The sequence below is a fragment of the Marinobacter sp. JSM 1782161 genome (assembly GCF_011421605.1).
Taxonomy (GTDB): domain Bacteria; phylum Pseudomonadota; class Gammaproteobacteria; order Pseudomonadales; family Oleiphilaceae; genus Marinobacter_A; species Marinobacter_A bohaiensis.
The window spans coordinates 114259-226747 of record NZ_WSSA01000005.1; the positions used below are offsets into that span (position 1 = coordinate 114259).

Consider the following 112489-nt stretch of genomic DNA (forward strand, 5'->3'; position numbering starts at 1 on the left):
TCGCGCCAACCAGACCCGCTTCAACTTCAAGACCGTGACCCAGAAAAACGGCCACACCATCGTCGGCTTCATCGAGGGTGACTTCTACGGCGGCAACCCCACCGGGGACGATCCCGACTGGCGCCTGCGTCACGCTTTCATCCGCATCGACGATACCACCGTCGGTCAGACCTGGACCGGTCAGTGGTGGGCGGTGTCCTACACCGACTACTTTGACTTCTTCGCCGGCCCGCGCGGTACCCTGGGCGGGCTGAACTTCCGCGCGCCGCTGGCCAGCTACGAGACACACGGCTTCCGTTTCTCCGCCCAGGATCCAGTCTTCGACGACGCCGATACCCCCGACCTCGCGGTCAACTACACCCAGCCGTTCAGCAATGGCAGCCAGGTGATTTTCACCGTCAGCGGCCGGGAAGCGGAAAACGAGGATTACGGCGTGGGCGCCGCCATTGGCTCGAAAATCATGATCGGCCGCCACCGCCTCAACCTCAACGCCCACTACGGCGATGGTCTGGGCGTGTTCACCGGCGTCGGTGTGGGTGGCGCCCCGGTGGATGTGGAAAACGACGACCTGGTCACCCAGATGGGTTTCAACGCGGGTTTCCAGTACGTGTTCAACGATCAATGGCGCGCCAACATTGCCTACACCCGTACGGATGTGGACGATGACGCCGACACCCGGTACGAAGGCCAACGGGTCAACGTCGTGCATAATATCCTGCCGGAACTGGAAGTCGGCGCCGAATGGCGCAAGTATAATCTGCCCTTCGGTGGGCTGATTCCCGAAGGCCAGCAGGTCGAAGTCATGGCCAAGTACCGCTTCTGACCAGCCCCAGGGTTCCGGCCCCGTGTCGTGCGAATGCCGCCCGTCTTCCCGGCATTCGCACGCCCGGCACAGCAGCCGTCAGGACGACCCGGACAGACACAGACAGGAAAAGGGCGGAACACATGGCAGACGAGCCCCCCAAGCGCCAGGGCATCGGTTCCCTGGAGATCGGGCTCCATATCCTCAATTACATCGCCGCGGCACCACGACCGCCGACGCTCAAGGAACTGTCCGGCGCGCTGGACCTGTCCCCCAGCCGCGCCCACAAGTACCTCGTCAGCCTGCTGCGCGAGGACTACATCAACCAGATCAACCAGGCCCAGTACACCCTGGGCAACGCCAGTCTGACCCTGGGTATCGCCGCGCTGCGCCGAATCAATCCGATCCAGCTCTCCTACGCGGCGCTGGACCGGCTCAACGAGGAGACCGACAAGACCGTTTCGATTACGGTCTGGAACGGCTCCGGTCCGCTGGTCATCAAGTGGCTCGACTCCAGCCAGCCGATTTCCGTGAACGTGCGCCTGGGGGCCGAGCTGTCACCGCTCAACTCCGCCGCCGGCCGCATCTACCTGGCTCACCTGCCGCTGGAACGCCGCCGCGCGATCATCGATGCCTTCTACAAACAGACCCGCAACCTGCCCCGGCACCACGGCAAACCATTGAGTCGGGAGGAACTGAGCCCGCACCTGGAGCGCATCCGGCAAGACGGCTACTGCGCCTTCTTCGGCGACTACCTGCCGGAAATCAACGTGCTGAGCATGCCGGTGTTCGACCTCAACGGCGGCATCGTCACAGTCATGACCCTGCTGGGCCTGGAGCAGGACACCGACGTCAGCGAAGGCTCGGCGCTGTTCCGGCAATTACGTGAGTGTGCCGACCGGGTCACCCGCCAGGTGTGTGGGCAGCAGAAGGCCCCGGACACGGTTCCCGCCTGATCACTGCACCAGGCGGCGGGTTTCCGAGGGCAGTTCACCGAACGCCTTGCGGTATTCCGAGGAGAAACGCCCCAGGTGCGCAAACCCGTAATCCAGCGCCGCTTCGGTCACATTGCGTACCCGGCCGTACTGGAGGTCGTCGCGCAGCCGCTGCAGGCGCAGTTGCTTGATGTAGCACTTGGGCGTGGTGGAAAAGTGCCTGGCGAACAGGTTGTAGATGGACCGGGCGCTGAGATTGGATACGGCCGACAGTTCCTCGATGCTCACCCCTTCTTTCAGGTGCTGCTGGATATACCCCAGCATGCGGTCCAGCGCCGGTGACGCGCACGGCTGACGCCCCGCCTCCACCGCCGAGTTGGGAAAGACGTGGATCAGCTTGCGCAGGATGATGTCGCGGTAGGGTCCGCACAGGGGAAGCAGTTCGCCGGCGTCCTCCTCCAGGTCGGCAAACACCGCTTCCAGTAGCTTGACGAAGCCCGGGCAGGTGCGCAGGTCCATGGGCCGGCTCAGGAAACTGACGCCGCGCGCCGGCTGCTGGCCGACCATGTTGGCCGCCGCCTGACGGATCTCCACCTCCGGCAGCTTCACGATCAGCTTTTCGCAGTCCTCGGAGTAGGTCAGGTCGATGGGCTCACAGGGGTTGATCATCATCGCCTGGCCTCTCTCCAGCACCAGACGTTCGTCCCCCAGCCGCCAGTAGCAGGTGCCCCGGGTAATCACCTGGAAGTGGTAGATCGCCTCCAGCTCCGGGGAATACACCCGCACCTCGTTGCCATAGCACACCAGGGACAGCCCCAGGCCCGCGAAATCCCGGTAGCTCAGGCTGGATCGGGCGTGGCCCCGGCCCCGGATATCCAAACGGTGCTGACCGATGTGCGCGTTGACGAACGCGGACACGTCTTCGGGATGGGCCTGGTCGAACAGGTTGGAGCCGGTGAGTGCGCGAGCAAGCATGAGAACCACCATTTGTAATTATTGTGTATCCGTTCACTTTATATAAACACGGACGTTCAATCAATAACCGATTCCCGACCTCAGTGACGGACGGCCATCGGCCATGGCTGACGAAAAAACACCAGGAACGGGGATAAAGGCAACGACCGGCCACCGCGGTGATGCCGGATGGCATGGGTTCGGCTGTCAGGTCAGAGCGGTAGAGAAGAGAAAAGAAGAGGAGAGAAGAAAGGCGGCGCCCCGGACAGGGCGCCGTTGCTGGGGCGGGCCATCAAGCCTTTTTACGACGCCCCTGCCCGAACAGCACGGCGGCGCTGTTCTCGTTCACGGTGGCTTCGCGGCTGATCTCATCGGCCCGGGCATACGCCCGCTGCACCGCCGGGCGGGATTCGATGCGCTCCAGCCAGCGCTTGACGTTGGGCAGGCTGTCGATGTCCTGGCGCTGCTTCTCCCAGCCCTTGGCCCAGGGGAAAGTCGCCATGTCGGCGATGGAATAGTCGCCGGCCATGAAGTCCCGGTCCACCAGCAGGTCGTCCAGCACGCCGTAGAGACGCTCGCTCTCCTTCACGTAACGGTCGATGGCGTAGTCGAGCTTCTCCGGCGCATATTGGGCGAAGTGATGGTTCTGACCCAGCATCGGCCCGAAACCACCCATCTGCCAGTACAGCCACTGCAGGGTTTCCCAGCGCTTGCGCAGGTCGTTCGACAGGAACTGGCCGGTCTTGTCCGCCAGGTATTCAAGGATGGCGCCGGACTCGAACAGGGGTAGCGGCCCACCGCCGTCCGCCGGAGTCCGGTCAACGATGGCGGGGATCTTGTTGTTGGGCGAAATTTTCAGGAAGTCTTCGGCAAACTGATCTCCCTGACCGATGTGAATGGGATGGATGGTGTAATCCAGCCCCGCCTCTTCAAGGAAAATGGTGATCTTGTGGCCGTTGGGCGTGGTCCAGTAGTAAAGGTCGATCATGGAGCGGCTCCCGTTATTGGGATGAATGAACGGATCTCGGCCGGCGGTCGCGCGCGGGTATTCACCGACCCGAAATAGACGACCGGTCTATTATTCTCAAGCCTAACGACGCCTGTCAACGTGGCTCAAATGACGCGATACGCCACCTCTTTGTGACGGACGTCACAATGAAACCAAAAGCCAACGCACAGTAATGTTGCCTTCCCGTCTCTCACCGCGACTCTTGACCAAAAACTGAATTTAGTTTCAACTTTTTGATATACAACCACTTAGCGTCGGCTTCCCCATCGGTATACGGTGCCGTGCCGACGCTTCGCGGCCTCATATGACTAGACGGACTGACCGGGCTGTCACTCAGGCCAAACACCTGAGCGCCGTGACGTCCTAAGATCGTTACAAAACAACAAATGTACAAATGTCTCATTAGGCGTACCCCCAAGCCGGATGCATCGCCAGCCAACCTGGCCCCGTATCCCGGGATAAAAACAGACAAGAACACAATAACGGAGTATCCAGATGACTATGTCGCCCCTTCAGGCATCCTCGGCATCACGTTCCCGCGGTCGACTCACCTCGGCCATCGCCCTGACCCTCGCCGGCCTGTCCACCGGTGCTCACGCCAGCATGGGCAACATCGGCACCACCTACGGTCTGTTTCCAGCGGACATTGCCTCGGCCCAGGCCCTGTCGATGTTCAACTCCCAGGTGTCGGCGACCTACTACAACCCGGCCTACCTGGCCAAGGACTCGCGCGGCGAGCTGACCACCGGCCTGCTCCACGCCGAGCCGGAACTGCGGGCCTCGTCACCGGCCCGCGACGGCGACATCCTGTCGGACCAGGAAAGCCAGCACGTGCTCATCGGCATGAAGACCAACCTGTCGTCCCTGACCCGTTTCGATCACCCGATCTACCTGGGCTTCATCGCCGGTGTGGAAAAGTATGGCAAGGAGATGCTGGCGTTCGAATCCACCACCTCCGAGGATGGCCAGTTCCTGGAATACGGCCGCCAGCCGTTGTTCCTGAACATCGGCGGCGCCACCACCGCCTGGCGCGGGATCGATGTGGGCGCCTCGTTCCGTATTACGCTGCACTCCACCGCCGAGCTGTCCACCACCACGGATCTGGCGGGCAACACCGAGTACGAATCCCTGTCGGTCAACGCTGAGCCGTCACTGCGCTCGATCCTGAGCACCAATATCGACTGGGGCGAGACCGTCTGCCCGGACAGCGACTGCTGGCTCGACGGCTGGGATACCTCGTTCGCCTACCGGAGCAGTTCCAACACCAACACCACCGTTGACGCCCGGACCGTTATCCCGGGGCTGATTCCCGAAAGCGCGCCGCTGGTGTTCTCGGTACTGACCTACGACTCCTACCAGCCGTCGATCTACGCCGTCGGCGTGCAGTACAGCACCGACAGCTGGCGCGTGGGCGTGACCCTGGAGCAGCAGAACTGGTCGGACCTGGAGGACGAGTTCGAGAACGACACCATCAAGGACCAGGCCAACGCCAAATTCGACGACATCCTGATCCCGCGCATCGGCGCCGAGTTCAAGTTCGCCGAGCATTTCGGCCTGACCCTGGGCGCGGCCTACCAGGAGTCCGCGCTGAAGAGCAACAGCACCCAGGACGTCAATTACTTCGACAACGACAAGTACATCTTCGGCATCGGCCTGAGCGCCGAGTACACCCGGACACGACTGTTCACCTACCCGATTCGCTTCGACATCGCCTACCAGCACCAGATGCTTGAAGAGCGCGACTTCGAAACCGACAACACGGCCGCCGGGGCACGCACCGGCGAGACGGTGACCACCGACGGCGATGTCGACGTGATCAGCGGCTCTGTCACGTTCAAGTTCTGAACCCCGGAGAAAACGCCATGACCAACAACAAAATCAAGATCCTGGCACTGACACCCGCCCTGCTTCTCGCCGCCTGTGGCGGTGAGGAGCAGAGCACGGACGAGCCCAAGACACCTGGCTCGGTGATCTACTCCTACCCGGCGGACGGCCAGGCCAGCATATCCACCGAAGCCGATATCGTGTTGCGCTTTTCCAACCCCATCACCGACGAGGATGTGGCGGGCAAGGTCCGCATCGCGCCCAGCGGCAGCGACGCCGGCATCGGTTACAGCGTCAGCGAAGTGGACGGCGGCAACAGCCTGGTGCTGACGCCGGACGAGGCGCTGGCGCCAGGCACCGACTACACCGTCAGCTTTACGGAAAACCTCGACGCCGCCGGCAATCGCACCATCGCTACGCCCAATGCGACGGGCGAGGCGGGTATCCAGTTCGTTACCCGCGGCGGTCTGACGGAGGTGGCGGCACTGGCCAACCTCAGCGACGATTTCACCGTCCTCGACAGCCTGCCCGACGGCGACACCTTCCACTTCATGGATTTCTCCACCGTGCGCCTGCGCACCAGCCACCCGATCCACCCGGATTCGGCGGTCTACGGCACCACCGTGTCGTTGCTCGACGGCGAGGGCTCGCTGGTTCCAGCCACGCTGCTGGTCAAGGGCAACAAGCTGACGGTGGACCCCTGCACCACCGACGATCCTCACGACTGCGGCGGCGCCGACGACCAGCTGGATCCCGCGCAGACCTACACCCTCAGCCTTAACGGGGTGATGGATCGAAAAGGCAATACCCTGAACTACGAGGAAACCTTCCAGCCCCAGGAAACAGGGCCGACCGAAGTGCTGTATCAGGAAATCGTCGATTCCGGTTTCAGCCAGCAGTCGATCCTCAACGGCCAGTATGTCAACGCGGTCACCCTCAACTCCGTGCTGCAGGGCACGGCCGGCCCCTCCCAGCAGACCGGCGCGCTTTACGCCGAACTGGGCTACGCCCCGAGTTTCCCGGGGGATACCCCGGTCCCGCTGCGGGTGCCCAAGGGCACCATCCTGGAGAGCACGAGCCTGGACGTTAAGGTCAACGGCAGCGTTCCGGTACTCGACGCGGCCACCGGCCAGTTACAGCAAACCGGCACCATCAAGGTCACCATGCTGTCCGACGCCATGGGCTACCTCTATCCCAATCCCTACAGCGACTCGGTCGAAGCGCCGCGTCACGTGCGCCTGTGGATGGACGTGTCCATGAACACCGAGGAGGCGCAGCCCAACGCCTCGCTGTCCCAGGACCTGCTGCGGGTGGAACTGAGCGGCGTTGCCATCGTCGAGGACGGCATCCTCACCATCGACGCCATCGGCATGGTCGAGCCCAACCTGCTGGGGCAGGAGTTCACCGACTCCACCATCGCCTTCCGCATCGAGGCGGACACCTCCGAGCAGGACATCGCCCCGGAGCGCCCCATCGATCAGACCGGGCCGCAACTGGTGAGCTGGATGCCCGGCCCCGAGGACGCGATTCCGGCCACCCGCCAGTCCATGCAACGCCCGGGCGACCCGGTGGTGCTGAACTTCGACGAACCGCTGGACGCGGATTCAGTGGCCAACGGCGTCACCCTGTTCGAGGGCGGCACGGAAGTGACCAACCTGCGGACCAGGCTCGACGGCACGGTGGTGGTGGTCAACCCCGAAGGCGGCCTCAAGCACGGTGTGGACTACTCGCTGAACATCAACAGTTCGCTGACGGATATTGCCGGCAATGGGGCAACGAGTGAGACGCTGAATTTTGCATTGCCAGCTCTGGATGATGACTCCACGACGGTCACAGAGCGTTCGCCAATTGCGCTCACGACGTACCCCGGCTATCCGTGTGTCACACGGGACCTGGACCTTGCAAACAACTCGCATGGCTACTGCATCGACAAGCCTTCCGAAACAGACGTTCCGCGCCCCGATGGCCAGCCGGTCGATGAGCTTCCAGTGACTTCGATGCCGGCCGACCGACCGATCGTTGTCGTGTTCTCACAATCCATGGAACTGGACTCTATCCGGCTGAACGAAACGTTCGAAGTGCAGAAGGTTGATGCTTCGGGATCCAGTCTGGGGAACGTCAATGGCCGGTTGGAGCTGAATAATCAACGTATCCGTTTCTATCCCGACCAGCCGTGGGAGGAGGACGCGTTGTACCGCTATAGGATGAAATCGGTCCAGGATGGCGTTTGTTCAGGTTCAGCGCCCGGCTTCATATGCGGCGAGAATGGCCTGGCTCTGCAAACGGACATCCTCGTGGACAGCGAAGATACCGGCGGCCCCAACCTTGATATTTACTTCCGTGGCGGACCTGCGCTTGAGTCGGTGTTTACACCACTGAGAAACCTTCCCATTCGAGATACCAATTCGAACTACATCGTGGACTGTGCGTCTCCCGGCGAAACGAACTGCCTGGAACCATTCAATCACGAAGCCGGTAACGACGGTTTCAAACCTTCCGCCAACGCGGCCAAGCTGCTTATGAACGGCAACGCGTCCATTCTGGGGACGACCAGTGACGGGAATGCGCGGGTAGGTTGTGACCAGAATGCGGCTGAAGACTGCCCGGAAAACAAGTTCATCTACCAGACCTATGGCCTGAATACAGAAGTCATCGGTCCGGCGGAGAACCCGATGACGGGCGAGAACACGGCCGTTCGCGTGTTGCTGTATCCCACATTGCTGGTCACAACGCCAGCACGGGTTTACCTCGACACCTTTGGGGAGCAGAACACCGGCCCGCAGATCCTGAGAATGCGGTACGGAGCAGCGGCCGACGGCAATCCAATGGGCTTGGTGGAAGGCGTTATTTATGAAGGGACTGACGGTCGGCCAACGTTCGAAACGAGCGCGCGGCTGACGCTGGATGCGCCAAACCTCACTTTGCCGCTGGGCGAATTGCTGTCGCATAACCTGTTCAGCTATCCATTTACCCTTGAGCTGGACGGCCCCATCACCTTCTTTGATGATGGACGCATGCAAATCGCACAGTACAACAACAATGTTCCGGAAATTAACGTCGCCGTCGCTGGCTCGAACGATACAACATCGGGATTCCTGGGCTTCGTCAGCTGTTTGGGTGGAATCTTCACGGGTAGCTTCGGAGCCTGCGAGGACCTGGGCGAAGGCTCTGGGCAAGCGGTCAAAATTCCTCTGAAGATTCCGGAACAAGGCGTCTACCTCAACTTCATCTCCAACCCCATCAAGGAAATTCCGGAAGAAGGCTGAACGATTGTTTCGCCCTGTTAGGCCAGCCTCCGGGCTGGCCTTTTTTGTTTCGGACGACTCGCAACCGGAAGCCCCCGTAGCATCGAGCGTGCTTGCCGGTCCCCCATCCTTCGTCAGATGCTGCTAATCTGGTTTCCTGACAAAACTCGAATAACCGGCACCACACCACCAATAACAAAACCGGAGAGAGACCATGGAAAACGGTATCCATTACCGGACCTGCCACCTGTGCGAAGCCATGTGCGGCGTGGCCATCGAGATGCGGGACGGGCACATCGCCTCGGTTCGTGGCGACCGGGACGACCCGTTCAGTCACGGCCACATCTGTCCCAAGGCGGTGGCGCTCAAGGATATCCACAACGATCCGGATCGCCTGACCCGGCCCCTGCAACGCACCGCCGAGGGCTGGAAGGAGCTGGACTGGGACTGCGCCCTCGACCTGGTCGCCCGTCGTCTGCACCAGGTCCGCACGGAACACGGCCGCAACGCCGTCGGTGTCTACCTGGGCAACCCCAACGTCCACAACCACGGCGCCCTGGTGGCCAACCTGCCGTTCCTGCGCGCGCTGGGCACCCAGAACCGTTTTTCCGCCACCTCCAACGACCAGTTGCCCCACATGCTGGCCAATCTGGAAATGTTCGGCCACCAGTTGCTGTTCCCGATTCCCGACATCGACCACACCGAGCTGCTCATCTGCATCGGCGCCAACCCCCTGGCCTCCAACGGCAGCCTGATGTCGGTACCGGATCTCAAGGGCCGGCTCAAGGCACTCAAGGCCCGTGGCGGCGAATTGGTGGTGATCGATCCACGCCGGACGGAAACGGCGCGCCAGGCGGACGCCTTTCACTTCATCCGCCCCGGCAGCGACGCCCTGCTGCTGATGGCCATGGTCAACGTGCTGTTCGCGGAGAACCGGGTGGATCTCGGTGCCGCCCAGCACTGGACCCGCGACCTGGAACTGGTGCGCCTGGCGTGCCTGCCCTACACCCCGGAAGCCGTGGCCCAGCAGACCGGTATCGAGCCGGTGATCATCCGCGACCTGGCGCACCGGCTGGCCACAACCCAGCGAGCCGTGCTCTACGGCCGCATCGGCACCAGTACCCAATCCTTCGGCGGCCTGGCCACCTGGCTCATCTACCTGCTCAACATCCTGACCGGCAAGCTCGACGCCACCGGCGGCCTGATGTTCACCCAGCCGGCGGTGGATCTGGTGACCCTGGGCGCCCTGTCCGGCCAGCGCGGCCATGTGGGACGACGCACCAGCCGCGTGCGCGGGTTGCCGGAGTTCGGCGGCGAATACCCTGCCAGCACCATGGCCGAAGAAATGCTGACGCCGGGCAACGGCCGCATCCGCGCTTTCGTGACCATCGCCGGGAATCCGGTCCTGTCCAGCCCCGGCGGTCAGCGGCTGGACGAGGGTCTGGCCCAGCTCGACTTCATGGTCTCCATCGACTACTACCTCAATGAAACCACCCGCCACGCCGACATTATCCTGCCGCCCACCAGCGCCCTGGAGCGCAGTCATTACGATGTGATCTTCAACATGCTCTCGGTGCGCAATGTGGCCAAGTACAGCGAGCCCCTGTTCCAGCCCGACGACAATGCCCGTCACGACTGGCAGATCATGCTGGAACTGGCCCATCGCCTGGAACGGCTGAAACGCGGTGGCTCGCTGGGTCTGCGCCGGGAACTGGGCTGGCGCGCTTTAAAGCGAATTGGGCCGGACGGTTTGCTGGATCTGGCCCTGCGCACCGGCCCCTACGGCCAACCGGTGGGACGCCTGCAACCCTTGTTGCAGCCGGCAGTGGACCTGATCGAGGCCGTCCTGCCTGAACGCCACCCCCTCAAGCACCTGACCGGTTTGAGCCCGTTGGACCGCCGCTGGCAGGATCTGCCCAAGGGATTGTCCCTGGCCGCACTGCGCGACCAGCCCCACGGCCTTGACCTGGGGCCGTTACGGCCGAGCCTGCCCGACCGGCTCTACACCCGGGATCGCCAGGTCCACCTGGCACCGCGACGCTACCTGGAAGACCTGCCCCGCCTCTACCAACGCCTGTCGGAGCCGGTCGGTGGTCACCTGCAGCTGATCGGTCGGCGCCACCTGCGCAGCAACAATTCCTGGATGCACAACAGCCAGCGTCTGGTCAAAGGCCCGGAGCGCTGCACCCTGATGATCCACCCCCGGGACGCGTCGCTGGCAGGACTGGCCAACGGCGACCAGGCGGAGGTGACTTCGGAGGCCGGACGCATTGTGCTGCCGGTCGAGATCACCGAAGATATCATGCCCGGTGTGGTCTCGGTGCCCCATGGCTGGGGCCACACCCGCGCCGGTACCACACAGCGGGTCGCCCAGGCCCACGCCGGCGCGAGCATTAACGACGTGATCCGTGACAACCAGGTGGACCCGGTCAGTGGCACCTCGGTGCTCAACGGGCAGGCGGTGACGGTCACACGCCATGCCAACGAACAACGCCGAAGGGCCTGACGCCATCGCAAACGCAGGAGGAAAACATGCCGCAGTGGATTCAATGGGTGCTGATTATTGCCGGGCTGGTCGTCATCGCCCTGCTGGCCCGGTTTATCTGGCAGCGCACCCGCCTGATGCGGCAGCAGGAACGCCAGGCCGCCCGCGCCGAGGCGTTCCACAACACGCGCCGGGAGCAAATGGTTGAAAGCGTGCGGGTGCTGGCCATGTCGGTGGAGCAGGATCAGGTGGAATACTCCGAAGCCTGCCTGCGCATCAAGGGGTTACTGGATCACCTGGCCCCGGAGCTTCTGGACGAAGCTCCCTACCGGATATTCCAGGAGATGCACGATGCCCTGCAGCACATGCCCACTCACCAGGCGCGCCAGGACACCTCCGCGCACTTTATTCGCAAGATGGACGAACAGCGCTTCGAACTGGAAACCAGGCACGCCGACGCCATCCGCCGGGCCGCCACCGCGATTCGCTATCACCGGTTCGACGACTGACCGGGCGGCCACAAAAAAGCCGGCCATTCCGGCCGGCAAATCACCCGCAGATGCAGATCAACCTGAGTAACCACCGGAGTGCCTCCCTGTCGATCGCGTCCACAAACACGACCCACAGAGCCCTCAGGCACTCCGCAACACCCTCCCCGAATGCAGGCCAGGGAGATTCCTGCCGTAAGCGATCCTGAAACCGCTGACTGAATTTAGGTAACGGAACGGGGATACGGCGTATCGCCGTCCTCCAGAGCCGGTTCGGCGACCACCCCTTCGTCGTGGAGTGCCCGGATCTGCTCCGGCTCCAGGCGCTCCCAGAACTCGTGGAAAAAGCGTTGTACCACCGGGTCCCGTGAGGCCGAGCATTGCCGCAGCAGCTCAAGTCGCTCGTCGGCGTCGGCCAGGTGGAAATGCCGCCCGCCCCGGTGACGGAACTGCGACTCGAGCTGATACAGATGAAAGATACTGCTGGAGTTGAAGATCAACGTGTCCATCAGCAACCTCCCGCACACCGGCCGGCGCGGCTGAACGCCGGCATCCGATCGATTCTCCTTTACTTTCACTGTAGACCAGGGAAATCGAATTGGCAGGCGGATAAAGCAACAGGCAGGACAAACGGCCACAAAAGGGAGAAAAGACGGTGCATCGCGGATCAGCGCGAAAAAGAAAGGCATCCCGGTCCCGCGGACGGGGCCGGGGCGACCGTCACGACTGCATCATGCCGGCCATGGCGAGGATACTGTCGCGGTCTTCCACCAGCGCATCCATCTGCTCGGCAACCGCTTCCGGGTCCAGGCCCAGTTCGTCGTAGATGGATGGGGCCAGCGCGGACGGTGCACCGAGCCCGACACCACGCTCGATGAGCAGGTGGCGCCCCAGGCTCAGGATCGACGCGTACGTGGCATTGGGGCCGTCATACCCCGGATTCTTCTGGTGGCGGATGGCCACCACGACTTCGTCGGGCATTTCCCAGTTTTCCATCAACTGGGCGCCAATCTGCTCCCGGCTCAGCCCCAGGATGTGATGCTCGATCAGCGACGAATCCAGATGACCGTTGGCTTCCACATTACGGCACACGGCGCGGAAATGGGGCGGAAACACCTGGTTGAGCAGCAGGTAGCCGAAGTTGTGCAGCAAACCGGCAAGATAAGCCAGACCAAACGAGGGCCGCTCGCCACGGCGCATCATCGCGGCCAGCACGCCGGCGGCCTGGGCCTGCCAGATGGCCTGCTGCCAGTAGCCGATGTAGCCGTCGGGCTCGTCCTCCGGCGGCTTGAGCGCCTTGCCCAGGGACAAGCCCATCGCCAGGTTCATCACCAGCTCGAAACCCAGTACCCGGGAGATGGCGTCGTGCACCGACCGCACCTCACCCGCGGCGGCGTAGAACGAGGACGACGCCCAGCTCACCACCTGCGCGGCCAGGCTGGGATCGCTCTCGACAACATCCACCAGGTCATTCATCACCGCGTTGGGATTGACCCGCAGATGGATGATGCGCTGAGCCGTTTCCGGCAGAGGCGGCAGTTCCAGTGTGTCGTCCAGGCGCTGGCGCACCCGCAGGTTGGTGAAGCGCTCGATGGCACTGTGCAGCTGCGCGCGGTCATTCTGGGGATCGGACAGGTTCACCTGGATCGCCGAGGCGGGTGTGGTCACCGACAGACGTCCAGCCCCAGCCGTCATCTGCCGGAACGCGGCGATGGGCAGCTGGATTCGCGGGCCGCCCTCGGCGTAGGCCAGGGTCACCACCTCCAGCCCGTCCACCGCCTCGTCCACCAGGGTGGGCCAACCGGTCAGGGACGGCAGCGCCGGCAGCAGCTGGACATTGAGGCGCTCGCGGATGCGATGCAGTTCCTGGCGGCTGATGATCCGCAGATCCCGCCCCAGTTTGGTGTTCAGGCGATTGATGTCGAGCAGGTCCTGGCGTCGGCAGATCACCTGCAACTTACCTTGGTGGTCTTCCAGCGGGACCATGCGCAGGGCCTGGTCCTGAGCCTCCGCCTCGACAATTTCGAACAGTGGCGTACCCTGGCTTTGCGATGCAGCCTGCAGGGCATCCCGAACTGCAATCGGCAGTTCCATGCTTACCCCCGAAATGGATCTAACTGTAAACGGATTGACGCCGGGGAACGGACACCGGATCAGACATCGCCGTAACGAATGCGTTCCCCCAGCCAGCGGCGAATCAGGGCGTCGACCCGGTTCGCGTCGCCCATCAGCGTCGGCGCCGCTTCCCGAATGATCGGTATCCAGCCCTTGTCCCGCTCGAAATCCGCCAGCCGGAACTGCATCATGCCGGTCTGGCGGGTCCCCAGAACCTCGCCGGGGCCGCGAATTTCCAGATCTTTCTCCGCGATGACAAAGCCGTCCTGACTGTCCCGCAGGACCTGCAGGCGGGCCTTGCCGTTCTTCGACAGCGGCGGATGATACATCAGCACGCAGAAACTCGCCTCGTGCCCGCGCCCCACCCGGCCGCGCAACTGGTGCAACTGGGCCAGGCCCAGGCGTTCCGGATTCTCGATGATGATCAGGGACGCGTTGGGGACATCCACCCCCACCTCGATGACCGTGGTGGCCACCAGCAGGTCCAGCTCGCCGTCCTTGAAGCGCTGCATGATGTCGGCTTTTTCCCTGGCCTTGAGACGACCGTGCACCAGGCCGATCGACAGACCGGGCAGTCGCTCGCGCAGTTCCCCGGCGGTGACTTCCGCCGCCTGGCACTGCAGCGCCTCGGATTCTTCAATCAGTGTACACACCCAGTAAGCCTGACGCCCGGCTTTACACGCATTTTGCACTCGCTCGATGACTTCCTCGCGTCGGGCATCGGCGATGGCAATCGTCTCGATGGGCTTGCGGCCCGGCGGCAATTCGTCGATCACCGAAGTGTCCAGGTCGGCGTAGGCGCTCATCGCCAGGGTGCGGGGAATCGGGGTGGCGGTCATGATCAACTGGTGCGGCGCCAACTGGCCGGCGGCGCCCTTCTCGCGCAGGGCCAGTCGCTGGTGCACGCCGAAACGGTGCTGCTCGTCCACGATCACCAGCGCCAGACGCTCGAAGGCAACGTCCCCCTGGAACAGGGCGTGGGTGCCGATCACGATCCGTGCCTCGCCGGTGGCCACACGCTCCAGCGCCGCCTGGCGCGCCTTGCCCTTGACCTTGCCGGATAACCACACCGGCTCCAGCCCCAGCGGCGCGAGCCAGTCGTGGAAATTCAGGTAGTGCTGTTCGGCGAGGATTTCGGTGGGCGCCATCAGGGCCACCTGGGCGCCGGCGGAGATCGCCTGCAGCGCCGCAATGGCGGCCACCACGGTCTTGCCCGAGCCTACATCCCCCTGCACCAGGCGGAGCATCGGCAGCGGCTGGCTCAGGTCCTGGCGCACGTCGGACAGGACGCGCTCCTGGGCCGGTGTGAGCTGGAACGGCAACTGGTCGCGGAAACGCTCTTCCAGATCCCCCTGGCGCAGCAACGCCAGCGCTTCCCGTGCCTGGATCTGCTCTCGTACCCGCAGCAGGCTGAGCTGGTGGGCCAGTAGTTCTTCCATCACCAGGCGCTGCTGGGCCGGGTGGCGCCCCTCGATCAGTTCCGGCACCGGCGCTCCCACCGGTGGTGCATGCACCTGATGCAGAGCGGTATTGATGTCCGGCAACTGGAAATCCGCCAGCAGGGACTCGGGCAGCCAGTCTCTCACCGGATAACGATCCAGATACTTAAGGGCCTGCTGGCAAAGGCTGCGCACACGCGGTTGCTGGATGCCTTCGGTCAGCGGGTAGACCGGCGTCAACGTGGCCTGGTCCGGCGGCGGCATGGGGGGCGGGTTGGTCTGGTATTCGGGGTGGTAGAACTCGAAACCGGCGCGACCGGGGCGCACTTCGCCGAAGCAGCGTACCCGTGTCCCTTCGCTGAGCTGGTTTTTCTGGGCGGCATTGAAGTGGAAAAAGCGCAGCACCAGGAAACCGGAGTCATCACGGAGAGTCACCTGCATGCTGCGGCGACGCCCCATGACGATATCGACCTTGACCACTTCGCCCTCGACCACGCCCACGTCACCGACGTGCAGACCGCCGATGGGCAATACCCGGGAGCGGTCCTCGTAGCGGTGCGGCAGGTGGAACAGCAGGTCCTGCAGCGAGTGGATGCCCAGTTTCGCCAGCGTCCCTGCCAGCGCGGCGCCAACCCCTTTCAGGGTCGTGACGCCGATGTCTTCCAGCGAGGCCATCCGCTCAGGCAGAGGCCGCCGAGACGGGCAGGGCCTTGTCGGACTTCTCGATCACGCGGCACTGGCTCGCGGCCAGCGACAGCACGTCGATGGCCTTGGGCCGCGGGAACGTGACACGCCAGGCCAGGGCCACGGTGCGGAAAGGCACCGGCGCCTTGAACGGGCGTACCGCCAGGATGTCTTCCCGGTACTCCATGGCCGTGGCGGCGGACATGGGCAGCACGGTCACGCCCAGTCCGGAGGCCACCATGTGGCGGATGGTTTCCAGGGAACTGCCTTCGGTCACCAGGGAGGGCTTGGCCGCGGCGCCGGAAACCCGTGCGGCGATGGCGTCTTCCAGCGGCGGGCAGGATTCCAGCACCTGATCCCGGAAACAGTGACCCGGTCCCAGCAGCAGCAGCTGTTCCTTGGCCAGTTGTTCCGGCGACAGGGACTCTTCGCGGGTCAGCGGGTGATCCGCCGGCAGCAGGACCACGAACGGTTCGTCGTAAAGCGGCAGAGTCACCACTTCCGGCTCTTCGAACGGCAGCGCGATGATGATGGCGTCCAACTCCGACTGACGCAGCTTCTTGCGCAGGTCGCCGGTGTAGCCTTCCTCGATGAACAGCGGCATCTCCGGCGCGGCGCGGCGCAGTTCCGGCAGCAGGTGCGGGAAGAGATAGGGGCCGATAGTGTAAATGGCTCCCACTTTCAACGGCGAATTGAGCTGGTTCTTGCCGTTTTGAGCCATGTCGCGGATCACGCCCACCTGATCCAGAACCCGCTGGGCCTGCTCGATGATCTGGGATCCGGTCTCGGTCACGCGGATGCTGCTCTTGCTGCGCTCGAACAGCGGCACGCCGAGTTCATCCTCCAGTTTCTTAACGGCGACACTCAGGGTAGGCTGGCTGACGTGGCAGCGCTCAGCCGCTCGGCCGAAATGCTTTTCCCGCGCCAGGGTGACGATGTAGCGTAATTCGGTCAGGGTCATGGAATACTCCGGACAATCTGGGCTCTCGATCAGGACAGCGTTTTAATGAGTAACAGAATAGGGATTGAAATTGACTATGGCAATCAGTGAACCACGTATTCTTGTGGCCGGTTGCGGTGCCCTGGGCAGCCGCATCGCTGTGAACCTGGCCGCAGACGCCGTGGTCTATGGTCTCAAACGCAATGTAGACACCCTGACGCGGGATATTATCCCGGTGCCCGGCGATCTGCTCGAAGAGGATATTCTGGAGGAACAGTTGCCCGACGACCTCGATGCCGTCGTCTACTGCCTGACGCCCAACCAGTACGACGATGCCGGCTACCGGGACGCGTTCGTGACCGGGCTGGGCAACCTGATCCGGGCACTGCGGACGCGCGGCCAGACGCTGAACCGGCTGCTGTTTGTCTCCAGTACCGGCGTCTACCATCAGAACGACGACGGCTGGGTCGACGAAGACAGCCCCACGGAACCGGAGAAGTTCAGTGGACAACGGCTATTGGAAGGCGAACGCCTGGCGCTCGACAGTCCGTGGCCGTCGACGGTGATCCGTTTCAGCGGGATCTACGGACCCACCCGGCGCCGCTTCCTGCAGTCGGTGCTGTCGGGCAAGATTCACCCGCCCTCACCGGGCCCCTTCACCAACCGGATTCATGAAGACGACGCCGCCGCCGCGGCGGCCCACCTGATCCGTCAGTCGCTGCAGGGCAACCCGCTGGAACCGCGCTACCTGGGCAGCGACTGCGAGCCGGTGCGTATCGATGAGATCGTTGACTGGGTTCGCCAGCAAGTACCATGCGATGCGCCGCAGGGCGAGGCGAGCCGGGGCGCCCGCGCCGGCAGCAAGCGCATCAGCAACCGACGCTTGCGGGACAGCGGTTTCGAGTTCCGCTATCCCGGCTATCGGGAAGGCTACGGGGAGATGCTGCGCGAACTCAGCTCAGCACCATGACCGCGTCCATTTCCACCGGCACGCCCTTGGGCAGCGCGGCCACGCCGATGGCGGCCCGGGCCGGATAGGGCTCCTGGAAATAGGTGGCCATGATTTCGTTGACGGTGCCAAAGTTACCCAGATCGGTCAGGTAGATGTTCAGCTTGACGATGTCCTGCAACTGGCCGCCGGACGCCTCGCACACCGCGGCCAGGTTGTCGAACACCCGGCGGATGCTGACGCTGATGTCACCGCTGACCACGTCCATGGTCTCCGGATCGAGCGGGATCTGGCCGGACAGGTAAACGGTATCGCCCGCCTTGACCGCCTGGGAATAGGTGCCGATCGCCGCCGGCGCGTTTTCGGTCTGGATTACGGATTTATTGGTCATCGTCTTCAAAGCCCTCACAACCCCGCCTGAGGCGGGACTTTTCTAATGAAAAACGGAGATCCTCACCGGGATCAGGCGCTCCTGTCAACCGCTGTCCACGGCGGCAAGCGAAGGGGTCAGTGGCGGACCCTGGCAATGTGCGTTACCGCGCGGATGTTGCGCACCCGGCGCATGACCCGGGCCAGATGACGACGCCCGTTGACGTGGACCACCAGGCTGACGATGCTCAGGCGCGCATTCTGCTCTTCCACGTTGATCCGCTCGATATTGCCGTCGGCCATGGACACCGCGCTGGCCACCTCGGCGATGACACCTCGCTGGCGCTCCAGCTCCACCCGAAGCTCCACCGAGAACTCGTCGGTGATGTCCTTGGCCCACTTCAGGTGCATCAGCGGCGAACCGTCGGCACCCTTCTCCGGCAGTTTGCGGCAGGTGTCGCTGTGGATAACCATGCCGGTGCCGGACTCCATGACGCCCACCACCGGATCGCCCGGGATCGGCTTGCAGCAGCCGGCGAAACGGATCACCAGGCCTTCGGTGCCCTGGATGGTCATGGTGCCGCGACCGGCGCCGGAGGGATGCAGGTTGACCACATCGAAGCCGTCGTGATCGGGCTGCTGGCCATCCCCGCCCGGGTCGGACACCAGTTGCCGCGCCACGATATAGGCCATGCGGTTGCCCAGACCGATATCGCTGAGCAGGTCGTCAAAACTGCCCACCTGATTATGCTTGCACACCCGCTGACGCTGGGAGTCGTCGATGTCCCCCAGCTTGTGGCCAAAACCGGCCAGGGATTTCTTGAGCAGCGTCTTGCCCAGTTCCAGGGATTCCGCCTTCTTCTGGTACTTGAGGAAATGACGGATGCTGCTGCGCGCCTTGCCGGTCACCACGAAACCCAGCCAGGCCGGATTGGGGCGGGCGCCCGGCGCGGTGATGATTTCCACCGTCTGGCCACTCTGCAGCGGCTGGCTCAGCGAGCCCAGGTTGCGGTTGATGCGGCAGGCGACGCAGGCGTTGCCGATATCAGTATGGATGGCGTAGGCGAAATCGATGGGCGTGGCGCCACCGGGCAGCTCCAGGATCTTGCCCTTGGGCGTGAACACGTAGATCTCGTCCGGGAACAGGTCGACCTTCACGTGCTCGATGAATTCCAGCGAATCATCGGCCCGCTCGCGCATCTCCATCAGGCCCTTGACCCAGCGATCCACCCGCCGCTGGCTGACCTCCAGCACCGACGAGTTGTCGTTCTTGTAGAGCCAGTGGGCGGCGATCCCGTTGTTGGCGATGTGCTCCATCTCCTCGGTACGGATCTGGATCTCGATGTTCACGTGCATACCGAACAGCGTCGTGTGCAGGGACTGGTAGCCATTGGCCTTGGGCATGGCAATGTAGTCCTTGAAGCGTCCGGGAAGGGGTTTGTAGAGGCTGTGAACGGCGCCGAGGATGCGGTAACAGTCGTCGGTGGAGTCGGTGATGATGCGGAAGGCGTAGACATCCATGATTTCATGGAAGGATTTGTGCTTGAACTTCATCTTGTTGTAGATGCTGTTCAAGTGCTTCTCGCGCCCCATGATTCGCCCTGGCAGGCCGCGCTCATGCAGTTTTTCCTCCAGCCTGCCGCGGATCTCCTCGATGATCTCACGATGACTGCCGCGCAGGGTCTCCACCGCCTTGGAGATGTAGCGCGAACGCATTGGATACAGGAACGAGAAGCCCAGGTCCTCCAGCTCGGTACACAGGGTGTGCATGCCCAGACGGTTGGCGATCGGCGCGTAGATGTCCAGGGTCTCGGTCGCAATACGCTGGCGCTTTTCGTAGGACATGTGCCCGAGCGTGCGCATGTTGTGCAGGCGGTCCGCCAGCTTCACCAGGATCACGCGGATATCCCGGGCCATGGCCAGGGTCATCTTCTGGAAGTTCTCGGCCTGGGCTTCAGCGCGGGAGCGGAATTCGATCTGGGTCAGCTTGGAGACACCGTCCACCAGGTCCGCCACCGGTTCCCCGAACTGTTCGGACAGGGCGTCCTTGGGAATGCCGGTATCCTCGATGACGTCATGCAGCATGGCCGCCATCAGGCTCTGGTGATCGAGCTTCATGTCCGCCAGGATGCCGGCCACCGCCAGCGGATGAGTAATGTAGGCTTCGCCGGAACGGCGCATCTGGCCTTCGTGGGCCTGCTCGGCGTAATAGTAGGCCCGCCGCACCTGATTGATGCGGGGCCGGTCAAGGTAGGTACTCAGCTGATCCGCCAGTGTTTCGACGGATGTAAGCGCTGGAGCCTCTGCTGACACTGCGCCTCCGGAGACGACATGGACCGCCAGGTCCGAATGAATCACCGACAAAAAAACCCGAATGCAGTCACACCCGGGTCTTCCTTTGCCCTGCCGGAGCTGCCTGAAGCAGCCCCTCAACTCCTACTATAAGAGCCGTGGCGCAGATTTCAATGCGGCATTAGCCGCAAGCCCCGTACTGACGGGGCTGAAGCGGAGACGCTTACTCGTCGTCGTCCTGCTCGACCAACGCGTTGTCGACCTTGCCCTCGGCGATTTCGCGCAGGGCCAGAACGGTTGGCTTATCGTTTTCCTCAGGAACCATCGGCTCGTGGCCCTTGGTTGAAATCTGACGAGCCCGTTTGGTCGCCAGCATAACCAGCTCAAAACGGTTATCGACGTGATCCAGACAGTCTTCAACAGTGACTCGTGCCATAACTTCCCCGAAAAAGTAATTGGATAACTGGTTGCCCGGCCGGGCGGAGCCGCCCCGAAGCAGACCGCGCAGTATAAATGGAAATGCTCAATTTGTATACGCCGAACCACCGGAAACCAGCGCCGCCAGCAGATCGGCGTGGCGCCGCTCCTGGTTCTCGACCCGCAGGCGCTGGGTACGGACGATCGAAAGCAGCTCTTCCAGGGCCACCTCGAAGGCATCGTTGACCACCAGGTAGTCGAATTCCAGGGCGTGGCTGCATTCTTCCGCCGCTTCCCGCAGACGCCGCTCGATGACCTCCGGCTCGTCCTGGCCACGGCCAGTCAGACGGTCCCGCAGGGCTTCCGGCGACGGCGGCACAATGAAGATGCTGACGCAATCCGGCAACTGTCGGCGGACCTGTACGGCGCCCTGCCAGTCGATTTCGAGGATCACGTCCTGCCCCTTGTCCAGGGTCTCTTCCACCCACACCTGGGAGGTGCCGTAGTAGTTGCCGAAAACATCGGCGTGCTCCAGGAAATCGTCGCGGCCGATCATCGCCTCGAACTCGTCGCGGCTGGTGAAGTGGTAGTTCACGCCATCCTGCTCACCCTGGCGCATGGGCCGCGTGGTATGGGACACGGACACGCCCAGTTTGCTGTCCCGGGCCAGCATCTCAGCCACCAGGCTGGTCTTGCCGGCACCGGACGGCGCAGAAATCACATACAGGGTGCCCTTCTCTGCGACCTGACTCATGACGTACAACTCCGGAAATTTCGCTTCGAAGCCGCCGGCGCATGCGTCCGCGGCTTCGTTGTCATAGGGGTTTCATGGATAACAGGCGCCGCATTATACGGAGATTGCCGCGATCCGGCACCCATCGGCAGCGAAATGGCTTACTCGAGGTTCTGCACCTGCTCGCGCATCTGCTCAATCAGGACCTTGAGGTCGACCGCCACGCGGGTGACTTCCGCGTCGATCGACTTACTGCTCAGGGTATTGGCCTCGCGGTTCAGCTCCTGCATCAGAAAATCCAGGCGGCGACCAATGGGCTTGTCGCCGGACAGGGTCTGGCGCACTTCGCTGACGTGGGTATCGAGCCGGTCCAGCTCTTCGGCCACGTCGGACTTCTGCGCCAGCACGACCATTTCCTGGGCCAGGCGGTCCGGGTCCAGCTCCACTTTCGCCGCCTCGAAACGCTCGCGCAGACTGTCGGACTGCTGCTCAAGCAGTTCGGGCATGCGCTTGCGAACCTGACTGACCGAATCCGTGATCTCCTGCAGCCGCTCCTCGAACAGCGGACGCAGGCGCTCACCTTCGCGCTCGCGGACGCCGACCAGCTCGTCCACGGTCTCGGCAAACAGGGCCTGCGCCGCTTCCTTGACCGGCTCCAGGTCGCGCTCGCCGGACTGCAGCACACCGGGCCAGCGCAGGATATCCAGCGCATTGATGTGGGCCGGGTTATCGAGGATGCGGTTGATGTGATTGGCGGCGTCGTTGAGCTCTTCGGCCAGGGCCTGGTTCACCGTGAGGCCACCGGTGGCGTCGTCCGCCAGCTGCAGACGCAGCCCGATCTCCACCTTGCCACGGCCCAGCCGCTTGCGCAGGGTTTCCCGGAAGCCGTTCTCCAGTTCCCGCAGCGGCTCCGGCAGGCGAAACGCCGGCTCCAGGTAACGATGGTTGACCGCACGGATTTCACAGGTGAGGCTGCCCCACTCTCCTTCGGTGTCCTTGCGCGCGAACGCGGTCATACTCCTGATCATGTGAACTCCGGCCTGTCGTTGGAATGGCTGTATTCTAGTGCCCTGTTCGTGAAATGGACAGGAAACGGGCATCCGGCACCACACTTGCCCGAACGTCGAGCCACCGACGCCATCCTGGTTCCTCCATGTTACACTGAACGGCTATTTCACGGGACCGGTCCGCCTCCCGGCGATGGCCGGCCAACACCCTCCACCCAATCAGTACAGGAATCGCTATGCGACCCAGTGGACGCGCTCCAGAACAGACTCGTGACATCCGCATCACACGCAACTACACCAAGCACGCGGAAGGCTCGGTCCTGATCGAATTCGGCGATACCAAAGTCATTTGCACGGCTTCCGTCGACAACAACGTACCCCGCTTCCTCAAAGGCAGTGGCAAAGGCTGGATCACCGCCGAATACGGCATGCTGCCGCGTTCGACGGGCAGCCGGATGGGCCGTGAAGCCGCCCGTGGCAAGCAGGGCGGACGCACCGTGGAAATCCAGCGCCTGATCGGTCGCTCACTGCGCGCGGCCGTGGACCTGACCAAACTGGGCGAGCACACCATCACCATCGATTGTGACGTCATCCAGGCCGACGGCGGCACCCGCACCGCGGCGATCACCGGCGGCTGCGTGGCTCTGGTGGACGCGCTCAATCACCTGGTCAAGGAAGGCCGCCTGAAGGCCACGCCGCTAGTACAGATGGTCGGCGCCATCTCCGTGGGCGTGTACGAAGGCGCCATCGTGGTGGACCTGGACTACCCGGAAGACTCGGCGGCGGAAACCGACATGAACGTCATCATGACCGACCAGGGCGGTTTCATCGAGATTCAGGGCACGGCGGAAGGCGCCCCCTTCGCCCAGGACGAACTCGACAGCATGCTGTCGCTCGCCAAGCAGGGCATCAACCACCTGTTTGAGCTGCAGAACGCCGCCCTGGCCGAATAAACCCCGGCTCCGGAACGCAAAAAGGCCAGCAAACGCTGGCCTTTTCTTTTGGAGGATCCGCCGACTCGACGCCGGATCAGAAACCGATGTCGATGTCGTAATCGATGATCAGCGGCGCGTGGTCGGAGAAACGGGTCTCGTCATCGATCCAGGCATTCTGGATCGTCTTGCGGATGCCCGGCGTGGCCAGCTGGTAATCGGTGCGCCAGCCGGCGTGCTGACGCCAGCCTTCGGCCCACTCAGGCCACCAGGTGAACTGGTCGCCGTCCTTGTTGACCTCGCGGAACGCATCAACCGCGCCCAGCTCGTCGAACAGGCGGTCCAGCCATGCCCTCTCATGGGGCAGGAAACCGGACACGTCCAGTTTGTGGTAACGGGGACTGGTGTCGGTCACATGATGCGCGGTCTGCAGGTTGGCACCAAAGATGAACTGCCGGCGCTTGCGCAGGGTCTTCTGCATGTGCTGGCCGTAGCCTTCCATGAAGGCGTCCTTGTGATCCAGCATGGTCAGGTCGTTGCCGTCGCCCAGCAACTCTTCCTCGCGGCCCAGGGCGTTGGGCGCCAGCACCGAGGCCACACTGACCTTGTCGAAGTCCGCCTGGATGAAGCGGCCCTCGCGGTCGGAGATCTCGTTGCCGAAACCGTAGATGATGGCTTTCGGGAAGTGGCGGGTATAGATACCGACGCCGCCGTACTCGGTTTCCTCGCCGTCGATGAAATACGCTTCGTAGCCTTCGGGGACATAGCGGGGATCGTCGAATTCGTAGACCCGCATGCGATGATCCTGGACACAGACCACGTCTGCATCCTGGCCCGCCAGCCAGTCAAAAAAACCACGGTCAATCGCCTGTGCCAGGCCGTTGACGCTGATCGATACTACCCGCATAGATGTTCCCTGAAACGTTTGTGTGTATGATACCGTTTTTACGCCTTTTTGAAAGAATCCAACCCTTCCAGATACCTTGCCATGCACGACTATCAACGCGATTTCATCGAATTTGCCATCCGTCGGGACGTCCTCCGTTTTGGGGAGTTCACCCTCAAGTCCGGACGCAAGAGTCCCTACTTCTTCAATGCAGGCCTGTTCAATACGGGGTCGGATTTGCTTCAGCTCGGGCGTGCCTATGCGTCTGCCCTGCAAAATAGCGGCCTGAATTATGACATTCTTTTCGGACCTGCCTATAAGGGCATACCGTTGGCCGCAGCGACGGCGATGTCCCTGGCGGAAACCGGCGACGACCGGCCCTACGCGTTCAACCGGAAAGAGAAAAAAGATCACGGAGAGGGCGGCAACATTGTCGGCGCACCATTAAAGGGCAAAGTGCTGATCATTGACGACGTCATCACCGCCGGGACCGCGATCCGCGAGTCCATCGACATCATTCACGAAGCCGGCGCCGAGCCTGCGGGCGTACTGATCGCCCTGGATCGGCAGGAGCGGGGCCAGAGTGAGCTGTCGGCCATCCAGGAAGTGGAACGGGATTACAAGCTGCCGGTCACAAGCATCATCCAGCTGGACCAGGTAATCAGTTATCTGGCGGATCGTCCGGATTTCCAGGAGAACGCGCGCAAAGTAGCGACCTACCGCGAGGAATTCGGCATCTGATCGCAATTCAGGGCTTCGCCGGGCACGGCCTGTTGCCAGGCCGGCGATTCGCCCGCTATGCTCAGCCGAGGCCAACCAAACGGTGACCAAGCAGTCTATGAGACACCCCTCCTCCCTTACCTTTGCACTCCTCTTTTGCGGCGTTTTCGGCGCTTCGTCGGCGCTGGCATCGACCATGTATCGCTACAAGGACGACAACGGCCGCATGGTGATGAGCAACACTGTGCCGTCCGACGCCACCAAACACGGCTACGAAGTCCTCAACTCGCAGGGTCGCGTGGTCAAAGTGGTGCCTCCGGCACCAACGGAAGAGGAACTGAAAGCCCGCGCCCAGGCCGAGCAGCGCAAACAGGCGGCTGAACGCCAGCGGGAGGCGGACGAAGAGCTGCTGCGCATCTACAGCCATCCGGACGACGCCGTGCGCGCCCTGAACCGCAAGCTGCAGGAACGCCACAGCCTGGTGCAGCTCAAACGCGGCAACATCGCTGTGATCGACAGTCAGCTGGAGGAACAGCAGGGCAAGGCAGCGGACCTGGAACGGGCCGGACGCAAGATTCCGGATAACCTGAAAACCCGCATTGAACGACTGCAGTCCCAGAAACGCGAGCTGGAGCAGGAGATCAACAAGCAGGATCAGGAAACCGCCAAAATCCGCGAATCCTACGAGGCCAAGATCCAGCGCCTGGAACAGATCACCGGGGAATCCCGAACCGTCGAACTGCACACCGCGGAGACCCGCGCGACGGAATAAGCCGGAGTCGGAGTCGCACTCGCGGCACGCGGGTATAAAGGCAAGCAGGTATTAAAAAGGGTCGCCGAAGCGACCCTTTCTGTTCTGGCCAACCCACTCGGCGATCAGGCGGAGGTGGTGGTCGAGGTCGACTTGCGTGCGGTGCTCTTACGGGCCGTGCTGGTCGACTTCTTCGCCGTTGAAGTGGCGGATTTCTTCACCGACTTGGCCTGATCGGACACTTCGTCCGCGGCCTCGGACACCGCTTCAGCGCCCTCTGCGGTTTCCTTCTCGACCCTGGCCACCATTTCCGACGCAAAGTTACCGAAACGGCTGTTCAGGCTGCGAAGCTGCTCGAACAGGTTCTCGCTGTAGCCGTCGTAACGCTTGCGCAGCGACTTGACGCTGTACTCGCGGGCTTCGGATTCCAGCTTTTCGGCATATTCGAACGGCTTGGACGACAGCTTCTTCTGACGCTCTTCCGCCGCATTAATGCCCTTCTCGACCATCTCCTGAATCTGTTCCTGATAGCTTTTCAGTTTACCCATTGTGGTGCCTCTCCATTGCTTTGACTGCAGATTGATTGAGAGATTGACGGAGGCGTGCCTGACGCCTTTTCCGGATAACACCACGGACGTTAATCGCAAAAATTAGAATATTCATACTAGGGTTCCATTCGACCGCCGAGACAACCGGGACGCCCTAGTTATTTGTCACCAAAGCTTTTTCCGAAAAAACCCCAGAGACCCTGCAAGAAACGTGACTCCATATCATAAAAAAACTGACGAAATGTTCACTTGTGAGTCTCAATCTCATTCGCATAATGAGGCGGCAAAGGACTTGTGAGGATGGAGCCTACTCCGCTGTGCCTCTCTAAAAAGAACTCGCTAAAGCGAGCCATCATCTATTAGAGAAACGTCAGGTATATCAATGTCCTATTCAAATCCTTGCCGGGCCCGGCACGTCATCGCCCTGTGTTTTATTTCTGTCACGCTCCTGCTTGCCGGCTGCAACGGCGGCGGGTCATCTTCCGATAGCTCCAGCAAAACCTCGGACAGCACGTCGAATTCGGGATCAAGCGGAAGTTCTGCAGCCAGCGAGGCCACAGTCTCTTCCAAACTGCGCTGGACGGCGCCCGCCACCCGGGCTGACGGCAGTAAACTGTATGTGGGGGAAATCAGCGGCTATCGGATTTACTACAAGCTCAAGCACCAGAGTGGCTACCGCTCCATCAAGGTAAGCGGCTCGGACAGAACCCAATACCCCTTAAAGGCTTTCGAACCGGGGCAGTACGAGTTCTCCGTGACCACCCTGGACACCGACGGCTTGGAAAGCCAGCGTTCCGAAGTGATCTCGGTCAGCGTGATCTGATCGCTACCAGCGGAACAGGACCCATTTGGGCACCACGAGCTGGGAGCCGTCCTGCCGGATGAAGCCACCGCCGTCGGCCGGAACCAGGTAGTAGACGGGGCCCACCTTGGGCTCCACCCGGATTTCCCTGAGCTGGCCGTTCACGCGGTACTCGTAGTAGGTGGCTTCCTTGCCTGGACGAATCACCACCTGGGGTTCGTCCGGAGACGCGGCCTGGTATTCAGACGCCCGCACCGGGGCGGACGACGACGCGCCGTCTTCCTGGGCGGCCGCTATCAGGCTGAACGATGCGATCACCAATGCAATCACGAGGGGGATCGTTTTTTTCATGTTAACCTTGGCATCCTGAAATCCTTGATTGTTCTCTGAGATTTACACATCCCAGGGCACTAGACAACCTGATTCCGGATACCAGCCCCTATGAGCCAGAAGCAGACGCCACCGGTCGTCCTCGTCGACGGATCCTCCTACCTTTTCCGCGCCTTCCACGCCCTGCCGCCGCTGACCACCAGCAAGGGTCAGCCCACCGGCGCCATCAAGGGCGTCATCAGCATGCTGCGCCGGCTCGACCAGGACTACCCCGGCTCCAAGGTCGTGGTGGTCTTCGACGCCAAGGGCAAGACATTCCGCCATGACCTTTACGAAGAGTACAAGGCCAACCGTCCGCCCATGCCGGAAGACCTGGCCACCCAGATCGCGCCCATCCACGAGATCGTGCGCGCCATGGGCCTGCCGCTGCTGATCGTCCCCGATGTGGAGGCGGACGACGTGATCGGCACCCTCGCCTACGAGGCCACCGAAAAGGGCGTTGATGTGGTGATCTCCACCGGCGACAAGGACATGGCGCAGCTGGTCAGCGAGCACGTCACCCTGATCAACACCATGACCGAAACCGCCATGGACCGGGACGGCGTAAAGGACAAGTTCGGCATCACCCCAGAGCAGATCATCGACTACCTGGCTCTGGTGGGCGACAAGGTGGACAACATCCCCGGTGTGGAAAAGTGTGGCCCCAAGACCGCGGTCAAATGGCTGGAGCAGTACGAGACGCTGGAAAATCTCGTCGAGCACGCGGACGAGGTCAAGGGCAAGATCGGCGAGAACCTGCGCAACGCTGTGGAGCAACTGCCGCTGAGCAAGGAGCTGGCCACCATCAAAACGGATGTGGAGCTGGCATTCGGCATCCAGGACGTTAAACCCGATGACGCGGATAACGACAAACTGCTGGCCCTGTTCCGCGAGTACGAATTCAAGACCTGGATCGCCGAGCTGAGCGACGACGCCCCGGCGGACACCGAGGACGACAGTACCCCCGATATTCCCGAGAAACGCTATAGCGTGGTCACCGACCAGGCGGAGCTGGACGACTGGGTCAAGCGCCTGAACAAGGCGGACCTGTTCGCCTTCGACACCGAAACCACCAGCCTCAACTACAGTCAGGCGGAAGTCGTAGGGGTGTCCTTCGCCATCGAAGCGGGTGAAGCGATCTACGTGCCCTTCGGCCACGACTACATGGGCGCGCCGGACCAACTTGACCGGGAGGCCGTGCTGGAGCAGCTCAAACCGCTGCTGGAAGACCCCAGGCTCAGGAAAGTCGGCCAGAACCTCAAGTACGACAAGAACGTGCTGGCCAACCACGGCATTTCCCTGGAAGGCATCGCCGAGGACACCATGCTGGAGTCCTACGTGCTCAACTCCACCGCCTCGCGCCACGACATGGACAGCCTGGCCCTGAAGTACCTGGGTGAAGCCACCATCTCGTTCGAATCCATTGCCGGCAAGGGCGCCAAACAGCTCACCTTCAACCAGATCGATCTGGAACAGGCCGGCCCCTACGCCGCCGAGGACGCGGACATCACCCTGCGCCTGCATCAGGCCCTGCGCCCACGCCTGGCCAGGGAAGGCAAGCTGGAAAGCGTCTACACCGACATCGACCTGCCGCTGGTGCCGGTGCTGTCACGCATGGAGCAGCGCGGTGTGATGATCGACGCCGGCACGCTCAAGCGCCACAGCCAGGAGCTGGCCGAGCGCATGGCGGAGCTGGAGAAGGCCGCCCACGATGAGGCCGGTGAAACCTTCAACCTGGGGTCCCCCAAGCAGTTGCAGGCCATCTTCTACGAGAAGCTGGGGCTGCCGGTGATCAAGAAGACGCCCAAGGGCGCACCGTCCACCGCCGAGCCGGTGCTGCAGGAACTGGCCCACGACTACAAGCTGCCGCACCTGATCCTGGAGCACCGCAGCCTGAGCAAGCTCAAGTCCACCTACACCGATCGCCTGCCGGAGATGATCAGCGCCCGGGACAACCGCGTGCACACCTCCTATCACCAGGCGGTGGCGGCCACCGGGCGCCTGTCGTCCTCCGAACCCAACCTGCAGAACATTCCCATCCGCACCCACGAGGGCCGGCGCATTCGCCAGGCGTTCATCGCGCCGGAGGGCTACAAGCTGGTAGCGGCGGACTATTCCCAGATCGAGCTGCGCATCATGGCGCACCTGTCCGGCGACGAGGGGCTGCTCAAGGCTTTCGCCGAGGGCAAGGACATCCACAAGGCCACCGCCGCCGAGGTCTTCGACACCACGGTGGACAAGGTCACGTCCGACCAGCGCCGCAGCGCCAAGGCCATCAACTTTGGCCTGATCTACGGCATGTCCGCCTTCGGCCTGTCGCGCCAGCTGGGCGTGGAACGCAAGCTCGCCCAGGAGTACATCGACCTCTATTTCCACCGCTACCCCGGTGTTCGCCAGTACATGGACGACATCCGCAAGCAGGCCCACGACGACGGTTACGTGGAAACCCTGTTCGGCCGTCGCCTGTACCTGCCAGAGATCAACGCCAAGAACAAACAGATGCAGCAGGCCGCCGAGCGCACCGCAATCAACGCGCCCATGCAGGGCACCGCGGCGGACATCATCAAGAAGGCGATGGTGACGGTGGAGAACTGGCTGCTGGACCAGCACGCCAGGGACGCCCGCATGGTCATGCAGGTCCACGACGAATTGATCCTGGAAGTGAAGGAGTCGGCCCTGGACGACGTCATCAAGGGCCTCACCGATCGCATGTCAGCCGCCGCCGACCTCAAGGTGCCGCTGCTGGTGGAAGCCGGTGTCGGCGACAACTGGGACGAGGCGCACTAGCGACCTCGCCCCGGCTGCGTTCAGTAGCGGTAGCGCAGGGAGGCCAGCAACGCCCGTTGCTGGCCAGAGTATCCGGCCACGGTGACCGCCTCCTGATCGAGCAAGTTGCGCCCCTTGAGCGTCAGGTCGAGGCGGTCGGTCGCGGCATAGGCCAGCGTCAGGTTGGTCATCCCATAACCGGGAATGTCGCTGTCCGCCGCCGTATCCACCGAATCCGTCCGCCCCAGCCATTCCAGGCTCGCTTCCAGCGGCCCGAACGTTTTTGTTCCCGCCAGGCGCCCGTTCCACTTGGGTCGCCGGGCCAGGGCATCGCCGGTGTCGTCATCGGTGGCGCGGGTATAGCCGGCGCCCATTTCCAGCCGCCAGTCACCGCCCCGGTAGATGACGCTCAGTTCCGTACCTTCCGCCGTCGCCGACTCCGTGTTGTAGGGAATGAACAAGGCGTCCAGCTGGATCAGGTCATCGAAGTTGGTGCGATAGGCCGCCCACTCATAGGACAGACGTCCGACACTGCCCTTGAGCCCTACTTCGTAGGTTTCCGAGGTTTCCGCGTCCAGGTCCGGGTTGGCGCCAAACGGCGAATACAGATCGTTGAAGTTGGGCGCCTTGAAGCCGGTGCCGTAGCTGACGTAGGGCTTGAGCGCGGGCGTCAGCTGGTAGCCTACCGATACCGCCCCGGTGGTCTCGTCGCCGTAGGCCTGGTTGTTGTCGTAGCGCAGCGACGTCTCCACATGCAGCGGCTGATCGACGGTCTGCCACTGACCAAACACCGCATTGTTGTAGCGAGCGTCTTCCGTGTAGGCCGTCGAGGCCTCCACACGCTCTTCAACCCGCTCGACGCCCACGGTCAGCAGCTGGTGGCCAGTGAGGTAGGCATCGGACTGGACCAGGTACTGGCGGCGCCGGGTTTCATAGTCAAAGTAATCCGACTGGTCGATAAAGTTGTCGTTGTCCTCGCGCCCGTAGCCGATCTGGGCGTGCAAGGTGACATCGTCGCTGGCGGCGAAATCGGCGAAAACCCGCCCGGACTGCTGCACGAACTCGTTCCAGTAGCGCTGATCGGCTGTACCGAAAACGCTGTCGTAATCGTTCTCGCCCTGGGCGTGCATCGCGTTGAGGCCGAGCGACAGGCGATCATTCACCCGCTGATCCACGCTGGCGCTGAACGACTGGCTCTCGAAACCGTCGTCATCGCGCTGATTGCTGACCGGCTGGGAATCCACACCATCGGTCTCATACATCGACGCCGACAGGCTGTAGGCCGTATCGCCGGTGCGGCCCGAGAAGTGCTGGGTCAGGCGCGAGGAGCCCTCGGTACCGGCGCTCACCTCCGAAATGGCTTCCGGCTCCGGCGTGCCCCGGCGCGTGAATATCTGGATCACCCCACCGATGGCCTCCGAGCCGTAGAGGCTGGAGCGCGGACCACGCACCACTTCGATGCGATCCACCAGCGCCAGGGGAATGTTTTCCAACTGGGCCGTGCCCGCCGTTGCACCGCCGACTTTCAGGCCGTCCACCAGCACCAGCACGTGATCGGAATTCGAACCCCGCATGAACACGCTGGACTGCTTGCCGGCACCACCACTCTGGGACACGGTCACGCCGGGAACACCGCGCAACAGGTCCTCGATGCTGCTGGCCGTGCTGCGCTGGATGTCCTGCCGGCTGATGACCGTCACCGAGGCGTTCACCTCGTCGGCCGTTTGCGCGGTCCGGGTCGCGGTCACCACAAGGGGATTGAGAATGTCCGCGTTGAGCGGGGCGGCAAGACAGCCGGTCATCAGGCCGGCGGCCAGGGAAAAGGGCTTGTTCACAGAGGGCGTCCTGGGTTCGCATCCGGTTCAGTCGAAGCCGGTGGACGGAGGACGCGCGGTTACGGGATGGGCAACCACCGGTGAAGCCCTCCGCAGCACCGCATGCACCGGCCAGGATCAGAGAGATCCCTGCCGGGAAGCAGGTGGCCGGTCTCCGGGCTCATTCCTTCCCCGGGATCGGGGCCGGCAGCGCCTTCCCGGACCGGAGGTCCAGTGGCCTTGCTGCTGCAGAGGAATTTACCGTTGCGGGGGCAGCACTGGGTTTGCACCAGTTTCCCGTTTCACTCGCCGTGCGAGCACCGCCTGCCAATTGACGCCGGTGACGCACGCGTCACCGAACTTGCCGGGACTTTAGGAGGACTGGCCCACCGGGTCAACGCATTTTCCCGGATTTTCTCATTCCCCTGCACGCCCGCCGAACTCACCACAACGGTGCAGGCCGAACCCGTGATGCGTCATGGCGGTGCGTAATTCCATGCAAAGCTGACGTTTTCGCCTTTTATTTCAGGATTTTAACGATAGGCACATTTTTAGCTTAATATTCAGGGTCGATAACGCGCACGCTCTGATCCCCCACAGGCTCGGGACCGTCCAGACGCAAGAGCGCTTTGAAATGAGGTACGACAATGACGACGCTAGCAGCAGAACGCAGTTGGCTACTGGATCGCGGACTCCTCAAACTCGTCCACCAGTGCCGCCGACTGATCCTGGCGGAATTCGGCGTTAAGCTTCACCTGACCGACAACGACCTGGAGGACCAGTTGGCGTCCTACGCCAGGCAATCCCGCTCCAGCCACCTGAACAACGCCTGGGAAGAGCTCAAGAAACAGGTTCCGGATCTTGCCAAGCAGGACGACGACAAGCCGCGCAATTACCGCGGCCAGGAGTTGGCGGAGCCGGCCGCGGCGGCCAAGAAAGAGGAACCGGCCAGCAGCAGCAAGACCCGCACCATCACCTACCGGGGCCGCAAAATGGAAGTGCCCGCCTGATCGCGGCACGCCGACGGCGCGTTCAATCCACCGGGTCGGGAGTCCATCGCGGCGCGGGCCGCCAGAAGCTGTCCCCGCCCTCGCCGACCCGCTCGACCGGATAGCTGTAGACCCGCTGCAGGCGCTCCGACGACAGCATTTCAGACGCCGAACCGGCATCGTGGTGACCGTCGGGATACAGTAACAGGACCCGGTCGGCGTAGCGTGCCGCCAGGTTGATGTCGTGAACGGTCATGACCACTAACCGCCGCTGCTCCCGCGCCAGCGCACACAGGGTTGCCATCAGTTCCGCCTGGTGGCGCAGATCCAGATGATTCACCGGCTCGTCCAGCAACAGGACGCCGGGGGCCTGGGTCAGCAGGGTTGCCATGGCCACCCGGCGCTGTTCGCCGCCGGACAGGCGGTCGACCCGAGCCTCCGCCAGACCTTCCAGCCCACAGCTCGCCAACGCCCGGCGGATGATGACCTGATCATTCGCTCCCAGCGCCTGCCAGCCCGGTCGGTGCGCGTAACGGCCGGCCCCGACGGCTTCGGTTACGGTAAACGGAAAATCCATCGGCGACTGCTGCAGCAACAGGCCAACGCGACGCGCCAGCACTTTGCGCGGGCAGCGCCGGATGTCCACGCCATCGACAAACACCCGTCCCGCCAACACCGGCAGCAGACCAGCCAGAGTCAGCAGCAGCGAGGATTTGCCGACACCGTTCTCCCCCAGGATGGCCCAGACTTCGCCGCCTTCGGCCTGCAGATCAAGCGGCTCCGCCAGGGCACGGTCGCCACGACCAAAAGTCAGGCCGTCCAACTGCAAGGAGGGCATCAGCGGGTCCCCCGGCGTTGCAGCAGGTAGAGGAAAAGCGGCACGCCAACCGCCGCCGTCAACACACCGACCGGCAGCTGCCGTGGCGCTATCAGCGAGCGGGCAGCCGTATCGGCCAGCATCAGCAAGGCACCCCCGGCCAACAGGCTGGCCGGGGCCAACGCGCGGTGACCGGCCCCCAGCCACTGCCGCATCAGGTGTGGCACCACCAGCCCGACGAACCCGACGGGGCCGGCCAGCGTTACCGCACAGGCGGTCAGAAACGACGCCGTCAGGTAGCAGACACCCCGCAGGCGGCGGGTTTCCACACCCAGGACCGCAGCCTGTTCATCGCCACGAGCCAGAAGATCCAGCGCCGGCGCCATGAACCAGGCCGCCGCCAGCGCCAACGCCAGCACCAGCAGCGCCCACCAGGGCGTTTCCGGCCGGGACAGCTCCCCCATCAGCCAGAACAGCATGCCGCGCAGGGACTGATCCGGCCCCAGCACCAACAGAAGACTGATACAGGCACCCCAGCCGGCAGCAATCACGACACCGGTAAGCAACAACCGATCGCCCCGGCCATAGCCCATGCGACCACCCAGCAGGAACACCAGCAGCATGCTGGCCAGGCTGCCCACAAACGCACTGCCGGAAACCCACCAGCCACCCAATCCCAGGGTAATGGCGCCCAGGGCCGCTACGGCTGCCCCTCCGGAAATGCCCAGCACATAGGGTTCAGCCAGCGGGTTGCGCAACAGCACCTGCATCAGCACGCCAGCCAGGGCCAGCATACCGCCGACGGCAAACGCCGTGACGGCGCGGGGCAGGCGCAGCTCCATGACAATAGTGGACTGCCAGTCCGGCAGGTCGCCGGCAAAGACCTGCAGCGGATCGATTGCAATGGATCCCCAGCCCAGCGCCAGACCGAAGACCAGCAGGTTGAGCAACAGCAGCGTTGGAAGCCAGATCGTTGAATGCCGCACGAATCACCCGGTTCATGAAAGGAACACGAGTATAGCGGCGGGATGGCAAGGGGTTAAGGCGTGGGTAGTCAGTCGAGAGGCGGGTAGAGCATGAAGGTCCGGCCTGAACGGCCGGACCGAAAAGCGTCCCGCGCGGACCGCAGTCCACGCAGGAATTCGAGCGGGATCAGAACGCTTTGCTGACCTGAATGGCCGCGTTCCAGGCGTCCAGCTCGTAGGTGCCATTGTAGCTGGCAGCGCCCGGAGCCGGCTCGTCGTCGACGGTGTATTCCTGCTCGTCCACGTCAACGTCGTCAAACAGCAGCATGCCGGCAGCCACATCCACGGTCCAGCCGCTCTGATCGTCTTTCCACTGAGTGCCCAGGGACAGCCAGTGACGGTCGTCAGACGGCACCCGCGCGGTACGGAAGTCCTCGTCCACCGGGGACTGATCGTAGGCGTAGCCGGTCTTGAAAGCCCAGTGCGGCGTGGCCTGCCAGATGGCACCCACGTTGAACTGCCAGGTGTCGTTCCAGTTCTCGGAAACGTGGCCGATGATGTCGCTGTCACCGTACTTGGCGGCACCCGATACGGAGGAGATCGCGCCATTTTCCTCACGGCTGACAACGTCGAGCGCCTCGAAGTCGCTCCACTCGGCCCAGGTGGCACCGGCCAGCAGGGTCACGCTGTCGGTCAGCTTGTGACGGGCACCCAGGGTGACGCTGGCAGGAATGTCGACAGGTACGACGGCGTCTTCCTCGGCCGTGCCGGTGGTCAGCGTGGCGGCATCCGGGAAGTTGGTCAGCGTCGCATCACCCTTCAGTTTCAGGGTGGTGGCGGTACGACCGGTGATACCAAACTGGGTCCGGTCGTTCAGCTCATACAGCAGGCCGACGGTGAAGTTGGTCGCAATGTCGTCGCCTTCCGCCTTGAAGTAGCCGTCAGAAAGAGTCACCGGCATACCCGCGGCCGCCAGCTGCGCCTCGGTTGCACTGTATTCCTGATACTTGGTCAGCTTGCCGTCGGCATACAGGACGTTGAAGCTCACGCCCATGGACAGACCTTCGCCGTTGTTAACGGACAGGGTCGGGCTGAAGGAGATCACGGTGATCTCGGTCTTGTCCGCAAAATAACGACCGGTGAAGTCGTTGTCGTAATCGGCAGCCAGGCCATACGGCGCGTGGATACCGAAGCCTACGTCAACGCGATCGTTGACCTCGTGGGTTACAAAGAAATTGGGCAGTACGGACAGGTCGGCGATGTCGCCGCCTTCGCTACCACTGACCGGCTGGCCTACGGAATCCGTCGCGCTGGTGGAACCGTCCTTGGCTTCTGCATCGATGTCCAGGACCGCCGCACCGAAGGAAATATTGGTGCCGGACAGCTGGCTCATGCCGGCCGGGTTGTAGTAGACGGTGGTTGCGTTCTCGGGGTTGGCCGCGGTACCCGCGTTAGCCACACCCATGGCGCTGGCGCTCAGCTCGTTAAGGGAAAAACCGCCCGCAAAGGAAGCCGCCGGGGCGCACAGGATGGTCGCCAGCATGGCGCGTGATAGTGTCTTGTTATAGCTCATGATTGTTATATCTCCGCCGTAAGTCTTGTGACCGGCGGAGTATACAGGGGTGTATGGACTGGCCTCAAATGCTAATTTCATTGATTAGCTTTGCAATTCAATAATATGCCGCCCAGGTTTCATGCCAATTTTAAAAAGAGCGTATTAAAGGGGCGTATGAATAGACCGTATGACTACTGGCCGGAGCGACGCACAGCATGCCTTCGGCACAACCACGGGCTCCGATCCGCGCGGAAGGTGAGACAGAAACAAGAAACGGGCACCGCCAGAAAAGCAGGAAGGAAAACCGGACGTGGCGGCACCCCGCCACGCCCGGGCAAAGACACTTAATCGTTCTGGATCGAGAGCTTGTCGACAGTGGACGACAGTGCGTCGGAATCGGTGGCATCGGCCCCCAGCTTGATCATCAGACGCAGATCGTTGGCGGAGTCGGCATGCGCCAGGGCGTCTTCGTAGGTGATCGAGCCCTCGGCATAGAGCCGGTACAGCGCCTGGTCGAAGGTCTGCATGCCGCCTTCCGTGGACTTGGACATCAGCTCCTTGAGCTTGTGCACCTCGCCCTTGCGGATCATGTCCTGGGCCAGCGGGCTGTTGATCAGCACTTCGATGACCGCGCGCCGCCCCTTGCCGTCCGGCGTGGGAATCAGCTGCTGGGCCACGATGGCCTTGAGGTTGAGGGACAGGTCCATCCAGATCTGGTTGTGCTGCTCGGGATTGAAGAACTGGATGATCCGGTCCAGCGCCTGGTTGGCGTTGTTGGCGTGCAGGGTGGCCAGGCACAGGTGACCGGTTTCCGCGAACTGCACCGCGTACTCCATGGTCTGCTTGGTCCGCACCTCACCGATCAGGATCACATCCGGCGCCTGCCGCAGGGTGTTCTTCAGGGCAACCTCGAAGCTCTCCGTGTCGATCCCCACCTCGCGCTGGGTCACGATGCAGCCCTGGTGCTGGTGGACGAATTCGATCGGGTCCTCGATGGAAATGATGTGGCCCCGGGAGTTGCGGTTGCGGTGGCCGATCATCGCCGCCAGGGATGTGGACTTACCGGTACCGGTGGCCCCCACGAAAATGATCAGGCCGCGCTTGGTCATGGCCAGATCCTTGATGACGTCCGGCAGCGACAGGTCGTCGATCTGCGGGATCTTCACCTCGATGCGACGCAGCACCATGCCGCACAGGTTGCGCTGGAAGAAGGCGCTGACCCGGAAACGGCCGATGCCGCGGGCGCTGATGGCGAAGTTGCACTCGTGGGTTTCCTCGAACTCCGCGCGCTGCTTGTCGTTCATCGCGCCGTAGACCAGCTCACGGGTCTGTTCCGGCGTCAGCGCGTTCTTGGTCACCGGCAGCACCTTGCCGTTGACCTTCATGCTGGGCGGCACCCCCGCCGTGATAAAGAGGTCCGATCCCCCCTTCTCCACCATCAGCCGCAGCAGTTTTTCGAATTCCATCAGTTCACCTGTCTTGTTCTGGTTCCCGGCACCGACTCAGCGGTGCGTCAGAAGTTATCCGGCATCTTGGCTTTCGACCGCGCCGCTTCCCGCGTGATCAAACCTTTCTGGAGCATCTTCAGCAGGCACTGGTCCAGGGTCTGCATCCCCAGGGAGCCGCCGGTCTGGATGGCGGAGTACATCTGCGCCACCTTGTCCTCACGGATCAGGTTCCGGATCGCCGAGGTGCCGATCATGATTTCATGGGCCGCAACCCGGCCACCGCCCACTTTCTTCATCAGGGCCTGGGACACCACCGCCTGCAGGGATTCGGACAGCATCGAGCGGACCATGGACTTCTCTTCCGCCGGGAACACGTCGACCACCCGGTCGATGGTCTTGGCGGCGGAGGTGGTGTGCAGGGTGCCGAACACCAGGTGACCGGTTTCGGCGGCGGTCAGCGCCAGGCGAATGGTTTCCAGGTCCCGCAGCTCACCGACCAGGATGATGTCCGGGTCTTCCCGCAGGGCCGAACGCAGCGCTTCGTTGAAGCCCAGGGTGTCGCGGTGGACTTCCCGCTGGTTGAGCAGGCACTTTTTGGATTCGTGCACGAATTCGATCGGATCCTCGATGGTGAGGATGTGCTCGTAGCGGGAATCGTTGATGTAGTCGAGCATCGCCGCCAGGGTCGTCGACTTACCGGAACCGGTAGGCCCGGTCACCAGCACCAGACCGCGCGGCACGGAGGCGATGTCCTTGAACACCTGCCCCATGCCCAGGTCTTCCATGGTCAGGACCTTGGAGGGAATGGTCCGGAACACGGCGCCGGCGCCGCGGTTCTGGTTAAAGGCGTTAACCCGGAAACGGGCGACGCCGGGAACCTCAAAGGAAAAGTCTGTCTCAAGGAATTCTTCGTAGTCCTTACGCTGCTTATCGTTCATGATGTCGTAGATCAGCGAATGGACTTCTTTATGCTCCATGGGGGGCAGGTTGATCCGGCGCACGTCCCCGTCGACACGGATCATGGGAGGCAGCCCGGCAGACAGGTGCAAATCCGACGCGCCCTGTTTCGCCGAGAAGGCCAGGAGTTCAGTAATATCCATCAGAATTCCTCGGAAGGCTTTTTCTTGATTCGTTCGGGTTCTGTATTCTATTTGCCGTTTATCCGCCCGGCGCCTGACGAGGGCGTGGCCGGGGCAAGGGGCGTAACCGGCCAGGCCAACCGCTCAGGGAAAGCGGTCTTCGCGACCTCACGACAGCTCGCCCTGTCGTCATCCAGTGCCTTGCGCAAGCCCGGAATGCCAAGCCAGAATTGCGAACAAACGTGCCCAGAAGTTCCAGAGATTCCTTGAATGGCCAGCATAGCAGACAACCTCGGGAGCGTAACCCGACGCATACAAAAAGCAACAATGGCCGCAGGCCGGCCTGAGAGCGGCGTCACGCTGCTCGCCGTCAGCAAGACGCGACCACCGGAAGACCTGCGTTCCGCCTATGCGGCGGGGCAGCGTTGCTTCGGCGAAAACTACCTCCAGGAAGCCCTGGAAAAGGTCGTGGCACTGGCCGACCTGGACGACATCGAGTGGCACTTCATCGGCCCGATCCAGTCCAACAAGACCCGCGACATCGCCGGCCATTTCCACTGGGTGCACAGCGTCGACCGGCTCAAGATCGCCCGGCGCCTGAGCGAGCAGCGCCCCGCGGACAAGCCGCCGCTCGACATCTGCCTGCAGGTCAACATCGACGACGAAGCCAGCAAGTCCGGCGTCGCCCTGGCGGACATCGACGCCCTGGCAGCCGACGTACTGGCCCTGCCCAACCTGCGCCTGCGCGGGCTGATGGCCATTCCCGATCCCGACCAGCCGGACGCCGACCTGCGCGCCAGCTTCCGGGCCCTGGCCGACAAACTGGCCGGGCTGCGCGAAGCCCATCCCGATGCCGCCGGCCTGGACACCCTGTCCATGGGCATGAGCGGTGACCTGGAAGCGGCCATTGCCGAGGGGGCCACCCTGGTGCGTGTGGGGACGGCCCTGTTCGGGGCCCGCCCCGCCTGACGGATGAACCTGTTATGATCTCAACCCAATGATCCACCTGACTGACGGAGTTCCAGCGTGAGCAAGACCCAGACGATCGCATTCATCGGGGCCGGCAACATGGCCAGCGCCATCATCGGCGGCATGATCGAGAACGGCTACAGTGCTGACAACATCTGGGTCAGCGCGCCGGACGACAGTCACCTTCAGGGCCTGCGCACCCGCTTCGGGGTGAGCGTCACCACCGACAACCGGCACTGCGCCCAGCAGGCGGACATCATCGTGCTCGCCGTCAAACCGCAGGTCATGCGCAGCGTCTGCCAGGACATCGCGCCGGTGGTGCAGAACACCCGCCCGCTGATGGTCTCCATCGCCGCGGGGCTGGAATGCGCCACCCTCGACGGCTGGCTCGGCGGTGGCCTGCCGCTGGTGCGGGTCATGCCCAACACCCCGTCACTGGTAGGCAAGGGCGCCGCCGGCCTGTTCGCCACAGACGACGTCAAGGACAAACAGCGTGATGCGGTAACCGCCATCTTCGGCGGCATCGGCGAAGCGGTCTGGGTCGAGGAAGAATCCCTCCTGCATGCCGTCACCGCCCTGTCCGGCAGCGGCCCGGCCTACTGCTTCCTGTTCCTGGAAGCCTTGGAGGAAGCGGCCATCGCCAACGGCCTGGAAGCGGCCACCGCCCGCAAACTGGCCATCCAGACCATGGCCGGCGCCGCCGAGATGGCCGCGCAAGGCAGCGACGAGCCGGCCCAGCTCAAGCGCAACGTCATGTCCCCCGGCGGCACCACCGAACGCGCCATCCAGACCTTCGAGGACGGCGACCTGCGGGCCCTGGTGCGGAAAGCCAGCCAGGCCGCGTTCAAACGCTCTGAGGAGCTGGCAGTCGAACTCAGCAAAGATGACGGCTGATCGCTGGAAAATCCCGACATTCATGCGCATTATTGACGCCGAAACCCCAGTACGGAGCCCCAAATGCTGGCGCAGATCGTAATTACGACGTTACAGATCCTTTCGACTTTCTATCTCACCATCGTGTTGCTGCGCTTCCTGCTGCAACTGGCCCGGGCCGACTTCTACAACCCGATCAGCCAGTTCGTGGTCAAGGCCACCAACCCGCCACTGCGACCGCTGCGCCGGATCATTCCGGGCTGGGGTGGCGTGGACGGCGCCGCCCTGGTGCTGGCTGTCCTGATCCAGATGCTCACGTTCTTCCTGATCCTGATCGCCCTGAGCGGCGGCGTCCCCTCCTTCAACCCGGTGACGCTGCTGGCGTGGTCGGCGGTGACCGTGCTGGGACTGATCGTCAAGATCTACTTCTGGTCGGTGCTGGCCATCGTCATCATCAGCTGGATTGCCCCCGGCAGCCCGCATCCGGCCATCCAGTTGATCGGTCAGCTCACTGAGCCGGTGATGCGCCCGGTGCGCAACGTCATGCCGGCTGTCGGCGGCCTGGACCTGTCACCGATCGTGGTATTCCTGCTGCTCAACGTGGTCTCGATCGTGATCGAATACATGGCCCGCGGCGTTGGCCTGGGGAACATCGGCGTCGCCCTCTGATGCGCGCCATGGCCGGGGGGCGATCCGCCCCTCGGCCCGTTACAAAATGACGCAATTTTCTACACACCGAAACCCGCCTCCAGCCTCCTGATTTTCCGAAGTTTCTCCAGCCACCGCCAATATCCTGACGCAAATCAGTTGCTTGACAGCCCACAGGACCTCGGTCCGATCTTTCCCAATCGCCTACCATCGCTACAATAGACCGGAAATGTCGTAACCCGACAAATACGGAAAAATCAAGACAAAAGAAAAGGTCCGACCGGTTACCGGCGGGCTAAAGGAACTGACCGAGCGCAAAAGGCTGGCCCGATGCACGCAACAGGAAGCTTGTCCCACCAGGTGGAGGCCTACCACGCCTGGAAGAAGGAACTGATCCGACAGATCTCCCGCTACCGTCTCTGGCTGCAGGACAACGACCTGTTTTCGGACGACGTCAGCCAACGCATCCGGCGCGGTCTGGAACTGCTGATCGAGGACGAACTGACCATCGCCTTCGTCGGCGAGTATTCCCGGGGCAAGACCGAGCTGATCAACGCCCTGTTTTTCTCGGAGTACGGCCAGCGCATCCTGCCCTCCCAGGCCGGCCGCACCACCATGTGCCCGACCGAACTGTTCTACGACCGCAGCGAGGGCAAGGACTACCTGTTACTGCTGCCCATCGAGACCCGCCGGGAAGACATCTCCCTGCAGCAGCTGCGCAAGCGCCAGGACCGCTGGCAGCGCATCGAGCTGGATTCCAGCTCCCCCGACGCCATGCGCGAAGCGCTGGCCCAGGTGGCGCAGGTCAAGAGCGTGACTCCGGGCGAAGCCCGCGATCTGGGCTTCGAAGAGAACATGCTGGAGCACGACCGCAAGCGCCCCGGCTACGTGCTGGTTCCGGCCTGGCGTAACGCCCAGATCAGCATTCGCCATCCGCTGTTTGAACGCGGGCTGCGCATCCTCGACACCCCGGGCCTGAACGCCCTGGGCTCCGAGCCCGAGCTGACCATCAGCATGCTGCCCAATGCCCACGCGGTGATTTTCCTGCTCAGCGCCGACACCGGCGTCACCGCCAGCGACATGACCATCTGGAAGGAGCACATCGCCACCGAAGATGCCGACCACCGCGCCGGCCGCTTCGCTGTGCTCAACAAGATCGACGTACTCTGGGACGACCTGCAGGGCCCCGAGCACACCGAGGCGTCCATCACCCGGGTGCGCGAGTACACCGCCGATCACCTCAACATCCGGCCCGAGGATGTGATCCCGGTCTCCGCCAAGCAGGGCCTGCTAGCCCGCGTGCAGAAGAACGAGGCCCTGTTCGAGCGCAGCTGCCTGCCGGATCTGGAAAAACTGATCATCCACCGCATCCTGATGCACAAGGAAGCGCTGATCACCCAGAGCCTGATCAACGACCTGCTGGGCATGCTGCAGAATAGCCAGGCCGCCATGCAGATCCGCCTCGACGCCCTGCGCGAGGAGCTGGAGGCCTGCAGCGAAACCCACACCGACAAGGAAGCGCTCAAGCGCCTGGCCGACCGAGCCCAGACCGACTACGACTTCTATTACAAGAAGCTGATCACCCTGCGCTCCAGCCGCCGGCTGATGCAGTCCCAGGGCGACATGCTCAAGGACCTGGTGCGCGAGGAGCGCTTCGAGGGCTACGTCGAGAAAGTCCGCCAGCTGCTCAACAAGAGCTGGACCACCGCCGGCATGAACCGGGCGATGAACCATTTCTTCGAGCTGCTGGAGAACGACTTCAACAACCTGCTGGCCGAAGGTCACCTGGCCGAGAAGATGGTGGACTCCATCTACCGGCGCTACAACGAAGATACCCGCGCGCGGCACCTGGAGCCGATTCCCCTGCGCGCCGGGCGCCACGTGATCGCCATCCGCGAGCTGCGCAAGAAAGCGGACCGCTTCCGCCTCAACCCGAAGAACATGCTGACCGAGCAGACCCTGCTGATCCGGCGCTTCTTCAACGTCATGGTCAGCGAGGCCCGCACCCTGCACAACCGGGTCCGCGCCGACGTGGAACGCTGGCCGCAGGAGGCCCTGCTGCCGATCATGCAGTACTCCATGGAACAGAAGCAGCTGCTGGAACACCAGATCCGCCGGGTACGCGACTCGGTCCGCAACGAGCGCACCCTGAAAGAGGAGCGTCAGCGGCTGAACGACAGCATCGCCGACCTGCAGCGCCAACTGGAACTGGCCGACAGCATGCATCGCCAGATTCGCAAGCCGGCACCGACGCTGATCCAGCAAAAAGTGGTCAACCTGTCCGGCATCGCCTGACACACCACGGCCCGGGGCGCCATGCCCCGGGCGAAGACAGCGCCCGCCTCCAGTTGCAGCGCCTGCCCCCCACCTTTAAACTGCTTCGCTGGCCGGCATTTGCGCGCCGATCGGCCACCGGTGTCGCCCAGACTACCGCCTTCAGGAAACCGCCGGCCGGGAAAACGGCCATTCAGGATCGTTCAGGATAAGATAAAGAGTCTCGATGCCCGATTCGCTGCCACCCGATTCCGTGGGCCTGGTTGAACCCCAGACCCTGCATTTCCCGGAGCCACTGACGCTCGCCTGTGGCCAGACCCTGCCAGAGTACGACCTGGTGGTGGAAACCTATGGTGAGCTGAACGCCGACGCCAGCAACGCGGTGCTCATCTGCCACGCCCTGAGCGGCCATCACCACGCCGCCGGCTACCACAGCAGCGACGAACGCAAACCCGGCTGGTGGGACAGCTGCATCGGCCCGGGCAAGCCCATCGACACCGACCGGTTCTTCGTGGTCAGCCTGAATAACCTGGGCGGCTGTCACGGCAGCACCGGCCCCAACTCGACCAACCCCGAAACCGGCCGCTGCTACGGCCCGGATTTCCCGGTGGTCACGGTGCGCGACTGGGTCGACAGCCAGGCGCGTCTGGCCGACCGCCTGGGCATCCAGCAGTGGGCCGCCGTCGTCGGCGGTTCGCTGGGCGGCATGCAGGCGTTGCAATGGAGCCTGAGCTACCCGGATCGCCTGCGCCATGCGGTGGCCATCGCCTCGACACCGCGCCTGACCGCGCAGAACATCGCCTTCAACGAAGTGGCCCGCAAGGCCATCACCTCCGACCCGGACTTCCACGAGGGCCGCTACGCCGACCACGACACAACCCCGCGCCGCGGGCTGATGCTGGCGCGCATGGTGGGGCATATCACCTACCTGTCGGACGCCTCCATGGGCGAGAAATTCGGGCGCGAGCTGCGCGAGGAAGCCCAGAAATTCGGTTACGACGCCGAGTTCCAGGTGGAAAGCTACCTGCGCTACCAGGGTGAGCGCTTCTCCGAGACCTTCGACGCCAACACCTATCTGTTGATGACCCGGGCCCTGGACTACTTCGATCCGGCCCGCGAGTTCGACAACGACCTGGCCAAGGCGCTGCAGCACGCCCGCTGCCAGTTCCTGGTGCTCTCGTTCAGCACCGACTGGCGCTTTACCCCGGAACGCTCCGAGGAGCTGGTCAAAGCCATGATCGCCGCCCGCTGCCGGGTCAGCTACGCCGAGATCGACGCACCCTGGGGCCACGACGCCTTCCTGATCCCGACGCCGCGCTACATGGACACCTTCACAGCCTACATGGACCGGGTCGCCCGGGAGGTCAGCGCATGAGAGCCGATCTGGAAATCATCGAAAAGTGGATCCAGCCGGAAAGCCACGTGCTCGACCTGGGCTGCGGCGACGGCACCCTGCTGGACTACCTGCAGCGCGAGAAGAACGCCAGCGGTTTCGGCCTGGAGATCAACCCCGACCACATCACCACCTGCATGGGCCGGGGTGTGAGCGTGATCGAGCAGGACCTGGACAACCAGGGGCTGGGCAATTTCCAGGACCAGAGTTTCGACGTGGTGCTGATGACCCAGGCCCTGCAGGCCGTGCGGCGGCCGGACGTGGTGCTGGACGAGATGCTGCGCCTGGGCCGTGAGTGCATCGTCACCTTCCCCAACTTCGCCTACTGGCGCCTGCGCTGGTACCTGATGCGCCGTGGTCGCATGCCCGAGTCCGAGACCCTGCCGTACAAGTGGTACAACACGCCCAATATCCACCTGTGCACCTTCAATGACTTCGAGACGCTCTGCTATCGTAAGAACATCCGGATTCTCAACCGTACCGTAGTGGACAGTGAACACCGCTACCGCTGGTTCAACCGGCTCTGGCCCAACATGCTCGGGCAAATCGCGATCTACCGGATTACCCGCTAGGAGCGCTCTCATGAAGACCCGCATCGTGTTCCGCCTCCCCCTGCTCGCCGCCCTGGCGATCCTGCTGAGCCTGGCCGCTCCGGTCCAGGCGGCCCAGTTCGTGCAGTTCGGCGACTACCAGGTGCACTACAGCGTCTTTCCCAGCAGTCTGCTGACGCCGGAGGTTGCCGCCCAGTACAACATCGTGCGCAGCAAGTCGATTGGCGTGGTCAACGTCAGCATCCTCAAGGAAGGCGACCACGGTCGGCTCAAGCCGGTGTCCGGTCAGGTGGAAGGCCAGGTGGTGAACGATATCCAGCAACAGCGCATCCTGGGTTTCCGGCGCATCAACGAAGGCAACGCCATCTATTACATCGCCGAGTTCCAGTTCATCGACGGCGAACTGCTGACCTTCGAGCTGGAAGCGAATGCCCCCGGCGCTCCCGACACCATGCCCGTGCGGGTCGCCCAAACCCTGCTCAACGACTGAGGTTCCATGACGCAACAACGACTGGTCCTGGCCAGCAACAACGCCGGCAAGATCCGTGAACTGGGCGACCTGCTCGCGCCGCTCGACTGGACGGTCGAGGCCCAGGGCGCATTGGGTGTCCCGGAAGCCGAAGAGCCGGCGGTGACCTTCGTCGAGAATGCCCTGCTCAAGGCCCGCAACGCCGCCCACCACACCGGCCTACCCGCCCTGGCGGACGATTCCGGCCTGGCCGTGGACGCCCTCGGCGGCGCCCCGGGCGTGCGCTCGGCCCGTTACGCCGGCGCCGACGCCAGTGACCAGGACAACATCGACCGCCTGCTGGCCGATCTCACGGACGTGCCCGAGGAGCAGCGCGGCGCCCAGTTCCACTGCGTGCTGGTCTACCTGCGCCACGCCGACGATCCGACGCCGCTGATCTGCCACGGCATCTGGCCCGGTCGCATCCTGGCCGAACAACGCGGCGTCGGCGGCTTTGGTTACGACCCGGTGTTCTGGGTACCCGAGACCGGCTGCAGCGCCGCCGAGCTGGACCGCAGCGAGAAAGGACGCATCAGTCACCGCGGCCGCGCCCTCAACCAGCTGATGGAACAGCTCCGCGCGCAAGCCCGACCATGACCGTTCCGGCCGCCACAGGCCCATTGCCGCCACTGAGCCTCTACGTGCACGTCCCCTGGTGCGTGCGCAAATGCCCCTACTGCGACTTCAATTCCCACGCCACGCGGGGCGAGATTCCCGAGGACGCCTACCTGGACGCGCTGCTGGAGGATCTGGAGGCGGACCTGCCCGGCGTCCAGGGCCGGCCTATTGAGACGGTGTTCATCGGCGGCGGCACGCCCTCGCTGCTGTCCGGTGATTTCTACGCGCGGCTGTTCGAACGCCTGTCCCATCACCTGGATTTCGCCGCCGACGCCGAGATCACCCTGGAAGCCAACCCCGGCACCCTGGAGCAAGGGCGTTTCCAGGCCTTCCGCAGGGCTGGCATCAACCGGTTGTCGCTGGGCATCCAGAGTTTCGATCCGGGCCAACTGCAGACCCTGGGGCGTATTCACGACGCTGACGCCGCCCGGGCCGCCATTACCGCCGCTCGCGAGGCCGGCTTCGATAACTTCAACCTGGACCTGATGCACGGCCTGCCGGGCCAGAGCATCGACCAGGCCATGGCCGATCTGGACGCGGCCCTGGCATGGCAGCCGCCGCACCTGTCCTGGTACCAACTGACCCTGGAGCCCAACACCGAGTTCTACAGCCGCCCGCCGGACCTGCCGGACGACGACGTCCTGTGGGATATCTACTGCGCCGGGCGCGACAAGCTGGAAGCTCACGGCTTTCGCAGCTACGAAATTTCCGCCTGGAGCCAGCCGGGGCGCCGGGCCCGCCACAACCTCAACTACTGGGAGTTCGGTGATTACCTGGCCCTCGGCGCCGGCGCCCACGGCAAGGTCACCTTCGCCGACACCGGCGAGATCCGCCGCTACTGGAAGACCCGACAGCCGGACGCCTACCTCAACCGGCTGGGCAGCCGCACCGCCGGCCAACAGGGCATCGCACGGGAAGACCAGCCGCTGGAGTTCATGATGAACGCCCTGCGCCTGCTCGACGGGGTGCCGGAGGACATGTTCGTGCAACGAACGGGTTTACCAGTGCGTGAGATTGCTGCGATACTCGAAACCCTGCGCTCCGAGGGCCTGCTGGAGCCGCACCGGCTTCAGGCCACCCCTCTGGGACAGCGCTATCTCAACAGTATCCTGGAGCGATTTCTGTCATGAGTGAAGCCACCCTGCCGCCGGTCCCGCCCACGCTCAAGCGGCTGATCTTCGCCACCCTCGGCCTGCTGGTCATCCTGCTGTTGATCAATCTCCCCCTGCTCACGCCGCAAGCACCGCAGGGCATCATCAGCCTGCAACTGGCCGCTACCGCCGAACAGTCGGCGCAGATCGTCCAAAGCTGGGGTGAGAACAGCGGCTGGGCGATGGCCTCGCTGCTGCTGGATATCCCGTTTGCGGTGATTTACGTGCTGATGCTTCTGGCACTGACCCGTTACCTGATGAGCGACCGGCCGGGCATTCGCGAACGTCAGTTGGGCCGCTGGGTGCGGGGCCTGTTCGTGACCGCAGGGGCCTGCGATCTGGGCGAGAATGTGTGTCTGCTGGGCAACCTGTCAGAGCCGGCGGATGCGGTCAGCCTGACCGCCACCCTGCTCGCCATGGCCAAGTTCACGGCGCTGATGCTGGGGGTGGCAGGTCTGGTGATCGTGCGCGCCTCACGCCGCCACCCGCTGAGCCACTGATCCGGCCGGCCCAGCGCCGGCCGTCGTATCAGTTGGTGCGCCGGAACAGCAGGTCCCAGACGCCGTGCCCACGGTTCATGCCGCGCTGCTCGAACTTGGTCAGCGGGCGCTCCTTGGGGCGCGGCGCGAAGCCACCCTCGGGCATGGTATTGGCGAAGCCTTCCGACGCGCTCATCACTTCCATCATATGTTCGCTGTAATTCTCCCAGTCGGTGGCCAGATGGAAGATGCCACCCACCCGCAACTTGTGGCGGATACGCTGGACGAACTCGGGCTGCACCAGACGACGCTTGTGGTGGCGTTTCTTGTGCCAGGGATCGGGGAAAAACAGCATGACCCGGTCCAGGGACGCATCCGGCAGGCACAGATCGATGACGTCGTTGGCGTCAATGTTGTAGACCCGTACGTTGTCCAGACCGCGCGTCTCGACTTCCTTCAACAGGGCGCCTACGCCGGCGGTGTGCACTTCCACGCCAATGAAATCCTGCTCCGGCGCGGCTTCCGCCATCGTGGCCAGTGACTGGCCCATGCCGAAACCGATTTCCAGGTTGAGCACCGCTTCCCGGCCGAACACTTCGCGCGGGTCGATCATGCCGTCTTCCCGGGTCAGGCCGTACTTGGGCCAACTGCGGTCGTAGGCCTTTTTCTGGCCTTCGGTCATCCGCCCCTGACGCAGCACGAAGCTGCGGATACCACGGCGCGTGGTGACCGGCTCATCACTGTGATCGGTGGTTTGCCTGTCTTTGTCGTCGGTCATTGGGGTCTCTCGTTCTGAATCGGTCTCTGGGGCGGTACGCGCCGCTGCGGCGCCCGCGCCTTATGCTGCGAAGTGTACCAGAGCTTACGCAGGGTGTGCGGAATGGACCACCGCACAGTCGCCGGCGAAAATAAGGACTATCCTGTTAAAACCACCGACTGTGAGGCTCAGGGAGACACTGACGCCATGGCTGCCCCACACAAGGTTACGGTTTTCTTCGACGAGCGGGTGCTGGCGCATGCACCGGACTCCGACCTGTCGTTCGTGCCGGGGCGGATGGACCGTCGGATCCGGCAGATCCTGTCCGGACTGAGCGTACCCTGGCGCTATCCCGAGCATCCCGGGCGGCTCACCAGCATCCTGCAATTCCTCGACGCCAATCCTGTCGACGGCGTGCATTTCGCGCACGGCGCCAAGGCCACCGCGGAACAACTGGGCCGCGTGCACACCACCGGCTACCTCGACGCCCTGTACCACCTGCGCGGCCAGAATGCCTGGCTCGACGTCGACACCACGGCGGTCTCTCCCGGCAGTATCGACGCCGCGGAGGTGGCCGCAGGCACCGCCATTGCCGCGGTCGAGAGCGTGCTGACCGGTGCCACGGAAAGCGCTTTTGCCCTGGTCCGCCCGCCCGGCCATCACGCCGAGTCGGTGCGCGCCCGGGGCTTCTGCCTGTTCAACAACGTCGCCGTGGCGGCCGCCCATGCCCTCGCCGCGCTGGGCTGCGAAAGGGTGCTGATCGTCGACTGGGACGCCCACCACGGCAACGGCACCCAACAGATTTTCTGGGCCGATCCGGATGTGCTCTTCTTCGACCTGCACCGGGCCTCGCCCTTCTACCCGGGATCCGGCCAGATGAACGAGGTGGGCGCCGGCCTGGGCGAAGGCACCACCGTCAACGTACCTCTGCCCGCCGGTACCGGCGATGCCGCCTACCTGAAAGCCATCGACGAGATCCTGGTGCCCGCGGCGGACTGGTTCCGGCCCCACCTGGTGCTGGTGTCCGCCGGCTTCGATCCACACTGGATGGACCTGGCGCTGAACGTGTCCTACGAGGGCTTCGGCGCCATGGCCGGCGCCATCCAGTCCATCGCCCGCAAGCACTGCGGAGGGCGCCTGGCGCTGGTTCTGGAGGGCGGCTACAACCTGGAGTCCCTGCCCCGGGGCGTGCATGCGGTGCTGGAGGTGCTGGCCGGCGGGCCGGTGCCGCAACCGGGCGTCTGCGGCTTCGCCGAAGTGGAAGCCGCAGCCCGCTTCCATCGCGACGCCTTCATTGCGCCCGACGCGGAGTGATCCGAACCGGGATCGTCAGGGCGTGGCGACGGGCGCACCGGCCTGGCGCCGGTCCAGCTTGCGGTAGCCCAGCGCTTCCACCAGGTGCGTCTGCTGCAGCTCCGGTTCGCCGGCCAGGTCCGCCAGGGTGCGCGCCACCCGCAGGATCCGGTGCAATGCGCGGGCCGACAGCCCCAGCCGCTCCATAGCCTGGGCCAGCAGCTGTTCACCGGCCTCCCCCGGACGGCAGTATCGGTCCAGGGCGTCACCGCTCAGGTCGGCGTTGAGCACACCGCGCTCGGCCTGCAACGCCCGGGCACGCAGCACCCGATCGCGCACGCCGCGGCTGTCGTCGGCCGACTGGTCCTGGCGCAACAGGGTCTGGCCGTCCTGAACCGGCACTTCCACATGCAGATCGAACCGGTCCAGCAGCGGGCCGGACAGACGCGACTGGTAGCGGGTCACCTGTTGCGGGCTGCACTGGCATTCGATGCTGGGATGGCCGCGGTAGCCGCAGGGGCACGGGTTCATCGCGGCGACCACCTGGAAACGGGCCGGATAGGTGACCTGCTGGGCGGCGCGGGAAATGACAATCTCACCGGATTCCATGGGCTCGCGCAGCACTTCCAGCACCTTGCGGTCGAACTCCGGCAGCTCGTCCATGAACAGCACGCCACGGTGGGCCAGGGAAATCTCGCCGGGACGCGGGCTGCTGCCCCCACCCACCAGCGCCACGGCGGAGGCCGTGTGGTGCGGCGAGCGATAAGGCGGCCGGCGCCAACTGCCCGGCTCCACCGACTCCCCCGCCACCGAACGCACGCTGGCGACTTCCAGCGCCGCCTCGTCCGTCAGCGGCGGCAGGATACCCGGCATGCGGCTGGCCAGCATGCTCTTGCCGGTGCCGGGCGGGCCGAACAGCAACAGATTGTGCCCGCCGGCCGCCGCCACTTCCAACGCCCGCTTGGGCACGTGCTGGCCGCGCACATCGCGCAGGTCAGGCCAGCCTTCATCCAGCGGAGGTTCCGGCGTGCGGGTCAGCGGCGGCAGGCGCTCTTCGCCGCACAGGTGCGCCACCACCTGCAGCAGGTGATCGGCGGCGAGCACGTCGTCGGCCGCCGCCAGCGCGGCTTCCTCGGCATTTTCCCGGGGGACGAGCAGTTGGCGTCCGGACGCCCGCGCCGCCATGACCGCCGGCAGCACACCGCGTACCGGGCGCAGGGTCCCATCCAGCGCCAGTTCGCCGACGCATTCCAGGCGCTCCAGCGTTTCCGCCGGAATCTGGCCCGACGCGGCCAGGATGCCCAGGGCAATGGGCAGGTCGAAGCGCCCGCCTTCCTTGGGCAGATCGGCCGGGGCCAGGTTGATGGTGATGCGGCGGGTGGGGAATTCGAAACCGGCGTTCATCAGGGCGCTGCGCACGCGGTCTTTACTTTCGCGGACCGCGGTTTCCGGTAACCCGACGATGGAAAGCGACGGCAGGCCATTGGAGAGGTGGATTTCGACCGTGACGGCCGGCGCGGAAACGCCCAGGCGGGCGCGCGTGTGAACGATCGCAAGCATGACAACCTTCCCTGGTTCGGGCCGGACACGGGGCATCCGGCAACTGCATGGACGGCGACGCGGCGTCCTGCCGCGCGGGTATCAGCCGTCGGTCTTATCGGTGGCCAGACGCTGCTCCATCTCCGCCACCTGTTTCTCGAGTACCTCGACTTTTTCCCGGGTGCGCTGCAGGACGGCCTGCTGGGCGTCGAATTCTTCCCGGGTCACGAGGTCCAGGCGATTGAGGACCGACAGAACCGTGGCCCGGGCGTGCTGTTCGAAGTCGTCCTTCGCGGCACGCGCCATATCCGGAACGAACTGGCCAAACTGGCCCTGGAGCTGTGACAGAAAATCCTGTGGTCTTTTCAACGTAATCCTCGCGGGTCCCAAGGCATGGTCGGAAAAGTGTACCATAATCGGGGTGATACAAGGCTGATCCAGCACGCACCGAAATGGCGCACCAATCCGGTTCGTTACGGAACAGTGCGCACCAGACTGATGCAACACTGTGACCCAATTCGGGGCCAGCCTTGATTAATTCACTGTTTTACCGGGTATTTTTTGCGTTGGCACACGCGATGCTTAATGCCTCGTACGCAATCCGCACACACTGTGTGCGAGGTGGCAGCATCCCGAGCTCAAACCAAACCCATAGAACAAGTTTGAGACGGAATTACCAAGGAGACAGCAATGAAACTTGTGACAGCGATCATCAAGCCTTTCAAGCTGGACGACGTCCGCGAGGCATTGTCCGAGATTGGCGTACAGGGCGTGACCGTCACTGAAGTCAAAGGCTTCGGGCGGCAAAAGGGGCACACCGAGCTGTATCGGGGTGCGGAATACGTGGTCGACTTCCTGCCCAAAGTGAAGGTGGAAGTGGCTATTGGCGACAACCTGCTCGACCAGGTCATCGAGTCCATCACCAAGGCGGCCAACACCGGCAAGATCGGTGACGGCAAGATCTTCGTGACCGAACTGGAGCAGGCGATCCGGATCCGGACCGGCGAGACCGGCGAAGAAGCCGTCTAAGACCACCGAATCCAACAACAACGCCAACGCAAATACCCAATTCACTCCTGAAGAGCCTTGTGCGGAGGGCTTCACATGGAAAACGAAATTTTCCAACTGCAGTACGCTATAGACACCTTTTATTTCCTGATTTGCGGCGCATTAGTCATGTGGATGGCTGCCGGTTTCGCCATGCTCGAGTCCGGCCTGGTCCGCGCCAAGAACACCACTGAGATTCTCACCAAGAACGTCGCGCTCTACGCGATTGCCTGCACCATGTACATGGTCTGCGGTTACGCCATCATGTACGGCGGCAATGTGTTCCTGTCCGGCATGGGCAGCGTCGATGTCGCTGGCGTTCTGGGCGATTTCGCCGGCCGTGAAGGCGGCTTCGAGGGTGGCTCCATCTACTCCGGCGCGTCCGACTTCTTCTTCCAGGTGGTCTTCGTCGCCACAGCCATGTCCATCGTTTCCGGTGCCGTGGCCGAGCGCATGAAGCTCTGGGCATTCCTGATCTTCGCGGTCGTCATGACTGGCTTCATCTACCCGCTGGAAGGCTCCTGGACCTGGGGCGGTGCTGCTGTCTTCGGCATGTACAGCCTGGGCGACCTGGGCTTCAGCGACTTCGCCGGCTCCGGCATCGTGCACATGGCCGGTGCGGCGGCCGCCCTGGCGGGTGTCCTGCTGCTGGGCGCGCGTAAAGGCAAGTACGGCCCGAACGGCGAAATCCGCGCCTTCCCGGGTGCCAACCTGCCGCTGGCCACACTGGGTACCTTCATCCTGTGGATGGGCTGGTTCGGCTTCAACGGCGGTTCCGTCCTGAAGCTGGGCGATATCGCCAGCGCACACTCGGTCGCCATGGTCTTCCTGAACACCAACGCGGCGGCTGCCGGCGGCGGTATCGCGGCGCTGATCACCGCGCGTCTGATGTTCGGCAAAGCCGACCTGACCATGCTGCTGAACGGCGCCCTGGCCGGCCTGGTGGTCATCACCGCTGAGCCGTCCACCCCGAGCGCCCTGACCGCCACCATCTTCGGTGCCCTGGGCGGTATCCTGGTGGTCTTCAGCATCGTGACCCTGGACAAGCTGCGCATCGACGATCCGGTCGGCGCCATCTCCGTCCACGGCGTGTGCGGTCTGCTGGGTCTGCTGCTGGTACCGGCCACCAACGGCGGCGTCAGCCTGAGCGGCCAGATCATCGGCGCCATCACCATCTTCGTCTGGGTCTTCGTAGCCAGCCTGATTGTCTGGGGCATCCTCAAGGCGGTCATGGGTCTGCGGGTTTCCGAGGAAGAAGAGTACGAGGGCGTGGATCTGTCCGAGTGCGGTATGGAAGCCTATCCGGAGTTCCTGAGCGCCAAGTAAGCGTTCTCTCCGGTAGCAACGAGAAAGGCGCCCTGCGGGGCGCCTTTTTTGTGGGCCGGTGCTTTCCAGACATCACGCGCGATCGGCTTAGCCGGTCGCCGACTTGCACGGCTGACTGTCCGCCTGCTGGAGAAAGAAATTGAGCTCCAGCTCCGCTTCCAGCTCATTCTCATACGGCCCCTTGACGATCCCTTCCCGGGTCTCGAAGAACCATTCCCCGTTGACGAAACTGAACCGCTCACAGCGGAACCAGTTCTTTTCCGGCTCTCCCTGTCTTACCACCATTTTGCCCTCCTGACTCGAATCGGTGTCACTGCCAGATGATGGGCATGCCTTGCCAGACGGTGGCGACCTTACGCCACCCGGTCCGGCACAACCAAGGATGCGAAAGTGAGAAAGACCTCACACTCATTAGCGTAGGAGATTGGGAGACAGCGGAGAGACCGATTTCGATGAAACGGGGGAACGCTTAGTGCGAAAAGGCATGTCCGCCGGCCCGGGCAACCGGGCCGGCGGGGCGGGTTCAGTCTTCGAGGATATCCCGCATGAACTGGGGCTGGGCCAGGGCCGCGTGGTGGATCGCTTCGTTGTAGTAACGGGTCACGAAGGGCCGCTCGGCCGCGTCTTCCTCACGGAAGTAGTGCAGCGGGTTTTCCTTGCTGGCCATGGTGCAGCTCCACCAGCCTGTAGGGTACACCGGCTGCGGGAACGGCAGGGTGATGACGTGGTCCAGGCCGGCTTTCTTCATGTCGGCGTGGATGTCCTTGATGATGGTATCGGCATGCAGCAGGGGCGACTCGCTCTGCTGCACGATGAGGCCGCCCTCACGCAGCGCCAGCATGCAGTCCCGGTAGAAATCCAGCGCGAACAGGCCTTCCGCCGGGCCCACCGGGTCGGTGCTGTCGATGATGATCAGGTCGATGCTGTCCGGGTCGGCGTCGCGGATCCACTGGATGCCGTCACCGAAGAAGAAGTTGGCGCGCGGGTCTTCGTTGGACTCGCACAGTTCCGGGAAATACTTCTCCGACATGCGGGTCACCCGCTCGTCGATTTCCACCTGCCAGGCTTCCTCCACGTCCGGGTGTTTGAGCACTTCACGCAGGGTGCCGCAATCGCCGCCACCGACGACCACGACCTTGCGCGGGGCCTTGTGGGTAAACAGCGCCGGATGGGTCATCATCTCGTGGTAGAGGAAGTTGTCGCGGCTGGTGAGCATCACGCAGCCGTCCAGCACCATCAGGTTGCCGAAGGTTTCGGTCTCGTAGATTTCCAGCTTCTGGTACGGGGTCTGCTCCTCGTGGAGCTTGCTTTTGACCTGGAGCGAGAACGCCGTACCCTGGTCCTGGAAGACTTCGGTAAACCATCCTTCATTCAGTGCCGACATCGTTTCACTCCTTCTGACCGGTGGATTCTCTTGCGTGCCGGAAGCGTCGGGCTCTCCCGGCCGGATCTGCGGGCGATTCTAGAGGCTCATTGTCCCGCGCAGAAGCATAAAAATACAGGTATTTGCCGAAGTCGGCCGCGCCTCGCGCTTCCCGCTCCGGCCCGCCATTCTTTACAATGACGGCCCCATTCAAGGATTGACGCCACCATGACAGACAGCACCGGCAGCAAGGCCCACCAGGTCTACAACATCGCCCACTGGGGCGAAGGCTACATGGACATCGACGCCGCCGGCGACGTGCTGATGCGCCCGGACCGGGGTCACAGCGGCGCCGCCATCAACCTGCGCCGGCTCACCCGGGAACTGCAGGATCAGGGCGTGCAGTTGCCGGTGCTGGTGCGTTTCGGCGACATCCTCCATGATCGAGTCAACCGCCTGTGCGAGGCGTTCAACCGGACCGCGCAGGACAAGGGCTACCAGGGCCGTTACACCGCCGTCTATCCGATCAAGGTGAACCAGCAGCGCCACGTTGTCGAGGCCATCACCCAGGCGGAGCCCGCCGCCAGCCAGGGCCAGATCGGCCTGGAAGCCGGCAGCAAGCCGGAGCTGATGGCGGTGCTGGCGCTGTCCCGCCAGCCGGGGTCGGTGATCGTCTGCAACGGCTACAAGGACCGCGAGTACATCCGCCTGGCGCTGATCGGCCAGAAGCTGGGGCACCGGGTCTTTATCGTGGTGGAGAAACAGTCGGAGCTGCCGGAAATCCTGGAAGAGGCCCGCACCCTCGGCGTGCAGCCGCTGATCGGCGTACGCGCGCGGCTGGCCAGCATCGGCAAGGGCAACTGGCAGAACACCGGCGGCGAGAAGTCCAAGTTCGGTCTGTCCGCCAGCCAGGTGCTGGACGTGATCGACCAGCTCAAGGCCGCCGACGCCCTGGACAGCCTGCAACTGCTGCACTTCCACCTGGGCTCTCAGATCGCCAACATCCGCGACATCCAGACCGGCCTGAAAGAGTGCGCCCGCTTCTACAGCGAACTGCGCCAGCTGGGCGCGCCCATCGGCACCGTCGACATCGGCGGCGGCCTGGGCGTGGACTATGAGGGCACCCGCTCGCGCAGCGCCTGCTCGATCAACTACAGCATGGACGAGTACGCCTACAACGTGATCCACACCTTGCAGGCGGAGTGCGACCAGGCCGGCATTCCCCACCCCGACCTGATCAGCGAATCCGGCCGCGCCCTGACCGCCCATCACGCGGTGCTGATCACCAACGTGATCGACCGGGAAGCGCCCGCCGCGCCGACGCCGTCCGAGCCCGCCGCCGACGCGCCGGGCCCGCTGCATGACCTGTGGCGCGACTACACCAGCCTGCAGCAGAGCGCACCGCGCCGCTCGCAGGTGGAGATCTACCACGACGTGGTGCACGCCATCAGCGACGTGCACACGCTGTTCGCCCACGGGCTGCTGTCCCTGAGCCACCGCGCCGAGGCGGAACAGCTCTACACCGCCTGCTGCCGCCGCCTGCAGATCCAACTGGACGCCGGCAACCGCGCCCACCGGGAGATCATCGACGAGCTCAACGAGAAGCTGGCCGAAAAGCTGTTCATCAACTTCTCCCTGTTCCAGTCCCTGCCGGACGTGTGGGGCATCGACCAGATCTTCCCGGTGCTGCCGATCAGCGGCCTGAACCAGCCGCTGAACCGGCGTGCCGTGATCCAGGACATCACCTGCGACTCCGACGGCCGCATCGACCGCTACGTGGATGGCCAGGGCGTGGAAACCACCCTGCCCCTGCCCGCCGACGACGGCCAGCCGATGCTGATGGGCTTTTTCATGACCGGCGCCTACCAGGAAATCCTGGGGGACATGCACAACCTGTTCGGCGACACCAACTCGGTGGACGTCACCCACGCCGACGACGGCCGCTACCAGGTGCGTCACCGGGTCGAAGGGGACACGGTCGCCAAGATCCTGCGCTACGTGAACTTCGATCCGGACACCCTGCGCGACGCCTATCGCCGCAAGTTCGGCGCCAGCGACCTGCCCACCGCCGAGCGGGAGACGCTGATCGGCGAACTGCTGCAGGGCCTGGAAGGCTACACCTACCTGGAAGACTGATCCCGGCCCGCGCTCGCGGGCCGGACTGTTCGCCCCTCGCTCATCCATTTGTCATCGACCGGTGATCCAGCGCCCAACCGGGCGCGTAAATCGGTCAACTGACAAATTCATGGCGAGCACATAGAATGATCACAACTACACGTTCGAACGCAGCCACGACAGGGGACCGCTCAGTGTCCACGCCCAACCCCGGCTCCAGCCGTGCCGAAGGTCGCAAGGATCCCTGGAGCCCATTGCTGGAAAAGGTCGGCAAATCCCAGGACCGGGAAGCCTACCGCGCCCTGTTCGAGCACTTCGGCCCGCAGATCAAGTACTACGCCATGGCCAACGGGCTCGCCGGTCAGGCCGAGGAACTGGTGCAGGAAGTGTTCGTCTCCATCTGGCGCCGCTCCTGCCTGTATGATTGGCGCAAAGCCGCCGCCTCCACCTGGATTTTCACCATTGCCCGGAATCAGCGCATCGACATGCTGCGCAAGATGCAACGCTCGCGGGCGGAAATGACCGTGGAAACCGAGGACCTCTGGCAGATCCCCGGCGATGACGAGAACGAACCGGTCACCTCCCTGCACCGCATCATGTCAGAGCGCCGCATCCGCAACTCGCTCCAACATCTGCCGGAAGAACAGATCACCGTGATCGCCAAAGTTTATATGGAAAACAAGTCGCACCAGGTGGTCGCCGACGAACTCCAGATTCCGCTCGGCACCGTCAAGAGCCGGGTCCGACTTGCCCTGAACAAGCTCAAGGTCATTTTGCAGGACGAGAACGCATGAGCCAGCATCATCCTGACAGTCACACCCTGATGGAATTCAGCGCCGGGAACCTGAGTGACCCGCACGCGCTGTGCATTCGCCTCCATCTGGATCAGTGCCCGCACTGTCGCAGCCGCGTGGATACGCTCGACAGCCTGGGCGCGGTGATGATGGAGGAACAGAGCCGGGTCGACGTCTCCGTCGACGCGTTCGACCGGATCATGTCGCGGATCGACGACGAGCCGGCGTCGATACCCGAGCCCAGGATACCGCGCGGCAACCCGCTCGAACGCCTGCTGGGCGAGGACCTGAACCACCTGCCCTGGAAGCGCCAACTGGCCGACGTCAGCGTGCTGGACATTACCGACCTGTTTCCCGGCCAGCCGGAGAAGGTGGTGCTGCAGAAACTCAACGCCGGCGGCAAGGCACCGGCCCACACCCATCGCGGCGTGGAAACCACCATCGTGCTGCAAGGCGCCTTCACCGATCACAAGGGGGTGTTCAAGCAGTGGGACTTCGTGGTCCTGGACCAGCACGACGAGCACCGCCCGGTAGCCCTGGAAGGGGACGACTGCATCACCCTGTCGGTGCTCAGCGCGCCGCTGAAACTGACCGGAACCTTCACCCGTCTGCTCAACCCGTTTATTCGCTGAGAAGCGATCTGCGTCCTTCCTGAATAACTCGCTTGCCCCGGTCCCTTCCCGGGGCTTTTTTTTGCCTGCCTCTCACCAGGGAAGCGTTGAACCGTCCCAGCTCAGGAACGCCCCGTTATCGGCTTCAGCCAGCCCATCGTAGATACCCAGCAGGTTCGCCGCGGTATCGCTGACGTCGTGCACCTGCAATTGCGCCAGGGACTGTTGGAACGGAGCACTGAGTTCGGTCCGTGTGGTGCCCGGATGCACCGCCACGCAGGTCACCGGTCTGGCCCGGCGCGGCAGCTCCACCGAGAGATTCTTCACCAGCATGTTGAGGGCGGCCTTCGAGGCCCGGTAGGCGTACCAGCCGCCAAAACCGTTGTCGCCGATCGATCCCACCTTGGCGGAAATCGCCATCAACCGCTTGAGCCGCTTATGCCGCAGGTACGGCAGCAGCGACTGGACCAGCATCGGGAAACCGACCGCATTCACCTGGTAGGCGTGAAGCAGGCTGTCGGCCGACAGATCCTCCAGGCGTTTCTCGGGACTCAGCCCCTCGCCGTGCAGGATGCCGGCGGCGTAGATCACCCCGTCCAGCTCCAGATCCCCAGGCAAGGCCGCCCTATCCAGGCCATACGAGCCAGCGTCCCAGGGCAGCAGCGTCAGCCGCTCGCCCGCCGGCGCCGCCCAATCGGACAACCGCGCCGGCTCCCGGCACAGACCGATCACCGCAACGTCGTCCCGATCCAACAGCGCCTCCGCCAGGGCTTTCCCGATGCCGCCACTGACGCCAGCAATCACTATGCGTTCCATCCTGCCTCCGGAATTGCTAAGGGGTTCTGGCAGGGAATACGCCGCAACTGTTGCGACAGACCGCCAGCACGGCATTGACCGGAAATGACCGACACTTGTCAGCTTCTGACCTGTTGCCGGAAGCGACAAACTGGAGAATGGAAGGCGTTGATTAGTGTCTCTGAATGAGTATGGCCTGCTTCGACGGGCGATTGCCCGGAGAGCGGCCCACTTGCTTGTCCAGCCACGCCCCCTTGGGCGTGGCTTTTTTATGCGCGGGAATCGCCCAACGGCGCCCTAGCCGGCATCGGAATCCGGCTGGAAGAGGCCGAAGGTGTTGCCCTCCGGGTCGATGAAATAGCCTTGCCAGCACAGGCCGGGCACGGCAAATTTGGCGAGGGCCACCTGGCCGCCGAGGGACTCGATGCGGGCGGCGGTCGCGTCGAAGTCGTCCACGCCCACCGAGCACACGTAGGCGTTGGTGCCCTGGCCCAGCGGGGGTGCCGGGCAGGGGCGCTGCAGCAGGCCGCCGTGCATGCCGTCCGTCTCGATGCGCCAGTAGGCCACGGGCAACCCGTCCTGTTTGACGAAGCGCCAGCCGAACACGTCCCCGTAAAACGCCAGGGCACGTTCCGGATCGTCCACCTGGATTTCAAAGTAAGCGATGCCAGCCATGGCCTGCCTCCCTATCCGTTGCCGCCAGCGACGTTGCCTTCCGCAACCAGCTCCCGCGCCGGGCGCACCTCCACCGAGCCGTAGCGCGCCGGCGGGATCTTCTGCGCCAGCCCGATGGCCTCGTTCAGGTCACGTGCCTCCAGCATGTAGAACCCCGCCAGCTGCTCGCGGGTTTCGGCGAAGGGGCCGTCCGTGAGGGACAGCTTGCCGTCGCGCACGCGCACGGTGGTCGCACTGCTGGTGGGAAGCAGCGGGCTGCCGGTGATGAAGTGCCCGCTGCTTTCCAGGCCTTCCACGCAGGCCATGCACTCCCGGTTGAGCGCGTCCCACTCGTGCTGGGGCATGCCATTCATGATGGCTTCGTCGTAGTAAACCAGCGCCAGGTATTTCATGCCTCGTTCTCCCGTTTGCCCATGGGACAGTCCGCCCCGGCAGAGCCAGGGAAATTGATCATCCAGGCGATGCCGAAGCGGTCGATCACACTGCCGAAACGCTCGGCCCAGAATGTGGCTTCCATCGGCATGGTGACGGTGCCGCCTTCCGCCAGCCGGGCGAAGGCCTGCTCGGCTTTCGCCGCCGTGTCGACTTCCACCTGCACACTCATCCCCTGGGGCGTCTGGTAGTGGTTGGGCGGCGCGTCGCAGCCCATCAGGTAACCTTTGCCCAGGCTCAGGTGAGCGTGCAGGATCCTGTCCCGCCAGGCGGGCTCGACCTCCTCGGCCATGGGCGACTCGCCAAAGGGAATGGCCGCTTCCACCCGGCCTCCCAGAACATCAGCATAGAAGGCGAACGCCTCCGCGCAATCCCCGCGAAACAGCAGGTGCGTACCGATACTGACGGGCTGCTTCTGCAGGCGCTGTTCCAGGTCCTTGTGGATACCCACGCCATCGCCTTCGACAAAGTCGTCCAGTTCGTAGAGCTGGCGCAGTTCCAGGTGGGTATGGCCATCCGCGTCTTCCGGCGGCCACCGTTTGACCAACTCCAGGGCGTGAGCCATGGAGTCCGCCTCGATCATCGTGAAACCGGCGATCAGCTCGCGGGTTTCGGCGAACGGTCCCTGGGTGACCACGGGCTCGCCGTCCTGGAAATCGATCCGGGCGCCGTCCCGGCTAGGCCGCAGGCCGGTGCCGTCGAGAAAGGCGCCTGCGTCCATCAGCGACTGGTTGTAGCGCCCCATGGCCTGGAGCATGGCGTCCGACGGCATGAGGCCGGCTTCGGTGTCCGCATCGGCGCGGCGAATGATCATGAATCGCATGGTGTTCCTCCTGCCCGCTCAGGGCTTGTCCGTTCGCTCAGGGCTGTTCTTTCGCTCAGGGCTGTCCGTTCGCTCAGGGCTGTCGACCGGCTCAGCGCCTTCAATTCGCTCAAGGCTGTGCATCCTGGATGATGGCCATGGTTTGCGGGTCGAACGGCGCCGAGAAGTGCTCGTGCACCACTTTCCAGTCGCCCGCCTCCTGGCGCAGGCAGGAGGTGCCCCGCATCCAGCCGGTCTGCATCTCGCCCTGCTCGTTGGTGCCGCCGCAATGCACCAGGAAGAAAGCGAAGGCCAGGTCGTCCGCCACACTGACGTCGATTTCGTGCAGCTTGAACTCGAACGGGCCGGAACACAGGGTCATGCAGTATTGCCAGTGCTTGCGGTAGGCCTCGCGACCCTTGAAACGCAGCGCTACGACGGCATCGTAGGCCACCAGGTCTTCGGCGTAGAACGTCATGATGCGCGCCACGTCGCCGCTGACCACGGCTTCCTGCCACTGCGAGAGCTGCGTGCGGATAGCGTCTTCCGCGGCGGCGTCGTTGTGTCGTGTTGTCATGGGGTGCCTCTTTGTCGTGATGGGCCCGCTTGTGGGGTGGTTCATCAGGTAGTCGAACGGCCGGACAAGGAATCGACAGGTGGGAAATTTTTTTACGGGGCGGTGCCCAGTTCATCGAGGCGGCGTTGCAGGAACCGCCGTTCGGCGTCCTGGGTCGCCAGTTCCAGGGCCCTGCGGTAGGCCGCGCGAGCCTCGTCGGCGCGACCAAGGCGACGGCACAGCTCCGCCCGGGTGGCGTGGGCCAGGTGAAACGCCGCCATGGGCTTTTGTTCGAGCAGTTCATCCACCAGCGCCAGGCCGTGGGCGGGCCCCTCGTGCATGGCCACCGCCACCGCCCGGTTCAGCGCCACCACCGGCGAGGGCTGCATGGCCAGCAAGGCATCGTAGAGCCCGACGATCTGGGCCCAGTCCGTCTCCTGCGCCGACGGCGCCTCGGCGTGTACGGCGGCGATGGCCGCCTGCAAGGTGTACGGCCCGAAACGCTGGCTGGCCAGGGCCCGCAGCACGCCATCGCAGCCTTCGCGGATCTGCTCCTGGTGCCAGAGGCTGCGGTCCTGGTCCTCCAGCAGGACCAGATCGCCCCCGGCCGCGACCCGGGCGTCGCGGCGGGAATCCTGCAGCAGCATCAGGGACAGCAGGCCCAGCACTTCCGGCTCGGGCAGCAGTTGCTGGAGCAGTCGCGTCAGGCGTATGGCCTCCCGGGCCAGGTCGTGGCGGATCAGCCGCTCGCCGGAGGACGCCGCGTACCCCTCGTTGAACACCAGGTAGAGCACGTGCAGCACACCGTTGAGGCGCTCGGCGATCTGCTCCCGGCCCGGCACTTCGTAGGGAATGCCCGCGTCACGGATCTTGGTCTTGGCGCGCACGATGCGCTGAGCCAGGGTTGGCGTGCCCACCAGGAAAGCGCGGGCGATCTCCTCAGTGGTCAGGCCGCAGACTTCGCGCAGGGTCAGCGCGATGCGGGCTTCCGGCGCCAGGCTCGGGTGGCAGCAGGTGAAAATCAGACGCAGCCGGTCGTCCTCGATCTCGGACGGCTCTTCCTCCTCGTCCAGTTGATCTTCCAGTTGCCGCACCAGTTCTTCCCGGGAGGCGTCGAACCGGGCTCGCCGGCGCAGCTGGTCGATGGCCTTGAAGCGGCCGGTGGACACCAGCCAAGCACGCGGATTATCCGGCTCGCCCCGCTCTGGCCATTGCTGGAGCGCGGCGGTAAAAGCCTCGTGCAGAGCCTCCTCGGCCAGGTCGAAATCCCCCAGCAGACGGATCAGGGTCGCCAGGACGGGACGGGATTCAGAGCGGTAGAGTTGCTGCAGTCGTTCGTTCATGGAGGAAGCCTAGCTCAGAACCGGGTTGGGATCGGTTCGATTGCACGCTCAAAAAATCTGCATTGCAACTGCAACCGATTCGCCGCCCGGGGCGTAGCTGCCTGTAACCCCATCGAGAACGACAAAGACGCCGATGGGTTATTATCCAATGGCAAGGAGAGAACCATGAAAAAACACCTGATGTGCAGTGCGTTTCTGATGGCCACCCTGGGCGCGACACCGGCCCTGGCGATGGACAACATGAAGATGGGTGTCTGGGCGGATAACCAGGACGTGGCCGCCGGCACGGTGACCGCCAAGAAAGTCACCACCGACACCAACGGCTGGCTGGTCGTGCACCGCACCGACGAAGGCGGCAAGCCGGGCCCGGTGGTGGGTCACGCGCCGCTCAAGAAAGGTAAGAACATGGACGTCGCCGCCATCCTGACCGAAGACGTCAGCGCCGGCGATCACCTGATGCTGATGATCCATGGTGAAGATGGCGGCATGAAAACCGGCCACTTCGAATACACCCTTGGCGCCAAGGAAGACGGTCCCGTGCGCATGGACGGCGACCTGGTCATGACCGTGATTATGGCGGAATGACGTCACCGGCGGGGCCCGATGCGGTCCCGCCGTTTCGTTACTGAGCGGTCTTCAGCCGAACCGCAACGCCACTGCTCTGTGCGCCGTCGCTTCCCGTCTGGTGCGATCCGAACAGCGGCAGCCAGCGGCCCTCCTCCATCACCAGCCCGCCCTCGCCCGACGACTCACCGCCATTCACCGCATAGCGCGCCGCGTACTCAAACCGGAACGCTCCCGGCTGGCCCTGAACCGGCGACAGCGAATACCCCATCGCCAAGGTCCCGGACGCCACAAAGCCGCGATCCGGCGGTGCCACATCGACCCTCAGCAACGACGAGTCCGTCAGAAACGACGGCAGCAGCGCCATCGGCGCGTCCGCCGCCGTGGCCGGGCAGGCGCAGTAGCGGATTTCGAGCAGGAACGTCTTCGACGCCAGATAGTCTTCCGGCTCGCCGGCATGGGCCCCGCCTGCGACGGTCGATAAAACAATAGTACCGATCAGGCGCATCAGCGCCTGGGTCTTCCATGACATCACATCGCCTCCTGCGATTGGGTTTGGTTTCTATATCCTAGTACTCATCGTGCATCCGCCACCACTCGTAGGGTGCCGTCTGCGGCCAGCCCTCGGGCGAGTCCTCCCAGGTTTCCTGGCGGCCGTACGGGGTCAGGTCCAGCAGGCGGAAGTTGGTGTCGAACAGCTCGACGCCGCGGTTATTGGTGAAGTAGGTGCGGTAGAGGCGCTGATCGTCGTCGCGGATGAACACGTTCAAGGCGAAGCACGTGCCGGCGCCGAAGGCATCGGCGAAACGGCGGTCGTGATCGGTGTACCAGGGCGCGTCCCAGCCCATCCGCGTCTGCAGGGCCCGGATCTCAGCCTGCGGCGCCGGCGAGGTAAACACGAACGTCGTGTCCCGGGCGCGAACGTGGACGAGATTGTCGCCAATGTTGTCCATCACCATCGAACAGCCCTGGCAGGGCGTCGCCCCCGGCTCAAGCATGGCGCAGTAGACGATCAGTTGCCGCCGGCCCTGGAACAGGTCAAGCAGCGACACCTCGCCTTCTGGTCCGGTAAACCGGTAATCGCCCTCAACGGGCACCATCGGCAACCGGCGCCGCTCCGCCGCAAGGGCATCCTGCGCCCGGGTCGCGGCTTTCTCTTTCACCAGCAGGGCTTCGCGGGCCCGCTCCCAATCGTCCTGCGTGGCGATTCGGGGAAATGTTGTGGGTTGTGAGCTCATGGATGCGCTCCTTTTGGTGCGTGTGCATCCTCTTGTCGTCTGGGACAACGCGATTTCGACACCCGTCGGCAGGATTCTCTCCGGGAGCGCGCGATCCCACCGAAACAACAGACGGAACGATCAGGACGGGGCGCTCGCGGGATCCTCATCCAGCGCCTTGGGCGCACTCAGGGCCTTGCTGTAATACCCGGACGGATCGAAACAGCACACGCGCTTTTTACCCGAGGCGAGCATGTCGCAGGCATCGTGGATCCGTTTGGTCCGCGTCCTGGCCTGCTTGGCGGACGTCATCCAGTGAATCCAGTCCAGGCGGGCGATGGGGGTGGTTACCTCCCACACCGCACGCGCTTCGGGGGCCGCCGCCAGGGCCGCCTGAAAATCCGGCGGGATGTCGGGCTCAGGTTCCTGCGCGACGGGGGCGATCTCGAAGGACGCCGTCTCCCCCACCGCCACGTCGGCGGATTTGAGCGTCTCCGGCCCCAAACGCAGCCAGTGGCTCAGTTGCCCATCCGGGTCGAGGGTCGCCTGAAAACCATGGCCGTTCAGTGTGACATCGACGGTGGTCCGGCCCCGGCGCGGCAGGGTATCGCTGGCGCTCTTGGGCAGCACCACGAACGCCCAGGCCGCGTCGCCGTCGGGTTTGGCCGGGCGCAGGATGGTGGCCTGGAACCGGGCCGGGGTGTCGCTCGGGCTCATGGTCGCGTCTCCCTGTTTGCGAATCACACCCAGCTAAGCATCGGCCGCCCGGTGCGTCCAGCCTGGCGTATGGTTTCTTTCAGTCTGCCGCCGCGAAATGGGCCATCTGGTCGGCGTAGGCCTTCCTGAAAGCCGGGCGTGCCGAGGCGCGGGCGACGTAATCGGCACAGGCCGGGTAATCCGCCAGCCCGTCGAACCGGTCCACCAGGCGCAGCACGTCGGCCATCAGGATGTCCGCCACCGAGAAAGAATCCACCAGCCAATCCCGCCCGGCGAGCACGCTTTCCATGTGCCGCAGTCGGGCGGCGAGAAAGTCTTCCAGGTGCTTCTGCGCCGGTGTTTCCGAGTTGTCATCGAGAAACCGGGCCAGGGACCAGGGCAGGCTCGCCATCTCGACCGAGTTGAGCGCCGCAAAGACCCACTGGATGGCTTCGCTGCGTTGACGCGCATCTGTCGGTAACAGCGCATCGCTGAGCTCCCCCAGATGCAACAGGATCGCCCCGCTCTCGAAAATGGACTGGTCGCCATCGGTCAGCCAGGGCACCTGCCCGAACGGCTGGTGCCCGAAATGCGCGGCCGCCCGGTCGCGAAACGGCACGCTCTCGACCCGGTAAGGCAGGCCGGCCTCTTCCAGCGCCCAGCGTACGCGCAGGTCGCGCACGTAGCCCCGGGGCAGATCGGGCACCCAGTCGAAGGTGGTCAGGCTCAGGGTATTCATGGTGGCTCCTTGGTTCGGTGCGGGTTGGACGCTCTGCATCCCCTAGTCGACCGGGGCCCGGTGAAATCGACAGGTCTGGCACACAAATCCGGGAAAGTCACGCGACCGGTCCATCAGGCGACACGCTACCTTTGCCAAGTCCCCTGCTCATGCACCAACACCTCGTCGCCGTGACGCACCACTTCCAGCAGACCGTCTTCATGAACCCGGTACGTCACGGCGCCGTTCTCGAATCGATAACCGAGGAACCGGCAGGGCGTGACGCCATCCGCGCAGGTGGTGTGCCAGGTGCGGCCTTCAAGGCTGATGGCGTTTCCGCTGATCTTGCTGGTGCCATGGTAGGTCATCCGGTCACAGGACACCTCGCCCTCGACGCAGTTGGATTCGATCTCGATGCGGTAGTTCGGGGTATCGAGGGTGGACGCCAGGGTGGTGAGCGGGAACAACGCGATCAGTAGCGTTTTCTTCATGGCGGGCTTTCCCTGTGCCAGATGTCGTCGTTGATGGTGAGCCGGCCTGCCAACCCTCTGGAAACCGAAGCCCGTAAAAACGCGATCAACTGCCGCGCCTAATTAGACCGTCCTGTCTCAGGATCTCCAGGTGCTCAGAAACCGACATGGCGCCTTCGAGCTTGATGACGCGACATGAGCGCGCTTCCAGCCACGCCAGGTGTCTGGCGAGACTTCGACCCGGCGCAGTTCCCTGATCATACTGCGCTGCCCATTCCAGAAAACCGGGATCGGCCGCGCCGAAAAGACGAGCCTCGCGTTCCCGCAGCCTCTCCAGGCGGACAGACGCTTCGACATAGAGAAAAATCACCACGTCGAACGCGTTCTCAACCCGCTCGCCCCAGTTCATCACCGACCCTGAAACCACCGCGCTCGGATCACGTTCCATACGAGCTAGCATCAGCCTCTGCCGTTCCTCAACCGGTCTTTTCTCCGTGAACGGCGGATGCGTCTCCAGCCAATAGACATCATCGGCCTCAATGAAAGCGGCATTCAGCTCGTTGGCGAGGGCCTCGCCGAGTGTGCTGGTACCGGAGCCGGCGGCTCCGGTGACAAGGATGTGCATGTTGGAATCTAACGACATGGCCGTCGGCCCGGAATAGACGTCATGGCGACGTCACGTTTTGAGTCTGGCCTGGATCGGTGCGGGACTCTTTACGTGGGGAGTTCACAGTCACTTGTTAGCAGATTCTGCCTGAAGACGCTCCACCAACCATACCTTGATGATCGATTGGCGGGTAACGCCAATGCGCGCCGCCTCACGATCCAACGACTCGACAACCCAAGCCGGGAAATCGACGTTGATTCGTTTTTGTTCCTGGTTGATACGGCGAGCAGAAGACAAGTCCAGGTCATCGAGAATATCTTCCCGATCTTCCTCAAATTTTTTATCGAAGTCTTTAGCTTTCATAAAGCTCAACCTCCTTCTTGCGGGAACGCCTGACCGAAATCAGACGAATACGAGCATCCCTGTAGGTGACAACAGCCGACCAATGCCTTTCATCAATCTTGCCTACCAGCAAGAACCTCTGCTCATCCTCTGATTTTGCACGGATCTCCAGTAGATACGGATCTTTCCACAGCCTCTGGGCAGCCACGAAATCAATACCGTGTTTATCGAGATTGGCCTGGCTTTTGGCTTCGTCGAATTCAAACTCATCCATGAGTACAAATTATTCCTTTTTTACTCACCCCGCAAGATAGGGACGAAGCCGTAGCGGGCAACGCCCGCTAGCAGTAGGCGTCCGCTCAATGGAGGGGTTAGGCATTGCTCAGTTCGCCAGGAGCTGCGCCTCGATAGCCGCTTTATCGATAACGGACCATACCTGCACAATCTTTTCGTCGCGGAATTCATAGAAGACGTTCTCGGCAAAGGACACCGTTCTTCCGTGTACACTCAGGCCAAGAAATCGCGCCTTTGGCGTACAGTTGAAGCGGAGCCGGCTGGCTATGTAGGGAGGATCGGATACCAGCAACTCAACGTTGAAGGATAGATCGGGGATCTCGGAAAAGTCTCTCTCCAGCATGCGCCGGTAGCCTGATACTCCGAGTCGCTCCCCGTTGTGCTTGACGTCATCATCAACAAAACGTCCCAACGACGGCCAATCCTGCCCGTTCAAGCAGGCGATGTAGTCTCGATAGATGTTCGATAGTTCGGACTGGGTCATCCAGGACTCCTCACAGCAAGACTCGACCATCGCTTGGAAGGCCGCATCGACGCTTAACGACGCTGTAGAGCTCTCCCAATTTTGAGCAGATTACAGCCGGATCGTACACCAGGCGGCCGGTGTCTTCGTTGTGGTGCTTTTTCTACAGCCTCAACGCTGCCAGCATGCGCGCGTTTGTAGTTGAGGCGAAGCCGCATCGAAAAAGGCGTCGCGTGCCTGGCGTTGTTATACAGTGTCGAAAAACTTCTCCTCAGCTTCCGACACAAATTTTGTGTAGTACTCAAGCCCCAATTGAGCAACATCCAACGGAGCAGGCCAAACTAGCCTAGCTCCTTTATGTTGCGATGGTGGGTTGTACCATTTGCTGCCATCCTTGACCGGCAGCAGTTCAACTCTATTTGGAAGATTCTCAATCAACAATGGCTTGTTGCCGCGATACTCGACAAGCCGACCACCTTTAATCTCTAGGCGCTCAATGTGAGTAACCCCGGGACCTCCCTCTACATACATAGAACTCGAAGCCACCTTTTTATCCATGTTTTCTTGAATGGAATGATGATCTGAATTTCGTGCATGTTTCAGATACTTCAAGAGAGGGTCTTTTCTTCGCTCGTTTGCGTACTGCCCCTGCCATGGCTGGAACTTGTTTCGGACATGCTGACAAGCTCTCTCGACTTTGATCCAGCACTTCTCGATTGCGCTGAGATAAGCCTTCCATTCATCCTCTAAGTCTTCGAGGGAGGAAGCCTGACCCATGCGTTCAATCGCTCTTTGCGCCGCGACCAACTCTCTTTTCGCATGGTAGAGAGGTGCCTTTTCCTCTGCACTCATGTGGCCTCTTCTTCTGTATAACGCCAGAATAAGCCGCCGTTTGGAGCGCCAGCGAAAAACGGTCGGCTTGATTCACTGGTTAAATCATTTCCGACTCCGATTCTTCCGACGAGCATTCTTTTGTCTTTTCCTTTCAGTCTTTCGCTTTTTCCCTGCTTCGCGCTTCGCTCGATTATCGGTTCTTTCTTCTGCAATTGGATACTGATAGTGCCTTTTGTTTTGTTCTATAACATTACCTTCTTTGAACAGGCCAAGATTTTCCCTTAATTCCTGCGCCTCTGCGTAGTCTTCTTCGGACCATTCGCTTGTATCATGGTATATCATATCTTCACTGCCACCATTCCCGCCTGGGGGATCAGTAGCCACACCAACTACGATGTTTCTTTCAGGTTTTAAAAGTTTTGCCGATTTACAGTAAGCGATTAGAAGACCCGCTCGAAAGTCGCGGTATTTCTGATATGATTCGAAATGATCAGACACGGGCACTACCAACCAAACATACATAGTCAAAGGATTGGTAGGTGATAGAAGGAGACGAACTCCCCTCTGGTCTGGTTTTAGTGACTTTACTTTTTCCTGTATGGAATCTGCTAAAATTCGCCTCCCAACCCTTGATTCGGAAGCAAATTCCCGTATCCCCATAGTAACCGAATCGAAGTCCTCAGCATTGCTGAAATGCCAAGTATTATCTCGTGCGTGGCTACCGAAGTACTCTATAAACCGATCAATAAAGTATGAACCAGAGTCAAGCTGCTTGCCTCGCCTGTATTGTGGTAACGACCTTAAGCTGTCGTATAGTCCGGGCTCTACAACAACTGTTTCGGAATCGTTGACATAAAAACCAGGGTCCCGATCCTTGTTGGATTCCGACAGGTAATAGCCGAGAAGCTCTTCTTCACCTGCCGAAAATAATAATTTCCCAGATGAAATTAACGCCTCTTTTTCAGTAAGATAGGTTGTTAAATCGTGGACTGTATCAAGCTCTCGCAGGAGAACATTAAGCGCGACATCGTCAAGAACATGAACGAAACCTTTGTCAGGATTCACAGTCCCTACCTGAAAAGGCGTTTTTTCCATCTCCTTTCCAGCTATTTCAGGGTTCAGAATCAGCGAGCCGGTTCCAGAAGTATGTTGCCGGAATCTCTCTGTCGCATTTCTGGCCACCAATACTCTATGTATCTTTATTTCATCATTGGAGGGAAATGCCAGCGGAAAAGCTTGTTCACACTTACGATCTAAAAATATTCGATCGGCGTGCTCACGAATAAATTTTTCGGCACCGTAAACCTGTGGAGCTGATTTCAGAACTGCCTTTCTAACCCAGCGCGCCCAATCTACTTCCAAGTTTCCAGTATCTTTAAAGGCAATATCTTTGTCGGAAAAAATGATGACGTGTTCTTTGAAAACAACGAGAAGGTCACACAGTTCTTTACCATCGCCACCCTCGGCTTTCTTCCCTTCGTCTGTGTACAGATTGGGGAAACACCAGGGACTTAGGAATGTATTTTTACCTAACCAAGCAAGATAGCGCTCTGATGCTGTTACTCCCTGTGCTTCTTCCTGCTCTGTACTCATTGTTACCCTTCGATTTAACGTTTGGCTCAGGTGCGCCGCAGGCGTCACCTGGAACCACTGGTTAAACGTTTCTATGTGAAAAATGATCTATAACCTTCATTCCTACTACCGAGTTCTTATGCCCGAAAAAATCCAAATATTTTTTTATATCAGATGTTCCGCTTCGACTAACAATAAGCCTATTCACCATAGATCTAACGCCAAACTGATTGGATAGCGCATTAATTGGCTGACCTTTCATGGCGACTTTTAGAACACCAATTCCCGCAGTAAATGTAGGAGCATCTGAATCGACTTTCCCAATCATTGAATCAACATACTTGGAAATTGACTGTAGAATTTTTGAAAATTTAATGATGTCCTTGTAGCTGCCATCACTCAGTGCCAACTGATAACAGTTTAGCCAGTCTCTCAACTCTTGATACTCTTTTCTTAATTCAAGCGCAACATCGATAAGATCGCGCGCAGAACTTGACTCCTGTATAACTCGAATAGGCAAGGGGAGCATGTTTACGTTCAAAGCGTATAGCTCAGAGCCTCTATTGTGGACTGAGGCGATAGAGGCTCTCTTTTCTGAAACCAGATTGTTTAGCTTTAAAACAGAATCCTCACCAGAAACCATTATGCCTGCTTCAGTGAAAAACCGTTTTCTGACTGGGTGGGGGGTGTAACCCTTCTCGTAAACGAAACCCCTTGCCAACATGCCGGCCCCACCCCAAAGAGTTTGCGATAGGTAACCATGAGGGGCAAACCTATCTTTGAGGAACCCCAATCGATTTTCCTCATGATCCTTCTTCAAATCGGATGTTAGGCTTAAACGACTAATAAACTCCTCTCTTGGAGGGCTAAGCTTTTTGTAATCAACTAAAAATGGATATGGGCGTATTACACCTTGAGAAAGAGCTCTCTGAAAGGGGTTGCCTTCCCAATTCCATGTATTAACAAACTTCTCTTCAACTAAAATTTGATCACGAAGTATAATATCGGTTATTAAGTCGAACAGTGCTTCTGTATTGATTATCGCACTCATGCTAGCTTCGTATGAGTAGCTATCATTCTCTTTATCAATGGTTATATAGTGCGTTTCACTTTCGTCAATACCAGAACTAAGCAACTCAGCAATATTCTGTAAAGACCAGTTATCCGAAATAACACTTTGGCTCATTTACAATATCCCTTTCACAAATTACACCCTTGCCTAGGCCGAAGCGTTTAACAGTAATTAGACCGCGTTCCGCGATATCGAATAATCGTGCGTTCTCGATAATGTCGCCCTACGGGCGGTCCTGGCACAGTCGTTAATTCCATTTAAACAACACCTTAGCGTCTCGTCGCCGTTGGCGCCATGTCTTCGTTTGACTTCTTCATTCTGTCATTTCAATACAACTGTATAAATACACAGCTTCGCAGACAGAAGGTCAGCGAATGGCGCAACGGGAACCTCGACTCAGGGAGCAGGTCCGCCGGGTGATGCGGTTGGGCCGGTACAGTATTCGGACGGAGAAATCCTACTGGTACTGGATTCGCTATTTCATCCGCTTCCATAACCTGACCCATCCTCGCCAGTTGGGCGCGTCCGATGTCAGGGACTTTCTGACCTGGCTGGCGGTGGAGCGGAATGTCGCGGCTGCGACGCAGGATCAGGCGTTGAACGCCCTCGTTTTCCTGTACAGCAAGGTGCTGGAGGCGCCACTGGGGGATATCGGTAACGCCACCCGCTCGAAACGGCCGCCCAGACTCCCCACGGTGCTCACCCACGATGAGGCCATGCGGCTGATTCAGCAGTTGTCATCGCCGTATGACGTGATGGCGTCTTTGATGTACGGCGCCGGCCTGAGGGTGACCGAAGCCGCCCGCCTGCGCGTGAAGGATATCGACCAGGCCCGGCGGGTCATTACGGTTCGCGATGGCAAGGGCGGGAAAGACCGCACGACCCTGTTGCCCGAGGCCTTGGCAAGCCGACTGGCCGCCCACATCGAGCGCATCGCCTTTTCCTGGCGCGGGCGGGATCGGCACATAACCGCACCCGTCACCCTGCCCTTTGCCCTGCGCCGCAAATACCCCGGCGCGGACACGTCGCTCGAGTGGCAGTGGCTGTTTCCGTCCCAAGGGTTGTGCGCGGACGATACCGGGCGCGCCGTGCGTCACCACATCCATGTCTCCAGCGTGCAGAAGGCGGTCCGCAACGCGGCAGCCGAAGTGGGGCTTCACAAGCCAACCGGCTGCCACGCGCTGCGCCACACGTTCGCGACAGAGCTGCTACGGCGCGGCAGCGATATCCGCACGGTCCAGTCGCTGCTGGGCCATGCGAACGTGCGCACGACCCAGATCTATACCCATGTGCTGGGCGAAGGCTTTGCGGGGGTGAATAGCCCGCTGGGCTGAAATCAGCGGCCCGCCTGGCCCACCGCGCCCGCCGTGGCCACCAGCTCGTCGATCACGCCATCCAGCATCGGTTGCCAGTTGTCGCCCTTGAACTCGCCGTTGCCGTCGAATACCTGGTTGGCCTGGGGCACGGCCATTTGCGTGGGGATCACCTGCACGCCGATGTTGCCCAGCATCATGCGCAGGGGCACGAGGCCACGCATGCCGCCAAAACCGCCGGGGGACGCGGACAGCAGCCCCGCCACCTTGCCCTTGAAGGCCGCCAGACCGGGCTCGTCGCTGGATTCCGGGCGACTGATCCAGTGCAGGGTGTTGACCAGCAGCGGCGTGAGGGTGCTGTTGTATTCCGGCGCAGCGATGCAGAAGCCGTGGTGGTCGCGGAACACTTGCTTCAGGTCACGTGCTGCCTGGGGCAGCCCTTTTTCCGCTTCCAGATCGCCGTTATAGATGGGCATCTCGTAGTGGGCGAGGTTGATGCGGGTGACGCTGACGCCGTCGCGCGTCTCCGCCGTGCGGGCGGCGGCTTCGGCCAGTTGTGCGTTGAAGGAGCCGGTGCGGGTGCTGCCAGCCATGAACAACAGCTTGACGGGTTGGGCCATGGTTCGTGTCTCCTGGTCCGGTGATGGATTTCGTTACCAAGCTAAACGGTATAGGGTGAATAGCAAGCAAATCGATATTTGACGATTCTATAGGCCCCATAGGGCCTTACACGTGATCCATTAAGGTGACAGTAAGTGGCGATTTTCTATACTAGGGGGGATAGAAGAACAAATAAATGACAGAGTGCGTTTGAGACAGCATGGCGAATTGATCGGGGGCCCCATCAGGGGATTCGAACTTTCAGGGAGACCACCATGGCGTATCAGAACACCCAGACCGGCCACGAGTCGGCCAGCGAGCCGCGACAGGAGAACGCCCTGTCCATCCCGCTGGAAGCCTACCAGACCCGTCGCGCATCCTACTTCTGGGAGCGCAAACTGTTGCAGAAGCTGCTTGAGTTCGCCGGCAGCCCACCGATCCAGTGCGAACTCTGGGACGGGTCGCAGGTGCGGCTCGACAACACCTCGCCACGCTTTACCCTGGGCCTGACCGACCCCAAGGCACTCTATCATCTCGTTTCCAACCCCAACCTGTCGTTCGGCGATCTCTACAGCGCCGGCCGGCTGACCGTCTCCGGCGACCTGACCGAGCTGCTGGACACGCTCTACCAGGCCACCCGCCAGGCCGAGTCCAGTTGGCCCGCCTGGCTGGAGAAGCTCTGGGCCAACCACGCGCCCCGTTCCACCGATATGGGCGATGCGCGCCAGAACATCCACCACCATTACGACCTGGGCAACGACTTCTACCGCCTGTGGCTGGATACGGCAGAGATGCAGTACACCTGCGCCTATTTCGAGAGCGCCGACAACACGCTCGAACAGGCGCAACTGGCCAAGCTGGAACACGTCTGCCGCAAGCTCCAGCTCAAGCCGGGCATGACCGTGGTGGAAGCCGGTTGCGGCTGGGGCGGGCTGGCCCGCTACATGGCGCGGAACTATGGCGTGAACGTGCACGCCTACAACATCTCGAAGGAACAGCTGGCGTTCGCCCGCGAGGAAGCAAAACGCCAGGGCCTGGACCAGCAGATCGACTACGTGGAGGACGACTACCGCAACATCAGCGGCCAGTACGACGCCTTCGTCTCGGTGGGCATGCTGGAACATGTGGGCACCAGCCACTACGACGACATGGCCACGGTGATCAAACGCTCCCTGAAACCCGATGGCCTGGCCCTGCTGCACAGCATCGGCCGCAACTCGCCACGCAAGATGAACGCCTGGATCGAGAAACGCATCTTTCCCGGCGCCTACCCGCCCAGCATCGGCGAGTTCGTCGGCATCTGCGAGCGGGGCAATTTCTCGGTGCTGGATGTGGAGAACCTGCGTCTGCACTACGCCCAGACCCTGGAACACTGGAAGGACCGCTTCGAGGCCCACGTCGACGAGGTGACCGACATGTACGACGAGAACTTTACCCGCGCCTGGCGGCTGTATCTGGCCGGTTCGATCTCGGCGTTCCGCACCAGCTCATTGCAGCTGTTCCAGGTGGTATTCAGCCACGCGGACAACAACAGCGTGCCGCGTAACCGCAAGCACCTCTACGCATCCTCGGCTGCACCGGAGTCCGTCTGACCATGGAACACTACGACCTGATCATCGTCGGCGGCGGCCCGGCCGGCTCCACCCTGGCCTGGGCCCTGCGCAACAGCGGCAAGCGCATCCTGCTGATGGACAAGGCCGACTTCCCCCGGGACAAGACCTGCGCCGGCTGGGTGACGCCCGCCGTGGTGGAAAGCCTGGGCATCGACCTGGACGACTACCGCCAGGCCAACACCCTGCAACCGATCAACCGTTTCCGCATCGGTATGATGGGCCAGCCTGCGGTGGACAACGACCACGGTGACGAGCCGGTGAGCTATGGCATCCGCCGCTGCGAGTTCGACACCTACCTGCTGGACCGCGTGACCGCCGACAAGGCGCTGAAGACGCCCGTGAAGTCCATCGTGCGCGACGAGGGCAACTGGATCATCAACGACACCTACCGGGCCCCGCTGGTGGTGGGCGCCGGCGGTCACTTCTGCCCGGTGGCACGCCAGCTCGGCGACGGCCCCGGCGGGCACGAAACCGTGGTCGCCGCCAAGGAAGTGGAATTCGAGATGACCGACGCCCAGGCGCAGACCTGCCGCGCCCGGGGCGACCAGCCGGAACTCTGGTTCTGCCGGGACCTCAAGGGCTACGCCTGGGTGTTCCGCAAGGGCAACTACCTGAACATCGGTCTGGGCCGGGAGGACAACCACAAGCTCACCGACCACCTGGAAGCCTTCGTGCAGGACATGAAGGACCAGGGCCGCATCCCCGAGGATCTGCCCGGCCGTTTCAAGGGCCACGCCTACCTGCTCTACGCCCACGCCGAGCGGCCGCTGGTGGACGACGGCATCCTGCTGATCGGCGATGCCGCCGGACTGGCCTACACGCAAAGCGGCGAGGGCATCCGCCCGGCTATCGAATCCGCGCTGCTGGCCGCCGAAACCATCCGCCGCGCGCCGGACATGCACGCCCAGAGCCTGCAGCGCTACGGCGACGCCATCGCCGACCGTTTCGGCCGCCGCGCCCTGTCCGAGAACGAAGGCTGGCAGCTGCCGGGCTGGGTCAAATCCACCGTCGCCAGCGGCCTGATGCGCTCCCACTGGTTCACCCGCAAGGTGGTGACCGAGAAGTGGTTCCTGCATCAGGATATGCCGGCGTTGAAGGTGGCGGTTTGAGGGTTGGTGGGATCGTGCCCTGGGGATGACGGGGCAGGCCTGCGGCCTGCTCGGAAGCTGAAGCTTCCGCTACATTGAGCGGGCCGCCCGAAGCGAGCGGCATAGCACCGTCAATGTAGCCGAAGCTTCAGCTTCGGGGGGGCCGCCAGGCCCCTGGGTCCTGACGGCCCCACGCCTGAACTCTGGACACCCCATCCGCCCAACAAAAAAGAGGCCCAACCGGGCCTCTTTTTCATTCGGACCTGGCGCTGAGCCCAACGTCCTATTCCACGGCTTCTTCGGTCACCTTGACGGTGTACAGGGTCATGGTGCCGCTGATCTCGTTGCCCACCGCCAGCATCGGCTCGCCGCTGGGGCTGTCGCTGGCGCTGATGAAGACGATGCTTTCCGGACCCAGGTCACCGGCCAGGTAGGCCGGTTCGCCGCCGTCGTCGATGCGGGTTTCGATGTCGAAATCGAAATCGCGGTTGGTAACATATTCGACGAACGCCGGCGCCTGCGGGTTGGAGACGTCGTACACCATGATGCCGCCCACGCGCTCCAGGCCGATGAAGGCGTAGGTTTTGTCTTCAATCGCACCGACGGCGATGGCTTCCGGCTCCGGCCCCTTGGCGTCGCTGCGGCTGTCGCCACTGCCGTTCTCGGTGTTGTCGCTGTTGAAGTCCTCGCCCAGCTGCTCGAAGGTGATGGTTTCAAAGTCGCTGCCGCTGTCCGCCACCAGGCTGCCTTCGGCGTTCCAGATGGAGAAGCTGCGGGCGCCGTAGATTTCCGGGGTATCGAGCACGCCGTTGCCGTCGGTATCGGAGGTCAGGCTGGTGGCCAGGCGGCCCAACTGGGCCTCGTCGCCGAACGCGGCGTCGCTCAGGTCGCCCTCGCGCGGCGCGTCCTCGAAGCGCAGTTCCTCCACAAAGCCGTCGTATTCGCGGCTATCGCCCTCGTTGGCGGTGAAGTAATAGGCCTCGCCACCGATCTCGATGGACGCGATGGTGTCCGGCATGTACATCCCCCGCACCGGCCAGTTGGCGATGTTCGCGCCGTCGTCCTTGTCGGACGGGTCCAGGCCGTTGCCGTCCTCGTTGAAGTCCTTGGTGCCCAGGGCCACGATCGTCTCAACGGAGGCGCTGTCGATGTTGATGATCGCCACGGCGTTGTTTTCCTGCAGGGTGACCCAGGCCTGGGTGCCGTCCGGGGAAACGGCGATGTACTCCGGCTCCAGGTCCTGGGCCACGGATGACGCACCGTCGTGGAGGTAGACGGTCAGGCCGGCGGCGCCCGCTTCGGCGAGCGTGTCGGCAATCTCGGAATCGCCGTCGAAATCGGTCGTCAGGGTCAGGATGCCATTGACGCTGTCCACCGCGGCCACCTGATACGGCAGCGGGTCGCCCTCTTCCGAGGCCAGGGTGAGCCAGTCGTTGACGCTGACGCCGGAGATGTCTTGGTTGACCTCCAGCGTGGCGGGATCGGCATCGGGGTCCGGGTCGGCGGCGAGGGTCAGCTCGGTCCGCCCGAAGTTACCGAACACGCGCACACCGTCCGGCAGTTCCGCCGCACGGCTGCCGCCCGCATTGAAGTCGCCGAAGCCAATGGTCTGGGCCACCGGGTTGTCCGGGTCGGTCACGTCGACGATGCTGACCGAGCCTTCCGGGTCGACGCTGTAGTCGTCGTTGGGCTCGCCCTCGTTGGCCAGCAACACCTGGGTGCCGTCGTGGCTGAAGGTGACCATGTCGGGCAGGCTGCCGACATCGGTCTGGCCGCGGAAGTTGAGATCCGAGGCGTTGTAGATCTGCACCCGGCCGGCGTCGGTGGAGGTGTCGTTCTCGACGGCGATGGCGATCAGGCCATTGGCGTAGGCGATGCTGTTGATGCCGCCCGCGTTGGCCCATTGGTCGACGGCGTCGATCTCACCGGTTTTCTCGGGGTTGGTGGGATCCTGGACGTTGAGCACGTCCACACGGTTGGCCTCCGCGTTGATCACGAACAGCGTGGTGGAATCCTTGTCGTAGGCGACGATCTCGGCGGAGCCTTCGTCAAAGCCGTTGCCGTCGTCGGTGTAGCGGCCGGTCTGTTCCAGCGCAATGCTGATCCGGGTCTCGGGGTCGTCGCTGTTGTCGTCATCGTCGTCGTTACAGGCCGTCAGGCCCAGGGTCGCGGCCAGGATGAGGCTGGTCAGCGCCGTCTTTTTGAACAGGGACTCTTTAAACAGCGGGTCTTTTAACAAGGGGTCTTTAAACAGGGAGCCTTTGGAAAGGGAGTCATTAGAAAGGGAGTCATTCGTCATCTCATTCGCCCATTGTCTGGTTTTTTGGTCATGAAGCGCCGGTACGACGCTAAGGGCGACAGGTGACACGTGGATGACGATTAAATGACAGGGCGATGACGTCTCGATGACACAAAAAAGCCCCGCGCTGGGCGGGGCTTTGCGGACAGGGCAATCCGGGCGGGTTATTCGCCCAGGTAGCTGCGGTACATCCAGACCGTTTTCTCCTGCTGGGAGATGTAGTCGCTCATCAGCGAAACGGTGCCTTCGTCCTCGGCATCGCCGGCCGTGGCGAGGATTTCACGCTGCTTGCCGATCAGTTTGGCGAAGCTTTCCACGATCTGGCCAACGGCGGTTTTGCCGTCGCTGACGTTCTGGCTCTCGTTCACCCCGGAGCGATCGATGTAGGCGCTGTAAGCGTGCGCGGGGCGATGGCCCAGGGTCAGAATACGCTCGGCGACTTCGTCCACTTTCTGCAGCAGGTCGTCGTACAGCTCCTCGAACTTGGCGTGCAGCTCGAAGAAGTTGTCGCCCTTGATGTTCCAGTGGTAGCCGCGAACGTTCATGTAGAAGATCTGGTAGTTGGCCAGCAGGTCGTTCAGATCCTTGGCCAGTTGCTCGGTTTTTCCGGTATCCAATCCAATCAGGTTCGTGCTCATTGGGTTCTCCCTCAGTCAGTTTCGAGTCGTTTTAAACTCTGATCGTTTTTTCTCTAACTTACCTACGCGAGCTTTCCTTAGAAAGTTTATTGACCATATTCAATTCATAGGGGCGCGCTATGCCGTTTTCAACGCAGGTGACTGATTTCTCATTTTAACGGCTCATCCGACGGCTCACATCAGTAATAGCCGACATCTATTGAAAACAAAAATACAATTTACTTAATAATCGGTCTCAGTCGCGTTTTAATGGAACGGTACAACGTCAGCCAGCGGAGATGATCATGGGTGTACTTAAGCTGTTTTTCCATAACCACGGCGCGGAGGGTGATCACTCCCTGACCAAGACGATCACCTTTGCCTGTACTCACTTTACCGTCGCTTTCACCGTGGCCTACGTGCTGACAGGCGACATCATCATCGGCAGCCTGATTGCCATGGTTGAGCCAGCCATCAACACGGTGGCCTACTTCTTCCACGAGAAGCTGTGGAACCGTCGCTCCCAGAGGAACCATGGTGCTGACAGCGGCCGCAACGACCAGCCGGGTGATCTCTGCCGGGGTTGTCCGATGACCCAGATGTCGAGCATCACCGCGGCCTAACCCGTCGAGTTTTTCTGAAGGCTTTCCCCCTTCTGCCCCGCCCCGCGGGGCTTTTTTACACGTTTTTTACAAACACCTTCCAGCCAGCCCGCTTCGTCCCGGAAAGCCGCCCTGCCAGAGGCCCGGTGGTGTGTTATCCCGCCACCTGGGGCTAACAACGACATGACTTTGAGCAACTCACTCAGTCCGCCCGCCTGCCCTCTTTATTGACATACCAGTCATTAATGCGAATCATTATTGTTTGTATTTACTAAACCGCATGGCGATACGACCTATGAAGCGAAGTAAGCCGTTTGATTTCTCCCTGTCCAGCCAGACCCTCATTCCCCTGGCGTTCACCACCCTGATGGGCTCCAGCCCGATGATCTACGCCGCCACCAACGGCTCCGACACCGACGATGGCGACACCTCGACCATCGAGCTGCCCCAGATCCAGGTCACCGCCGACGGCGCCCGCAGCGCCACCGAGAAGACCGCACGGGAGGAAGGTTCGGTCTCCGACGTCAGCGCCGAGGACCTGGACGACACCGTGTCCTACTCGGTGGATGACATCTTCCGCTACGACCCGAGCGTGCTGACCACGGACAACGGCCGCTTCGGCCTGTCCGGCTTCAACGTGCGCGGTCTCGATGAAAATCGCATCTCGATCCAGTTCGACGGCCTGGAAGCCGCCGAGGCCTATGGCCCGACGTCCAGCTACCTGAACAGCGGTCGGCTCAGTACCGACATCGAGTCCCTCGCCGGGGTGTCTGTCATCAAGGGCGGCAACGCCCAGAGCGGCGCCGGTTTCAGCACCGTTTCGATGCAGCTGGCCTCGCCCGAGAACTTCCTGGAAGGGGAAGGCGACGACGCCTACGCCAGCGTCAAAGGCGGTTACCGCAGCGACAACAACGGCTTCTTCGAGACCGCCACCGTCGCCGGCCGGCGCGGCGATTACGAAGCCATGCTGATCGTCACCAACCGCAACGCCGACAACACGGAGAACTACTTCGGCGACGGCGAGGGGGACACCACCATCGGCGACGAGCGCACCGAACCCAACCCGGGCGACGTGGATAACTACAACGTCCTGATGAAGCTGCAGAAGCGGACCGACAGTGGTCGCATCGGGGTGGTGGCCGAAAAGTACAAGGCCACCTCCGAGCTGCGCCTCTACTCGGAGGAAAGCGCCAGCGGCTTCGTGACCTACGACGATTACACCACCGACGACTCCCTCACCCGCTACCGCCTGGGCCTGTACCAGGAGGCCGAACTGGACACCGTCCTGTTCGACAACCTGCACTGGCAGCTGGACTGGCAGGACACCGAAACCGTCAACCGCAGCGAGATGGTCTATTCCGGCTATAACCGGCTGGTGGATCGCGACTACACCCAGACCACCTACCAGCTCAAGACGGACTTCAGCAAAGACCTCACCTTCGGTGTGCCGCAGCAGATCGCCTACGGCCTGACGCTCAAGCAGGACGACTACGACAGCCTGCAGAAGGACATCAACCTGGACAGCGACACCGTGTCCGAAAGCCGCTTCTCACCAAAAGGTAAAGCCACCCGCATCGGCCTCTACCTGCAGGATCGCCTGAGCCTGGCGGACAACCGCGGCTCCCTGACACCGGCGGTGCGCTTCGACAGCTACGACTATGACCTGGACAGCGACGGCCTGACCTCGCTGGACTATGACGGCGCCAGCGGCGAGGCAGTCACCGGCCAGATCGGCGGCACCTGGGACTTCACGCCCAACCTGCAGCTGTTCGGCAAGACCGGCCTGGGCTTCCGCACGCCGTCCTACGACGAGCTCTACTACGACTACGACGGTGGCCGCGGCTACCGCTTCGTCGCCAACCCGGACCTGGACGACGAACACAGCAAGTTCGTCGAACTCGGCCTGCGTGCCCAGGGCCGCTACGGCAACGCCGAGCTGACCGGCTTCTACACCGACTACGACGACTTCATCCAGAGTTCCGTCTCCGTCAGCGTCGACCCGGCCAATTACCCGTACGGCGAATACACCACCGAGAACGTGGACCGCGCCATCATTCGCGGCGTCGAGTTCAAGGGCGCGCTGGACCTGAACGACGCCGTCGGCTTGGCGGACGGCTGGTACTCCCGCACGGCGGCGGCCTACATCGAAGGCAAGAACCTGGAGGACGGCACCGCCCTGGAATCCATTCCGCCGATCCAGGCCGTGCTGGCGCTGGGCTTCGAGGATCCCGACAACGCCTGGGGCGCCGAGGTGGCCGGCACCTTCGTCAATCACGTCAGCGACTACGACGCCGGCGACGGCCAGTTCGCACCGTCCGCCTACCAGCTGTACGACCTGACCGCCCACGTCACGCCGCTCGACGGCCTGACCCTGCGCGGTGGCGTGTTCAACCTGACCGACAAGAAGTACTGGGTCTGGGACGACGTGCGCGGCATTGCCTCCAGCACCGCCACGGCCAATCGCCTGTCGGAGCCGGGACTCAACTTCGGCGTCAGCGCGGAGTATGTGTTCTGACGGCTCGACGCCCGCGGATCGGGCCGGGGCATGCCGCCCGGTTGACCTGACCTTAAACGCAAATGATAATCAATTTTAATTGAGTCTTCGAGGAGCCCGCCCACGCGCTTCGCGAATGCCTTTGACGCGATCCCGCCCGGCAAACCTGCGCCAGGCGGGATCGCAGCGTTGGTCCCGGCCGCCACACCAAGCCGGCCGCTGATCAACTGACGAAAACGGAGTTATCCCATGCAGACAGACACACACACGCCGCACCCCTCCGCCAGTGCCGAGCTGGCACAGCGCTGGGCGGCCCTGCGCGCCGACAACCCGGGGCTGCGCATCCGCCAGGCGGCACAGGAACTGCAGGTCAGCGAACTGGCCCTGCTGCTGTGCCGGGAGCCGGAGACGGTGCAGCCGCTCAAGGCGGACTTCCCCGCGCTGATGGAGTCCATGGACGCAGTTGGCGAGGTCATGATCCTGGCCCGCAACGAGTCGGTGGTGCACGAAGTCACCGGCACCTTCAAGGATTTCCACACCGCCGGCTCGGGCGCCATGGGCCTGGCGGTGGGGCAGATCGACGTGCGCGTCTTCTTCCGCCAGTGGGCCTATGGCTTCCGGGTCTGGGAACAGGTGCGCTCCGGCGAGCGGGAAAGCCTGCAGTTCTTCGACAGGCACGGCCAGGCCCTGCAGAAGATCTACCGCACCGACAACACCGACCGCGACGCCTGGCAGACATTGCTGGACCGTTTCCTGGACGATGCCGGCCAGGCTCCGGCCATCGAAGCGCCGCGCGCCCCGCTGCAACGGACCAACCCGGCCACCCTCGACGCCGACGCCCTGCGCCGGGAATGGGCCGAGCTCAAGGACGTGCATCACTTCAACGCCCTGCTCAAGCGTCACGACGTGGATCGCCTGACCGCCCTGGAGCTGGTCGGCACCGATGCCGCCCGGCGCCTGGACGACGGCATCGACCAGGGCCCGGAAGACAGCGCGCTCAACGTACTGCTGCAACAGGTCAGCGCCAGCGGCTGCCCGATCATGGTGTTCGTCGGCAATCCCGGCATCGTGCAGATCCACACCGGCCCGGTGTCACGCATCCTGCCCACCGGCCCGTGGATCAACATCCTCGATCCGGCATTCAACCTGCACGCCAACGTCAGCAGCATCGAGCAGTGGTGGCGGGTGCGCCGTCCCACCAGCGACGGCATCGTCACCTCGCTGGAAGGCTACGACGCCAGCGGCACCCTGGTACTGACGCTGTTCGGCGCGCGCAAGCCCGGCCAGCCCGAAGACGAGGCCTGGCGACTGGAAATGCAGACCCTGGAGAACCGGCTATGCCCCTGATGCGATCCCTCGCCGGAGCCCTGGGCCTGTACCTCGCCCTGACCGCACCGGCGGTCATGGCCGGGCCCCGGGTGGTCAGCGCCGACGGCGCGATCACCGAAACCATCGTCGCCCTGGACGCAACGGACCTGCTGGTGGGCGTGGACACCACCAGCCACTATCCGCCGCAGGTCGTGGGCCCGCTGCCGAAGATCGGCTACCTGCGCGCCCTGCCACTGGAAGGCGTGCTGTCGCTCAAGCCGTCCCGGCTGATCACCACCGAGGAAGCCGGGCCGGCCCAGACCATCGAACGCATCGCCGCCGCCGGCGTGGACGTGGTGCAGTTGCCGGTAGCGCGGGACGTGCCCGCCACCCTGGCGCGAATCGAGCGGGTCGGCGAGTTGGTGGGCCACGCATCCGAGGCGCAGACGCTGACCGGCCGGATGCGCGAGCAGATCGAAGCGGTGCAGGCGACCATGGCCGGCAAGGCCGACGCGCGGGTACTGGTGCTGCTGGCCGCCGGTGACCACGGCGTCATGCTGGCCGGTCGCGACACCGCCGCCGATGCCCTGCTCAAGACGCTGGGGCTGGCCAACGCCCTGCCCGACGTGAACGGCTACAAGCCCGCCAGCCGCGAGGCGCTGCTGGTGTCCAGGCCGGACGCCATCGTCATCGCCGAGGCGCGCCCGGGCGAGTTCCGCGCCGACCAGTGGCCGGGGCTGACGCAGCTGCCCGCCTGGCAGAACGGCTATCACGTTGCCGCCAGCGCCATGCTGTTGCTGGGTTTCGGTCCGCGCCTGGCGGAAGCCATGCAGACCGTCGCCAACGTGATTCCGGACGCCAACGCCAGCCCGGCGACCACCGCCCATGCCCAGTGACGGCATACGCCGGCTGCCGCCAGCCCTGAACTATTCGGGGCTGGTGCTGATGCTGCTGGTCGCGGCGGTCCTGGCGCTGTCCAGCGGGGCCTACCCGATCAGCCTCGATGACCTGACCAGGCTCGCCGTCGGCGCCATGCCCGGCGATCAGACAGCGCACCTGGTGCTCTGGGACATCCGCCTGCCGCGTCTGCTGCTGGGGCTGCTCACCGGGGCCGTGCTGGCGGTCTCCGGCGCCCTGTTGCAGGGCCTGTTCCGCAATCCGCTGGCCGACCCGGGCCTGATCGGGGTCTCCAGCGGCGCCGCTTTCGGTGCGGTTGCGGTGATCGTGCTGGGAGGCTCCAGCCTCGCCGGCTGGATCGCATTCGCCGGGCGCTGGGCCCTGCCGCTGGCGGCCTTTATCGGCGGCACCGTCACCACGCTACTGGCCTGGCGCATTGCCCGCCGCCAGGGACAGACCAGCGTATCCCTGCTGCTGCTCGCCGGCATCGCCATCAACGCCATCGCCGGCGCCGGCACCGGGGTTCTGACCTTCTACGCCGACGACAGCGAGCTGCGCTCGCTCACCTTCTGGACCATGGGCAGCCTGGCCCACGCGCGCTGGGAAGACCTGTGGATGGCCGGCCCCTGGATGATCGCCACGCTGCTGATCGCGCCCGCCCTGGCGCGCCCGCTGGATGCCTTCCTGATGGGCGAACCGGTGGCCGGTCATCTGGGCTACTCCACCGACTGGGTCAAGCGCGGCGCCATCCTGCTCGCCGCCCTGGGGGTCGGCTCCGCGGTTGCCGTTACCGGCCTGATCGGTTTCGTGGGTCTGGTGGTGCCGCACCTGCTGCGCCAGCTGTTCGGCGCCGGCCACCGCCTGCTGCTGCCGGCCTGCGCCCTGGGTGGCGCGGCCCTGCTGGTGCTGGCCGACTGCCTGGCGCGGGTGATCGTCGCGCCGTCCGAACTGCCGATCGGCCTGATGATGGCCTTACTCGGCGGGCCGTTTTTCCTGACCATGCTGATGCGTAACCGGTTTGCCTGATATGTCCGACATCACACCCTCCGCCCCGACGCCGGCCCTGCTGCAACTGAGCGGCGTCTCCGTCGCGCTGGGTGGCCACCCCATTCTCGACGACATCTCGCTGCAGGTGGCGGCGGGCGAGATGGTCGCCCTGCTGGGACCCAACGGGGCCGGCAAGTCCACGCTGATCCGTACCCTGGCGGGGGAGCTGTCCGCCAGCGCCGCCGGTCAGGTCGGTTTCGGTGATCGGCCCCTGGGCCGCTGGCACCGCAAGGAACTGGCGCGCCATCGGGCGGTGATGCCGCAGAAGGTCGATCTCCAGTTCCCCATGACGGTGGAAGAAGTCGTCGCCCTGGGACGCCCGCGCGAACCCCAGGCGCGCCGCTCGGCAGTGATGGCCGAGTTGCTCGACTGGCTGGACATCGCCCACCTGCGCACACGCCTGGTGCCCACCCTGTCCGGCGGCGAACAGCAGCGGACGCAGCTGGCGCGGGTGATGGCCCAGGTCTGGGATCAGCCCCGGCCGCGCCTGCTGCTGCTCGACGAGTGCTCCTCGGCACTGGATCCGGCGCACCAGCAACTGGTGTTCCAGCGCCTGCGGGGCATGGCCAATGCGGGTGCCGGGCTGCTGGTCGCGGTCCACGACCTCAACCTGGCCGCCCAGTTTGCCGACCGCCTGGTGCTGATGAAGAACGGCCGGCTGTTCGCCGAGGGGACGCCGGAATCGGTCCTGACCAGCGCCAACCTGTATGACGTGTACGGCCTCTCCGCCCGCGTGGAACGGTTGGCCGAAGGCTACCCGATGGTGATTCCGCTCACGGAGCCGGCGACCGGTGCCAGCGAACCCTCACCGGCCCCGATACGACCCGCCGCTTCGCTCCCACGCTGAGCCCGGCAAGCGGGCGCCCGGCTCACGCGCACTGTTATGGAGCGCTCCCGCCATGTCCAGCCGGCCGGGCATGGCGGGAACCGCACCCACCGCGCCGCGAAGAGCACTTCAGGGCGTTGACGCTTCCCGGCGTTTGGTGAATGCTGGCCTATTCACCGGTTCCACGAGGCCCCCATGCTCCAGTTTCTGCCCGAATTCCTGACCATTGCCCTGATCCACCTGCTGGCCGTGGCCAGCCCGGGTCCCGACTTCGCGGTGGTGCTGCGCCAGGCCCTGTCACAGAGCCGGCGCAACGCGCTGCTGACGGCGGTTGGCGTCGGGCTGGGCATTCTGGTGCATGTGACCTACTCCCTGCTGGGCATTGGCCTGCTGATCCAGCAGTCGATCTTCCTGTTCAATATCCTCAAAGTGGTCGGCGCCCTCTACCTCACCTGGATCGCGCTGCAGTGCCTGCGCTCCAAACCGGGCAGCATCCAGGTGGGGAATGGCAGCACGTCCCGGCAGTCGGGCGCCAAAGCTTTCCGTCTGGGCTTTTTGACCAACGCCCTCAATCCCAAGGCGACGCTGTTCTTCGTCTCCGTGTTCTCGCTGATGATCAGCCCGGATACCCCCACCGGCGTGCAGGTGTTCTATGGTGTCTACATGGCGTTGGCCACGGGGCTCTGGTTCAGCATTGTCGCCCTGTTCTTCACCCTGCCCCGGGTGCGTCGGGCGTTCGGCCGCTTCGGCCACTGGCTCGACCGGATCATGGGCGGGCTGTTGCTGGCACTGGCCGGACGGCTGGCCTTGTCGGCGGCGACTGGCACAGAAACTGCTCCATAACGCCACAAACCAGACCCCGGGATAAAACCTGCCGCTTTTCGCCGGATTCGACGCCGGCAGCGGCCACAACAAGGCGGTTCCGGGACCATTTGTGTGATGGCGCCTCCGCGGGGCGCGCTATGGCAGTAGGGGTTCGCTATGCTCGGTTTTATCAAGAACGCGCTCAGCAGTCGGCTGGCGCGTCCGCTGTTTCTGGCGTTGCTGGTCGCGGCCGCCGCCCAGGTGGCGCTGGTGGTCCTGATCACCAGCCACAACGTGGGCGAACTGGAAAACGCGATCGCCACGGAACTGGAGAGCGCCGGTGCGCAACTGGGCACCACGCTGGAGGAGGACCAGGCCCGGCTGGATGAGGTGGTCAACAACCTCACCGGCAACGTCCAGACCGAGCTGGAGAACAGCCTGACCACCTCGCTCGAATCCGAGCAACAACGGGTGATCGACCGCTTCGAGGAGACGCTGGTCGAGTCCAGCCGCACGGTGGGCCAGATCCTGGCCCAGATCGCCGCCCCCTACGTCTGGGACAACGACGTGCCCACCCTCACCCGCTTCGTGGAAATGGCCCACGAGAATCCCAATGTGATCTTCGCCATCTACCTGGACCGGGACGGCAACCCGCTGACCCGCTATGTGGATCGCACCAACCCGAACGTGAAGCGGCTGATCGACGCCAGTCCCATCCGCAGCTCCGTGCGCAGTGTGCTGGACGCGGCCCCGGACGACGCACAGACCCGGGTGATCGAGCTGCCGGTCACCTCCCAGGACGTGGAGATCGGCAAGCTGGTGCTGGGGGTCAGCAACGCCGCCATCGCCCAGGAAACCGAAGCCCTGACCGAGCGTTTCAATACCCTCAAGCAGTCCGCCACCCAGGCCACCCAATCCGCCATCGCCGATGCCTCGGCCAGCATCAGCGAGCCCCTGAACGATGTGCTGATGGCGGTCAGCCTGGAGTTCAGCCAGGTCACCGACAGCCTGCGCCGCACCGCCGATAATCAGTCCGACGGGCTGATTCGGTCGGTCCTGGTGGTTCTGGTCATCAGCGCCGTCGCCCTGATCCTGATCATCGGGCTGGTGATCGGTGCCCGGGTGATCAGCCGCCTGAACGCCCAGCGCACGGCGGCCGCGGAGATCGCCGACGGCGACGGGGACCTGACCGGCCGTGTGCCGGAAACCGGCAAGGACGAGATGACCGACACCGCCCGGGCGCTCAACCGCTTCATCGGCCGCACCCAGGACACCATCCGCGAGGTACACGGCGCCGTGGCCGACACCCGTCAGCGGGTCACCGAACTGGCCGGCGCCGCCGGCGAGGCGGACCAGTCGTCGCAGCAGCAGCGGGCGGAGCTGGAGCAGCTCACCTCCGCCATGCAGCAGATGGGCGCCTCCATCCAGCAGGTGGCGGAAAGCGTGCAGCAGGCCAACAGCCACGTGGACACGATCAAGGGCGACATGACCCGCAACCGGGACATCACCCGTCAGGTCAACACCGAGCTGAACGCACTGCTGGAGAAAGTCGCCGACACCACGACGGTCATTGAATCGCTGGATACCAAGAGCCAGGCCATCGGCACGGTGCTGGACGTGATTGCCGGTATCGCCGAGCAGACCAACCTGCTGGCGCTGAACGCCGCCATCGAGGCGGCCCGGGCCGGTGAGAGCGGGCGCGGGTTCGCGGTGGTGGCGGACGAGGTGCGCGGACTGGCCAGCCGCACCCAGGATTCCACCGAGGAGATTCGTGGCAACATCGAGGCGCTGCAGGACGGCAGCCAGAACGCGGTCCGGGCGATTGGCGCGGCATCGGAGCTGACCCGCAACGGCCAGCAGCGTTTCGCCGAATCCGATGCCCTGATGAGCAACATCGACGGCGCCACGTCACAGCTGTTCGACATGACCACGGAAGTCGCTTCCATGGCTGAGCAACAGAGTTCGGTTTCCGAGGAAGTGAACCGCAACGCCGTGAACATCAGCGAAGCGGCGGAACGCTCCAGCAGCGCCATCGCCCAGGCGTCCGCCGTGGCGCGGGAGCTGGATGGCGCCATGCAGCGGCTGGCGCAGGCCGTCGGGCGGTTTCAGGTTTAGGGCAGGCTAAAGGCCTGCCCGTCTTACAGCCTCGCCGATCCGGACAACGCCCTACGGATTCCGCCCCATCGCCGCCAGCGATTGCAGCAGCGTTTCGGTCTGCTCCCAGCCGAGGCAGGGATCGGTGATGGAGCACCCGTAGATCAGCTCCTCGCCGTCGTTCTGGCGTCCTTCCTCCAGGAAACTCTCCAGCATGAGCCCGCGGATGTCGGTATTACCGGCGCCGCGCTGAGCCATGACGTGGCGGGCAATATCCAGTTGGCGGTGCGCCTGTTTCTGGGCGTTGTCGTGGCTGCAATCCACCATCACCGAGGGCATCACGCCGGCTTCGCGCAGGGCGGCGGTGGCCCCGGCGATGCTCTGGGGATCGTAGTTGGTGATGCCGCGGCCGCCGCGCAGGACCAGGTGCACGTCGCGGTTGCCCGGGGTCAGGATCATGGCCGGGTGGCCGTCGTCGTCATGGCCCAGGCGGTGATGGCCGTGAGCGGCGGACTTCATGGCGTTGACCGCCATACCCACACTGCCGTCGGTGCCGTTCTTGAAGCCCACCGGCATGGGCAGGCCGGAGGCCATTTCCCGATGCAGCTGGGATTCGGTGGTGCGGGCGCCGATGGCGGTCCAGCTCACCAGGTCCTCCAGGTAGCTGAAGCCCACCGGGTTGAGTGCCTCGGTCGCCAGCGGCAGGCCGAGGTTGGCCAGGTTCAGCAACAGCCGGCGGCAGCGCACCAGCCCCTGGGCCATGTCACCCTCGCCGGTGCGCTCCGGGTCGTACATCAGACCTTTCCAGCCGACGGTGGTGCGGGGCTTTTCGACGTAGGCGCGCATCACCACCACGCACTGGTCCTTGATTTCCTCCGCCAGCCGCGCCAGGCGCTCGCCGTATTCCAGGGCGGCCACTTCGTCGTGCACCGAGCAGGGACCGATCACTAGCAGCATGCGCGGGTCGGCGCCCAGCAGCACCCGGCGCACGGTTTCCCGGTGCTCGGCAATCTGGCGCGCCAGGTCGGCGCTGAGCGGCAGCTCCTGGCGCAGCTGCGCCGGCGTCGGCAGTTTTACGACGGTCTGGGTCGCGGTTTCGCTGGGCAGGGTCGATCGTTGATCGATGGTGGTGTCGGTGGCTGTCAGTGGCATGTTCATCATGAGTACTCCGGTTCAGAAACGTATTGGCAATCATCAGAAATCGGTAAAACCCGCGGGCTGACGTTCAATAACGCCAGCCGCTGATAAATCGCCAACCGTTCTGGCCGGAGAGCCGTCGGCTGCAAAGAAGCTGTCTGCGTGCTTGAGCTTCGCTACTCATGTTTGTGTCCTTTCACGTCCTTTCAGTCCGAAATGAAAAAGCCCCGATGGCTGGCTGCCGATCGGGGCTTTTCAAGTCCGGTGGCAGCCTGGGTTTCCGCCGGGCCGCCTTCTGAATCTGTGAAGGTTTTCTACGCGTGGCCCGACCTCTGGCTAAAATAAAAGCCATAGGCAAACCACCAAAAGTACACGGACGCCACAACGCCCGCCGGGTTACCAGCAGCCGCTACAGAGTGAAATTGACAGGCGTCACGTGAAGTCATCATGCTCAGCATCATAGCGCACTCTGATCACATTGCAACCACCGGAGATTCATGGATGTTCAAAGACGGCGTGTTCACCCGCGGGCTCGTCACCCTGCTGCTTCTGCTCATGACCCACGCGGCGCTGGCCGCTCCTCAACTGCGGACCTTTTCGCTGAACAACCGGCCGGCCGATGACATCGCCGCCCAGTTGCGCCAGCTCTATCCCCAGGACCAGCTCAACGTCACCGCCCAGGGCCAGAACCTGGCGGTCCGCGCCGAGCCCCAAGTGCTCAACGAGATCGAACAGCTGATCGGCACCATGGATGTGGCGCCGGTGCAGCTGCGGATTACCGTACGCAGTGGCCAGGGCCGCAGCGGCCAGCGCCAGGGCGGTGGCGTATCCATCAATAACGGCAACGTGTCGGTGCAGGCCGAGAACAAGGTCACCACCACCCGGCGCAACCAGGAGCAGACCCTGGTGGTGCAGGATGGCCAGTCGGCCCACATCAAGTCCGGCCAGGTGCGGGCGCTGCCGGTCGCCGTGCAGGGCGGGTTTAACCCGGCGGTACTGCTCGATCAGGTGGATATCAGCAGTGGCTTCGTTATCACACCGCAGGTGATCTCACGCCAGCAGATCCAGCTGCAGATCATGGCGTTCGACAATACGCCCCAGGGCGACCTGCCCGCCGGTTACGAAACCGAAGGCGTCGTGACCATGCGCCGCGTCGCCCCGGGGGACTGGTTCGAGCTGGGCAGCACGCAAACCCGCCAGGGCGGGAACCAGTCGGGCATTACCTATGAGGTGGGCGGCAGCAGCCAGCGCTCCCAGCACTTCGAGGTGAAGGTCGAAGTGATGTGAATGCAGATGATGTGAGTCAGACCTGGCGGTCCAGCAGGACCGCCTTGGCTTCATTGATCTGGGCCGCGAGGAAATCGTTGCCGCCCCGATCCGGATGCACTTTCTGAATCAGGCGGCGGTGCGCGGCGATGACGTCGTCCCGCGAGGCCGACGCCTCCAGCCCCAGGATCTCCCGCGCCTGTTCCACACTCATCCGCCCGCTGCCGGGGCGCGCCCCGGTTCCACCGGCCTGCTGCTGGCCCTGATTCGCCCCGCCCTTGTAATCCCGGTACAGCCGGTTCGCCAGCGGCAGGTATTTCAGCAGGGCCGGTAGTTTGCGCAGGAACGGCAGCAGCGCGCCCACCGCCGCCACCAGCACGTGGATCCGCCCGGTCAGCAACAGCAGGAGCATCAACAGCACGAAGCCACCGGCCAGACCCCGGAACAGGTAGGCCTTGCGTTTCTCCTCCGGCAGGTCGCCCCAGTGGCGCAGCATGTAGAACGCCAACACCGTCAGGCCAATTCCCAGGATCCAGTGCATGCTGTGTCAGACTCCCGAAACCGTTCAAAACCAGTATGATGGGCGGAGGATACCAGCTTTGCTAAGCTGGCCCGGCCTTACCGGATCAGGATACCGCCATGAGCCACGATTTACCCGCCGACGCCGCCATCGCCTTCCAGGGGCACCGCGGTGCCTATTCGCACCTGGCCTGCCAGAAAGTCTTTCCGGACCAGCCAGTGCAGCCCTGCCCCAGTTTCCTCGACGCCATGCGCGCGGTCGAGACCGGCCAGGCCGCCCGCGCCATGATCCCGCTGGAAAATTCCACCGCCGGCCGCGTGGAAGAGATCTACCGGCTGATTCCCAAACTCAAACTGCACCTGGTGGGCGAGCACTTCGAACCGGTCAACCACTGCCTGATGGGGCTGCCCGGCGCCCGCGCCGAGGACATCAAAACCGTGTCCTCCCATCCCCAGGCGCTGGCCCAGTGCGCCCGCCACATCGATGAGGCCGGCATGCACGCCGAAGCCATGCTCGATACCGCCGGCGCCGCGCTGTCGGTGAGCGAGGGCAACGACCGCTCGCGGGGCGCCATCGCCTCAAGCCTGGCGGCGGAGCTGTATGGGCTGGAAATCCTCGACGACCAGTTCCAGGACGTACAGGGCAACACCACCCGCTTCATCATCCTGTCCGGCACCGAGATCCAGCCGGCGTTCGATCCGCAGAAGGCCTACATCACCTCCATCGTGTTCCGGGTGCGCAACATTCCGGCGGCGTTGTACAAGGCCCTGGGTGGCTTCGCGACCAACGGCGTCAACATGGTGAAGCTGGAAAGTTACATCCTCGGGTCACAACTCAGCGCCAGCCAGTTCCATGTGGACATCGAGGGCCACGTGGACCAGCGCCCGCTGCAGCTGGCCATCGAGGAACTGGGCTTCTTCGCCGAGGACCTGCGCATCCTGGGCACCTACGAGGCCCACCCGTTCCGCGCCAGCCGACAGTTCCGGGACTGACCGTGACCCTGTTCGACCTGACCCTGCTGTTCCTGTTCGGGTTTCTGGCCTGGTACTGGTGGCGCGCCAAGGAGATCAAGGACCTGGTGCTCGACGCCGCACGCCGCTACTGCAAGCGCATGGACGTGACCCTGCTCGACGACGCGGTCTACCTGCGCGGGCTCTGGTTCAAGCGCGATCCGGAAGGCCGCATCCGGGTGTGGCGGCGCTTCCTGTTCGAGTTCACCGCCACCGGGGAGGAGCGCTATACCGGCCGCGCCATCCTGCTGGGCAAGCGCATCGAGCACCTGCAGCTGGACGCCCACCGCATGCCGCCCAGCGACCTCCACTGACGGCGATCACCCGCGCCCCTGACAATCCGGTAACGCCGCCCGCTTGCCTGAGGGTAAGGCCATCGCTCATAGTGAATGGCCCCACCAATTGCGACACAGGGAGCCAGCATGACCGGACACGCACCCATCAAGGGCTCGGATCTTTTCGTTAAGGCACTGGAAGAGGAAAAGGTGGAGTACATCTTCGCCGTACCCGGGGAAGAAAACCTGGACCTGCTGGAATCGATCCGCAACTCCAGCATTCGCCTGATTCTCAATCGCCACGAGCAGGCCGCCGGTTTCATGGCCGCCACCTATGGCCGCCTGACCGGACGCGTGGGGGTCTGCCTGTCGACGCTCGGCCCCGGCGCCACCAACCTGGTCACCGCCGCTGCCTACGCCCAGCTTGGCGCCATGCCCATGCTGATGATTTCCGGCCAGAAGCCCATCAAGTCGTCGAAGCAGGGGCTGTTCCAGATCCTCGATGTGGTGGACCTGATGCGGCCGCTGACCAAGTACACCCGCCAGATCACCAACGCCAACACCATACCGGCCAAGCTGCGCGAGGCGGTGCGCCTGGCCACCGAGGAGCGCCCGGGCGCCGTCCACCTGGAGCTGCCCGAGGACATCGCGGCGGAACACGCCGAGCCGGACACCCACATTTTCAGCCCCAGCGACGCACGCCGGCCCACCGCCAGCAGCAAGAGTCTGCAACAGGCCTGCGACCTGATCCGCAAGGCGCGTCATCCGCTGATCATGATCGGCGCCGGCGCCAACCGGAAGCGCATTTCCAAAGCGTTGATCCACCTGGTCGAAGCCACCGGCATTCCTTTCTTCACCACCCAGATGGGCAAGGGCGTGGTGGACGAGCGCCACCCGCGCTACCTGGGCAACGCGGCCCTGTCCGACGGCGACTTCGTGCACTGCGCCATCGACCACGCCGACCTGGTGGTCAACGTCGGTCACGACGTGGTGGAGAAGCCGCCGTTCTTCATGCATCCCGGCGGCAAGCAGGTCATCCACGTGAACTTCAGCCCGGCGGACGTGGACCCGGTCTACTTTCCGCAGCACGAAGTCGTGGGCGACATCGCCAACAGCGTGGAGTGGCTGGCCGAGCACTGCGGCGCCTGCGAGCACCACGACTTCGCCGAATTCATGCGGGTCAAGCAGTCGGTGGAAAACCACCTGGAAGAACGGGTCGATTCGGACGCCTTCCCGGTGCTGCCCCAGCGCATTGTCGCCGACGTGCGTCAGGTCATACCCGACGACGGCATCATTGCCCTGGACAACGGCATGTACAAGATCTGGTTTGCCCGCAACTACAAGGCCTACGACAACAACACCGTGCTGCTGGACAACGCCCTGGCCTCCATGGGCGCCGGCCTGCCCAGCGCCATGGCCGCGGCCATGCTCTACCCGGACAAGAAGATCATGGCGATCTGCGGCGATGGCGGCTTCATGATGAACAGCCAGGAGATGGAAACGGCGGTGCGCCTGAACCTCAACATCGTGGTGTTGCTGATCAACGACAGCGCCTACGGCATGATCAAGTGGAAACAGGCCCAGGACGGCTTTGAATCGTTCGGCCTGGATTACGGCAACCCGGATTTCGTCCGCTACGCCGAATCCTATGGCGCCACCGGCCATCGTATCGAGAGCGCCGACGAGTTAGCGCCCACCCTCGCCAAAGCGCTTGAGGAAGGCGGCGTTCACCTGGTTGATGTGCCGGTGGATTACAGCGAGAACGAGCGGGTTTTCAACCAGGAACTGAAGGCGCTCACCTGCGACCGGACCGGATAATCGGTTGCAGTTTTTATTTCGGCAATCACCTATGCGGTAACGGCTTCATCCGCGGTGGCGATTTTCTATACTGGCTCTGGAACCGCTGAACAGGCACCGGCGTCCCTTCGATGGACGCTGCGTGCCACAGCAGGCCGTCTCGGTGCCTGTTTGGAGATTCCTTCGGAATCACGCCCCACACAAAGACCGGAGCCATGGACATACAAACCGACCACCGCTATGCCATCAACCTGAACGTTCGCGGTATTCAGCCGTCCGCCACCCTGCGCATCAACGAACTGAGCAACCACCTGCGCCAGCAGGGACGCGACATCATCAAACTGGGCCTGGGCCAGTCGCCGTTCCCGGTGCCCGAGCGGGTCACCGAAGCCCTGCGCGAGCACGCCGCCGAAAAGGACTACCTGCCGGTCAAAGGCCTCAAGGGCCTGCGCGAATCCATCTCCGGCTACATCAACCGAAGCCAGCATGCCCGCTCCACCTGGGAAGACGTCCTCATTGGCCCGGGTTCCAAGGAGCTGCTGTTCATCCTGCAGCTGGCCTATTACGGCGATCTGCTGATCCCACGCCCGAGCTGGGTATCCTACGCACCCCAGGCACGCATCATCGGCCGCTCGGTGCACTGGCTGCCGACCCATGCCGAGAACAACTGGCAGCTGACCGCCGAGGAACTGGACATCATCTGCCGCGACGATCCGACCCGGCCACGCATCCTGATCCTCAACTACCCGTCCAACCCGACCGGTTGCACCTACACCGACGAGCAACTGCTGGCCATCGCCAACGTGGCGCGCAAGTACCGTATCATCCTGCTGTCGGATGAAATCTACGGGGAAGTGCATTTCGAGGGCAAGCACAAGTCCATCGCCCGCTACTACCCCGAGGGCACCATCATCAGCACGGGCCTGAGCAAGTGGGCCGGCGCCGGCGGCTGGCGCCTGGGCTGTTTCGTGTTCCCGGAAGAGCTCCGGCCGCTGCAGGACGCCATGGCCATCATCGCCAGCGAGACCTTCACCTCCACCGCCTCGCCCATACAGCACGCCGCCATTACCGCGTTTAACGGCGGCGAGGACATCGATGAGTACCTGAAGCAGTCGCGCCGGGTATTGAAGGTGCTGGGTGAATACCTGCACCGGCGCCTGGAGGCCATGAACATCTGGTGTCAGAAACCCCAGGGCGGTTTTTACCTGTTCCCGGATTTCTGCGAGTACCGGGACGCGCTGGCCGACCACGACATCAAGACCAGCGCCGCGCTGTGCAAGGCCCTACTCGAGGACACCGGCATCGCCATCCTGCCGGCCAGCGACTTCGGTTTCGTGCCGGACAAGCTGAGTGCGCGCCTGGCGTTCGTCGACTTCGACGGCAGCGAAGCCCTGCGCCTGGCCGGCAACGACTTCGCCGACCGCGACCTGGACGACGCGTTCATCGACCAGGCCTGCCCGCGCCTGATCCTGGCCATGGACAAGCTGGAGCAGTGGCTCAAGGCTCTCTGACGCCGACCGTTTGCGTCGAATCGCCGGCGGGATCGGTCATCCCGGATCCCGCCGGCATTGTGCCTGCCACCCCTGGCAGGCATGCTTGTTCCCACCACGCTATCCCGCGAACCGCGCAACTATCGAAGGAAACTCTCGTGTCCCTGTCCGACATTGCCGATTTTGCCGAGCAGATCGCCCGCCAGGCCGGCGAACTGATCGCCCGAGAACGCAGCGAGAACACGCTGCGCACCGACTACAAGGACCAGACCGAACTGGTCACCCACGCTGACGTGATGGCCGACGAGCTTATCGCCAAGGCCATCCGCGAGCGCTTTCCCGACCACCGCATCCTGTCCGAGGAAACCGCGCCGGACCGGAGCCAGGCGGAGAACCTGGACACCCCTCTGTGGATCGTCGACCCGATCGACGGCACCGTGAATTACGCCTACGGCCATCCCCAGGTGGCTGTGTCCATCGCCTACGCCGAACGCGGCCGGGTGCGGGTGGGCGTGGTGCATGCCCCCTTCTCCGGCGAGACCTTCCGCGGCATTCTCGGCGACGGCGCCACCCTCAATGGCCAGCCGATTCGTAACAGCGGCGCCGACACCCCGCGCCAAGCGCTGTTCGCCACCGGCTTCCCCTACAACAAGGACGCCCTGGCGCCGCTCCTGCGCCGGCTCGACGCCATGATCCACACCTGCCGTGACCTGCGACGGATCGGCTCAGCGGCGCTGGATATCTGCTGGGTGGCGGCGGGACGCCTGGACGCCTACTACGAAAGCGTCAGTCCCTGGGATTTCGCGGCGGCGCGGGTGATCGCGCTGGAGGCGGGGGCCCGCTGCGGGCACTTCAACGCCGTGCCGGAAGGCTATCCGGACGACCTGTGGGGTCAGGATATCCTGATCAGCGCCCCCGCCCTGTTCGACGACCTGCAGGCGCTACTGCATAACGCCTGACGGCTCAGCGTCACTCGCCGGCGCGCCGCGCACCGCCCGCTGGTCGGCGTAGATGGGGTTGAGCAGCCGCTCCAGCTCACCGCTGTCACGCATGGCGCGCAGTTCGCGGTCAAAGACCGTCATCAGCTGCTTGCCCCGCTCGCCCTGGCGCCCGAACAGCAGGTGCAGGGATTCCCGGTGCAGGGGACGCGGATCGTGGGTAATGCCGTGCCACTGGGACTCCGGCAGGTTGGCGCGGATCATCCCGTAGCCAACCGCCCGGTCCTGCGGATAGAGATCGATGCGGCCGCGCAGCAGCAGACGCAGGTTGGCCGCATCGTCGGCAATACGCTTGACGGCGATGGTGCCGCGCTGCTCGGCCCGCTCGAAGGAGCCTCCGTAGAAATAGCCCAGGGTCGCGCCAATGGTCTGGTCGGCCAGATCCGCCATTGAATCCCAGTCCAGAGAGTCACCGTCGCGGTGGAAGAAGACCTGCTCACCGCTGACAATGGGCAGGCTGCAGCGGTACTTCCGGGCCCGCTCCGTGGAGCAGTAGTAGGGCATCATCGCGTCCTGCTCGCCGGTGGCCACGAACTGGGCGTTGCGGGTCCAGGGGAAAACGCGGTAGCGGACCTCGTAGCCGGCCCGCGCAAAGGCGGTGCGAATGACATGGCCCAGGGGCCCGAAATCCGGCTTGGCGGAGTCGACATAGGGTTGCCAGTCCCCGGTGGCGATGCGCACGATGCGATCGGCCGGCATCCCGCTGTCCTCAGCATCGACCGTCGTCGCCACCAGCATCATGCCGGCGACGATCGCCAGAATCCTTGCACACGTCTGGAATAATCCGGACATCCTGATCCTTTGCAGCGCTCGCCTCCTCCCTTGACCGGGCCCCAATCGGGTGGCCGTCGCCCGGTCGCAACCGGCTTCCTGTCTTCGACCACCCCGTTCAGTGTAGCGGCTCCGCCAGGATCTGCGCCCGTAAAGACGACGGGGATGCCCTGGATCAGGCCGGCTCGGCGACGCGCCAGATGCCCTGCTGGGTGGCATTCCAGAATTCGTCGAAGTGGGCATCCGGACGATGACTGAACGACGAGCGGGTAAAGCGCTGGATGCGGCCTTCAATCAGGGTGATGTACCACTCTGCCGTACGGGCGGAACTGGTGGCCGGGCGCAAACCCTGGCGGATCTCGCCTTCCTTGATCACCTGGCGGGCCTGGGTTTCCAGGCGCTCGAAGAACTGGGAGGCGCGCTGGCGCAGGGCCGAGTCCTCGCCCACCAGGGCGTCGCCGGTCAGCACGCGGCACAGCCCCGGATTACGCTGGGCGAACACCAGTACCAGTTGGGCCAGATTACGCAGCCGCGCCTGGGCGTCTTCTTCATCCTGCAGGATGCGTTGGCAGCGGGAGAAGACCGTCTCTTCCACGAAGTCGATCAGGGCCTCGAACATCTTTTTCTTGCTGGGGAAGTGCCGGTACAGGGCGGCCTCGGTAACCCCCACCGAGCGCGCCAGCGCCGCAGTGGTTATCCGTGCATCGGGGTCGGTTTCCAGCATCTCGGCCAGAGTCTGCAGGATCCGCTCGCGGCGGCTCGGTGTTTTGTCTGTCATTCGGTAATTCCAGCTCCGAAAGATTATTGGGTCGTCTTTCAGGGGTCAGCGCTGAGCCCCGTTGTTATCGCTCTTTTCAGCGTTTGTCGTGATGGCCGCTCTTCGGCGACTTGTCTTCTTCATTAAAGAGCGGGGCCCGAAGGCCCCGCACGTGAAAAGGATTAAAGATTATCAGAAAAAGGTGCCGTCGATCGGTGACGACGCGCTGGCGTAGGCCTTGCGCGGCATGCGGCCGGCCAGGTAGGCCTCACGGCCGGATTCGATGGCCAGCTTCATGGCGCGGGCCATGCGGATCGGGTCGCCGGCCTGGGCGATGGCGGTGTTCATCAGCACGCCGTCGCAGCCCAGCTCCATGGCAATGGTAGCGTCCGAAGCGGTGCCCACGCCGGCGTCCACCAGGATCGGCACCTCGGCGTTTTCCACGATCATGCGGATGTTGTAGCGATTCTGGATGCCCAGCCCCGACCCGATCGGTGCGCCCAGCGGCATCACGGCGACGCAGCCCATCTCTTCCAGGCGCTTGGCCAGCAGCGGGTCGTCGCTGGTATACACCATCACGTCGAAACCGTCCTTGATCAGGGTCTCGGCGGCCTCCAGGGTTTCGGGCATGTTCGGATAGAGGGTCTTCTCTTCCCCCAGCACTTCCAGCTTGACCAGGTTGTGGCCGTCGAGCAGCTCCCGCGCCAGGCGGCAGGTCCGCACCGCATCCTTGGCGCTGTAGCAACCCGCGGTGTTGGGCAGGATCGTGTAGCGCTCCGGCGATACCGCATCCAGCAGGTTGGGCTCGTCCGGATTCTGGCCGATGTTGGTGCGGCGCACGGCCACGGTCACCATTTCCGCGCCGCTGGCTTCGATGGCCTGGCCGGTCTGTTCCAGGTCACGGTACTTCCCGGTGCCCACCAGCAGGCGCGAGGTGTAGGTTTGTCCGGCAATAACCAGTGGTTTGTCCTGTTTCGGCTCGGTCATAGTTCAGTCCTGATAACGGCGGACGCAGCCGCCGGTCGATGAATACACAGTCAATGGATTGCTCCGGGCGCCGGCTCAGCCCCCGCCGATGGCGTGGACCACCTCCACCCGGTCGCCAGCCTGCAGCCGGTGTTCGCCGTGGAGGCTGCGCGGGACGATGTCCTCGTTCACCTCCACCGCCAGCCGCTTGCCGGTCAGCTTGAGTTCGTCGATCAGTGTGGCCACGGTGGCGTTGTCCGCCAGGTCGTGGGATTCACCGTTCAGCTGGATCAACACGTTGATCGTCCTCCGGTTGTCGCTTGACGGCCGCGATCATCAGACAGACCCAGCCGATCATGAAACACAGGCCTCCGATCGGAGTGACCGGGCCCAGGGCCGCCCACTGCAGCAGCACCAGCCCGTACAGGCTGCCGCTGAACAGCACGATGCCCAGCACAAAGAAACCGCCGGCGAGGGTCAGCCAGCGCCGGCCCAGGCCCGCCAGCCCCAGCAGAGCCACGGCTATAAGCCCCAGGGCGTGGTACATCTGGTAGGTGACGCCGGTCTGGAAGACCTCCAGGCTGCGGGGCGTCACCGACTGGCGCAGGCCATGCGCGCCAAAGGCTCCAGCCATAACCCCGGTCAGCGCGGCGAGGGCGCCCAACAACAGGGCCCAGCGCAGGATACGGCGCTCAGCAGTCACAGTGGATGCGCTCCCCGCTGTCCAGGTTCATCAGCGTGAGCTGCCCGCCCCACACGCAGCCGGTGTCCAGGGCGATGTAGCGGTCGATGCCGGTGCGCCCTTCCAGTGCCGCCCAGTGGCCGAAGATCACCCGGGTCCGGTCATCCCGCGGGAACCGGAACCAGGGCAGGTAGCCGTCCGGTCCGTTGGCGGCGGCATCCTTGGTCAGCAGGTCCAGGCGGCCGTCCTCGGCGATAAAGCGCATGCGGGTGAAGTAGTTGGTGATCACCCGCCAGCGGTCCATGCCGGTCAGCCCGTCCGACCAGCCGGCCGGCTCATTGCCGTACATCTCGCGGAAATAACCGGCGGGGTCGGGGCTCTGCAACACCGACTCCAGCTCCCGGGCGTAATCCATGGCCTCGGGCACCGTCCAGATGTGAGGCAACCCGGCGTGGCTCATGAACACGTCGCGACGCTCGTCATAGACCGCCAGGTTCTGGCGCCGCAGCCAGTCGGTCAGGTAGACGGCGTCCTCGGCGTCGAGGATCTCCTGCAACGTGTCCTTGCGCTTGACCGAATGGCCACCCAGGGCCACCGCCAGCAGGTGCAGGTCATGATTGCCCAGCACCACGCGGGCGGAGGGCCCCAGGCTCTCGATGAAACGCAGCGTGGCCAGGGACGACGGACCACGATTGATCAGGTCCCCCGCCACCCAGAGGCAGTCCCGCGATGGTGAAAAATCCACCTTGTCGAGGACGTCGATCAGGCGCTCATAGCAACCCTGGATGTCGCCTACGGCATAGTCGGTCATGATGCGGTTGTATCGGTTCTGGTTCGGTGTTGTCGATTCGGGTTCGGCGATTCCGGCCCGGGTTACTGCCCGGCCAGATGATCGGCAATCCGGACATAATCCTGCAGCGCCAGGTTTTCCGGCCGCAAGCCGTCATCGATCCCCAGTGACTGCAGCTGGTCAGCGCTGACCAACCCGCCCAGCGCCTTGCGCAGCGTCTTGCGCCGGGCATTGAAGGCCGTCCTCACCACCGACTGTAACAGCTTCAGGTCCTGCGTCGGAAACGGCAGCTCCCGGTGCGGCACCAGGCGGACGATGGCCGAATCCACCTTGGGGGCCGGCTTGAACGCACCCGGCCCGACGTCGAACAGCGGCTGCACCTGGCAGAAATACTGGGCCATGATGCCCAGGCGTCCGTAGTGCCGGTCCCCCGGCACCGCCGCCAGCCGCTGCACCACTTCTTTCTGCAGCATGAAGTGCATGTCCTGCACCACACCGGCCTGCCCCAGCAGGTGGAAGATCAGGGGCGTGGAGATGTTGTACGGCAGGTTGCCGACGATCCGCAGCGGTTTGTCCGCCGCCAGTTCGGCGAAATCAAACTTGAGCGCGTCCGCCTCGTGAATGCGGAACTCAGGGTAATTGAAAAACTTGGTCCGCAGCACCGGAATCAGGTCGCGGTCCAGTTCCACTACCTGCAGCGCCGGATTGACCGACAACAGCTCCTCGGTCAGCGCGCCCAGCCCCGGACCGATCTCCACCATGACGTCGTCAGGGCGGGGATGGATCGCACTGACGATGCGCTCGATCACGCCCGGATCGTGCAGGAAATTCTGGCCGAAGCGTTTGCGGGCCTGATGGCCGGCCGGTTTAGACATGGTTCTGTTCCCGGCGACAATGCGCCATCTCGATTGCGGTGTTAATGGCGGTGCGCAGGCTGCCCGCGTCTGCGGTGCCCTTGCCGGCCAGGTCCAGGGCGGTGCCATGGTCCACGGAGGTGCGGACGATGGGCAGCCCCAGGGTGATGTTGACGGCGTTGCCGAAGCCCTTGAACTTGAGCACCGGCAGGCCCTGATCGTGGTACATGGCCAGCACGGCGTCGGTCTGATTGAGCCAGTGGGGCGTGAACAGGGTGTCCGCCGGCAGCGGACCGGTCAGGGTCATGCCCTCCTGGCGCAGGTCCGCCAGGGTCGGCTCGATCACGTCCAGCTCTTCACGTCCCAGATGACCGCCTTCCCCAGCATGGGGATTAAGGCCGGCCACCAGGATGCGCGGGTCCGGGAGCCCGAAGAATGTCTGCAAATCGCGGTGCAGGATACGCGTCACCTGGCTCAGGCGCTTGGGCGTGATGGCCGCCGCCACGTCCTTGAGCGGCAGGTGGGTGGTGACCAGCGCCACCCGCAGGCCTTCGGTGGCCAACATCATCACCACCCGGTCAACGCCGCACAGGTCCTGCAGGAATTCGGTGTGGCCGCTGAAGGCGATGCCGGCGTCGTTGATCACGCCCTTGTGCACCGGGGCCGTCACCATGCCATCGAAAGTGCCGTCCAGGCAGCCGCGGGCGGCGGCTTCCAGCGTGGCCAAGACATAGCGGCTGTTGTCGACGTCGAGCCGCCCGGCATCGCGGCTCTGCAAGCCCGGCACCGTCAGCACTGACAGCTGGCGGGCGCCGGTCGCCGCCGGCTCACCCGGGCGCCAGTCGTGCAGGGAGACGGTCAGCCCCAGGAGCGAAGCACGGCTTTCCAGCAGGGCCCGGTCGGCCACCACCACCAGACCCGCCGACCGCTCGCGCTGGGCGATCTGCAGGCACAGGTCCGGCCCGATGCCGGCGGGCTCGCCAGCGGTCAGGGCCAGGGTCAGCGGCTTGCTCATGATGCGTCCGCACCTCCGTCGTTGCCGGCGCCGGCGGTCTTGATATCGACATAGGCCTCTTCACGAATCTCGCGCAGCCAGCTCTGCAGCTCCACCTCGTACTTGCGGCGGTAGAGCACCTGGCGCGCCTCGTTCTCTTTCAACTGGTCGCCGATGTCTTTCTGGCGGCGCTCCTGAACCTGCAGGATGTGCCAGCCGAAGCGGGAGCGGAACGGGCCTTTCAGCTGGCCCACCCGGGCGTCGTTCATGGCCTGCTCGAAAGCCGGCACCATCTCACCCGGGCTGACCCAGCCCAGGTTGCCGCCGTCGGAGCCGGAGACGGCGTCATCGGAGAATTCCCGCGCCAGCTCGGCGAAGTCGGCACCGTCTTCCAGTTGCTCGTAGATCTCGTTGATCTTCTCCTGGGCCTGGGCGTCGGTCAGCGCCTCGGAAGGCCGAATCAGGATGTGGCGCACTTTCGACTGTTCGATCACCTTGCCGGTGTCGCCACCGCGCTTGTCCAGCACCGTCACGATGTGGAAACCACTGCCGCTTTGCAGTACCTGGGACGGCTCACCCACGGCCAGCTCCGGGGCCACGTCTACCACCAGCGAGGGCAGCTGGTTCTCGGTACGCCAGCCCAGCACGCCACCCTCCAGGGCGTTGGCACCGTCGGATTCGGCCACCGCCACCTGCTGGAAGTCCTTGCCGTCGGCGATCTCCTGGCGCAGTGCTTCCGCCTTGGCGCGGGCCGCGTCGACTTCCGCCTCGTCGTTGAAATCGTCCACCGCGATCAGGATGTGACCCAGCTGGTATTCGACGCCGCTGTTCTCGCGACCGGCCTGGGACTGCAGGAAGTTATCCACCTCACGCTGGGTTACCCGCACCCGGTTGTCCACCCGGCGCTGCTGGACGCGGCTGATGATCATCTCGCGGCGGATCTGCTCGCGCGCCTCGCGGTAGGTCAGGCCCTCGCTGGCCAGAGCACCCTCGAACTGGGCCAGCGTCATGTTGTTGCGGCGGGCGATGTTCTGCATGGTGTCGTTCAGCTCGTTATCGCTGATGCGCATGCCCATCTTCTCGGCCATCTGCAGCTGGATGGAGTCCAGGATCAACTGGTCCAGCACGCGCTCTTCCAGCACGTTATCCGGCGGCAGCGAGGTGCCCTGCGCGTTGAGGCGGGCCTTGACCGTGCGTACGCGGCTGTCCTGCTCCGATTGCAGGATGACGCCATCGTCGACGATGGCGATCACCCGGTCCAGCGGCTTGCGTTCCGCCATTGCCGTCTGGGCGGCCACCGCGAAAACCAGCAGGGCCATGACACGTGCGCACAGGCGCGGGAATGCCTTCATATTCACCTCAGTAGTCCAGTTTCCGAAGGGTTTCAGTAGGTGCTGGAACCGCTCCGGCCAAAGCGTCGGCTTTCACGCTCGTTGAATCCATAGATCGCATCGGAGACCCGATCGCTGGAGCCACCGCTGCCGCCCAGTCCTTTCAACTGGATCTGGAACAGGATGCGGTTTTCCAGCTCGCTGTCATCCGTCAGGTAATTCTGGCTGACCAACTGCACGCTCCAGCAGCAGTCAGTGTATTCGATGCCCGCCAGGGAGCCGGCCGTGCGATCCTCCTGGGAATCATACAGCCAGCGGCCAATCAGACTGATGTGGTCTGAGACCGGAAAAACCGCGCCGATATCCATCTGCTCCCGATCGCCGCGATCGTAGGTGTGTCCCAGGGTCGCCAGATACTGGTAATCGTCGGAGTGGAACACCAGCTGGCTGCGGCCTTCTTCGGTCTGGCGCTCGCGCGGGTCCCACAGACCGGACACCCGGATGTCCAGGTTCTCCAGCGGGCGCAGAACCGCTTCGCCGGCCAGGGGCGAGTCGCTGCGGGTATCGGCGCCGTCGCCGTCCAGGCTGACCTGGCGTTCGTCGTAGTAGTAGACCTGCCCGATGCTAAAGCGGGCCCGCTCGATGCCGGTATCCAGATCGTTGAAACGGGTGGTCACCGCGGCGGTCAGGCGGTTGTTGTCCGCCACCCGGTCACCGCCACTGAAGCGGTTGGGGCTGAACAGGTTGTCGAAGCTGAAGTCCTTCAGGCCGGTGTCGAAGTCCGGGATGTCGCTCTGATCCTCGTACTCGGAGTAAACGTAGTACAGGCGCGGCTCAAGCGTCTGGTTATAGGGAATGTCGAAGAAGGTGTCGCGACGGTCGAAGTAAAGGCCGTTGTCCCACTCGTAGACCGGGATGGAGCGGTCGATACTGCTATCGCCGTCGACGGTATAGTCTTCCAGTGCGTAGTGCGTGTAGTCCAGCGTGACGGACGGCCGCGAATAGCCCCAGATCTTGCGAAAATCGAGCGCCAGCTCCGGACTCAGTCGCACGCGCTGGCCGTTGGCCCGATCGACGCCCGACAGATCGCTGTTGTCCCGATAGAAGTAGGTGTACTGGGATTCCAGGTTGGTTTCCACCACGCCCCACTGGTAATTGGCGTCGTACAGGATCTCCGGCAGCTGCGCGTAGGGCTTGTTGGCGTCGCTGATGTCCTCGTCGATGGTCTGGTAACCGTAGGCGTACGCTTCGAAGTACTGGTTTCTGTCGTTGTACCTAACCCCGGCGCGGCGGGTCAGGTGCGTGGCCTCGTTGATCTCCAGGGTGCGGTTGAGGTCGCTCAGGTAGTCGTCGTCGGAAATCACCGAGTAGTCAGCGTAGCCGCTCCAGCCGCTGCCAAAACGCGCCCGGCTGGTGAAGTCCAGCCCCCAGCGACTGCCGTCCTCACCGGGGTTTTCGTCCACGTAGTCTTCGTCGTCGTTGATGTAGCCCAGCTGCAGCACGGATTCGCCGTACTCGCTCAGGTAGCGACCTTCCACTTCATTGAACAGACCGCGGCCATGGATGTACTGGGGCGTGAGCGTGGCGTCGTAATTGGGCGCCAGGTTCAGGTAATAGGGCACGGACATGAACAGCCCGCTGCCGGTGTTGGCGGTGCCGAACGCCGGGTAGAGGAAGCCGGTCTTGCGGCGGTCGTCGATGGGAAACGAGGCGTAGGGCCAGTAGAACACCGGGATATCCTGCACTTCCAGGCGCACGTGGGTGGCGGTGCCGAAGCCTTCCGCCCGGTCCAGTTCGATGTCCGACGCCACGATGGCCCAGGCGTTGCTCTGGGGCGAGCAGGTGGTCAGGCGTCCGTCCCGGATAGTGACGATGTTGTCGCTGGGACGGGCCAGGTGCTCGGCCTGACCGCGCATTTCCGACTCGTGGATCAGGAAGGTGGCGGAGTTGACCTGCATTTCGCCGCTGTTGGCGTCATAGCGGGCCGAGTCGCCGGTCATCAGAAAGCCCTGGCCGCGGCTGACCATGGGGCCGTCCAGCGCCATCACGCCGGACGTCTCATCGTAGGTGGCGCGACTGCCCTGGGCGCTGAAGGTGCCCTGCTGCAGGCGCACGTCGCCGTCCAGCACCAGGCGGGTGTCCATTTCATAACGGGCGGACAGGCCACTGGCCTCGATGGGCAACTCGGTGTTGCTGCCGCTACCGTTGTCGAACAGCGGCGAGCCGCTATCACCCAGATCCGGTTGCACGTAACCGCCGGCGCAATAGGCCGGCAGGGTTTCCTGCTGGGCTTCGGGCAGAAGGTTCCGCGGACGCCAGTCGATCTCGGCGGCGGTCTGGGCGCCAGCCGGGGCGCTGACGACCGAGGCGGCGAGGACCCCGATCCACACCTGGCCACTGCCAATCCGGTTACGCGTTTTAGTCGAGGGTAGCAATGGCACGATCATTCGGGTCCCGTACTGTCTTGAAGGCCGCCGGTAGTTTACACGCCCCGGACAGGCTTGTTAACGACGCAACCAACGCGCGTCGACGTCCGGGATCAACAGCTTTTGCCGCCACCGGCGCCTTCTGATATTTTCCGTGGGACGGATACTGTGCGCATCGCACGACAATCGTCGGCCCTCTTCCACTCAGAACAGACAACGCTTTCATGGACAGCAGACTTGCAGCACTGACCGCCTGGGTGCGGCGCCAACCGGGGTTCGAACAGACCGAACCGGTGACCGTTTCCGGCGACGCCAGCTTCCGCCGCTATTTCCGGGTCACCGGAGCCCCCGAAGGCACCGCCTGCACGCGGATCGTGATGGATGCGCCTCCGGAAAAGGAGGACACCGGCCCCTTTGTCGCCATCGCCCGGCACTGGCGTGAGCAAGGCGTCAACGTCCCGGCAATCCACGCCGAGGACCCGGAGCAGGGCTTCCTGCTGCTGGACGATTTCGGCGACGCCCTGCTGCTGGATCACCTGACCGAAGACAACGCCGAGGACCTGTACGGCATCGCCCTGGACGCCCTGGCCCGCATTCAGGCCACCCGCGAAACGCCGGACTACCCGCTGCCAACCTACAACGAAGCCCTGCTGGACCGGGAAATGGCCCTGTTCCGTGACTGGCTTCTGGAGCGCCACCTGGGCCTGACCCTGAGCGACCAGGAACACTGCCTGCTGGACACGACCTTCGCCCTGCTCAAGGAAGCCGCCCTGGCCCAGCCGGAGGTGCCCGTGCATCGCGACTACCATTCCCGCAACCTGCTGGTGCTGGACGACGACCGCGACCTGGGCATCATCGATTTCCAGGATGCCGTACGCGGCCCGGTCACCTACGACCTGGTGTCGCTGATCAAGGACTGCTACATCCGCTGGCCCGAAGCACGCATCAGTCGCTGGGTCGAGCAGTTCCGCCAACAGACGCTGGCCGCCGGCATCCACCACGCCGACGCCGAAACCTTCCGCCAGTGGGTCGAGCTGATGGGCATGCAACGCCATCTGAAGGCCTCCGGCATCTTCGCACGGCTCTACATACGCGACGGCAAGCCCGGTTACCTGGCCGATATCCCGCGCACCGTGAATTACCTGCTGGAAGCCAGTGCCCGCCAGCCCGCACTGCGCCACTTCCACGACTGGCTGGGCAACCGGGTCATCCCCCTGCTTGACGATCAGGCGGCTTAATCGTGAGAGCCATGATTCTCGCTGCCGGCAAGGGGGAGCGTATGCGACCGCTCACCCTGGAGACGCCCAAACCCCTGCTCCAGGCCGGCGGCCGCGCCCTGATCGAACACCAGATCGACAAGCTGGCCCGAGCCGGTTTCCGCGAGCTGGTGATCAATCCGTCCTGGTTAGGCGACAAGCTCATCGCGGCGCTGGGGGATGGCGCCCGTTACGGGGTCTCGATCCACTATTCGCCCGAACCGGAGCCGCTGGAAACCGCAGGCGGCATCCGCCAGGCGCTGGACACGTTGACCGCCGACGATGAGAAATGGTTCCTGGTGGTCAACGGCGACATCTGGAGCGACGTCGATCTCACCCGCCTGCAGCCCTCGCCCGGCGACCAGGCCGTATTGGTGCTGACCGACAACCCGCCCCAGCATCCGCAGGGCGACTTTCACCTGGATAAAAACGGCCGCGTGCACGATACCGGCCAGCCGACGCTCACGTTCAGCGGCATCAGCCTGCTGCACCGCAGCCTGTTCGAGAACCTCGCCCCCGGCTTCCGCAAGCTGGCCCCACTGCTGCGCGACGCCATGGCGCAGGGCCGTGTGGCCGGCGTCCATCACCGCGGCGACTGGCAGGACATCGGCACACCGGAACGCCTGGCCCACCTGGACCGCCAGTTGTCGGCCGACGGCGAAGCCCAGGCAGGAGGCGCCCGATCATGAGCGAGCGCACCTCCGGCCTGCAGCAATCCGGTCGCCTGGAGCACAAGTTCTACGAGCTGCTGGAGGAGTTCAACGCCTGCGGCCTGCAGGCCCAGACGCTGTTGCAGCGCACGCGCCTGCCCGGCTGGTGCCGGCGCAGTCTGTTCTATTTTCTGGGCTACGTGGCCAAGGCCGACGGCCGGGTCACGGAGACCGACATCCGCTTTGCCGAAAGCCTGATGAAGGCGCTGCTGCTGTCCGAACGCCATCGCAAGGAAGCCATCGCCCATTTCCACAAAGGCAAGCTGGCCGACCCGCTCGCCAATCAGCGCGGTTTGCGGCTGCGCCTGACACTCGGTTTGTGGCCGGCCCCGGCCATCCAGATCCTGTTCTGCCTGAGCCACGCCGCCCAGCTACATGGACAACCCAGCAAAGCCCGCCGCCATCGCTGCGAGGACGCCATCGACCGACTCGGGTTACCGGTAGAAGCGTTGGACATCGTGATGGAGCACTACGCGCGCAAGCTCTGGATCCGGCGACCCGAACTGCAACCGGCGCCGACCAGTTTCGAATCCGCCTGTAAATTGCTGGGCGTCAGTCGCCAGGCGTCCCTGCAGGAGATGAAGCGCGCCTACCGCCGCCGCGTGTCGGAATGTCACCCGGACAAGCTCGGCCAGGGCCTGAGCGACAAGGAATACGCGCTCGCCAAGGAACGCCTGCACCGCTATCAGTTGGCCTGGGACCTGATCAAGCGCCGCGAGAAGTTTCGCGGCCACTGAGCCGGCGACCATGCGGCTCAATGGCATCAGGGTGCCGGCGGCGACAGGGTTCGCCGCAACCAGCCACTGACCCGCCCCGCCACCAGAGCGGCATCCGCCGAGGCCGGCGGCGATGCCATCGCCAACACCTGCTGCTGATACCCCGGCATCCCGGACCGCTTCAACTGGCCTTTCTGAGCCTTGCGCGCGTCCGACGCCGACGCATTGGAGCGCAGGTCCAGCAGACGCAGCCGGGGAGCGCCGCCCACCGCGCCGAGATCGTCGTCGTCCAGCCGGGGCGCCACCCAGACCAGCAACGCGGGCTCCCCAGGGCCGGCTCCAACACCCTGGGCCGCCACACGACTGGCCAGCGCCGCGCCGTGACCGACCCCCACCAGCGCCACCCGCGAGTACCCCTGCCCACGCAGGTGCGTGATGGCCGCTGTCAGTTGGGCCTGGATCTGTTCCCGGTACGCGTTGCGGAGCTGGTCGAGATCGTCCCTGGCCATCACATCGATCATGATCGAATCCTCGTTGGCCTGAGGCTCGCCCTGGGCCTGAGGTGGCGCCGGGTCCGCGGCGTCGGCGTCGCCCTCACCCGCGCCGTCCTGTGCCGGGGCGTCACCGGCGGCCACTTCACGCGGCTTGGGCATCTGGTCGAGCCGCAGCAGCTCACGCCGGGCCCTGACCAGCGGATAGGGCGGTGACTCCAGCCCCAGGCTCATGGTCGCCCAACCGGCTTCGGCGAGGGGCTCGCGCAAGGCACCGGCCAACGCCGTATCCGCGCTCTGGCCTTCATCGGCAAGCACCAGTACGGCGCCCTTTGCTTCACTGCCGGACTCCCGCTCCAGCAGCCCCAACACGCGACCGCCTGCACCGGCGTCCAGCCACACCGCCTGTTCCGGCCGCTGGGCAGCCAGCGCCTCCTGACCCAGTCCGACGGAGACGAAGGGACGCTCAACCGGCTTCTCCGGCGCGCTATCGTCATTCCCGTTCCCGGCCGAGTCGGCCGCGGCGCCCTCCGGTGCCGACTCGGCATCCGGCTCCTGCGCCAGCCCCGACAGAGACCACAAAAGCAGCGCCACCATCAGCCAGACACGGCGTTCCGTCAGCATCGTACGCACAATCACCCTCTTATATCCCCAGCCAAACTGATAAACTGACCCACCGTTGCCAGGGAGCCGTATTCGCCATCATCGTAACCCTGGCCGCCCGGAAGAACCCAAATTCCCGAGAGAGACCTGTCATGCAG

At 63.5% G+C, this 112489-nt stretch carries 110 protein-coding genes and 1 riboswitch (2 of these 111 running past the window's edge); of the genes, 51 read left to right on the plus strand and 59 right to left on the minus strand.

All coding sequences use genetic code 11. From position 1 onward, the window contains the following. On the plus strand, positions 1-823 hold the 3' portion of the coding sequence (locus GQB00_RS19705; RefSeq protein WP_165857542.1) for a porin. 173 nt of this gene lie to the left of the window's left edge; 823 of the gene's 996 nt are visible here — the last part of the coding sequence; its start codon lies off the left edge, out of view; it ends in the stop codon at positions 821-823. A 122-nt stretch (positions 824-945) separates the two neighbouring features. Further along, positions 946-1758 carry an IclR family transcriptional regulator gene (locus tag GQB00_RS19710; protein ID WP_165857543.1) on the plus strand — a complete coding sequence of 271 codons (813 nt, stop codon included), beginning with the start codon at positions 946-948 and terminating at the stop codon, positions 1756-1758. Here the strand turns inward: GQB00_RS19710 and GQB00_RS19715 are convergent, their stop codons facing one another. Both GQB00_RS19715 and GQB00_RS19720 read right to left on the minus strand, forming a co-directional pair. Then, the gene (locus GQB00_RS19715) at positions 1759-2712 is read right to left on the minus strand and encodes an AraC family transcriptional regulator (RefSeq protein WP_165857544.1); all 954 of its coding nucleotides are present in this window, start codon (positions 2710-2712) and stop codon (positions 1759-1761) included. A 271-nt stretch (positions 2713-2983) separates the two neighbouring features. Next, positions 2984-3679 carry a glutathione S-transferase N-terminal domain-containing protein gene (locus tag GQB00_RS19720; RefSeq protein ID WP_165857545.1) on the minus strand — a complete coding sequence of 232 codons (696 nt, stop codon included), beginning with the start codon at positions 3677-3679 and terminating at the stop codon, positions 2984-2986. 516 nt (positions 3680-4195) lie between these two features. Between GQB00_RS19720 and GQB00_RS19725 the strand changes: the two genes are divergently transcribed. The 4 genes from GQB00_RS19725 (at position 4196) to GQB00_RS19740 (ending at position 11763) form a co-directional block, all read left to right on the plus strand. Further along, positions 4196-5545, plus strand: a complete 1350-nt coding sequence (locus GQB00_RS19725) for an outer membrane protein transport protein (protein WP_228276953.1) — start codon at positions 4196-4198, stop codon at positions 5543-5545. Positions 5546-5562: 17 nt separating this feature from the next. After that, the gene (locus tag GQB00_RS19730) at positions 5563-8790 is read left to right on the plus strand and encodes an Ig-like domain-containing protein (RefSeq protein WP_165857546.1); all 3228 of its coding nucleotides are present in this window, start codon (positions 5563-5565) and stop codon (positions 8788-8790) included. Between the two features lie 193 nt (positions 8791-8983). Further along, positions 8984-11275, plus strand: a complete 2292-nt coding sequence (locus tag GQB00_RS19735; protein ID WP_165857547.1) for a molybdopterin-dependent oxidoreductase — start codon at positions 8984-8986, stop codon at positions 11273-11275. Between the two features lie 26 nt (positions 11276-11301). After that, entirely contained in the window at positions 11302-11763 is a 462-nt protein-coding gene (locus GQB00_RS19740; protein WP_165857548.1) for a DUF2489 domain-containing protein, read from the plus strand. Between the two features lie 203 nt (positions 11764-11966). Here the strand turns inward: GQB00_RS19740 and GQB00_RS19745 are convergent, their stop codons facing one another. The 4 genes from GQB00_RS19745 to GQB00_RS19760 form a co-directional block, all read right to left on the minus strand. Then, positions 11967-12251, minus strand: coding sequence for a hypothetical protein (locus tag GQB00_RS19745; protein WP_165857549.1), 285 nt, complete (start codon positions 12249-12251; stop codon positions 11967-11969). A 211-nt stretch (positions 12252-12462) separates the two neighbouring features. After that, positions 12463-13836 (minus strand): HDOD domain-containing protein, encoded by a 1374-nt coding sequence (locus GQB00_RS19750; protein ID WP_111498053.1) that lies wholly within the window; start codon positions 13834-13836, stop codon positions 12463-12465. 59 nt (positions 13837-13895) lie between these two features. Beyond that, positions 13896-15971 carry an ATP-dependent DNA helicase RecG gene (recG, locus tag GQB00_RS19755; protein WP_111498054.1) on the minus strand — a complete coding sequence of 692 codons (2076 nt, stop codon included), beginning with the start codon at positions 15969-15971 and terminating at the stop codon, positions 13896-13898. A 4-nt stretch (positions 15972-15975) separates the two neighbouring features. Further along, on the minus strand, positions 15976-16941 hold the full coding sequence (locus GQB00_RS19760; protein WP_111498055.1) for a hydrogen peroxide-inducible genes activator: 966 nt from the start codon (positions 16939-16941) through the stop codon (positions 15976-15978). A gap of 76 nt (positions 16942-17017) precedes the next feature. Here GQB00_RS19760 and GQB00_RS19765 point away from each other — a divergent pair, with 76 nt between their 5' ends. Then, positions 17018-17890: an NAD-dependent epimerase/dehydratase family protein gene (locus tag GQB00_RS19765; protein ID WP_165857550.1), complete on the plus strand. Its 873-nt coding sequence runs from the start codon at positions 17018-17020 to the stop codon at positions 17888-17890. Here the strand turns inward: GQB00_RS19765 and GQB00_RS19770 are convergent. The 5 genes from GQB00_RS19770 to GQB00_RS19790 form a co-directional block, all read right to left on the minus strand. After that, positions 17874-18260, minus strand: a complete 387-nt coding sequence (locus GQB00_RS19770; RefSeq protein WP_111498057.1) for a RidA family protein — start codon at positions 18258-18260, stop codon at positions 17874-17876. The two genes, GQB00_RS19765 and GQB00_RS19770, sit on opposite strands and share 17 nt — an antisense overlap. A 116-nt stretch (positions 18261-18376) precedes the next feature. Continuing rightward, positions 18377-20551 (minus strand): RelA/SpoT family protein, encoded by a 2175-nt coding sequence (locus tag GQB00_RS19775; RefSeq protein ID WP_111498158.1) that lies wholly within the window; start codon positions 20549-20551, stop codon positions 18377-18379. 202 nt (positions 20552-20753) lie between these two features. Further along, the gene (rpoZ, locus tag GQB00_RS19780; RefSeq protein ID WP_111498058.1) at positions 20754-20966 is read right to left on the minus strand and encodes a DNA-directed RNA polymerase subunit omega; all 213 of its coding nucleotides are present in this window, start codon (positions 20964-20966) and stop codon (positions 20754-20756) included. Positions 20967-21053: 87 nt separating this feature from the next. Beyond that, the gene (gmk, locus tag GQB00_RS19785) at positions 21054-21701 is read right to left on the minus strand and encodes a guanylate kinase (RefSeq protein ID WP_165857551.1); all 648 of its coding nucleotides are present in this window, start codon (positions 21699-21701) and stop codon (positions 21054-21056) included. Between the two features lie 140 nt (positions 21702-21841). Continuing rightward, entirely contained in the window at positions 21842-22708 is an 867-nt protein-coding gene (locus GQB00_RS19790) for a YicC/YloC family endoribonuclease (protein ID WP_165857552.1), read from the minus strand. 215 nt (positions 22709-22923) lie between these two features. Between GQB00_RS19790 and rph the strand changes: the two genes are divergently transcribed. Then, positions 22924-23640: a ribonuclease PH gene (gene rph, locus GQB00_RS19795; RefSeq protein WP_165857553.1), complete on the plus strand. Its 717-nt coding sequence runs from the start codon at positions 22924-22926 to the stop codon at positions 23638-23640. 76 nt (positions 23641-23716) lie between these two features. On the opposite strand, the gene GQB00_RS19800 is transcribed toward rph, so the two are convergent. Next, on the minus strand, positions 23717-24526 hold the full coding sequence (locus GQB00_RS19800) for an exodeoxyribonuclease III (protein WP_111498062.1): 810 nt from the start codon (positions 24524-24526) through the stop codon (positions 23717-23719). Positions 24527-24607: 81 nt separating this feature from the next. On the opposite strand from GQB00_RS19800, the gene pyrE reads away from it, so the two are divergent. Together pyrE and GQB00_RS19810 are read left to right on the plus strand one after the other, a co-directional pair. Then, positions 24608-25246, plus strand: a complete 639-nt coding sequence (gene pyrE, locus GQB00_RS19805) for an orotate phosphoribosyltransferase (protein ID WP_111498063.1) — start codon at positions 24608-24610, stop codon at positions 25244-25246. Between the two features lie 97 nt (positions 25247-25343). Then, positions 25344-25997, plus strand: coding sequence for a DUF4124 domain-containing protein (locus GQB00_RS19810; protein ID WP_165857554.1), 654 nt, complete (start codon positions 25344-25346; stop codon positions 25995-25997). Positions 25998-26101: 104 nt separating this feature from the next. Here GQB00_RS19810 and GQB00_RS19815 read toward each other — a convergent pair whose 3' ends face one another. Next, on the minus strand, positions 26102-26524 hold the full coding sequence (locus tag GQB00_RS19815; protein WP_111498065.1) for a hypothetical protein: 423 nt from the start codon (positions 26522-26524) through the stop codon (positions 26102-26104). 382 nt (positions 26525-26906) lie between these two features. On the opposite strand from GQB00_RS19815, the gene GQB00_RS21765 reads away from it, so the two are divergent. Further along, positions 26907-27347, plus strand: a complete 441-nt coding sequence (locus tag GQB00_RS21765) for a fibronectin type III domain-containing protein (RefSeq protein WP_207950881.1) — start codon at positions 26907-26909, stop codon at positions 27345-27347. A gap of 3 nt (positions 27348-27350) precedes the next feature. On the opposite strand, the gene GQB00_RS19825 is transcribed toward GQB00_RS21765, so the two are convergent. Next, positions 27351-27677: a DUF2782 domain-containing protein gene (locus tag GQB00_RS19825; protein ID WP_165857555.1), complete on the minus strand. Its 327-nt coding sequence runs from the start codon at positions 27675-27677 to the stop codon at positions 27351-27353. A gap of 90 nt (positions 27678-27767) precedes the next feature. On the opposite strand from GQB00_RS19825, the gene polA reads away from it, so the two are divergent. Next, positions 27768-30482 carry a DNA polymerase I gene (gene polA / locus GQB00_RS19830; RefSeq protein WP_165857556.1) on the plus strand — a complete coding sequence of 905 codons (2715 nt, stop codon included), beginning with the start codon at positions 27768-27770 and terminating at the stop codon, positions 30480-30482. 20 nt (positions 30483-30502) lie between these two features. Here the strand turns inward: polA and GQB00_RS19835 are convergent, their stop codons facing one another. Then, complete coding sequence (locus GQB00_RS19835) at positions 30503-32296, minus strand: TonB-dependent receptor domain-containing protein (RefSeq protein WP_165857557.1); 1794 nt, start codon at positions 32294-32296, stop codon at positions 30503-30505. 127 nt (positions 32297-32423) lie between these two features. Continuing rightward, positions 32424-32615: riboswitch (cobalamin riboswitch) on the minus strand. A gap of 307 nt (positions 32616-32922) precedes the next feature. On the opposite strand from GQB00_RS19835, the gene GQB00_RS19840 reads away from it, so the two are divergent. Continuing rightward, positions 32923-33285: a hypothetical protein gene (locus tag GQB00_RS19840; protein ID WP_165857558.1), complete on the plus strand. Its 363-nt coding sequence runs from the start codon at positions 32923-32925 to the stop codon at positions 33283-33285. 22 nt (positions 33286-33307) lie between these two features. Here GQB00_RS19840 and GQB00_RS19845 read toward each other — a convergent pair whose 3' ends face one another. From GQB00_RS19845 to GQB00_RS19865, 5 genes are all read right to left on the minus strand, one after another. Beyond that, a complete protein-coding gene (locus tag GQB00_RS19845; RefSeq protein WP_165857559.1) occupies positions 33308-34102 on the minus strand; it encodes an ABC transporter ATP-binding protein in 795 nt (264 codons plus the stop codon). Next, complete coding sequence (locus tag GQB00_RS19850) at positions 34102-35067, minus strand: FecCD family ABC transporter permease (RefSeq protein ID WP_165857560.1); 966 nt, start codon at positions 35065-35067, stop codon at positions 34102-34104. Before GQB00_RS19850 ends, GQB00_RS19845 begins: the two co-directional genes overlap by 1 nt. A gap of 166 nt (positions 35068-35233) precedes the next feature. Continuing rightward, a complete protein-coding gene (locus GQB00_RS19855) occupies positions 35234-36619 on the minus strand; it encodes an OmpP1/FadL family transporter (RefSeq protein WP_111498073.1) in 1386 nt (461 codons plus the stop codon). Positions 36620-36945: 326 nt separating this feature from the next. After that, positions 36946-38067 (minus strand): PilT/PilU family type 4a pilus ATPase, encoded by a 1122-nt coding sequence (locus tag GQB00_RS19860; protein ID WP_111498074.1) that lies wholly within the window; start codon positions 38065-38067, stop codon positions 36946-36948. Between the two features lie 47 nt (positions 38068-38114). After that, entirely contained in the window at positions 38115-39149 is a 1035-nt protein-coding gene (locus GQB00_RS19865) for a type IV pilus twitching motility protein PilT (RefSeq protein WP_111498075.1), read from the minus strand. 249 nt (positions 39150-39398) lie between these two features. Here GQB00_RS19865 and GQB00_RS19870 point away from each other — a divergent pair, with 249 nt between their 5' ends. The 10 genes from GQB00_RS19870 to GQB00_RS19915 all read left to right on the plus strand — a co-directional run bounded on the left by GQB00_RS19870 (position 39399) and on the right by GQB00_RS19915 (position 48613). Beyond that, positions 39399-40097: a YggS family pyridoxal phosphate-dependent enzyme gene (locus GQB00_RS19870; RefSeq protein WP_165857561.1), complete on the plus strand. Its 699-nt coding sequence runs from the start codon at positions 39399-39401 to the stop codon at positions 40095-40097. 57 nt (positions 40098-40154) lie between these two features. Next, positions 40155-40991, plus strand: a complete 837-nt coding sequence (proC, locus tag GQB00_RS19875) for a pyrroline-5-carboxylate reductase (protein WP_165857562.1) — start codon at positions 40155-40157, stop codon at positions 40989-40991. A gap of 63 nt (positions 40992-41054) precedes the next feature. Next, positions 41055-41639, plus strand: coding sequence for a YggT family protein (locus tag GQB00_RS19880; RefSeq protein ID WP_111498078.1), 585 nt, complete (start codon positions 41055-41057; stop codon positions 41637-41639). A gap of 309 nt (positions 41640-41948) precedes the next feature. Continuing rightward, a complete protein-coding gene (locus GQB00_RS19885; protein WP_165857563.1) occupies positions 41949-43913 on the plus strand; it encodes a dynamin family protein in 1965 nt (654 codons plus the stop codon). Positions 43914-44118: 205 nt separating this feature from the next. Further along, complete coding sequence (gene metX / locus GQB00_RS19890) at positions 44119-45267, plus strand: homoserine O-succinyltransferase MetX (RefSeq protein ID WP_111498080.1); 1149 nt, start codon at positions 44119-44121, stop codon at positions 45265-45267. Continuing rightward, complete coding sequence (gene metW / locus GQB00_RS19895) at positions 45264-45857, plus strand: methionine biosynthesis protein MetW (protein ID WP_111498081.1); 594 nt, start codon at positions 45264-45266, stop codon at positions 45855-45857. The genes metX and metW overlap by 4 nt, the downstream gene beginning before the upstream one ends. 10 nt (positions 45858-45867) lie before the next feature. Continuing rightward, on the plus strand, positions 45868-46326 hold the full coding sequence (locus tag GQB00_RS19900) for a DUF4426 domain-containing protein (RefSeq protein ID WP_165857564.1): 459 nt from the start codon (positions 45868-45870) through the stop codon (positions 46324-46326). Between the two features lie 6 nt (positions 46327-46332). Further along, on the plus strand, positions 46333-46941 hold the full coding sequence (gene rdgB, locus GQB00_RS19905; RefSeq protein WP_165857565.1) for an RdgB/HAM1 family non-canonical purine NTP pyrophosphatase: 609 nt from the start codon (positions 46333-46335) through the stop codon (positions 46939-46941). After that, positions 46938-48092, plus strand: a complete 1155-nt coding sequence (gene hemW, locus GQB00_RS19910; RefSeq protein ID WP_111498084.1) for a radical SAM family heme chaperone HemW — start codon at positions 46938-46940, stop codon at positions 48090-48092. Before rdgB ends, hemW begins: the two co-directional genes overlap by 4 nt. Beyond that, the gene (locus tag GQB00_RS19915) at positions 48089-48613 is read left to right on the plus strand and encodes a hypothetical protein (RefSeq protein ID WP_111498085.1); all 525 of its coding nucleotides are present in this window, start codon (positions 48089-48091) and stop codon (positions 48611-48613) included. The genes hemW and GQB00_RS19915 overlap by 4 nt, the downstream gene beginning before the upstream one ends. A gap of 28 nt (positions 48614-48641) precedes the next feature. Here the strand turns inward: GQB00_RS19915 and trmB are convergent, their stop codons facing one another. Continuing rightward, complete coding sequence (gene trmB, locus GQB00_RS19920) at positions 48642-49370, minus strand: tRNA (guanosine(46)-N7)-methyltransferase TrmB (protein ID WP_111498086.1); 729 nt, start codon at positions 49368-49370, stop codon at positions 48642-48644. A 186-nt stretch (positions 49371-49556) separates the two neighbouring features. Here trmB and GQB00_RS19925 point away from each other — a divergent pair, with 186 nt between their 5' ends. Next, positions 49557-50663, plus strand: a complete 1107-nt coding sequence (locus GQB00_RS19925; RefSeq protein ID WP_165857566.1) for a histone deacetylase — start codon at positions 49557-49559, stop codon at positions 50661-50663. Between the two features lie 15 nt (positions 50664-50678). On the opposite strand, the gene GQB00_RS19930 is transcribed toward GQB00_RS19925, so the two are convergent. Continuing rightward, entirely contained in the window at positions 50679-52202 is a 1524-nt protein-coding gene (locus tag GQB00_RS19930; protein WP_165857567.1) for a YifB family Mg chelatase-like AAA ATPase, read from the minus strand. A gap of 81 nt (positions 52203-52283) precedes the next feature. Next, positions 52284-52550, minus strand: a complete 267-nt coding sequence (locus GQB00_RS19935; RefSeq protein WP_165857568.1) for an accessory factor UbiK family protein — start codon at positions 52548-52550, stop codon at positions 52284-52286. Positions 52551-52871: 321 nt separating this feature from the next. Here GQB00_RS19935 and glnK point away from each other — a divergent pair, with 321 nt between their 5' ends. Together glnK and GQB00_RS19945 are read left to right on the plus strand one after the other, a co-directional pair. Further along, a complete protein-coding gene (gene glnK / locus GQB00_RS19940; protein WP_004578958.1) occupies positions 52872-53210 on the plus strand; it encodes a P-II family nitrogen regulator in 339 nt (112 codons plus the stop codon). A 75-nt stretch (positions 53211-53285) separates the two neighbouring features. After that, positions 53286-54554 (plus strand): ammonium transporter, encoded by a 1269-nt coding sequence (locus tag GQB00_RS19945; RefSeq protein ID WP_111498090.1) that lies wholly within the window; start codon positions 53286-53288, stop codon positions 54552-54554. An 87-nt stretch (positions 54555-54641) separates the two neighbouring features. On the opposite strand, the gene GQB00_RS19950 is transcribed toward GQB00_RS19945, so the two are convergent. After that, a complete protein-coding gene (locus GQB00_RS19950; protein WP_111498091.1) occupies positions 54642-54839 on the minus strand; it encodes a DUF6316 family protein in 198 nt (65 codons plus the stop codon). Between the two features lie 238 nt (positions 54840-55077). Next, the gene (speE, locus tag GQB00_RS19955; protein WP_165857569.1) at positions 55078-55938 is read right to left on the minus strand and encodes a polyamine aminopropyltransferase; all 861 of its coding nucleotides are present in this window, start codon (positions 55936-55938) and stop codon (positions 55078-55080) included. A gap of 207 nt (positions 55939-56145) precedes the next feature. Here speE and speA point away from each other — a divergent pair, with 207 nt between their 5' ends. From speA to GQB00_RS19970, 3 genes are all read left to right on the plus strand, one after another. After that, entirely contained in the window at positions 56146-58053 is a 1908-nt protein-coding gene (gene speA / locus GQB00_RS19960) for a biosynthetic arginine decarboxylase (RefSeq protein ID WP_165857570.1), read from the plus strand. Positions 58054-58178: 125 nt separating this feature from the next. Then, entirely contained in the window at positions 58179-58826 is a 648-nt protein-coding gene (locus GQB00_RS19965; RefSeq protein WP_165857571.1) for a sigma-70 family RNA polymerase sigma factor, read from the plus strand. Then, complete coding sequence (locus tag GQB00_RS19970; protein WP_111498095.1) at positions 58823-59458, plus strand: ChrR family anti-sigma-E factor; 636 nt, start codon at positions 58823-58825, stop codon at positions 59456-59458. The genes GQB00_RS19965 and GQB00_RS19970 overlap by 4 nt, the downstream gene beginning before the upstream one ends. Before the next feature lie 72 nt (positions 59459-59530). Here GQB00_RS19970 and GQB00_RS19975 read toward each other — a convergent pair whose 3' ends face one another. From GQB00_RS19975 to GQB00_RS20000, 6 genes are all read right to left on the minus strand, one after another. After that, positions 59531-60253, minus strand: a complete 723-nt coding sequence (locus GQB00_RS19975) for an SDR family oxidoreductase (protein ID WP_165857572.1) — start codon at positions 60251-60253, stop codon at positions 59531-59533. A gap of 276 nt (positions 60254-60529) precedes the next feature. Further along, on the minus strand, positions 60530-60907 hold the full coding sequence (locus GQB00_RS19980) for a VOC family protein (protein WP_165857573.1): 378 nt from the start codon (positions 60905-60907) through the stop codon (positions 60530-60532). Positions 60908-60918: 11 nt separating this feature from the next. Next, positions 60919-61299: a YciI family protein gene (locus GQB00_RS19985; protein ID WP_111498098.1), complete on the minus strand. Its 381-nt coding sequence runs from the start codon at positions 61297-61299 to the stop codon at positions 60919-60921. Next, a complete protein-coding gene (locus tag GQB00_RS19990) occupies positions 61296-62162 on the minus strand; it encodes a YciI family protein (RefSeq protein ID WP_165857574.1) in 867 nt (288 codons plus the stop codon). Before GQB00_RS19990 ends, GQB00_RS19985 begins: the two co-directional genes overlap by 4 nt. A gap of 109 nt (positions 62163-62271) precedes the next feature. Further along, positions 62272-62718, minus strand: coding sequence for a YybH family protein (locus GQB00_RS19995; protein WP_165857575.1), 447 nt, complete (start codon positions 62716-62718; stop codon positions 62272-62274). 92 nt (positions 62719-62810) lie between these two features. After that, positions 62811-64040 carry an RNA polymerase sigma factor gene (locus GQB00_RS20000; protein WP_165857576.1) on the minus strand — a complete coding sequence of 410 codons (1230 nt, stop codon included), beginning with the start codon at positions 64038-64040 and terminating at the stop codon, positions 62811-62813. A gap of 165 nt (positions 64041-64205) precedes the next feature. On the opposite strand from GQB00_RS20000, the gene GQB00_RS20005 reads away from it, so the two are divergent. Beyond that, the gene (locus GQB00_RS20005; protein ID WP_165857577.1) at positions 64206-64625 is read left to right on the plus strand and encodes a hypothetical protein; all 420 of its coding nucleotides are present in this window, start codon (positions 64206-64208) and stop codon (positions 64623-64625) included. A 37-nt stretch (positions 64626-64662) separates the two neighbouring features. Here the strand turns inward: GQB00_RS20005 and GQB00_RS20010 are convergent, their stop codons facing one another. From GQB00_RS20010 to GQB00_RS20065, 12 genes are all read right to left on the minus strand, one after another. Next, positions 64663-65136 (minus strand): hypothetical protein, encoded by a 474-nt coding sequence (locus GQB00_RS20010; protein ID WP_165857578.1) that lies wholly within the window; start codon positions 65134-65136, stop codon positions 64663-64665. Positions 65137-65173: 37 nt separating this feature from the next. After that, entirely contained in the window at positions 65174-65842 is a 669-nt protein-coding gene (locus GQB00_RS20015; protein ID WP_165857579.1) for a DUF899 domain-containing protein, read from the minus strand. A gap of 120 nt (positions 65843-65962) precedes the next feature. Further along, complete coding sequence (locus tag GQB00_RS20020; protein WP_165857580.1) at positions 65963-66538, minus strand: YdeI/OmpD-associated family protein; 576 nt, start codon at positions 66536-66538, stop codon at positions 65963-65965. Positions 66539-66617: 79 nt separating this feature from the next. After that, positions 66618-67256, minus strand: coding sequence for a glutathione S-transferase family protein (locus GQB00_RS20025; RefSeq protein ID WP_165857581.1), 639 nt, complete (start codon positions 67254-67256; stop codon positions 66618-66620). Between the two features lie 125 nt (positions 67257-67381). Further along, positions 67382-67726, minus strand: a complete 345-nt coding sequence (locus GQB00_RS20030; RefSeq protein ID WP_165857582.1) for a hypothetical protein — start codon at positions 67724-67726, stop codon at positions 67382-67384. Between the two features lie 85 nt (positions 67727-67811). After that, positions 67812-68330, minus strand: coding sequence for an AAA family ATPase (locus GQB00_RS20035; protein ID WP_165857583.1), 519 nt, complete (start codon positions 68328-68330; stop codon positions 67812-67814). Between the two features lie 108 nt (positions 68331-68438). Next, positions 68439-68675: a type II toxin-antitoxin system BrnA family antitoxin gene (brnA, locus tag GQB00_RS20040; protein WP_165857584.1), complete on the minus strand. Its 237-nt coding sequence runs from the start codon at positions 68673-68675 to the stop codon at positions 68439-68441. Further along, positions 68665-68928: a BrnT family toxin gene (locus GQB00_RS20045; protein WP_165857585.1), complete on the minus strand. Its 264-nt coding sequence runs from the start codon at positions 68926-68928 to the stop codon at positions 68665-68667. The genes brnA and GQB00_RS20045 overlap by 11 nt, the downstream gene beginning before the upstream one ends. A 108-nt stretch (positions 68929-69036) precedes the next feature. Continuing rightward, positions 69037-69432 (minus strand): ester cyclase, encoded by a 396-nt coding sequence (locus GQB00_RS20050; RefSeq protein WP_165857586.1) that lies wholly within the window; start codon positions 69430-69432, stop codon positions 69037-69039. Between the two features lie 225 nt (positions 69433-69657). Beyond that, entirely contained in the window at positions 69658-70263 is a 606-nt protein-coding gene (locus GQB00_RS20055) for a hypothetical protein (protein WP_165857587.1), read from the minus strand. An 84-nt stretch (positions 70264-70347) separates the two neighbouring features. Beyond that, positions 70348-71838 carry a hypothetical protein gene (locus GQB00_RS20060; protein ID WP_165857588.1) on the minus strand — a complete coding sequence of 497 codons (1491 nt, stop codon included), beginning with the start codon at positions 71836-71838 and terminating at the stop codon, positions 70348-70350. A 61-nt stretch (positions 71839-71899) separates the two neighbouring features. After that, the gene (locus GQB00_RS20065; RefSeq protein WP_165857589.1) at positions 71900-73003 is read right to left on the minus strand and encodes a hypothetical protein; all 1104 of its coding nucleotides are present in this window, start codon (positions 73001-73003) and stop codon (positions 71900-71902) included. Positions 73004-73263: 260 nt separating this feature from the next. On the opposite strand from GQB00_RS20065, the gene GQB00_RS20070 reads away from it, so the two are divergent. Continuing rightward, positions 73264-74223 carry an integron integrase gene (locus GQB00_RS20070; protein WP_165857590.1) on the plus strand — a complete coding sequence of 320 codons (960 nt, stop codon included), beginning with the start codon at positions 73264-73266 and terminating at the stop codon, positions 74221-74223. Between the two features lie 2 nt (positions 74224-74225). Here GQB00_RS20070 and GQB00_RS20075 read toward each other — a convergent pair whose 3' ends face one another. Further along, a complete protein-coding gene (locus tag GQB00_RS20075; RefSeq protein WP_111498115.1) occupies positions 74226-74822 on the minus strand; it encodes an NADPH-dependent FMN reductase in 597 nt (198 codons plus the stop codon). A gap of 255 nt (positions 74823-75077) precedes the next feature. Between GQB00_RS20075 and GQB00_RS20080 the strand changes: the two genes are divergently transcribed. Together GQB00_RS20080 and GQB00_RS20085 are read left to right on the plus strand one after the other, a co-directional pair. Then, positions 75078-76394, plus strand: a complete 1317-nt coding sequence (locus tag GQB00_RS20080) for an SAM-dependent methyltransferase (protein ID WP_111498116.1) — start codon at positions 75078-75080, stop codon at positions 76392-76394. Between the two features lie 2 nt (positions 76395-76396). After that, positions 76397-77524 carry an NAD(P)/FAD-dependent oxidoreductase gene (locus tag GQB00_RS20085; protein WP_165857591.1) on the plus strand — a complete coding sequence of 376 codons (1128 nt, stop codon included), beginning with the start codon at positions 76397-76399 and terminating at the stop codon, positions 77522-77524. A 262-nt stretch (positions 77525-77786) separates the two neighbouring features. Here GQB00_RS20085 and GQB00_RS20090 read toward each other — a convergent pair whose 3' ends face one another. Then, complete coding sequence (locus tag GQB00_RS20090) at positions 77787-79742, minus strand: choice-of-anchor I family protein (RefSeq protein ID WP_228276955.1); 1956 nt, start codon at positions 79740-79742, stop codon at positions 77787-77789. Between the two features lie 224 nt (positions 79743-79966). Continuing rightward, on the minus strand, positions 79967-80440 hold the full coding sequence (locus GQB00_RS20095) for a Dps family protein (protein WP_111498118.1): 474 nt from the start codon (positions 80438-80440) through the stop codon (positions 79967-79969). A gap of 284 nt (positions 80441-80724) precedes the next feature. Between GQB00_RS20095 and GQB00_RS20100 the strand changes: the two genes are divergently transcribed. The 8 genes from GQB00_RS20100 (at position 80725) to GQB00_RS20135 (ending at position 90512) form a co-directional block, all read left to right on the plus strand. Then, the gene (locus tag GQB00_RS20100; protein ID WP_207950883.1) at positions 80725-81042 is read left to right on the plus strand and encodes a DUF2061 domain-containing protein; all 318 of its coding nucleotides are present in this window, start codon (positions 80725-80727) and stop codon (positions 81040-81042) included. A gap of 274 nt (positions 81043-81316) precedes the next feature. Then, positions 81317-83536 carry a TonB-dependent hemoglobin/transferrin/lactoferrin family receptor gene (locus tag GQB00_RS20105; protein WP_165857592.1) on the plus strand — a complete coding sequence of 740 codons (2220 nt, stop codon included), beginning with the start codon at positions 81317-81319 and terminating at the stop codon, positions 83534-83536. Positions 83537-83764: 228 nt separating this feature from the next. Continuing rightward, the gene (locus GQB00_RS20110; RefSeq protein WP_165857593.1) at positions 83765-84862 is read left to right on the plus strand and encodes a hemin-degrading factor; all 1098 of its coding nucleotides are present in this window, start codon (positions 83765-83767) and stop codon (positions 84860-84862) included. After that, positions 84853-85719, plus strand: a complete 867-nt coding sequence (locus GQB00_RS20115; protein WP_228276957.1) for a heme/hemin ABC transporter substrate-binding protein — start codon at positions 84853-84855, stop codon at positions 85717-85719. Before GQB00_RS20110 ends, GQB00_RS20115 begins: the two co-directional genes overlap by 10 nt. Further along, on the plus strand, positions 85709-86746 hold the full coding sequence (locus GQB00_RS20120) for a FecCD family ABC transporter permease (protein ID WP_165857594.1): 1038 nt from the start codon (positions 85709-85711) through the stop codon (positions 86744-86746). The genes GQB00_RS20115 and GQB00_RS20120 overlap by 11 nt, the downstream gene beginning before the upstream one ends. A gap of 1 nt (position 86747) precedes the next feature. Then, the gene (locus tag GQB00_RS20125; protein ID WP_111498122.1) at positions 86748-87614 is read left to right on the plus strand and encodes a heme ABC transporter ATP-binding protein; all 867 of its coding nucleotides are present in this window, start codon (positions 86748-86750) and stop codon (positions 87612-87614) included. A 174-nt stretch (positions 87615-87788) separates the two neighbouring features. Continuing rightward, complete coding sequence (locus GQB00_RS20130; protein ID WP_165857595.1) at positions 87789-88436, plus strand: LysE family translocator; 648 nt, start codon at positions 87789-87791, stop codon at positions 88434-88436. 138 nt (positions 88437-88574) lie between these two features. Beyond that, positions 88575-90512, plus strand: a complete 1938-nt coding sequence (locus GQB00_RS20135; protein ID WP_165857596.1) for a methyl-accepting chemotaxis protein — start codon at positions 88575-88577, stop codon at positions 90510-90512. A gap of 51 nt (positions 90513-90563) precedes the next feature. Here the strand turns inward: GQB00_RS20135 and GQB00_RS20140 are convergent, their stop codons facing one another. Continuing rightward, positions 90564-91649: a 3-deoxy-7-phosphoheptulonate synthase gene (locus GQB00_RS20140; RefSeq protein ID WP_165857622.1), complete on the minus strand. Its 1086-nt coding sequence runs from the start codon at positions 91647-91649 to the stop codon at positions 90564-90566. A gap of 480 nt (positions 91650-92129) precedes the next feature. On the opposite strand from GQB00_RS20140, the gene GQB00_RS20145 reads away from it, so the two are divergent. Then, a complete protein-coding gene (locus GQB00_RS20145) occupies positions 92130-92915 on the plus strand; it encodes a secretin N-terminal domain-containing protein (protein WP_165857597.1) in 786 nt (261 codons plus the stop codon). A gap of 16 nt (positions 92916-92931) precedes the next feature. Here GQB00_RS20145 and GQB00_RS20150 read toward each other — a convergent pair whose 3' ends face one another. Further along, a complete protein-coding gene (locus GQB00_RS20150) occupies positions 92932-93435 on the minus strand; it encodes a DnaJ domain-containing protein (protein WP_165857598.1) in 504 nt (167 codons plus the stop codon). Positions 93436-93533: 98 nt separating this feature from the next. Here GQB00_RS20150 and GQB00_RS20155 point away from each other — a divergent pair, with 98 nt between their 5' ends. From GQB00_RS20155 to GQB00_RS20175, 5 genes are all read left to right on the plus strand, one after another. After that, on the plus strand, positions 93534-94406 hold the full coding sequence (locus tag GQB00_RS20155; protein WP_165857599.1) for a prephenate dehydratase: 873 nt from the start codon (positions 93534-93536) through the stop codon (positions 94404-94406). Positions 94407-94408: 2 nt separating this feature from the next. After that, complete coding sequence (locus GQB00_RS20160; protein WP_111498128.1) at positions 94409-94738, plus strand: DUF3301 domain-containing protein; 330 nt, start codon at positions 94409-94411, stop codon at positions 94736-94738. Positions 94739-94846: 108 nt separating this feature from the next. Further along, complete coding sequence (locus GQB00_RS20165) at positions 94847-96517, plus strand: acetolactate synthase large subunit (protein ID WP_165857600.1); 1671 nt, start codon at positions 94847-94849, stop codon at positions 96515-96517. Positions 96518-96711: 194 nt separating this feature from the next. Continuing rightward, positions 96712-98007: a pyridoxal phosphate-dependent aminotransferase gene (locus GQB00_RS20170; protein ID WP_111498130.1), complete on the plus strand. Its 1296-nt coding sequence runs from the start codon at positions 96712-96714 to the stop codon at positions 98005-98007. A gap of 137 nt (positions 98008-98144) precedes the next feature. Then, entirely contained in the window at positions 98145-98945 is an 801-nt protein-coding gene (locus GQB00_RS20175; protein ID WP_165857601.1) for an inositol monophosphatase family protein, read from the plus strand. Here GQB00_RS20175 and GQB00_RS20180 read toward each other — a convergent pair. The 10 genes from GQB00_RS20180 to GQB00_RS20225 form a co-directional block, all read right to left on the minus strand. Beyond that, a complete protein-coding gene (locus GQB00_RS20180) occupies positions 98928-99776 on the minus strand; it encodes a substrate-binding periplasmic protein (protein ID WP_228276959.1) in 849 nt (282 codons plus the stop codon). The two genes, GQB00_RS20175 and GQB00_RS20180, sit on opposite strands and share 18 nt — an antisense overlap. Positions 99777-99930: 154 nt before the next feature. Further along, complete coding sequence (slmA, locus tag GQB00_RS20185) at positions 99931-100533, minus strand: nucleoid occlusion factor SlmA (RefSeq protein ID WP_111498133.1); 603 nt, start codon at positions 100531-100533, stop codon at positions 99931-99933. Positions 100534-100704: 171 nt separating this feature from the next. Continuing rightward, positions 100705-101499 (minus strand): thiazole synthase, encoded by a 795-nt coding sequence (locus tag GQB00_RS20190; RefSeq protein ID WP_111498134.1) that lies wholly within the window; start codon positions 101497-101499, stop codon positions 100705-100707. Positions 101500-101574: 75 nt separating this feature from the next. Then, the gene (gene thiS, locus GQB00_RS20195) at positions 101575-101775 is read right to left on the minus strand and encodes a sulfur carrier protein ThiS (RefSeq protein WP_111498135.1); all 201 of its coding nucleotides are present in this window, start codon (positions 101773-101775) and stop codon (positions 101575-101577) included. Then, positions 101753-102181, minus strand: a complete 429-nt coding sequence (locus tag GQB00_RS20200; protein WP_416234172.1) for a DUF423 domain-containing protein — start codon at positions 102179-102181, stop codon at positions 101753-101755. The genes thiS and GQB00_RS20200 overlap by 23 nt, the downstream gene beginning before the upstream one ends. Beyond that, positions 102171-102971, minus strand: coding sequence for a symmetrical bis(5'-nucleosyl)-tetraphosphatase (locus GQB00_RS20205; protein ID WP_165857602.1), 801 nt, complete (start codon positions 102969-102971; stop codon positions 102171-102173). Before GQB00_RS20205 ends, GQB00_RS20200 begins: the two co-directional genes overlap by 11 nt. A 62-nt stretch (positions 102972-103033) precedes the next feature. Further along, the gene (gene rsmA, locus GQB00_RS20210) at positions 103034-103825 is read right to left on the minus strand and encodes a 16S rRNA (adenine(1518)-N(6)/adenine(1519)-N(6))-dimethyltransferase RsmA (protein ID WP_165857603.1); all 792 of its coding nucleotides are present in this window, start codon (positions 103823-103825) and stop codon (positions 103034-103036) included. After that, positions 103818-104819, minus strand: coding sequence for a 4-hydroxythreonine-4-phosphate dehydrogenase PdxA (gene pdxA / locus GQB00_RS20215; protein WP_165857604.1), 1002 nt, complete (start codon positions 104817-104819; stop codon positions 103818-103820). The genes rsmA and pdxA overlap by 8 nt, the downstream gene beginning before the upstream one ends. Continuing rightward, on the minus strand, positions 104816-106150 hold the full coding sequence (locus GQB00_RS20220; RefSeq protein WP_111498139.1) for a peptidylprolyl isomerase: 1335 nt from the start codon (positions 106148-106150) through the stop codon (positions 104816-104818). Before GQB00_RS20220 ends, pdxA begins: the two co-directional genes overlap by 4 nt. 32 nt (positions 106151-106182) lie before the next feature. After that, the gene (locus GQB00_RS20225) at positions 106183-108570 is read right to left on the minus strand and encodes an LPS-assembly protein LptD (RefSeq protein ID WP_416234173.1); all 2388 of its coding nucleotides are present in this window, start codon (positions 108568-108570) and stop codon (positions 106183-106185) included. Between the two features lie 209 nt (positions 108571-108779). Between GQB00_RS20225 and GQB00_RS20230 the strand changes: the two genes are divergently transcribed. Genes GQB00_RS20230 through GQB00_RS20240 form a run of 3 tightly spaced genes read left to right on the plus strand, consistent with a single transcriptional unit; the run spans position 108780 to position 111258 of the window. After that, on the plus strand, positions 108780-109793 hold the full coding sequence (locus tag GQB00_RS20230; protein WP_165857606.1) for an aminoglycoside phosphotransferase family protein: 1014 nt from the start codon (positions 108780-108782) through the stop codon (positions 109791-109793). Positions 109794-109795: 2 nt separating this feature from the next. Further along, complete coding sequence (gene murU, locus GQB00_RS20235; protein WP_165857607.1) at positions 109796-110500, plus strand: N-acetylmuramate alpha-1-phosphate uridylyltransferase MurU; 705 nt, start codon at positions 109796-109798, stop codon at positions 110498-110500. Beyond that, complete coding sequence (locus tag GQB00_RS20240; protein ID WP_111498143.1) at positions 110497-111258, plus strand: DnaJ domain-containing protein; 762 nt, start codon at positions 110497-110499, stop codon at positions 111256-111258. Before murU ends, GQB00_RS20240 begins: the two co-directional genes overlap by 4 nt. 26 nt (positions 111259-111284) lie before the next feature. On the opposite strand, the gene GQB00_RS20245 is transcribed toward GQB00_RS20240, so the two are convergent. Continuing rightward, a complete protein-coding gene (locus tag GQB00_RS20245) occupies positions 111285-112352 on the minus strand; it encodes a DUF3530 family protein (RefSeq protein ID WP_228276971.1) in 1068 nt (355 codons plus the stop codon). A gap of 131 nt (positions 112353-112483) precedes the next feature. Here GQB00_RS20245 and rpe point away from each other — a divergent pair, with 131 nt between their 5' ends. Next, positions 112484-112489, plus strand: the 5' end (the start) of a protein-coding gene (gene rpe / locus GQB00_RS20250; RefSeq protein WP_111498145.1) for a ribulose-phosphate 3-epimerase. 666 nt of this gene lie beyond the right edge of the window; only the first 6 of its 672 coding nucleotides appear in the window; it begins with the start codon at positions 112484-112486; its stop codon lies beyond the right edge, outside the window.

What these genes read in the sequence shown, in the direction of transcription:
- GQB00_RS19710 (WP_165857543.1), top strand. Translation starts at nt 946, where the DNA reads ATGGCAGACGAGCCCCCCAAGCGCCAGGGCATCGGTTCCCTGGAGATC.
- GQB00_RS19715 (WP_165857544.1), bottom strand. Translation starts at nt 2,712, where the DNA reads ATGCTTGCTCGCGCACTCACCGGCTCCAACCTGTTCGACCAGGCCCAT.
- GQB00_RS19720 (WP_165857545.1), bottom strand. Translation starts at nt 3,679, where the DNA reads ATGATCGACCTTTACTACTGGACCACGCCCAACGGCCACAAGATCACC.
- GQB00_RS19725 (WP_228276953.1), top strand. Translation starts at nt 4,196, where the DNA reads ATGACTATGTCGCCCCTTCAGGCATCCTCGGCATCACGTTCCCGCGGT.
- GQB00_RS19730 (WP_165857546.1), top strand. Translation starts at nt 5,563, where the DNA reads ATGACCAACAACAAAATCAAGATCCTGGCACTGACACCCGCCCTGCTT.
- GQB00_RS19735 (WP_165857547.1), top strand. Translation starts at nt 8,984, where the DNA reads ATGGAAAACGGTATCCATTACCGGACCTGCCACCTGTGCGAAGCCATG.
- GQB00_RS19740 (WP_165857548.1), top strand. Translation starts at nt 11,302, where the DNA reads ATGCCGCAGTGGATTCAATGGGTGCTGATTATTGCCGGGCTGGTCGTC.
- GQB00_RS19745 (WP_165857549.1), bottom strand. Translation starts at nt 12,251, where the DNA reads ATGGACACGTTGATCTTCAACTCCAGCAGTATCTTTCATCTGTATCAG.
- GQB00_RS19750 (WP_111498053.1), bottom strand. Translation starts at nt 13,836, where the DNA reads ATGGAACTGCCGATTGCAGTTCGGGATGCCCTGCAGGCTGCATCGCAA.
- recG (WP_111498054.1), bottom strand. Translation starts at nt 15,971, where the DNA reads ATGGCCTCGCTGGAAGACATCGGCGTCACGACCCTGAAAGGGGTTGGC.
- GQB00_RS19760 (WP_111498055.1), bottom strand. Translation starts at nt 16,941, where the DNA reads ATGACCCTGACCGAATTACGCTACATCGTCACCCTGGCGCGGGAAAAG.
- GQB00_RS19765 (WP_165857550.1), top strand. Translation starts at nt 17,018, where the DNA reads ATGGCAATCAGTGAACCACGTATTCTTGTGGCCGGTTGCGGTGCCCTG.
- GQB00_RS19770 (WP_111498057.1), bottom strand. Translation starts at nt 18,260, where the DNA reads ATGACCAATAAATCCGTAATCCAGACCGAAAACGCGCCGGCGGCGATC.
- rpoZ (WP_111498058.1), bottom strand. Translation starts at nt 20,966, where the DNA reads ATGGCACGAGTCACTGTTGAAGACTGTCTGGATCACGTCGATAACCGT.
- gmk (WP_165857551.1), bottom strand. Translation starts at nt 21,701, where the DNA reads ATGAGTCAGGTCGCAGAGAAGGGCACCCTGTATGTGATTTCTGCGCCG.
- GQB00_RS19790 (WP_165857552.1), bottom strand. Translation starts at nt 22,708, where the DNA reads ATGATCAGGAGTATGACCGCGTTCGCGCGCAAGGACACCGAAGGAGAG.
- rph (WP_165857553.1), top strand. Translation starts at nt 22,924, where the DNA reads ATGCGACCCAGTGGACGCGCTCCAGAACAGACTCGTGACATCCGCATC.
- GQB00_RS19800 (WP_111498062.1), bottom strand. Translation starts at nt 24,526, where the DNA reads ATGCGGGTAGTATCGATCAGCGTCAACGGCCTGGCACAGGCGATTGAC.
- pyrE (WP_111498063.1), top strand. Translation starts at nt 24,608, where the DNA reads ATGCACGACTATCAACGCGATTTCATCGAATTTGCCATCCGTCGGGAC.
- GQB00_RS19810 (WP_165857554.1), top strand. Translation starts at nt 25,344, where the DNA reads ATGAGACACCCCTCCTCCCTTACCTTTGCACTCCTCTTTTGCGGCGTT.
- GQB00_RS19815 (WP_111498065.1), bottom strand. Translation starts at nt 26,524, where the DNA reads ATGGGTAAACTGAAAAGCTATCAGGAACAGATTCAGGAGATGGTCGAG.
- GQB00_RS21765 (WP_207950881.1), top strand. Translation starts at nt 26,907, where the DNA reads ATGTCCTATTCAAATCCTTGCCGGGCCCGGCACGTCATCGCCCTGTGT.
- GQB00_RS19825 (WP_165857555.1), bottom strand. Translation starts at nt 27,677, where the DNA reads ATGAAAAAAACGATCCCCCTCGTGATTGCATTGGTGATCGCATCGTTC.
- polA (WP_165857556.1), top strand. Translation starts at nt 27,768, where the DNA reads ATGAGCCAGAAGCAGACGCCACCGGTCGTCCTCGTCGACGGATCCTCC.
- GQB00_RS19840 (WP_165857558.1), top strand. Translation starts at nt 32,923, where the DNA reads ATGACGACGCTAGCAGCAGAACGCAGTTGGCTACTGGATCGCGGACTC.
- GQB00_RS19845 (WP_165857559.1), bottom strand. Translation starts at nt 34,102, where the DNA reads ATGCCCTCCTTGCAGTTGGACGGCCTGACTTTTGGTCGTGGCGACCGT.
- GQB00_RS19855 (WP_111498073.1), bottom strand. Translation starts at nt 36,619, where the DNA reads ATGAGCTATAACAAGACACTATCACGCGCCATGCTGGCGACCATCCTG.
- GQB00_RS19860 (WP_111498074.1), bottom strand. Translation starts at nt 38,067, where the DNA reads ATGGAATTCGAAAAACTGCTGCGGCTGATGGTGGAGAAGGGGGGATCG.
- GQB00_RS19865 (WP_111498075.1), bottom strand. Translation starts at nt 39,149, where the DNA reads ATGGATATTACTGAACTCCTGGCCTTCTCGGCGAAACAGGGCGCGTCG.
- GQB00_RS19870 (WP_165857561.1), top strand. Translation starts at nt 39,399, where the DNA reads ATGGCCAGCATAGCAGACAACCTCGGGAGCGTAACCCGACGCATACAA.
- GQB00_RS19880 (WP_111498078.1), top strand. Translation starts at nt 41,055, where the DNA reads ATGCTGGCGCAGATCGTAATTACGACGTTACAGATCCTTTCGACTTTC.
- GQB00_RS19885 (WP_165857563.1), top strand. Translation starts at nt 41,949, where the DNA reads ATGCACGCAACAGGAAGCTTGTCCCACCAGGTGGAGGCCTACCACGCC.
- metX (WP_111498080.1), top strand. Translation starts at nt 44,119, where the DNA reads ATGCCCGATTCGCTGCCACCCGATTCCGTGGGCCTGGTTGAACCCCAG.
- metW (WP_111498081.1), top strand. Translation starts at nt 45,264, where the DNA reads ATGAGAGCCGATCTGGAAATCATCGAAAAGTGGATCCAGCCGGAAAGC.
- GQB00_RS19900 (WP_165857564.1), top strand. Translation starts at nt 45,868, where the DNA reads ATGAAGACCCGCATCGTGTTCCGCCTCCCCCTGCTCGCCGCCCTGGCG.
- rdgB (WP_165857565.1), top strand. Translation starts at nt 46,333, where the DNA reads ATGACGCAACAACGACTGGTCCTGGCCAGCAACAACGCCGGCAAGATC.
- hemW (WP_111498084.1), top strand. Translation starts at nt 46,938, where the DNA reads ATGACCGTTCCGGCCGCCACAGGCCCATTGCCGCCACTGAGCCTCTAC.
- GQB00_RS19915 (WP_111498085.1), top strand. Translation starts at nt 48,089, where the DNA reads ATGAGTGAAGCCACCCTGCCGCCGGTCCCGCCCACGCTCAAGCGGCTG.
- trmB (WP_111498086.1), bottom strand. Translation starts at nt 49,370, where the DNA reads ATGACCGACGACAAAGACAGGCAAACCACCGATCACAGTGATGAGCCG.
- GQB00_RS19925 (WP_165857566.1), top strand. Translation starts at nt 49,557, where the DNA reads ATGGCTGCCCCACACAAGGTTACGGTTTTCTTCGACGAGCGGGTGCTG.
- GQB00_RS19930 (WP_165857567.1), bottom strand. Translation starts at nt 52,202, where the DNA reads ATGCTTGCGATCGTTCACACGCGCGCCCGCCTGGGCGTTTCCGCGCCG.
- glnK (WP_004578958.1), top strand. Translation starts at nt 52,872, where the DNA reads ATGAAACTTGTGACAGCGATCATCAAGCCTTTCAAGCTGGACGACGTC.
- GQB00_RS19945 (WP_111498090.1), top strand. Translation starts at nt 53,286, where the DNA reads ATGGAAAACGAAATTTTCCAACTGCAGTACGCTATAGACACCTTTTAT.
- GQB00_RS19950 (WP_111498091.1), bottom strand. Translation starts at nt 54,839, where the DNA reads ATGGTGGTAAGACAGGGAGAGCCGGAAAAGAACTGGTTCCGCTGTGAG.
- speE (WP_165857569.1), bottom strand. Translation starts at nt 55,938, where the DNA reads ATGTCGGCACTGAATGAAGGATGGTTTACCGAAGTCTTCCAGGACCAG.
- speA (WP_165857570.1), top strand. Translation starts at nt 56,146, where the DNA reads ATGACAGACAGCACCGGCAGCAAGGCCCACCAGGTCTACAACATCGCC.
- GQB00_RS19965 (WP_165857571.1), top strand. Translation starts at nt 58,179, where the DNA reads ATGATCACAACTACACGTTCGAACGCAGCCACGACAGGGGACCGCTCA.
- GQB00_RS19970 (WP_111498095.1), top strand. Translation starts at nt 58,823, where the DNA reads ATGAGCCAGCATCATCCTGACAGTCACACCCTGATGGAATTCAGCGCC.
- GQB00_RS19975 (WP_165857572.1), bottom strand. Translation starts at nt 60,253, where the DNA reads ATGGAACGCATAGTGATTGCTGGCGTCAGTGGCGGCATCGGGAAAGCC.
- GQB00_RS19980 (WP_165857573.1), bottom strand. Translation starts at nt 60,907, where the DNA reads ATGGCTGGCATCGCTTACTTTGAAATCCAGGTGGACGATCCGGAACGT.
- GQB00_RS19985 (WP_111498098.1), bottom strand. Translation starts at nt 61,299, where the DNA reads ATGAAATACCTGGCGCTGGTTTACTACGACGAAGCCATCATGAATGGC.
- GQB00_RS19990 (WP_165857574.1), bottom strand. Translation starts at nt 62,162, where the DNA reads ATGCGATTCATGATCATTCGCCGCGCCGATGCGGACACCGAAGCCGGC.
- GQB00_RS19995 (WP_165857575.1), bottom strand. Translation starts at nt 62,718, where the DNA reads ATGACAACACGACACAACGACGCCGCCGCGGAAGACGCTATCCGCACG.
- GQB00_RS20000 (WP_165857576.1), bottom strand. Translation starts at nt 64,040, where the DNA reads ATGAACGAACGACTGCAGCAACTCTACCGCTCTGAATCCCGTCCCGTC.
- GQB00_RS20005 (WP_165857577.1), top strand. Translation starts at nt 64,206, where the DNA reads ATGAAAAAACACCTGATGTGCAGTGCGTTTCTGATGGCCACCCTGGGC.
- GQB00_RS20010 (WP_165857578.1), bottom strand. Translation starts at nt 65,136, where the DNA reads ATGTCATGGAAGACCCAGGCGCTGATGCGCCTGATCGGTACTATTGTT.
- GQB00_RS20015 (WP_165857579.1), bottom strand. Translation starts at nt 65,842, where the DNA reads ATGAGCTCACAACCCACAACATTTCCCCGAATCGCCACGCAGGACGAT.
- GQB00_RS20020 (WP_165857580.1), bottom strand. Translation starts at nt 66,538, where the DNA reads ATGAGCCCGAGCGACACCCCGGCCCGGTTCCAGGCCACCATCCTGCGC.
- GQB00_RS20025 (WP_165857581.1), bottom strand. Translation starts at nt 67,256, where the DNA reads ATGAATACCCTGAGCCTGACCACCTTCGACTGGGTGCCCGATCTGCCC.
- GQB00_RS20030 (WP_165857582.1), bottom strand. Translation starts at nt 67,726, where the DNA reads ATGAAGAAAACGCTACTGATCGCGTTGTTCCCGCTCACCACCCTGGCG.
- GQB00_RS20035 (WP_165857583.1), bottom strand. Translation starts at nt 68,330, where the DNA reads ATGCACATCCTTGTCACCGGAGCCGCCGGCTCCGGTACCAGCACACTC.
- brnA (WP_165857584.1), bottom strand. Translation starts at nt 68,675, where the DNA reads ATGAAAGCTAAAGACTTCGATAAAAAATTTGAGGAAGATCGGGAAGAT.
- GQB00_RS20045 (WP_165857585.1), bottom strand. Translation starts at nt 68,928, where the DNA reads ATGGATGAGTTTGAATTCGACGAAGCCAAAAGCCAGGCCAATCTCGAT.
- GQB00_RS20050 (WP_165857586.1), bottom strand. Translation starts at nt 69,432, where the DNA reads ATGACCCAGTCCGAACTATCGAACATCTATCGAGACTACATCGCCTGC.
- GQB00_RS20055 (WP_165857587.1), bottom strand. Translation starts at nt 70,263, where the DNA reads ATGAGTGCAGAGGAAAAGGCACCTCTCTACCATGCGAAAAGAGAGTTG.
- GQB00_RS20060 (WP_165857588.1), bottom strand. Translation starts at nt 71,838, where the DNA reads ATGAGTACAGAGCAGGAAGAAGCACAGGGAGTAACAGCATCAGAGCGC.
- GQB00_RS20065 (WP_165857589.1), bottom strand. Translation starts at nt 73,003, where the DNA reads ATGAGCCAAAGTGTTATTTCGGATAACTGGTCTTTACAGAATATTGCT.
- GQB00_RS20070 (WP_165857590.1), top strand. Translation starts at nt 73,264, where the DNA reads ATGGCGCAACGGGAACCTCGACTCAGGGAGCAGGTCCGCCGGGTGATG.
- GQB00_RS20075 (WP_111498115.1), bottom strand. Translation starts at nt 74,822, where the DNA reads ATGGCCCAACCCGTCAAGCTGTTGTTCATGGCTGGCAGCACCCGCACC.
- GQB00_RS20080 (WP_111498116.1), top strand. Translation starts at nt 75,078, where the DNA reads ATGGCGTATCAGAACACCCAGACCGGCCACGAGTCGGCCAGCGAGCCG.
- GQB00_RS20085 (WP_165857591.1), top strand. Translation starts at nt 76,397, where the DNA reads ATGGAACACTACGACCTGATCATCGTCGGCGGCGGCCCGGCCGGCTCC.
- GQB00_RS20095 (WP_111498118.1), bottom strand. Translation starts at nt 80,440, where the DNA reads ATGAGCACGAACCTGATTGGATTGGATACCGGAAAAACCGAGCAACTG.
- GQB00_RS20100 (WP_207950883.1), top strand. Translation starts at nt 80,725, where the DNA reads ATGGGTGTACTTAAGCTGTTTTTCCATAACCACGGCGCGGAGGGTGAT.
- GQB00_RS20105 (WP_165857592.1), top strand. Translation starts at nt 81,317, where the DNA reads ATGAAGCGAAGTAAGCCGTTTGATTTCTCCCTGTCCAGCCAGACCCTC.
- GQB00_RS20110 (WP_165857593.1), top strand. Translation starts at nt 83,765, where the DNA reads ATGCAGACAGACACACACACGCCGCACCCCTCCGCCAGTGCCGAGCTG.
- GQB00_RS20115 (WP_228276957.1), top strand. Translation starts at nt 84,853, where the DNA reads ATGCCCCTGATGCGATCCCTCGCCGGAGCCCTGGGCCTGTACCTCGCC.
- GQB00_RS20120 (WP_165857594.1), top strand. Translation starts at nt 85,709, where the DNA reads ATGCCCAGTGACGGCATACGCCGGCTGCCGCCAGCCCTGAACTATTCG.
- GQB00_RS20125 (WP_111498122.1), top strand. Translation starts at nt 86,748, where the DNA reads ATGTCCGACATCACACCCTCCGCCCCGACGCCGGCCCTGCTGCAACTG.
- GQB00_RS20130 (WP_165857595.1), top strand. Translation starts at nt 87,789, where the DNA reads ATGCTCCAGTTTCTGCCCGAATTCCTGACCATTGCCCTGATCCACCTG.
- GQB00_RS20135 (WP_165857596.1), top strand. Translation starts at nt 88,575, where the DNA reads ATGCTCGGTTTTATCAAGAACGCGCTCAGCAGTCGGCTGGCGCGTCCG.
- GQB00_RS20140 (WP_165857622.1), bottom strand. Translation starts at nt 91,649, where the DNA reads ATGAACATGCCACTGACAGCCACCGACACCACCATCGATCAACGATCG.
- GQB00_RS20145 (WP_165857597.1), top strand. Translation starts at nt 92,130, where the DNA reads ATGTTCAAAGACGGCGTGTTCACCCGCGGGCTCGTCACCCTGCTGCTT.
- GQB00_RS20150 (WP_165857598.1), bottom strand. Translation starts at nt 93,435, where the DNA reads ATGCACTGGATCCTGGGAATTGGCCTGACGGTGTTGGCGTTCTACATG.
- GQB00_RS20155 (WP_165857599.1), top strand. Translation starts at nt 93,534, where the DNA reads ATGAGCCACGATTTACCCGCCGACGCCGCCATCGCCTTCCAGGGGCAC.
- GQB00_RS20165 (WP_165857600.1), top strand. Translation starts at nt 94,847, where the DNA reads ATGACCGGACACGCACCCATCAAGGGCTCGGATCTTTTCGTTAAGGCA.
- GQB00_RS20170 (WP_111498130.1), top strand. Translation starts at nt 96,712, where the DNA reads ATGGACATACAAACCGACCACCGCTATGCCATCAACCTGAACGTTCGC.
- GQB00_RS20180 (WP_228276959.1), bottom strand. Translation starts at nt 99,776, where the DNA reads ATGTCCGGATTATTCCAGACGTGTGCAAGGATTCTGGCGATCGTCGCC.
- slmA (WP_111498133.1), bottom strand. Translation starts at nt 100,533, where the DNA reads ATGACAGACAAAACACCGAGCCGCCGCGAGCGGATCCTGCAGACTCTG.
- GQB00_RS20190 (WP_111498134.1), bottom strand. Translation starts at nt 101,499, where the DNA reads ATGACCGAGCCGAAACAGGACAAACCACTGGTTATTGCCGGACAAACC.
- GQB00_RS20205 (WP_165857602.1), bottom strand. Translation starts at nt 102,971, where the DNA reads ATGACCGACTATGCCGTAGGCGACATCCAGGGTTGCTATGAGCGCCTG.
- rsmA (WP_165857603.1), bottom strand. Translation starts at nt 103,825, where the DNA reads ATGTCTAAACCGGCCGGCCATCAGGCCCGCAAACGCTTCGGCCAGAAT.
- pdxA (WP_165857604.1), bottom strand. Translation starts at nt 104,819, where the DNA reads ATGAGCAAGCCGCTGACCCTGGCCCTGACCGCTGGCGAGCCCGCCGGC.
- GQB00_RS20220 (WP_111498139.1), bottom strand. Translation starts at nt 106,150, where the DNA reads ATGAAGGCATTCCCGCGCCTGTGCGCACGTGTCATGGCCCTGCTGGTT.
- GQB00_RS20230 (WP_165857606.1), top strand. Translation starts at nt 108,780, where the DNA reads ATGGACAGCAGACTTGCAGCACTGACCGCCTGGGTGCGGCGCCAACCG.
- GQB00_RS20240 (WP_111498143.1), top strand. Translation starts at nt 110,497, where the DNA reads ATGAGCGAGCGCACCTCCGGCCTGCAGCAATCCGGTCGCCTGGAGCAC.
- GQB00_RS20245 (WP_228276971.1), bottom strand. Translation starts at nt 112,352, where the DNA reads ATGCTGACGGAACGCCGTGTCTGGCTGATGGTGGCGCTGCTTTTGTGG.